Below are 102,904 nucleotides of genomic sequence, written 5' to 3'. Positions count from 1 at the left end.
GCGCCCGTACCTGGGCCCGCGCCGATGCCCGGCCCCGGCGCCAATGCGCGGCCGCCGGCGGCCGCCGTGCATCCCGCGCCCCCGCAGGGCGCCGCGCCGCGGATGATGCCGCCGCAGGGCAATCCGGGCGGCGGTTACGGTGGCCGGTCGCAAGGGGGCGGCAACAACAACGGCGGCCATGGCGGCGGCGGTGGCGGTGCCCGCAGCGATGAATACCGCCGTTGATCGACGGGGCCGAGCCCGGCGCCGGAAGAAAAAAAGCCGCTCCGGAGAGCGGCTTCTCTAACGGGCGCCGAGGGGCCGTTCGAGCGGCGCGTCGCCGTGCGTCAGTCGTCGAGCAGCGACAGGTCGCGCACGGCGCCCTTGTCGGCCGACATCACGAGCTTCGCATACGCCTTCAGCGCCGCGGACACCTTGCGCGGACGCGGTTGCGCGGGCTTCCACCCCTTCGCGTTCTGCTCGTCGCGGCGGCGCGCGAGTTCCTCGTCCGATACCAGCACGTTGATCGTGCGGTTCGGAATGTCGATGCGGATCTTGTCGCCGTCGCGCACGAGGCCGATCGCGCCGCCCGCTGCCGCTTCCGGCGAGCAGTGACCGATCGACAGGCCCGACGTGCCGCCCGAGAAGCGGCCGTCCGTCAGCAGCGCGCATGCCTTGCCGAGGCCCTTCGACTTGATGTAGCTCGTCGGGTACAGCATTTCCTGCATGCCGGGGCCGCCCTTCGGGCCTTCGTAGCGCACGATCACCACGTCGCCGGCCTTGACCTTGTCGTTCAGGATGTTCTCGACCGCTTCGTCCTGAGATTCGGTCACGTGCGCCGAGCCTTCGAACACGAGGATGCTTTCATCGACGCCGGCCGTCTTCACCACGCAGCCGTCGAGCGCGATGTTGCCCGTCAGCACCGCGAGGCCGCCTTCCTTCGAGAACGCATGCTCGTACGAGCGGATGCAGCCTTCGGCGCGATCGAGGTCGAGGCTCGGCCAGCGCGTGTTCTGGCTGAACGCGACCTGCGTCGGGATCCCGGCCGGGCCGGCCAGATAGAACGTGCGGACCGCTTCGTCTTCCGTGCGGACGATGTCCCACTGGTCGAGCGCGTCCTTCAGCGTCGGCGCATGCACGGTCGGCACGTCGGTGTGCAGCTTGCCGGCGCGGTCGAGCTCGCCGAGGATCGCCATGATGCCGCCGGCGCGGTGCACGTCCTCGATGTGGTACTTGTTCGTGTTCGGCGCAACCTTGCACAGCTGCGGCACGCTGCGCGACAGACGATCGATGTCCTTCATCGTGAAGTCGATGCCGGCTTCCTGCGCGATCGCGAGCAGGTGCAGGATCGTGTTGGTCGAACCGCCCATCGCGATGTCGAGCGTCATCGCGTTCTCGAACGCCTTGAAGCCGACCGAGCGCGGCAGCACGCGCATGTCGTCCTGCTCGTAGTGCTGGCGCGTGAGTTCGACGATGCGGCGGCCGGCGCGCTTGAACAGCTGCTCGCGATCGGCGTGCGTCGCGACGACCGTGCCGTTGCCGGGCAGCGACAGGCCGAGCGCTTCGGTCAGGCAGTTCATCGAGTTCGCGGTGAACATGCCCGAGCACGAGCCGCAGGTCGGGCACGCCGAGCGTTCGACTTCGGCGACGTCCGCATCCGAATACGACTGGTCGGCCGCGATCACCATCGCGTCGACGAGGTCGAGCTTCTTCAGTTCGATGGCCTTGGTGACGGGGTTCGCGAGACGCGTCTTGCCGGCTTCCATCGGGCCGCCCGACACGAAGATCACCGGAATGTTCAGGCGCATCGCGGCCATCAGCATCCCCGGCGTGATCTTGTCGCAGTTCGAGATGCAGACCATCGCGTCCGCGCAGTGCGCGTTCACCATGTATTCGACCGAGTCGGCGATGATGTCGCGGCTCGGCAGCGAGTACAGCATGCCGTCGTGGCCCATCGCGATGCCGTCGTCGACCGCGATCGTGTTGAATTCCTTCGCGACGCCGCCCGCGGCTTCGATCTCGCGCGCGACGAGCTGGCCGAGATCCTTCAGGTGCACGTGTCCGGGCACGAATTGCGTGAACGAGTTGACGACCGCGATGATCGGCTTCGAGAAATCGTCGTCTTTCATGCCGGTGGCGCGCCACAGCGAGCGCGCACCTGCCATGTTGCGGCCGGCGGTGGAGGTTTTGGAACGGTATGTGGGCATTGTGATGGCTGAAGAAATATCGCGGAAAAGGGTGGAGGCACGGGAATAAAGGCCTCTCGCGCGCCCGTGCGAACAACCTCTTGAGCTGCGCCCTGGGCAAACCCGACGATTATCCCACAGCCGCCGGGCGGGCGGCGGGCGCGGGGCAGGCCGGCTGACGCGGGTGGGGCGGCGCGCGCGAGTGGGCAACCGAGGCGAACGAGGCGCACAAGGCGCGGCGCGAGGCCGCGAAGGTGGAATGGCGGAATGGCGGAATGGCGGACGCCGCCAACGCGCGAAGTCAGAAGCAGGCGCTCACCGGCGGAGCCCGGCAGCGGCATCATCCCCGTCTTGCCGGCGATGATGCCGCGCCATGCCGTCCGCTGCCGCGCGTCAGTCGAGCAGCGCCAGGATTTCGTCGTACAACGGCTTCGGAATCCGCACGCCGTGCGCGATGCTGCGCGCACGCGCATCGAAGCGCCGCTGCGACGGCAGCCGCGCGCCCTGGCCGGTGATCGACGCGAACATCCGCTCGCCGCGCGCGAGCCCCGCGTCGAGCTCGTCGCCGAGGAACACCTTCGGATCGAGCGCGATCACGAGTTCGCCGTGGCACGGCGTCGCGCCGACGCCTTCGTCGAAGTCCATCGACTCCTGGCTCGTCATGTCGCCGATCAGCGCGCCGCCGAGCAGCTCGACCATTGCCGCGAGCGCCGAGCCCTTGTGGCCGCCGAACGTGCGCATCGCGCCCTGCAGCGCGGCCTTCGGATCGGTGGTCGGCCGGCCGTCGGCATCGATCGCCCAGTCCGGCGGGATCGGTTTGCCGAGTTTCGCGTGCAGCTCGATGTCGCCGCGCGCGATCGCGCTCGTCGCGAAGTCGAACACGAACGGCACGCCGCCCGGCCGCGGCCACGCGAACGCGATCGGGTTGGTGCCGAACACCGGTTCACGCCCGCCTTCCGGCGCGACCCAGCTGTGGCTCGGGTTCATCGCGATGCCGGCGAGCCCTTCGGCCGCGATCGCCTCGACCTCGGGCCACAGCGCCGAGAAGTGATAGCAGCGGTTGATCACCATCGCGGCGATCCCGTGCTGCCTCGCCATCTCGACGAGCACCGGCAGGCCGGTTTCGAAGCTCAGCAGCGAGAAGCCGCGATGCGCGTCGACCGCCACGATCGACGACGACAGCCGGCGCAGCGTCGGCACGGCCTGCGGATCGACCTTGCCTTTCTTCAGCGAGCGCACGCACACGAGCAGCCGGTACACGCCGTGCGAATGGCACTCGTCGCGCTGGCCCTGCGTGATCACGCGCGCGATCGCGTGCGCGTGCGCATCCGACATCCCGTTGTAGGTCAGCACGCGCAGCGCGAGGGCGTAAACCTCATCGAGCGACAGGACGACTTCGGCGAGCGGCTCAGACATCGCGCGATTCCCGCGGCGCCGGCACGCCGTCGATGCGTTGCGGCACGTTCAGCGGATTGCCGTTACGGACCGCGTCGGGCAGCAGTGCGTCGGGCACGTCCTGGTACGACACGGGGCGCAGGAAGCGCTCGATCGCGCGCGCGCCGACCGACGTCGTGCGCGTGTCGGACGTGGCCGGGAAAGGGCCGCCGTGCACCATCGCGTGACCGACCTCGACGCCGGTGCCGAAGCCGTTGACGAGAATGCGGCCGGCCTTGCGCTCGAGCGTCGGGCGCAGTGCGGCGAACAGCGCGGCGTCGCCGTCGGCGAGATGCGCGGCGATCGTCAACTGGCCTTCCAGCGACTTCAGCACGCGATGCAGCGTGTCGGCGTCCGGGCAGCGCACGATCAGCGATGCGGGGCCGAACACTTCGTCGCGCAGTTCCGGGTGCGCGATGAACGCGTCGGCCGACGTCGCGAACAGTGCCGCGCGTGCCTGGTAGCGGCCGCCTTCGACGCCTTCGGCGAGCAGCTCGACCGCGTCGTGCGCGCGCAGCGCGGCCACGCCTTGCGCATAGCTCGCGTGGATGTGCGGGGTGAGCATCGTCTGCGCGGCGGTCGCCTGCACGGCGGTGGCCGCGGCGGCTTCGAACGCGCGCAGCGCGGGACCGTCGACGGCGAGCACGAGCCCCGGATTCGTGCAGAACTGGCCGGCGCCGAGCGCGAGCGATGCGACGAACTGCGGCGCGATCGTGTCGTGGCGCGCGTCGAGCGCGGCCGGGAACAGCAGCACCGGATTGATCGAACTCATTTCCGCGTAGACCGGAATCGGCTCGTGGCGCGCGGCCGCGATGTTCATCAGCGCGACGCCGCCGCGGCGCGAGCCGGTGAAGCCGACGGCCTTGATGCGCGGGTCCGCGACGAGCGCCTGGCCGATTTCACGCGACGCGTCGAACAGCAGCGAGAACACGCCGGCCGGCAGCCCGCATTCGCGCACGGCCTGCTGGATCGCGCGGCCGACGAGCTCGGACGTGCCCGGATGCGCGGAATGCGCCTTGACGATCACGGGGCAGCCGGCCGCGAGCGCCGATGCGGTATCGCCGCCGGCGACCGAGAACGCGAGCGGGAAGTTCGATGCGCCGAACACGGCGACCGGCCCGATCGCGACGTTGCGCAGACGCAGGTCGACGCGCGGCAGCGGCTTGCGGTCCGGGCGGGCCGGATCGATGCGCGCATCGATATAGCCGCCGTCGCGCACGAGCGACGCGAACAGCGCGAGCTGGCCGACCGTGCGGCCGCGTTCGCCTTCGATGCGCGCGCGCGGCAGGCCTGTTTCGGTCACGCAGCGCTCGATCAGGTCGTCGCCGAGCGCGACGATGTTGCGGCCGATCGCGTCGAGAAACGCGGCGCGCTGCTCGGGGCTCGTTTCGCGATACGTATCGAATGCATCGTCGGCGAGCGCGCAGGCCGCCTCCAGGTCGTGCAGGCTCGCGCCGCCGAATGCGGGTTCGAGCGTTTCGCCCGTCGCGGCGGCGATCGCGTGGAGGGTGCCGTTCCGTCCGGCAATGGCCGACTGGCCGATCAGGAGCTGACCTGTGAGTTGCATGGTTTTCCTCGAACAATGCGGGGCCGGGCGTGATGCGCCCGGCCGGAGTGGGAAGGGGAAACGTGTGGGTGTAAGTCTTCGTCGTCTTCGAGCTGCAGCTTGTCGGAGCGGACGCCGGTGTTGGCGCCCCAGTAATAGATGACGAGCGCGGCGGCCGCGACGACGGCCGTGTCGTACGGATGCGCGAGCTGGCCGGTGCCGCCGAAGCCGCCGAAATACGACAGCACGATCATCGCCGCGTAGAACGCGATCAGCCACGCGGACGAGCGCACCTGCTCGGCGAGGCTCAGGTGCGCGGTCGGCACCCAGCGGCGGCAGGCGAGATAGATCACGAACATCGCGATCTGCAGGCCGAGCAGCCAGGACACCGTGCTCCAGCCCGACCAGTAGACGATCAGCGCGGCGATCACGAACGACGCGGGCCCGGTGATGCCGAACGCGACCGCGCGGAACGGCCGCGGCAGGCCGGGCGCGGTGCGGCGCAGCGCGGCGACCGACACGGGCGCGACCGCGTAGCTGAGCACGAGCGCGGCCGACACGATGTTGATCAGTGCTTCCCACGACGGGAACGGCATCGTCCAGAAGATCGCGAGGCCGAACGTCAGCCACAGGCCCGCGCGCGGGATGCCCGACGCTTCGTCGACGCGCGTGAATACCTTGAAGAACGTGCCCGTCTTCGCCCAGCCGTAGACGACGCGCGGCGTCGCGTTCATGTAGATGTTGCCGCAGCCGCTCGGCGAGATCATCGCGTCGGCCACGACCATCACCGCGAGCCAGCCGACGCCGAGCGCGAGCGCGATGTCGCGGTACGGCAGCGAGAATGCCTTGCTGACGTCGTGCCAGCCGGCGGCGAGCATGTCGGTCGGGATGCTGCCGATGAACGCGAGCTGCAGCAGCACGTAGATCAGCGTCGACAGCAGGATCGACAGGATCAGCGCGATCGGGATCGTGCGCTGCGGATTGCGCACTTCGCTCGCGACCGACACGATCGGCGTGAGGCCGAGATACGCGAAGATGATGCCGCCGGCCGACACGGCCATCTCGATGCCCGGCATGCCGAACGGCGCGAAGCCGTGCGTGGTCAGGTTCGCGGGCTTGAAGAAGGTGAACAGCACCGCGATCACCGACAGCGGCACGACGAACTTGAACACGCTGATGATGTTGTTCGCCTTCGCGAACGTCTTCACGCTCGAATAGTTCAGATAAAAGAAGAAGCACAGCAGCGCGGCCTGCACGAGCCAGCCGAGCGTCGTCGGATCGCTCGACCCGGTCTGCGTCAGGCCCGGGAACCACGCGGCCGCGTACTGGCGCGCGGCGACCACCTCGATCGCGATCAGGCTCGAAAACGCGATCAGCGTGATGAACCCCATCAGGTAGCCGAGCAGCGGGCCGTGCGAGAACACCGGGTAGCGGACCACGCCGCCCGCGCGCGGCAGCGCGGCGCCGAGTTCGCAGTAGACGATGCCGAGCAGCAGCACCGCGAAGCCGCCCAGCAGCCACGAGAAGATGCCGGCCGGGCCGGCGATCGTCGACACGTGGCTCGCGGCGAACAGCCAACCCGAACCGAAGATCGCACCGAGGCCGATGAACGTGAGGTCGGTCAGCGACAGCTGTTTCTTGAATTTGCCGTGACCGCCGTCGGCGGGCACGGAACGGGAAAGCGGGACGGACGGGTGAGTGTTGCCTTGGCCTGGCATGGGTTTGTCTCCTGGGAAATATTGGGGCAGGCAGTCCTGCACCGCGCTCCGACGGAGCAGCGGCGCGGCGCCTGCCGGCCGGCGTGCGACCGGTTCGAACGAGCGGGCGGCCGTCGGACCGTCGATGCGCGGCGCGCGGTGGCGCGGCGGCGAACGGGCCCGTCTTGGCCATGACCGACCGGCAGCGGCGATGCAACGGCGGGGAAGCCGCTTCCCGCCGCAGGGCAGTCGGTCAGCGGTTTACCGGGGCCGTTTCGGCGCGGTGCGCGGTGTCGAACGCAATGGAAGCGCGCGGTACGAACCGGTGGTTGACGGCGGCGAACACCCCGCCCGCCGGATGGCGTTTCGGCTCACTGCAATCTCCTGCTGCGTATCGGCCGCGACATGCGCGTCGACGTGCAACCAGTATCGCCGTGCAAACGCCCGTCACGCTTGAGTCGTATCGCGGAGCAAAATGACGAAATCGGCACAGCGGCCGGAAGGGTTCCGAAAGGTGCTCCGCACTATGCCGATTTCGTCGCCGCCTTCATCGAAAAGCCACAAGCGGACGGACGCGCGACGGAGGAAGCTATGCTCCTTTCCCCACTTCGGACGGCTGATGATGAAGCGCATCCAGATCATCGATTCGCACACCGGCGGCGAACCCACGCGGCTCGTCGTGTCCGGTTTTCCGGCGCTCGGCAACGGCACGATGGCCGAGCGTCGCGACGTGCTCGCGCGCGAGCACGATCGCTACCGCACCGCGTGCATCCTCGAGCCGCGCGGCAGCGACGTGCTGGTCGGCGCGCTGCTGTGCGAGCCGGTGTCGCCGGAAGCGGCGGCCGGCGTGATCTTCTTCAACAACAGCGGCTATCTCGGGATGTGCGGGCACGGTACGATCGGCGTCGTGCGCACGCTGCATCACATGGGCCGCATCGCGCCGGGCGTGCACAAGATCGAAACGCCGGTCGGCACCGTCGAGGCGACACTGCACGACGACCTGTCGGTGAGCGTGCGCAACGTGCTCGCGTATCGCCATGCGAAGGGCGTCGAGGTCGACGTGCCGGGTTACGGCCCCGTGAAGGGCGACGTCGCGTGGGGCGGCAACTGGTTCTTCCTGATCAGCGATCACGGCCAGCGCGTGGCCGGCGACAACGTCGCGGCGTTGACCGCCTATTCGTCCGCGGTGCGTGCGGGGCTCGAGCGCGCGGGAATCACCGGTGCGAACGGCGGCGAGATCGACCATATCGAACTGTTCGCGGACGATCCCGAACACGACAGCCGCAGCTTCGTTCTGTGTCCCGGCCACGCGTACGACCGCTCGCCTTGCGGCACCGGCACGAGCGCGAAGCTCGCGTGCCTCGCGGCTGACGGCAAGCTCGAACCGGGCGTCGTGTGGCGCCAGGCGAGCGTGATCGGCAGCGTGTTCCACGCAAGCTATGTGCAGGCCGACGGCGGTATCGTGCCGACGATCCGCGGCAGCGCGCACCTGAGCGCGGAAGCGACGCTGCTGATCCAGGAAGACGATCCGTTCGGCTGGGGCATCGTGTCGTGAGCGAAACCAGCACCGACGTCGTCGTGATCGGCGCCGGCATCGTCGGCGCCGCGTGCGCGCATGAACTCGCGCGGCGCGGGCTGCGCGTGCTCGTCGTCGACGACGCGAGCGGCGGCGCGACCGGCGCCGGCATGGGGCACCTCGTCGCGATGGACGACAACGCGGCGGAGCTCGCGCTGAGTCATTACTCGATCGAGCTGTGGCGCGCGCTCGCCGGCGAGATGCCGGAAGGCTGCGCGTACCGGAACTGCGGCACGCTTTGGCTCGCGGCGGATGCCCACGAGATGGATCTCGCGCGCGCGAAGCAGGCGACGCTCGCTGCCCACGGCGTCGCGGGCGAACTGATCGATGCGGCGACGCTCGCGTACCTCGAGCCGATGCTGCGCGCCGGTCTCGGCGGCGCGCTGAAGATTCCCGGCGACGCGATTCTCTATGCGCCCGTCGCCGCGAGCTGGCTGTTGCAGCGTGTGCCGGACATCACGTTGCGGCGCGACCGCGCGGTGGCCGTCGACGGCCCGAGCGTGACGCTCGCGAGCGGCGACACGCTGCGCGCGCAGCGCGTCGTCGTCGCGAACGGCGTCGCCGCGCGCACGTTGTTGCCCGAGTTGCCGCTGCGTCCGAAGAAGGGCCATCTGCTGATTACCGACCGCTATCCGGGCCAGGTGGCGCACCAGCTCGTCGAGCTCGGCTACGCCGCGAGCGCGCATGCGAGCGACGGCACGTCGGTCGCGTTCAACGTGCAGCCGCGGCCCACCGGCCAGCTGCTGATCGGCTCGTCGCGCCAGTTCGATACGGAAGACGCGCGCATCGAGCCGCCGGTGCTCGCGCGCATGCTGCGCCGCGCGGTCGGCTATCTGCCGGATCTGGCCGACCTGAACGCGATCCGCGCGTGGACGGGCTTTCGTTGCGCGAGCCCCGACGGCCTGCCGCTGCTCGGCGAACATCCGGCGCGGCCGGGCGTGTGGCTCGCGGTCGGACACGAAGGGCTCGGCGTGACGACCGCGCCGGGCAGTGCGCGGCTCGTCGCCGCGCTGATGACCGGCGAGCAGCCGCCGATCGACATCGAACCGTATTTGCCGGGACGTTTCCTGACGACGTCCCCCGTAGCCGGAGCGCTGACATGAAACGACCCCCACGCTCACTTTGTTCGCTGTCGACCGGAGTTGGTGCTTCAGCGCTTGCTCCGGTCCCATGCAAGGCACCCCCCGCGGGGGTGGTCAGCCGCCTTGGGGCGGCTTGGCGGAGGCTGACATGATCATTCATCTGGACGGCCGCGCGCTGACGGTGGCCGACGGCGCGACCGTCGCGGCGGCCATCGCGGCGAGCGGCGACGACACGACGCGCATGTCGTGCACGGGTGCGGCGCGCGCGCCGTTTTGCGGGATGGGCATCTGCCAGGAGTGCAGGATGACGATCGACGGTCGTCGCCGTCTGGCTTGCCAGACGCTGTGCCGCGACGGGATGCAGGTGGAGCGGACGCGATGAGCACGGCGAAACAGGAACGACTGAGCGTCGAGGTCGCGATCGTCGGTGCGGGGCCGGCCGGGCTGTCGGCCGCGCGCGCCGCCGCACGAAGCGGCGCCACGATCGCGATCGTCGACGACAACCCGCGCGCGGGCGGGCAGATCTGGCGCCAGGCGGCCAACGCGACGCCGGTGCCGGCCGCGGCGGAACGTCTTGCAGCACTGCGGCAGCCGAACGTCACGCATCTCGCGTCCACGCGCATCGTTGCCGAGACGCAGCCGGGCACGCTGCTGCTCGAGGACGACGAACGCGGGTTTCTGCTCGAATTCCGCACGCTGATTCTTTGCTGCGGCGCGCGCGAGCTGCTGCTGCCGTTTCCGGGCTGGACGCTGCCGGGCGTGACCGGCGCGGGCGGCCTGCAGGCGCTGATCAAGTACGGGCTCGACGTGCGCGGACAGCGTACGGTCATCGCAGGCAGCGGCCCGCTGCTGCTCGCGAGCGCGGCGACGGCCCGTCAGGCCGGCGCGCAGGTGTCGCACGTGCTCGAACAGGCCGCGTGGCGCGATGTCGCCGGCTTCGGCGCGCGGCTGTGGCGCTGGCCGTCGAAGCTCGCGCAGGCCGCGAAGCTCGTCACGGCCGCTTACCGGGCCGACGCGTACGTCGTCGAAGCGTTCGGCGACAAGCGGCTCGAACGCGTGCGGATCCGGCAGGGCGAGCGCGAGTTCGAGGTCGGCTGCGACCGGCTCGCGTGCGGCTTCGGCCTCGTGCCGAACACCGTGCTGCCGAGCCATCTCGGCTGCCGGATCGAGAACGGCGCGGTCGCGGTCGATGCGCATCAGCGCACGAGCCGCGACGGCTATTTCGCGGCGGGCGAGTGCACGGGTGTCGGCGGCAGCGAGCTGGCGATGGTCGAAGGCGAGATCGCCGGCTACGCGGCCACCGGGCAGACGGCGCCGCTGGCCGCGCTGGTTGCGCGGCGTGCGCACTGGCAGGCCTTCGCGGACGCGGTGCGCGAGCGCTTTGCGATTCGCGAGCCGATCCGCCGGCTCGCGCGGCCCGATACGCTGCTGTGCCGGTGCGAAGACGTGCGCTTCGGCGCGGTCACAGACGCGGTCGCGCCGGCGTCGGGCTGGACGGCCGCGAAGCTGCAGACGCGCTGCGGGATGGGCGCATGCCAGGGCCGCGTGTGCGGCGCGGCCGCGCAAGCGCTGTTCGGCTGGACGCCGCCGGTGCCGCGCACGCCGCTCGTGCCCGCGCGGGTCGGCACGCTGATGCTGGACGACCCGGCGTCCTGCGACGGCGCCTGACGCGCCACGGTGACGCGGCCTGGTTCCTGCCGGGCCGCCTCACCGCTCAATCCACCTTCACTTTCTCCCATCCGCCCACCTGTGGAGCCGCACAGGCACGCAGGCACTCGATCGCGGCGGCCACGGCCGCGCGATTCGCGCTGTCCGGGTGCCAGTAGATCGACACCGCGCCCTGGCCCTCGAGCTGCATCGGCAGGATGCGGATCGCGTTCAATTGCTCGAAGCGCCGCGCGGCACGATGCGACGCGACGCCCAGCAGGTCGGTGTTGTTCAGCAGCGTGAGATTCAGGATCGACGAATTCGATTCCACGCAGTGCGGCGGCTGCACGCGGCCGGCGGCTGTCAGCGCGACCTGCAGCGCATTGTGCACGGGCGTGCCGGACGGCCAGACGATCCACGAACAGGCGAGCACCTCGTCCCAGCCCACCGATGCCGCGCCGGCGAGCGGATGATCGGGCCGCGCGACGAACACCACCGGATCGGCGTACAGCGCTTCGGCGTGCAGGTGCGGATCGACGGACGCGGACCCGGAACGGCCGACGACGATATCCAGCTCGCCGCGCGCCAGCTGAGGCATCAGCTGGTTCATCGTGCTTTCGGCCAGCCGCACCTGCGCGCGCGGCATCCGCTTCAGCAGTTGCGACACCGCGAGCGGCACTGTATCGGCGGCCGCGACGCCCGACGTGCCGATCGTCACCAGGCCGCTGCCGCCTTCGCGCAGTGCGGCCATGTCGTCGCGGGCGACATCGAGCTGCGCCTCGACGCGGCGTGCATGCTCGATCAGCGCGTCGCCGTAGGCCGTCGGCCGCAAGCCGCGCGCGTGCCGCTCGAACAGCGGCAGGCCGACATCCTCCTCCAGCTCCTTCAGCCATTTCGACAGCGCGGGCTGCGTGGTCGCGAGCGCCGCCGCCGACTGGCTCAGGTTGCCCGTGCTGGCCAGGCTCAGCAGCACTTGCAGATGCCGCAATCGCAGCCGGTAGGTCCAGTCCATCCCATGCTCCGTGCCGGAAGGTATATCCGAAATCATATGAATTAGATGATTTCGCCATTTTACCGGGTATGCCTGCGTCGAATATAAATTCGCTAACGGACTGCAGCGCGCGGTCCCCGCCCCGACACAGCGCCGACCCGATCGGCCGCCCCAGGAGACATCATGACCCGCCGCCACCCGGATCTGTCCCGCGCCGACTACTACGCCCGGATCGCCGACCAGCGTCTCGCGCCGTTGTGGGAATCGCTGCACAACCTCGTGCCGAAAACACCGCAGTCGGCCGCGCAGGCCGCGATCTGGAAGTACGCACAGGTGCGCGGCCTGGTGATGCAGGCGGGCAGCGTGATCAGCGCGGAAGAGGCCGTGCGCCGCGTGCTGGTGCTGGAGAACCCGGGGTTGCCCGGCAAGTCGAGCATGACGCCGACGCTGTACGCGGGCCTGCAGCTGATCCTGCCGGGCGAGATCGCGCCGAGCCACCGGCATACGCAGTCGGCGCTGCGCTTCATCGTCGAAGGCAAGGGCGCGTGGACCGCGGTGAACGGCGAGCGCACGACGATGCGTCCGGGCGATTTCATCATCACGCCGTCGTGGGCGTGGCACGACCACGGCAATCCGTCCGTTGAAGACGGCGGCGAGCCGGTCGTGTGGCTCGACGGTCTCGACATCCCGCTGGTCGGCAACCTCGACGCGGGTTTCGCGGAGAACTATCCGCAGGCCGAGCAGCCCGTCAGCCGCGCGGAAGGCGACAGCTTCGCGCGCTTCGGCCACAACATGGTGCCGGTGCGGCATCGCGTGAGCGACCCGACGTCGCCCGTGTTCAGCTACCCGTATGCGCGGACCCGCGACGCGCTCGATGCGCTGTACCGCAACGGCGAACTCGACGCATGGGACGGCGTGAAGCTGCGCTACGTGAACCCCGCGACGGGCGGCTGGCCGATGCCGACGATCGCGACCTTCATGCAGTTCCTGCCGGCCGGCTTCGACGGCCGCACGTATCGCAGCACCGACGCGACGATCTACTGCGTCGTCGAAGGCCGCGGCATCGCGCACATCGGCGACGCCGCGTTCGCGTTCGAGCCGCACGACATCTTCGTCGCGCCGTCGTGGGCGCCGGTGCGGCTGTCGGCGTCGTCCGACAGCGTGCTGTTCAGCTATTCCGACCGGCCCGTGCTGTCCGCGCTGAACCTGCTGCGCGAGGCGCGCGACTGACGCGGCCGGTTTTTCCGATTTCTCCGATTTCCCCGATTCATCCGGTGCGCCGCCGACGCGGCGCGCGGCCCTCTTTCATGCTCACGCTGGAGCCGCTCATGACTTATGTTTTCCCGCCCGAAGCGCCGGTGGCGCTTCCCGTCGCCGGTAGCGACGCCCGTTTCGCGGTCCGCCGCGTGTACTGCGTCGGCCGCAACTATGCCGCCCATGCGCGAGAAATGGGCTTCGATCCCGATCGCGAACCGCCGTTCTTCTTCTGCAAGCCGGCCGACTCCATCGTGCCGGTCGCCTATGGCGAAACGCTCGAACTCGCGTATCCGACGCAGACGCAGAACTACCACTATGAAGCCGAGCTCGTCGCGGTGATCGGCAAGGGCGGGTCGTACATTCCGCTCGAGCAGGCGCTCGAGCACGTGTGGGGCTATGCGGTCGGCCTCGACATGACGCGCCGCGACCTGCAGATGAAGATGCGCGAAATGGGCCGCCCGTGGGAAATCGGCAAGGCATTCGATCGCTCCGCGCCGGTCGGCCCGGTGCATCCGGTGAGCAACGTCGGTCATTTCGAACAGGCCGGCCTGTGGCTGACCGTCAACGGCGCGACGAAGCAGCAGAGCGACGTGTCGCACCTGATCTGGTCGGTCGCGGAAACGGTCGCCGACCTGTCGAAATTCTTCCGTCTCGAACCGGGCGACGTGATCTTCACCGGCACGCCGGAAGGCGTCGGCGCGGTGGTCAAGGGCGACGTGATGAAGGTCGGCGTCGAGCGTCTCGGCGAGCTGGCCGTGCGCGTGGTCTGACGCGCATTCGTCGATTTCCTCGAAAGGTCACATCGTGCAACTGCATAGCTTCTTCAACAGTTCGACCTCCTATCGGGTGCGCATTGCGCTCGCGCTGAAAGGACTGCCGTACGACACGCTGCCCGTGAACATCCGCACCGGCGAGCATCGCGACGCCGGCTACGTCGCGCAGGTGAATCCGTCGGCGTCGGTGCCGGCGCTGGTCGACGGCGATTTTCGTCTGGGCCAGTCGCTCGCGATCATCGACTACCTCGACCAGATTCATCCCGAGCCGCGGCTGGTTCCGCTGGAACCGCGCCAGCGCGCACGCGTGCTGGAACTCGCGACGCTGATCGCATGCGACATCCATCCGGTCAACAACCTGCGCGTGCTGCGCTACCTCGACAGCGAACTGCAGGTCACGCTGCAGCAGAAGAGCGCGTGGTACCGGCACTGGGTCGCGGAAGGGATGGCCGGCGTCGAACGCCTGCTCGCGCGTGCGGACACGGGCCCGTGGTGTTTCGGCGACGCGCCGACGCTCGCCGACGTATGCATCGTGCCGCAGGTCGCGAACGCGCTGCGGATGGACTGCGACCTGAGCGCGTATCCGCGCAGCCTCGCAGTGTATGAACACGCGCGGCGCGAGCCGGCGTTCGACGCGGCGCAGCCGCAGCGGCAACCGGATTACGTCGCGTAACACGAAGCAGGAGACAGACATGGGCGACACACACAACACAGGCCGTCGCGTACTCGTGATCGGCGGCGGCATCGGCGGGCTCGCGACGGCGCTGGCGCTCGCGCGCCAGGGCATTCGTGTGAAGCTGCTCGAGCAGGCCGAGCGCATCGGCGAGATCGGTGCGGGCATCCAGCTCGCCGCGAATGCGTTCAACGCGCTCGACGCTCTGGGCGTCGGCGAGGCCGCGCGTGGGCGGGCGGTGTTCACCGACTGGCTGCAACTGATGGATGCGGTCGATGCGCGGGAAGTCGCACGTATCGACACGGGCGCCGCGTATCGCGAACGCTTTGGCAATCCGTACGCGGTGATCCATCGCGCGGACATTCACCTGTCGATCTACGAGGCGGTCAAGGATCATCCGCTGATCGAATTCCGGACCAGCACGCAGGTGTGCGGGTTCGAGCAGGACGACAACGGCGTGACCGTGACCGATCAACATGGCGAGCGCTATCGCGCCGATGCGGTGATCGGCTGCGACGGCGTGAAGTCCGCGATCCGTCACGCGCTGATCGGCGACGCGCATCGCGTGACGGGGCACGTCGTGTATCGCGCGGTTGTCGACGTCGACAACATGCCGAAGGACCTGCAGATCAATGCGCCGGTCGTCTGGGCCGGCCCGCATTGCCATCTGGTTCATTACCCGCTGCGCGGCGGACGGCAATACAACCTCGTTGTCACGTTCCACAGCCGCGAGCAGGAAACCTGGGGGGTGCGCGAGGGCAGCAAGGAGGAAGTGCTGTCGTACTTCGACGGCATTCATCCGCTGCCGAAGCAGATGCTCGACCGGCCGACGTCGTGGAAGCGCTGGGCGACCGCCGACCGCGACCCGGTCGAGCGCTGGAGCACGGGCCGCGCGACGGTGCTCGGCGACGCCGCGCATCCGATGACGCAATACATCGCGCAGGGCGCGTGCCAGGCGCTCGAGGATGCGGTGACGCTCGGTGCGGCCGTCGCGCAGACCGACGGCGATTTCGAGGCCGCGTTCGCACTGTACGAACGCGCGCGGATTCCGCGCACCGCGCGCGTGCTGTATTCGGCGCGCGAGATGGGGCGGATCTATCACGCGAAAGGCGTCGAGCGGCAGGTGCGCAACGCGCTGTGGGTCGGACGCACGCAGGCGCAGTTCTACGACGCACTCGACTGGCTGCATGGCTGGCGTGCGGAGGATTGCCTGAAGTCCGTCCCCTGACGTTCTTCAGCCCGCATCCGGCGGCGCGCATGCCAACGACATCGCGCGCGACCGCCTTCATGGAGGAGACACCATCATGGCCGATACGCTGTCCATCGACGTCAGCGAATGGATCGACCGGCATCGCGTTGCGCCGTTTCAGGCCGCGATCGTCGTGTTGTGCTTCCTGATCGTCGCGATCGACGGTTTCGACACCGCATCGATCGGGTTCATCGCCCCCGTCATTCGCGCGGAGTGGGGCTTGTCGCCCGCGCAGCTCGCGCCGGTATTCGGCGCGGGGCTTGCCGGGCTGATGGCCGGCGCGCTCGTGTTCGGGCCGTTCGGCGACCGGTTCGGCCGCAAGCGCCTGCTGCTCGCCTGTGTCGCGTGCTTCGGCATCGCGAGTGCCGCGTCGGCGAGTGCGGGCGGGTTGACCGAACTGATCGCGTGGCGTTTCGTGACGGGCCTCGGGCTCGGCGGCGCGATGCCGAACGCGATCACGCTGACGTCTGAATATTGCCCCGCGCGGCGGCGCTCGTTGCTCGTGACGACGATGTTCTGCGGCTTCACGATCGGCTCCGCGCTCGGCGGGCTCGCGGCCGCGTCGCTGATCGAGCGCGATGGCTGGCGCGCGGTGCTCGTGGTCGGCGGTGCCGCGCCGCTGCTGCTTCTGCCAGTGCTCGCATGGCGGCTGCCCGAATCGGTGCGCTACCTCGTCAACACCGGCGCGGCGCGCGAGCGAATCGCGGCGATGCTCGCGCGGATCGCGCCGGACCCGCATCTCGCGCACGCGTCGTTCATCGCGCCGCGCGGGAAACCGGCCGGGTCGCCGCTGGGCCGTCTGTTCGGCCCGGACCTGTTGCGCGGCACGCTGCTGCTGTGGCTCACGTTCTTCATGAGCCTGCTCGTGATCTATCTGCTGTCGAGCTGGCTGCCGACGCTGTTGCGCACGACCGGCGCGACGCTGCAGACGGCCGCGCGCGTGACCGCGATGTTCCAGGTCGGCGGCACGCTCGGCGCGATCGTGCTCGGCTGGCTGATGGACCGCTTCGATCCGCATCGCGTGCTCGCGTGCAGTTACGCGGCGGCGGGCGTGTTCGTCGCGGCGATCGGTGTGCTGGCCGCATCGCCGGAAGGTGCCGCGCTGGTGGTATTCGCGGCCGGTTTCTGCGTGTCGGGCTCGCAGGTCGGCGCGAACGCGCTGTCGGCCGCGTTCTATCCGACCGAATGCCGGACGACGGGCGTGAGCTGGGCGAACGGGATCGGCCGCGGCGGATCGGTCGTCGGCTCGATGGCGGGCGGGGCGATGCTCGCGATGGGGTTGCCGTTGTCGACCGCGTTCGCCTTCGTCGCGGTGCCGTGCGTGATCGCGGGAATCGCGGTGCTGGCGCTCGGTGTGGTGCGGGCCGGCGCGAAGCGGACGGCCGTTGATGCGATTGCCGGCGAGCAGGCGTAGCGGCGGGGCGGGCAGGCGGCGCCGAGCGCGCCGGACGACGGCTGGATCCGATAGTATATAAATGTATATAATATCTTATCGTTAATCGTATGCGACCGTCCTCATGACCGCCGATCCTTCCACCGGGCTGCCCGAGCCCGACCAGATGCGCGCCGCCGCCGAATCGGCGTGCGCGCTGCTCAAGGTGCTGTCCAATCCCGACCGGCTGCTGCTGCTGTGCGAGCTGTCGCAGGGCGAACGCTGCGTGAGCGAACTCGAGGCGCGGCTGGATATTCGCCAGCCGACGCTGTCGCAGCAGCTCGGCGTGCTGCGGGACAACGCACTCGTCCGCACGCGCCGCGAAGGCAAGAACATCCACTATTCGCTCGACAGCCCGGCCGCGATCGCGGTGATGGGGGTGCTCTACGAACAGTTCTGCGGACCGGCCGCGAAGGGGGCGCGCCATGCAGCTTGATGCGCTTCATTTCACGCCGTGGCTGTCGCTTGCCGGGGGCGTGCTGATCGGGCTCGCCACCGCGTGGCTCGTGGCATTCAACGGACGGATCGCTGGCATCAGCGGGATCATCGGCGGCCTGTTCACGGCCGGTGCCGCGGAGCGCGACTGGCGCACCGCATTCGTCGCGGGGCTGATCGCCGCGCCGCTGATGCTGCGTATCGCCGGTGCTGCCGCGATGCCGCAGGTCGACGCGGGCTGGGGCGAACTGCTGGCGGCTGGCCTGCTGGTCGGAGTCGGTACGCGTTACGCGGGCGGATGCACGAGCGGTCACGGCGTCTGCGGGTTGTCGCGCGGCGCGACGCGGTCGATCGTCGCGACGGCGGTGTTCATGGTCGCCGGTTTCGCGACCGTATTCGTGCGACGGCACGTGATCGGAGGCTGAGATGCAGGCAGGATTCGCATTTTTGGCGGGGCTGCTGTTCGGCGCCGGCCTCATCGTGTCGGGGATGTCCAACCCGCAGAAGATACTCGGCTTTCTCGACCTGGCCGGTCGTTGGGATCCGTCGCTCGCGTTCGTGATGGGCGGAGCGATCGGCGTCGGCGTATTCGCATTTGCATGGGCGAAGCGCCGGACGCGCTCGTGGCTCGGTCTGCCGATCCAGTGGCCGGCCGCGCGGACGATCACCGTGCGGCTCGTCGCGGGGAGTGCCGTGTTCGGCATCGGCTGGGGGATCGCCGGGTTCTGCCCGGGGCCGGCGATCGTGTCGATCGGGCTCGGGTCGATCAAGGGCATCGCGTTCGTCGCCGCAATGCTGGCCGGGATGGCGCTGTTCGAATGGATCGAGCGTCGGCGGAAGGCGCGGTAGCGTCGAGGGGCCGCACGTCGCGGGCTGCCGAGGCCGCGGCGGCTGGGGATCAGGCGGATGGGTTCGATCGATCTGCCTCCGGAGACCGTGCGGGGCGAGCGCGCGCATGTTGTCGGGTGAGGCGATATGGCGGTCACACGAGGCTACCGGCGACGTCTCGAGCTACCGCGTCAGGACTGCTCCCGCACACGCCGCTCACTGAATAACCGAGCGGAGATCCGGTGCACCCAGGTGCGCCACGCAGCGAACCCGCCGCGCCGCACTGCGGGTTCCACGACGGTCGCGTCGGCCGGCCGGGCACCGCTGGCGGACAACGCCACATGACCGGCCGTCTCGATCGTCAGGCATTCGCCTTCGCCGAGCACGCGGCGAACGGATTGCGGCGCATCGGGCAGCCAGTCGAGCCCGGCTTGGGGCAACGTGATCGCGAGCGCGCCGTCGCGCACGATGACCTGGCTGCCCTTGTCGAACCACGCAAAGTGGCTTTGCCCGGCATCGAGCCGGATGTCCTGCGTTCGCATCGCGAGTCCTTTTTCCGTTTTTCCTGTTTTCCCGGTTTGCGCAGCCTCGCGATGGCGAGGCGACGGCGTGCAATCAGGTTAGGGAAACGCGCGCGGTCAGGACAGATTCAGGGGGCGGGAATCTGTTACGGTGCAGCCGCTGATTTTGTGTCGCTGTATCGGTGGGTTTCCCCGGAATCTGTATCTGGCGTGCGCCGAAGCGCGCGGGCACGATCACCCGCATGACCGCCATCACCGACCCGTCCCGCACGCCTTTGCCGATGACCGGCGAGCCGCTTTACGAACGGCTCGCCGAACATTACCGCCGCATCATCGCGGCCGGCACGCTGTCGCCCGGCGACCGGATGCCGTCGGTGCGCGCGTTCATGGCGCAACACGGCGTGAGCCTGTCGACCGCGATCCAGGCATTCCGGCGGCTCGAGGATACGGGCTGGTGCGAGGCCAAGCCGCGCTCGGGCTATTTCGTGCGACGGCGCGCAGCGGCCGCGCTCGAAACGCTGCCGGAAAGCGAAGGGCCGCCGCTGAGCGTCGAGCCGCCGTTCGCGGGGCTGCACGAACGCGTGTCGCGCGTGATCGATCGCGCGAACGCGGTGCCCGATGCGCTGAACCTCGGCGGCGCGTCCGCGCTGGCGACGCTGTATCCGGCCGAGCGCCTGCAGACGCTGGCGATCCGGCTGTTGCGGCGCAAGCCCACGTTGCTGACCGATGCCGGGCCGGTCGGCGGTTCGCCCGAATTCCGGCAGACGATGGCCAAGCGTGCGCTGTCGTACGGCGTGACGGTTTCGCCGGACGACGTGATGTCGACGAGCGGCGGCGTCGATGCCGTGAATCTCGCGCTGCGCGCGGTGGCGCGCCCCGGAGACACGATCGCGATCGAATCGCCGGCCTTTTTCGGCTTGATCCAGCTGCTCGAAAGCCTCGGCCTGCGCGCGCTCGAAATTCCGGCCAGCCCGACAACCGGGCTGTCGATCGAGGCGCTCGACGTGGCGCTGACCGCATACCCGGACATCCGGGCCGTGGTCGTCGTGCCGAACCTGCAGAACCCGCTCGGCAGCGTGATGCCCGACGAGCGCAAGGCCGCGCTGGTCGCGCTGTGCTCGCGCCGCGGCGTGGCCGTGATCGAGGACGAGCCGTATCGCGAGCTCGTCGAAGCGCCGCACGCGGTGATGCCCGTGAAGGCATGGGACCGCGATGGCACGGTGATCTACTGCCCGTCGTTCAACAAGGTGCTGGCGCCCGGAATGCGGCTCGGCTGGATGAGCGCGGGCCGCTGGCACGCGCGCGTGAAGATGCTCAAGTTCGCGCACAGCCGGCACAACGCCGCATTGCTGCAGGCCGTCGCGGCCGAATTCGTCGGCTCGGGTGCGTTCGATCGTCACCTGCACCGGTTTCGCGAACAGCTTCGCGTGCAGCGCGATGTGACGATCGACGCGATCGCGCGGCATTTTCCGGCCGGCACGCGGATGAACCGGCCGCCGGGCGGCATGCTGCTGTGGATTGCGTTGCCGGACGGCGTGCGTTCCGAAGCATTGTTCGATGCCGCGCTGGCGCGCGGGGTGAGGATCGCGCCTGGTTCGATCTTTTCGAATTCCGACCGCTTTGACGCGTATATCCGGCTCGCCTGCACGCGGGTGTTCGACACGACGCACGAAGCGGCAATCGAAACGCTCGGCCGGTTGATACGCGACGCGGCGGCCGCTGCGTAAGCGGGCCGGGTACCGGCCGGGCCGGCCGATCGGCTTGCGGCCCCGGCTGCCGTGACGGATGCACGGGACGGCCGATCCGGCTCGTTGCGCTTCCGCCGGCCGGCCGCCGCGCGACGACGCGCCAGCGATACGACTTCGGCGAGGTCATCGGCCGACCGCCTGCGCGGCCAGGTGCTGACGGATCAACGACAGGTAGCGATCGCCGACCGTGAAGTCGCGTGCCGCACGCGGGCGCTCCGCCCGGCGCAGCGTGGCCGGCACGCTCATGCCCAGGTACCGGCATACCGCGGACGGAAACGGTTTGCGCGTATGCCCGAGCTGGCGCGCCGCGCGTTCCACGCGGGCATCGCCGGCCTGCGCACGCAGCCATGCCAGTACTTGGCGATCGGTGTCGTTGACGATACGGACCAGATGTTCCATCGCGCACCTCACTGTTCATAAATACAGTACTGTAAATATAACCAGTATGTGAGGCGGCTGCAAGCGGGCGTGCGTGCGCCTGGCCGTTCGGCCAGGGTTCAGCGCGCCGGTGCGGCGGTGCGGGTTGTCCGGGCGGGAAGCGCCTTCGGCGTGGCAAGGGCGGCAGCCGCCATGAGATGCGTATAGCGCGCATCGGTCAGCGTGCCGAGGAACGCGACGATATCGTCGATTTCCGCGTCGGTCAGCGCGGGCGGCGTGCCCGGCCGGCGGTTCATCGGTGTCGAATTGACGTTGATGTTGCCGCGATAGGCGGCCGGCACGTCGTCGAACGTCGTTGCGCCGTGATACCAGTGGCCCGGATCGGTCGAGCGTGTGTTGTAGAACGCGACCGCGTCGCGCAGCGTCGTAAACACGCCGTTGTGCATGAAGCTCTGCTTGACCGCGACGTTGCGCAGCCCCGGCGTGCGCAGGTAGCCGCACCATTGCGTCGGTTCGGGCCAGCGCAGCCGCGCGGCCGTGTCGCAGAGCCCGTTGTCGAAATGGCGTGGATCGCGGTTCGCGGGCAGCGCGCGGTTGCGCGGCACCGCGATCGCGTCGTAGCCGAAGTCGGTGAACAGCGAGCGTTCCGGCCGGTTCGACGTCTCGGACAACGTATGGCAGCTCATGCAGTTGCCCTTGTCGGGGTTGCGGAACAGCGCCAGCCCGCGCATCTCGGCCGGCGCGAGCGGCGTGCGCGTGCGCAGGAACGCGTCGAAGCGCGACGTGAACGGTGCCATCTCGTCGCTCTGCAGATAGGCTTCGACGACCGCACCCAGTGCACGCACCAGCTGCCCGGGATCGCGCCGCACCGATGCGCCGAAGCGCGCGGCGAGATCGCCCGCCAGTTCGGTGTCGTCGACCTTGCGCAGCAGCGCGGCCGGCGACCGGTTGTTCATCTCGTTCGGATCGAAGAGCGGCCCGCGGATCTGCTCGGCGAGCGTGTCCGCGCGGCCGTCGCTGAAGAGTCCGCCGAACGGCGACGGCGCGGGCGCGTCGTCGTCCTGGTAGAAGTGGCGGCGCGGCACGTAGCGCACGTAGAGCAGCGATGGCGCGTTGCGCTGGCTGAAGCGCCCGTGGCGGCTGCCTTCCGGCACACCGGGCCCCGCGAGCGAGGCCGCCGACAGCGTCGGCGCGAACGCGCGCCCCGGATCGTGGCAGCCCGCGCACGACATGCCGCGCGGCTCGGACAGCCGCGGATCGAAGAAGATCCGGCGGCCGAGCGCAACGAGCGTCGGGTCGGGCGCGAAACGGGCGGTCGCCGCGTCGATCTTGCCGGTCACCTGTGGCGTGCCGTTGCCGATCGTGCCGACGACGCGCGACGGCGGCGCGCCGGGCAGCAGGGTCGTATCTGAAGGCGCGGCGTGGGCCGCAAGCGCCGCGCCGGCGAGCATGGCAGTTGCCAGCATGCGCACCGGCGAGCCGCCGCCGGCAACCGAGGCTGAAGCCGAGGCTCGACGCTCGGAAACGGCCGCAATCGACCGCGGCCGCATCCGCTCCCCGGTCATCTGCCAGCGGCGGCCGATCGAACCCGCCAAATCCGCCCAACCGTCATTCAATCGAACTCCGTCACTCACGGCGCGATGAACCCCGTCTTGTCGCAGGCGAGCGTCGTGCCCGACTGATCGCACGAAGCGAGCAGCTTGCCCGCCGCCGAATACGCATGGAACACCCAGCCCGTCGCGGGCGCCGCACGTCGCTCCATGATCAGGAAACCGAAGCTGTTGTTGTGCGACAGACGCTCGATCACGGCGCCGGGCGCGGGCGTCAGGCCCGCGGGGAAAGGATCGGGCAGCGCGACGTCGAGGTTGTCGCCGCCGTTGCCGGACACGATCGTCGCCGGATGCCCCGACGAGAAGTTGATCGCCTGGAAGTCATGCACGTGCCCGTGCAGCGCGACGTGGATGCCCGGCGGATAGTACGCCTGCGCGTTCAGGCTCGACATCACCGATTGCAGCGCGAGGTTGCCCGGCGCGGGCGTGCTGCCGGCGATCGGCGCGAACGCGAGGATCGGATGGTGGTTCGTGAAGATCGTCGTCGTCATCCCGGCTTTCGACGCGAGCGCCGCGACCGTCTGGAACTGCTTCTGGTAGATGCGGAATTGCGCGTCGGTCGTCTTCAGCGGATTGCGGCCGACCTTCGCGGTGTCGAACACGATCACCTGCGTGCCGCCGCCGAGCGACACCGCGTACGGATCCGAGTAGTTCGCGTCGTTGTCGTTGGCCGGATCGTCGCACGAACGGGCCGCCGAATACGGTCGCGGATCGAGGAAGCGGTACTAGCCCTGGCCGGCCCGCGCGCATTCCTCGTGATTGCCGCGCACGACCACCCACGGCGCCTTCGCGAACAGCGGCGCGGCCGGGCGGAACAGGTCGGCCTGCCACGTATCCCAGCCGTAGCCCCACGGGCTGTCCTTGCAGCCGGCGATGTCGGGCGGGCATGCGTTCTCGCGATAGTGATAGTCGCCGACGTGCAGCACCAGATCCGGCGACAGCTTCGCGACGCTCGCGGCGATCGTGTCGAACGGCCACACCGTCGCGTCGTTGCACGCCTGCCATGCGTTGTCGGCCTTCTTCATCCGGCAGCCGGTGTCGGCGATGATCGCGATGCGCTGCGGCTGCGCCTTCGGCAGCGGCAGCGCGCGACCCGCGACGCTCGCCGACTGCGCGCCGGCCGGCAGGGTCGTCTCGCAGACCGACACCGGGAAGCCCGACGGCTTCGAGTCGGCCGGATCGCTGGCGGTCGTCCGTTGCGCGACGGTCGCCGCGCCGACGCGCAGCGTCATGCGCGACAGTTTGCCGTCGACGGCAAGCTGCGGACACAACGGATCGCTCGCGGAAGCCGGCGTGTAGTTCGTGATCACGCGCGCGATCGCCTGGTTCGCATCGCCGATCTCGACCCACGCGGCCTGAACGTTGATCGCCGCACTGGCCGGATCGGCGGGCTTGTCGATGTGATTCGAACACGCGGACAGCGCCGCGAGCGCAACAAGCGGGGCGCAGCGCACGAACAGCGCGAGAGAGAGAAGTCGTCGCATGGGAGGCACCGTAGGAAAGCCGTCAACGATACGCAACACGAATGTAAGTAATGTGAATGGCGCGCGGGCCGTTCGGCTTGCGCGTCTTGACCTCAAGCCGGCTTGAAGCAGCATAGTCTGGATCACGACCATCACGTACAAAGGGAAAGGAGAATCGACGATGGAAGACAGCCGCGCAAACGAAGCGCAGTCCGCGCTGTGGAACGGGCCGTCGGGGCTCGCGTGGGTGGACGCGCAGACGACGCTCGACCGGATGTTCGAGCCGTTCGAGACGCTGCTCGCGGATGCAGCGGTGACGGTGTCCGCGCGCAGCGTGCTGGACGTCGGCTGCGGCACGGGCGCGGTGACGCTCGCGATCGCCCGGCGGCTCGGCGCGCACGCGCAGTGCACGGGTGTCGACATCTCGGCGCGGATGATCGAGGCCGCGCAGGCGCGCGCTGAACGCGACGGTCTCGACGTCGCGTTCGTGCACGCCGATGCGCAGACGCATGCGTTCGCGCCTCGCGAGTTCGACCTGATCGTGTCGCGCTTCGGCGTGATGTTTTTCGACGATCCGGTCCGTGCATTCGGGAACCTGCGGCACGCGGCGCGCGCGAACGCGCAACTGCGCTTCGCCGCATGGCGCGGCGCCGCCGACAATCCGTTCATGACGACGGCCGAGCGGGCCGCCGCGCCATTGCTGCCGGACCTGCCGGCGCGGCAGCCCGGCGCACCGGGGCAATTCGCGTTCGGCGACCGGCAGCGAATCGCGTCGGTGTTGGCGGACAGCGGCTGGGCCCACGTCGCGATCGAGCCGATCGATATCGCGTGTAGGTTGCCGGCCGCCGCGCTGGACGACTACGTCGCGCGACTGGGGCCGGTCGGGCTCGCGCTTCGGCAGGCGGACGAAGCGACACGCCGGCGCGTGATCGAGACGGTTCACGCCGCGTTCGATCGCTACGTGCTGGGCGCCGATCTGCGCTTCGACGCGGCGTGCTGGCTCGTTACCGCGCGGGCGCCATCGGTGTGACGCTTTTGCAGAGCGGCGCGTGTTCGCCCGTTGCCGCGCGCGTCGCCGGGAGCGGGCGTTGACGGCGGCGCGTGGTCGAGCGCCGCTTTCAGCCGCGCCGCGCCCGCAGCATCAACCACGCGCAACCGGCCGCGACGAGCGCGAGGCCGAGCAGCACCGCCTCGACGCCGAGCGCGAAACCCGGCGGCATCTCGCCGCTGTTCGGCACCGGCGACAGGTTCGAAATCAGCGCGGCGGCGCCGCCCGCCAGCAGCGCGACGCAGGCGATCCAGTAGAGCTTGCCGCGCGGCGCGGCGGTGCGAATCCGCCATGCCGCGACGCCGACGCCGCCGATGTAGAGCAGCACGAGCGTCCCCAGCGCGACGAGGTCGCCGGTGCGATTCAGGAAGCCGCTCATCGCGCGGCTCCGCCGGCGAGCGGCGGCAGGTCGATGCAGCGGGTGTCCGGCGCAAATACGGGCCGGGCACGGAGGAGGCGGAATTCGGGCATGGCGGGAATCCAGTTGTGGGCGCAACGAATCGCGACGCCGCCCGGCCGCGTACAACGCGCGCCGGACCCTGAGGCGGCGCGCGTCGAGTAAACCGCGGTGTCAGGGTTGCACGAAAGGTCATGCAGGATCGACCCGACGAATTGTAAGGGATCGAGACGACCGCGAAAACCGCGCGAACCGTGTCGTGTGCGGCGCGGATAGCGATCAAACGAGTGCGATTACGCGCCCGGACGACGCGCGAACATGCGCGTCCGGGGCAACGACGGCCCGCGCCGCGGCACGCGCTTCAGAACGTCACGGCAATGCCGGCCATGCCGACGAATTGGCCACGCGTCGTCGACGGCGTAAGCTGCTGCGAATCGCCGACGATCGGCGCCGCGTCGACGATATGGCCGGCGCCCTGCGCGCCGAGCGTGCGTCCGCTCGAATGCGTGTATGCCTGCAGCGCATAGAGCGTCGTGCGCTTCGACAAACTGTACGACTCCTTCAGCGAATACTGCTGGTAGCGGGCCGCGTCGGACATGCCGTTCGCCTTCGACGCAAGCGTATACGAGAACGCGCCGGCCACCGAGAACGTCGGCGTGAAGCGGTATGCGGCGAGCGCGCCGTAGGTATTGAACACCGCGGTGTCCGTGAACGCGGAGCCGTTGCCGGGCAAGTACTTCACGTTCGAGTAGTTGACGCCCATCGTCAGCGCGCCGAGCGTGTAATTGCCGGCGGCCGCGACCTGCTCGACGGCCTTCGCGGTCAGGTAGCCCTGGTTCAGCACGGATACCGCGAAGCTGCCCGACGCCGCGGTCGCCGGATTCAGGAAGCCGGCCGGCGAGCCCGAGCTGTTGATGCGCAGATAGCCTGCCGCGATTCCGACCGGCCCGTTCGCGTAGCGCAATGCGGCGCTGAACGTGTTGCCCTTGCCGGTCGCGCCGGCGATGCCGCCGAACGCGTACATCGCGCTCGCGGTCAGCCCGGAGAAGACCGGCGACGTATACGTAACCGAGTTGTTGACGCGGATCGTCGTGTCGAGGCCGTCGATGTCGCCCGGATGCGCGCCGATCGCGCCGGTGAGCCAGCTGCTCGACGCGTATGGCCCCACCAGCAGGAAGTAAGGCGTGTACTGGCGGCCGGCCGTCACCGTGCCGTAACGATCGTTGCGCAGCCCGACGAAGGCTTGGCGATTGAAGATCGTGCCGGCGGCGGCTTGCGCGCCGGTGTTCAGGTTGAAGCCCGACTGCAGATCGAAGATCGCGTGCGTGCCGCCGCCCAAATCCTCGTCGCCGCGCAGCCCGAACTTCGATGCATACAGGTTGCCGTCGCGCATGTAGATGTTCGAGTGGCCCTGCTGGTTGTTCACGTACGCGATCGAATCGTCGACCACGCCGTACAGCGTCACGCTGCTCTGTGCGCGGGCGGCGGGCGCGCCGAGCGTCACAGCCGACAAAATCAGGATTGCATAACGGTAGTGCGATGCTTTCATCGTCGATCTCCAGGTCTCTTCAACAGGCGGGAGGCTGAACGGCCTCCTCTGTGGCGGCGGCGGGCCGCGCGTGTGGCCCGCCGGGCAGGGTCCGGTGTCGCGCAGGCAGGGCGCTCAGTCGTCGAATGCCAACACGAGGTGACGCCATGCGCCGTTGCGCGCATCGTGTTCGACACGCGCGCCGCGCACCGCGAGCGCGCCTTGCAGCGATGCCGGCATCAGAACTTCGATCTGCCCGGCAGGCCGGATCATGCGGCCGTCCCAGCGGACCGACACGCCGAGCACGCCCGACGCCTCGCGTCCGGTCTCGATGCGCCACAGCCCGTAATCGCCGTCGCGCCATGCTTCGGTTTCGCCGTCGTCCTCGACGCATTCGCCGGATGCCACGCCGTCCTCGATGCGTGGTGCGACGAGGAAGCCGCGCGTATCGGCGCGCGTACCGAAATGCTGTTCCGCGACGTTCAGCGGCAGTACGCGGCCTTCGCGCAACAGCATCACCGGCGTGTCGAGCGGCGCGGGCAACGTGACGCTCGCGCCGCCGTCGAACGCCTGCGCGCTCGTGCAGCACATCCAGCGCGCGCCCGACGGCAGGTACACCGTGCGCTCGGTCTGGCCGGGATCGACGACCGGCGCGACGAGCAACGCGTCGCCGAGCATCATGTCGTCGGATGCGTCGTAGCAGCGCGCGTCGCCGGGGAAGTCGGCGAGAGTCGGTCGGAGCACGGGCTCGTAGCGTGTGGTCGACAGCCACAGCAGGTGATAGAGGTAAGGCAGCAGCCGGTAGCGCTGCTTGATCAGCGACGCGATCTGCGCGGTGATCTCCGGATACATCCACGGCTCGTTGACGGTGCCGTCGTCGTTCCACGAATGTATGCTGAAGCGCGGCATGAAGATGCCGAACTGCACCCAGCGCAGCAGCAGCTCGGGCGACGGCGCGGGGCCGGAGAAGCCGCCGATGTCGTGACCGATGTTCGACACGCCCGACAACGCGAGCCCGAGGCCCATCTTCAGGTTGTAGCGCAGCGTTTCCCACGACGTGTAGTTGTCGCCGGACCACGTCTGCACGTAGCGCTGCATGCCGGCGCCGCCCGAGCGCGACACGAGGAATGGCCGCTGCGCCGGTGCGTGCGCGCGCTGCGCGTCGCGCGATGCGCGCATCATCAGCATCGTTTGCAGCACCTTCGCGTCGCGCGCCGGAAACGGTGCGCCGAAGCCGTGCGCGATCGCGTCGGGCGACCAGATCTCGTATTCGTTGTTGTCGTTCCACGTCGACGCGATCCCGTATTCGAGCAGCGCCGACGTGACCTGCTGCTGCCACCAGCGATACGCGTCCGGTTGCGTGAAGTCGATGTACGCGCCGACCTCGTCCCAGAACTGCACCCATGCGGGCTCGCCCGACGCGGAACGGATCAGCAGCCCGCGCGCCGCGGCTTCGTCGAACGCCGGATGATCGCGCAGCAGGCACGGCTTGATGTTCGCGCACAGGCGGATCCCGTGGTCCAGGTAGTGCTGCACGAAACCCTTCGGATCGGGAAACTTCTCGCGGTTCCAGTTGAACACGTAGCGCTTCGCGCCGATCGACGTGTAGCCGGACGACAGGTGGAACGAATCGCACAGGATGTCGTGCGCGTCGCACTGTTCGACGAACTGGTTCATCTGCTGCTGCGCATCCGGCGCATCGGTATAGCTCATCGTCGAGCCTGAATAGCCGAGCCCCCACTTCGGCGTGCGCGCCGGGCGCCCGGTGAGCCACGTGAAGCGGCGCGCGGCCGCGAGCGGCGTGTCGGGCGACGCGATGAAGTAGTAGTCGAGATCGCCGTGCTCCGCGACGAAATAGCGATAGAGCCCGTGATAGTTGTCGAGCTCGCGGCCCATGTCGAACGCGCAGTCCGACAGCGTGTCGTAGAACAGCCCGAAGCCCTGGCACGCGTCGGGCGACCAGGTGATGTAGAACGGGATGTGCTTGTAGAGCGGGTCGGTGTGCTTCGCGCTGTAGCCCATCGCATCGATGTTGCGCATCTCGAAGCGCGCGCCGGTGCGATCGAGCTCGCCCGCGCGTTCGCCGAGACCGAACACCTTGTCGCCGCGCTCGCGCGCGACGTAGTGATACGCGCGCTCGTCCCACCAGCCGAAGTTGTACGCCTGCGTCGCGCGGTCGGCGAGCACGACGCGCCACGTGCCGTCGGCACGGCGCATCGACCACGTGCAGTGGCCGCCTTGCCGGCGCACCGCGACACGGATCTGCGCGGTTTCGATGCGCACGGCGTCGTCGTCTTCGGCGAAGTCGTAGTGCGGCAGCGCGAAGCCGCTCAGATCGAGGCGGTCGCGCCCGTCGAGCGGCACGTCGTCGAGGCCCGGTGCGATCGTCCACGTGCGCGGGTCGCGCGCCGTCGCGTCGGGCAGCACGCGCACGCGCACGATGTCGTCCTCGAGCACGAAGAGCTCGATGGTGGCGCCCGCGTCGGACGCGAGCAGTACGCGGTTCGCCTGCCGGGAGGCGACATGGAACACGGGCGGATGAAGAAGCGAAGTCATGAAGGCGATTCCTGATGAAGACGGATGTCACGCGTGCTGCGCGAGCAGGCGTTCCTGCTTCGACTGGCCGCGGATCAGCACCGCGAGCAGCGTGACGCCGACGATGTCGAACAGGCCGAGGCACGCGAACAGCGGCGCGTAGCCGATCTTGTCGGCGAGTGCGCCGACCAGCAGCGAGAAGCCGAGCCCGCCGATCCACGCGGCCATCCCCGCGAAGCCGCTCGCGGTGCCGACTTCCTCGGGATCGAACACGTCGGCGGACAGCGTGTTGACGAGCGCGGAGATCATCTGGTGCGCGAAGCCGCCGACGCAGAACAGCGCGATGGCCGTGTACGGCGACGACACGAGCCCGATCATTGCCGGCCCGAGCATCAGCACCGCGCCGAGCGCGACGCCGGCGACGCGCGACCACACGAGCGGCAGCTTGAAGCGATTCGCGAGGTAGGGCGACAGGTAGCCGCCCGCGATGCCGCCGAGGTCCGCCGCGAGAAACGGCATCCATGCGAAGACGGCGATCTGCGTGAGCGGCATGTGGCGTTCGGTTGCGAGATACAGCGGAATCCAGAAGCTGAAGGTCTGCCACGCGGGTTCCGCGAAGAAGCGCGGCAGCGCGATCGCCCAGAAGCGTCGCGCGGTGACGACGTCGCGAATCCGGCGCGCCGACACGGCCGGCATCGTCGCCTGGCCGTCGCGGATCAGCGTGCGCTCCTGCGGCGTGATGCGCGGATGATCGGCCGGCGACCGGTACTGCGTGTACCACAGCGCGGCCCATATGAAGCCGAGCGCACCGGTGACCATGAACGCGGCTTGCCAGCCGAACCGCATCGAGATGAACACGACGAGCGGCGGCGCGATCGCGGCGCCGAGCGACGTGCCCGCATTGAAGTAGCCGACGGCAACCGATTTCTCGCGATCGGGAAACCATTCGGCGACGGCCTTCATCCCCGACGGAATCGCGGCAGCCTCGAACAGCCCGAGCAAGCCGCGCAGGATGCCGAGCGACAGCCAGCCCGACGCGAAACCGTGCGCGACGCCGACCACCGACCACAGCATCGCGAACAGCGCGAACCCGAGCCGCAGCCCGATCAGGTCCACGACGAATCCGCACACCGGCTGCATGAGCGTGTAGCCGATCTGGAACGCGCCGACGATGTACGAATACTGCTGCGTCGAAATCGCGAATACCTGCTTCAGTTCCGGTGCGAGGACCGCGAGGGAATTTCGTGCGAGGTAGTTGAGGATCGTGCCCAGACATACCAGCACGATGATCCACCAGCGCAACGCCTTGACTGTTTTCACTGCCGTCTCCTGATCCATGCAAGTCGCGGGCGGACGCGGCCTGCCCGGTCTTGTTTGTACGATGTCAGACTTTGATGGTCGCCAATTCGCGCGGATATTCACCGAATAACGTTGTTCGATCGAACATTCCAGGGCAATCGGCGGCACACGTTATCTGACGACTGACCATTTTCGAACATCCTATGTTCGAATTCGAATCAGGTCAACGCGAATTTGCATTCGAACGAACTCACCTGGGGTTTTCCCGAGGGCGTAGCTGGAGACGGTTGGCCGGTGCAATGCCGGCCGACGGCACACGGGCCCGCGCGGCCGGTTCGACCGGCTGGCTCACGCGAATACGGCCGGGCCGTGACAACCCTGATGAAAATTTATTTTTTTCCGCTCGGCGGATTGTGTAAATTCATTTTCACCTACCTTGCAAATCCATTCGCATGACGTCTGCCGTTTCGCACGATGCCAGTCAGGATGAAGCCGCGATCGCGGAGCGCATTGCGTCGGCCATGCCGCGCATGACGCCGATCCATCGCCGGATGGGCGAGTTCGTGCTCGCGAATCCGTTTCGCGCAGCGACGATGCGGATCGACGAGCTCGCGCAGGCGGTCAACGCATCGATCGCGACCGCGAACCGCTTCGCGAAAGCGCTCGGCTTCGACGGCTATCCGGCGATGCGCGCGGCCCTGGTGCGCGGGTTCGAGGCGACGCTCGGCCCGGTCGAGCGGCTGCGGTCCGCGCAGGAACAGGAACAGGAGCACGGCGTGCGCGGCGCCGCGTGGATCGATGCGGTGTTCGATCAGGCCGTCGCGAACATCGAGAACACGCGCACGCAGCTGGACGCGGCCGACGTCGAAGCGGCCGTCGAGGCAATCGTCGGCGCGCGGCGCGTGCTGATCCTCGGCGCCGGTTCGAGCGCGTTCCTGACCGGGCTGATGGAGCACGGTTTGTCGGTGTGTCACGACAACGTGCAGTCGCTGGCGCTGCTCGGCGGCCCGTCGCATGCGGCGCGGCGGCTGTATACGGCCGACGCGCGCGATCTCGTGATCGCGCTCGCGTTTCCGCGCTACGTGAAGGACACGATCGAACTCGCGCGCCGGGCGGCGGCGCGCGGCGCGCGCGTGCTCGGCATTTCGGACGGCCCCGGCTCGCCGCTTGCGCCGGTCGCGTCGCTGAACCTGTACGTGAAAGCCGAGCGGCGGTTTGCGGCCACGTCCGAAGCGGCCGTGCTGACGATGATCGAGGCGCTGATCGATGCGGTCGCGCTGCGCACGCACCGCTCCGCGAAGTCCGCCGCCGAAATGACCGAATTCCTGTTGCCGTGGCTGGTTCAGCCGCAAGCGGCGCTGCCGGCTGCCAACCTTTCTTCCACCGGGCCGAAAAAATCATGACTTCATCCGCGATCGTCGCGATTCATGGCGGCGCAGGCACGATCCTGCGCGAGGCGATGGATTCCGACACCGAACGCCAGTACCGCGCCGAGCTCACTGCGATTCTGCGGGCCGCGCAGAAGGTGCTCGCCGACGGCGGCAGCGCGCTCGACGCCGTCACCGTCGCCGTGCGGATGCTCGAGGACTGCCCGCTGTTCAACGCCGGGCGCGGCGCCGTCTATACGGCCGAAGGCAAGCACGAGCTCGACGCGGCGGTGATGGACGGCGCGACGCTCGCGGCCGGCGCGATCTGCTGCGCGACCCGTGTGCGCAATCCGGTACTTGCCGCGCGGCGCGTGATGGAGGCGAGCGAGCACGTGCTGTTCGCCGGTGCGGGCGCCGACGCGTTCGCGGCCGCGCAGGGGCTCGAACTCGTCGAGCCCGGCTACTTCGACACCGAAGCGCGCCATGCGCAGTGGATGAAGGCGCGCGCGGCGGCCGGCCCGATGCTCGATCACGATGCGGCGACCTTCGCGTTCGGCGCCGCGCAGCCGCCCGAGCCGCTCGATCCGGACCGCAAGCACGGCACGGTCGGTGCGGTCGCGTGCGACCTGAACGGGCATATCGCCGCGGCGACGTCGACCGGCGGCATCACGAACAAGCAGCCGGGGCGCGTCGGCGATTCGCCGATCATCGGCGCCGGCTGCTACGCGGACGACGCGACCTGCGCGGTGTCCGCGACCGGCACCGGCGAGATGTTCATCCGGCTCGCGACCGCGCACGACATGGCCGCGCAGATCGCGTATCGCGGCGCATCGCTCGCCGACGCCGCGCACGACGTCGTGATGAACAAGCTGCCGCGCCTGGCCGGCCGCGGCGGCATCGTCGCGGTCGATGCGCACGGCAACGTCGCGATGCCGTTCAACACGGAAGGGATGTATCGCGGTTACGCGCGCGTCGGCGAGGCGCCGGTGGTCGGCATCTACCGCGACGATGCAGCCTGATTCCGGATCGCACGAGGAGAGCTTCGCATGACTTCGAGCCGAAACACGTCCGCACTGGTGCTGCCGGAACAGCGCGTCGTCGCCGTCGACGACCTGTCGGTGATGTTCCGCCGCGAAAACGCGACGTTCGACGCGGTGCGCAACGTGTCGTTTCACGTCGATCGCGGCGAGACGCTCGCGATCGTCGGCGAATCGGGCTCCGGCAAGTCGGTCACGTCGCTCGCGCTGATGCGGCTCGTCGAACACGGCGGCGGCGAGATCACGAGCGGGCGGATCGTGCTGCGGCGGCGCGGCGGCACGATCGTCGACCTCGCGCAGGCGAGCGCGGCGACGATGCGCGGCATCCGCGGCGCGGACATCGCGATGATCTTCCAGGAACCGATGACGTCGCTGAACCCGGTGTTTACGGTCGGCGACCAGATCAGCGAGGCGATCGCGCTGCACCAGTCGAAGAGCGCGGCCGACGCGCGCGCGGAAGCGTTGCGGCTGCTCGATCTCGTGCGCATTCCGGAGGCCCGCCGCGTGTTCGCGCGCTATCCGCACCAGTTGTCCGGCGGGATGCGGCAGCGCGTGATGATCGCGATGGCGCTGTCGTGCCGGCCCGCGCTGCTGATCGCCGACGAACCGACGACCGCGCTCGACGTGACGATCCAGGCGCAGATCCTGCAGCTGATTCGCGGCTTGCAGGACGAAATGAACATGGGCGTGATCTTCATCACGCACGACATGGGCGTGGTCGCCGAGGTGGCCGATCGCGTGCTCGTGATGTATCGCGGCGAGAAGGTCGAGGAGGGCGAATCCGAGCGGATCTTCACGACGCCCGCGCATCGCTACACGCGCGCGCTGCTCGCGGCGGTGCCGCGGCTCGGCTCGATGCAGGGCACCGATGTCCCCGAGAAATTCCCGCTGCTGAAGGTGGACGGCGCGAGCGCGGCGGCGCCTTCGGCGAACGATGCACCAGCCGCACACGGCGCTGCGGCCGACAGCCGGCCGCACGTCGATCACGCGGCGCCGCCGATCCTGCGCGTGCGCGATCTCGTCACGCGCTTCCCGGTGAAGAGCGGCGTGTTCGGCCGCGTGTCGCAGTACGTGCACGCGGTCGAGCGCGTGAGCTTCGAGCTGCGCGCGGGCGAGACGCTCGCGCTCGTCGGCGAGTCGGGCTGCGGCAAGTCGACGACCGGCCGCTCGCTGCTGCGCCTCGTCGAATCGCAGAGCGGCTCGATCGAGTTCGACGGCCGCGACATCAGCGCGCTGAAGGGCCACGACCTGCAGGCGCTGCGCCGGAACATCCAGTTCATCTTCCAGGATCCGTTCGCGTCGCTGAACCCGCGGCTGACCGTCGGCTTCTCGATCATGGAGCCGCTGCTCGTGCACGGTGTCGCGAGCGGCCGCGAAGCGCAGGCGCGCGTCGACTGGCTGCTCGACAAGGTCGGGCTGCCGCCGGAGGCCGCGCGCCGCTATCCGCATGAATTCTCGGGCGGCCAGCGCCAGCGGATTGCGATCGCGCGTGCGCTCGCGCTGAATCCGAAGGTCGTGATCGCCGACGAATCGGTGTCCGCCCTCGACGTGTCGGTGCAGGCGCAGATCGTCAACCTGATGCTCGACCTGCAGCGCGAGCTCGGCGTCGCGTATCTATTCATCTCGCACGACATGGCCGTCGTCGAGCGCATCAGCCATCGCGTCGCGGTGATGTATCTGGGCCAGATCGTCGAGATCGGCCCGCGCCGCGCGGTGTTCGAGGCGCCGCAGCATCCGTACACGAAGAAGCTGATGAGCGCGGTGCCGGTGGCCGACCCGGCGCGCCGGCACGCGCCGCGCCAGCTCGCGGCCGACGAGATTCCGAGCCCGATCCGCGCGGTGGGGGACGAACCCACGGTTGCGCCGCTCGTCGCGGTCGGCCCCGATCATTTCGTCGCGACGCATCGCGTCGGCGGCGCGTATTGAGTTGAAGTGAAATGCCGCGGGCCGGTCGCTTCGCGCCACGCCCCGACGAGCGCGCGCACGATGCGCGCAACGCAGCAGGAAGTCGAAACCGAAACGCCCGCGAGGCGTCACCGATCCACCTACAGGAGCCCAGCAACATGAACAAGCCGCATTCGTTCCCGATGTTTCGTCCGCGCGCGACCTTCGTCGCGCTTGCCGGCGCGTTCGCGCTGACGGCCGCGCTGCCGGCGTTCGCGCAGCAGAACGTGGTGGTCGCGGTGTACTCGACGTTCACGACGATGGACCCGTACGACGCGAACGACACGGTGTCGCAGGCCGTCGTCAAGTCGTTCTACGAAGGATTGTTCGGTTTCGACAAGGACATGAAGCTCGTCAACGTGCTCGCGACGGGCTACGAAGCGAGCCCCGACGCGAAGACGTACACGGTCAAGCTGCGCTCGGGCGTGAAGTTCCACGACGGTACCGACTTCAACGCCGCCGCGGTGAAGGCGAACTTCGACCGCGTGACGGATCCGGCGAACAAGCTGAAGCGTTACGGGCTGTTCCGCGTGATCGAGAAGACCGAGGTGGTCGATCCGCTGACGGTGCGCTTCACGCTGCGCGAGCCGTTCTCCGCGTTCATCAACACGCTCGCGCACCCGTCGGCGGTGATGATCTCGCCGGCCGCGCTGAAGAAGTGGGGGCGCGACGTGTCGCTGCATCCTGTCGGCACGGGCCCGTTCGAGTTCGTCGAATGGAAGCAGACCGACGACATGAAGGTGAAGAAGTTCGCCGGCTACTGGAAGAAAGGCTATCCGAAGGTCGATTCGATCGACTGGAAGCCGGTGGTCGACAACAACACGCGCGCTGCGCTGCTGAAGACCGGCGAGGCGGATTTCGCGTTCACGATTCCGTTCGAGCAGGCCGCGGACCTGAAGACCAATCCGAAGGTCGAGCTGATCGAGCGGCCGTCGATCATCCAGCGCTACATCTCGCTGAACACGCAGAAGAAGCCGTTCGACAATCCGAAGGTGCGCGAAGCGCTGAACTACGCGGTCAACAAGGAAGCGCTCGCGAAGGTCGTGTTCGCCGGCTATGCGACGCCGCAAACGGGCGTCGCGCCGGTCGGCGTCGAATACGCGACGAAGCTCGGGCCGTGGCCGTACGATCCGGCGAAGGCGCGCGCGCTGCTGAAGGAGGCCGGCTATCCGAACGGCTTCGAATCGACGCTGTGGTCCGCGTACAACCATTCGACGGCGCAGAAGCTGATCCAGTTCGTGCAGCAGCAGCTCGCGCAGGTCGGCGTGAAGGTGCAGGTGCAGGCACTCGAGGCCGGCGAGCGGGTCGCGAAGGTCGAGAGCGCGCAGGATCCGGCGTCCGCTCCGGTGCGGATGTACTACAGCGGCTGGTCGGCGTCGACCGGCGAGGCGAACTGGGCGCTGTCGCCGCTGCTCGCGTCGACGTCGGCGCCGCCGAAGCTCTACAACACCGCGTACTACAAGAACACCGCCGTCGACGACGATCTCGCGAAGGCGCTGGAGACCACCGACCAGGCGAAGAAGGCGTCGCTGTACGCCGACGCGCAGAAGCAGGTGTGGGCCGATGCGCCGTGGATCTTCCTCGTGCAGGAGAAGATCGTGTATGCGCGCAACAAGCGCCTGCACGGCATGTACGTGATGCCGGACGGCTCGTTCAACTTCGACGAAATCTCGGTGAAATGACGGCGGTTCGCCCGCTGTGCGGCGCCGGCGGCGCAAGCTGCCGGCGCGCTGATTCGATCGGTGCTCCATGCTGAATTTTCTCGTCAAACGCCTGTTCGGCCTGCTGCCCACGCTCGCGATCGTCGCGGTGCTGGTGTTCCTGTTCGTGCACCTGCTGCCGGGCGATCCGGCGCGGCTCGCGGCCGGTCCCGAAGCCGACGACGCGACGGTCGCGCTCATCCGCGCCGATCTCGGGCTCGACCGGCCGCTGCCCGCGCAGTTCGCGAACTTCTTCGTGAAGATCGCGCACGGCGATTTCGGCACGTCGACGCGCAGCAAGCGGCCGGTGTCGACCGAGATCGGCGAGCGCTTCATGCCGACGCTGCTGCTCACGCTCGTCAGCATGGTATGGGCGACGGCGTTCGGGATGGCGATCGGGATCGCGTCGGCGGTGTGGCGCAACCGCTGGCCCGACCGCGTCGGGATGACGATCGCGGTGTCGGGCATCTCGTTTCCGGCCTTCGCGCTCGGCATGCTGCTGATGGAGATCTTCTCGGTGAAGCTCGGCTGGCTGCCGGTCGTGCCGGACGGCACGTGGAAGAGCTACGTGTTGCCGTCGCTGACGCTCGGCGCCGCGGTCGCGGCCGTGATGGCGCGCTTCACGCGCGCGTCGTTCGTCGAGGTGCTGAACGAGGACTTCGTGCGCACCGCGCGCGCGAAGGGCGTGCACGAGCCGATGGTCGTGCTCAAGCACTGCCTGCGCAACGCGATGATTCCGGTCGTCACGATGATGGGGCTGCAGTTCGGCTTCCTGCTCGGCGGCTCGATCGTCGTCGAGGCCGTGTTCAACTGGCCGGGGCTCGGACGCCTGCTGGTCGACGCGGTGACGATGCGCGACTACCCGGTGATCCAGGCGATCGTGCTGCTGTTCTCGCTCGAGTTCATCCTGATCAACCTGACCGTCGACGTGCTGTACGCGGTCATCAACCCGACCATCCGGTTCAAGTGAGGCGACGCATGAACGCGACTGTCCAGCCCGCGGCGCCGGCCGCATCGAGTGCGATCCGCACGCCGTGGCGCGAATTCTGGCGCAAGTTCCGCAAGCAGACCGTCGCGCTGGCCGCCGGCGGCTTCGTGCTCGCACTCGTCGTGCTTGCGTTCGTCGGCCCGCACATCGTGCCGTTCGATCCGGAAAACTATTTCGACTACGACGCGCTGAACGCGGGGCCGTCGGCCGCGCACTGGTTCGGCGTCGACTCGCTCGGCCGCGATATCTTCAGCCGGATCGTCACCGGCACGCGGATCTCGCTCGCGGCCGGCTTTTTCTCGGTCGCGCTCGGCGCGCTCGTCGGCACGTTCTTCGGGCTGCTCGCCGGCTACTACGAAGGCTGGTGGGACCGCATCACGATGCGCGTCGCCGACGTGCTGTTCGCGTTTCCGGGGATCCTGCTCGCGATCGGCGTGGTCGCGATCCTCGGCAACGGGATGATCAACGTGATCTGCGCGGTCGCGATCTTCAGCATCCCGGCGTTCGCGCGGCTCGTGCGCGGCAACACGCTGATGCTCAAGCACATGACGTACGTGGAAGCCGCGCGCAGCATCGGCGCGTCGGACTGGACGATCATCATGCGGCACATCCTGCCGGGCACGGTGTCGTCGGTCGTCGTGTACTTCACGATGCGGATCGGCACGTCGATCATCACGGCCGCGAGCCTGTCGTTCCTCGGCCTCGGCGCGCAGCCGCCGACGCCGGAGTGGGGCGCGATGCTCAACGAGGCGCGCGCGGACATGGTGACGGCGCCGCACGTCGCGATCTTCCCGAGCCTCGCGATTTTCCTGACCGTGCTCGCGTTCAACCTGCTCGGCGACGGCCTGCGCGACGCGCTCGATCCGAAGCTGGAGCGCCGCTGATGCGCACGGTCGCGATGTGGAGCGAGACGCTGCCGTCCGGGCCGCGCGGCACGATCGCCGACGTGCCGGGCGTGACGGTCGGTCACGCGACGCTCGACGCCGGCGGCGTGCAGACCGGCGTCACGGTCGTGAAGCCGCACGCGGGCGACCCGTACCGCAGCAAGGCGCCGGCCGGCGCGGCGGTGATCAACGGCTTCGGCAAGAGCGTCGGGCTCGTGCAGGTCGACGAGCTCGGCACGCTCGATACGCCGATCGCGCTGACCAACACGTTCGGCGTCGGCGCGGTCGCCGACGCGCAGATCCGCGCGGCGCTCGCCGCGAATCCGCAGATCGGCCGCGACTGGCCGACCGTCAATCCGCTCGTGTTCGAGTGCAACGACGGCTATCTGAACGACATCCAGGCGTTCGCGGTGACGGCCGCGCATTACGACGAAGCTTGCCGCGCCGCGTCGCGCGATTTCGCTCGCGGTGCGGTCGGCGCCGGGCGCGGGATGTCGTGCTTCGACCTGAAGGGCGGGATTGGCTCCGCATCGCGCGTGGCCGTCGCGGCCGGAAGGCCTTATACGGTCGGCGCGCTCGTGCTCGCGAATTTCGGCCGGCTGCCGATGCTGACGCTCGCAGGCGTGCCGGTCGGGCGCATCGTCGTGCAGCGGCGGGCTGCCGCAGGCGCGCAGCAAACGCAGCAAACGCAGCAAAGGCAGGAAGCACAGGCAGCGCCGCCCGAGCAAGGCTCGATCATCCTGCTGCTCGCGACCGATGCGCCGCTCGACGCGCGGCAGTTGTCGCGGCTCGCCCGCCGCGCGGGCGCGGGGCTCGCGCGTACCGGTTCGGTCTACGGGCACGGCAGCGGCGACATCGCGCTCGCGTTTTCCACCGCGTACACGATCGCGCACGATGCGTCGACCGTCGCGCTGCCGGCGCTGGTTGCCGACGCGGCGCTCGATCCGCTGTTCATGGCCGCGGCCGAGAGCGTCGAGCACGCGATTGCCGACGCGCTGCTGCAGGCCGTGACCGTGGCCGGCCGCGACGGCCACGTGCGGCAATCGCTGCGCGACGCGGCGCCCGATCTCGCCCATCTGTTCAACAACGACGACGAAGGACGTCTCAATCCGTCATGAAGATCCTGATCTCGACCGACATCGAAGGCGTCGCCGGCGTGTTCGCCGTCGAGCAGACACGTGCCGGCAATCCCGAATACGAGCGTGCGCGCCGCTGGATGACCGCGGAGGCGAACGCGGCGATCGAAGGCGCGTTCGCGGGCGGCGCGCAGGCGGTCTGGGTCAACGATTCGCACGGCGGGTATCGCAACCTGCTGCCCGACGGGATCGATGCGCGTGCACGCGTCGTGCTCGGCAAGCCGCGCACGCTCGGGATGATGGCCGGCCTCGAACAACGGCCCGACCTCGTGTTCATGATCGGTTTCCACGCGAAATCGCAGGCGCGCGGCGTGCTCGCGCACACCATCAACAGCTTCGCGTTCACGCAGGTATGGCTGAACGGCGTCGAGCTCGGCGAAGCGGGGCTGTATGGCGCGCTGGCTCGCGAATACGGCGCGCACGTCGCGCTCGCGTCGGGCGACGACGTGTTCGCGCACGAAACGCGGCCGCTGTTCCCGGACGCGCATTTCGAAACGGTGAAGACGGCCGGCGGCGCAACGAGCGGCGAGACGCTCACGCCGTCTGCGTCCTGCGCGCGCATCGCCACCGCCGCACGGGAAACGGTCGCGCATGCGCTGTCGTGCGGCTGGCGCGCGGGCGCGCATCGACCCGCGCCGGCTGCGTGCACGCTGCGCGTGCAGACGGCCGCGCTCGCCGATCTGTTCTGCATGCTGCCGTCGCTGGAGCGTGTCGATGCGGTGACGTTGCGCTTCGACGGGCCGTCGGTCGAGCACGTCGTGCGTACGCTGAACAGCCTGTCGGCGATGTCGTTCATGTTGCGGTAGTGCGGGTTTTCGCTCCGATGAAGTCGCTATCCGGCCGATTCGGCCGTCGGGTCGCGCGGCCGTCCGGTCGCGCAAGCGCGGAGCGGTTCGTGGACCGGTCGAAGGTGATCCGCCTTCGATATCGGATATTCATGATGGAATTCGGGCCTTGAGAAATACGCTGCTAGATCCGTACGAACACATTCCGCGTAGCGTCGTCGTGACCGCCAACGACTACGCGGCCGGCACGACGTTTCCGGAGCGCGCGCACCGGCGCGGGCAATTCGCGTTCGCATCGCGCGGCACGCTCAGCGTGTCGACGCCGCATGGCCGCTGGCTGGTGCCGCCGCAGCGCGCGTGCTGGGTGCCGGCCGGCGTGCGGCACGAAGCGACGACGACCGGCCCGGTTACGCTGTTCAGCGCGTTCGTGGACGACGATGCGGCCCGCGCGGCCGGGCTGCCCGACCAGTGCGGCGTGTACGGCGTGTCGCCGCTGCTGCGGCAATTGATCGACGATGCGGTTGACCTGCCTGCGATGTACGACGTCGACGGCCGCGCCGGCAAGCTGATGGCGCTGCTGGTCGCGGAAATCGCGACGATGCCGCGGCTGTCGCTGCACGCGCCGCTGCCGACCGACGCGCGCCTCGCGACGATCTGCCGTCGTCTGTTCGCGTCGCCGTCGATCGCGGCCGATCTCGACCAGGTCGCAACCGATGCGGGCGTGAGCCGTCGCACGTTCACGCGGCTGTTCCGCGCGCAGACCGGCGTGAGCTTCGCCGCCTGGCGCCAACAGGTGTGCATGCTCGCGGCGATTACGCGGCTGAGCGACGGGCAGCCGGTTACGCGGGTCGCGCGCGATCTTGGATACGCGAGCGCGAGCGCCTTCACGTCCGCGTTTCGCCGCATCCTCGGCGATACGCCGAGCCGGTATCTGGAGGTTCGCCGCTAGCCGGAACGAACCTGCGGCGGGTGGCGGCGGACGACGGACGGGCACCGCCGCGCGCCGGCGGCGGACGAAAAAAACGCGCCTGCCGGATTTCGGTCAGACGCGCTTAAAGGCACTCGGTCAGAAAATGCGCGATCGGCACGCGGTGTGACGTGCGCTCATCGAAGCGAAATTGCTTCTTCAGACGATTCAATGCGATTGACGCATTGCAGATAACGAATCATACGTCGCGTAACGCGCAAACGATATCGCGCCCGGCGCACCATCGATGTGCAGTCGCAGCATCCGTTTGAATCGCGCGTTCGATTGCGGGGTTCCAAGGGCCGAATCATCGGTGCCGGTCGTCGTGCGCGCGCGTGCTGCGACACAGCATCGAATGTTGGCGCCCCGAAACGAAACGCGCCGCGCGATGCAATGCCTGCCGGTATCGCATCGCGCGGCGAGTTCGGAGCGCACACCGGCCTGAGCCGGCTCGCGCGTCTCGCGTCACACGTCGAAGAACACGGTTTCTTCCGGTCCCTGCATGCGGATGTCGAAGCGGTACACGACGGGCCGGCCCGGCTGCGCGTCGCGCTTCGCGACGAGCGTCGCACGGCGTTCGGCCGGTACCAGGTTCAGCACCGGATCGGCCGCGTTCGCCGCGGCTTCGTCGTCGAAATACACGCGGGTGAACGCGTGGGTGAGGATTCCGCGCATCATCACGGTCACGTTGATGTGCGGTGCTTCGTCGGCGGAGATGCGGCCCGGCTTCACCGTCTGCACGACGTAGCGTTGCTGCGGATCGGTGCCGGTGCCGACGCGTGCGAAGCCCGTGAAGCCGGACTTCGCGATGTCGTCACGCGACGCGGGATAGCGGCCCGCGGCGTCCACCTGCGTGAATTCGAGCACCGCGTCGCTGACGACGTTGCCGTCGCCGTCGAACACCTGGCCGACCAGCAGCACGTGCTCGCCGTCGACGTCCGGCGTCGCGATCGCCGGCGTGAACAGGCTCTTCAGGTCGTAGTCGTATTGCTGCGGGCACAGGCCGTACGCGAAGTACGGGCCGACCGTCTGCGAAGGGGTTTGCTTCAGCGTCGTCATGGTTCAGCGCTCCATCGGGGTGGCGTCGCGGCCGCGCAGCACGATGTCGAATTCGTAGCCGAGCGCATAGCCTTCTTCGGTGATGTCCATCGAGAAGCGCGAGATCAGCCGGTCGCGCGCTTGTTCCGGCGTGCCCTGGAAGATCGGGTCGTACGCGAGCAGCGGATCGCCGGGGAAGTACATCTGCGTGACGAGGCGCGAGCCGAAGTAGTCGCCGAACAGCGAGAAGTGAATGTGATTCGGGCGCCACGCGTTCGGATGGTTGCCCCATGGATACGCGCCGGGCTTGATCGTCAGGAAGCGGTACCGGCCTTCGTCGTCGGTCAGGCAGCGGCCCGCGCCGAGGAAGTTCGGGTCGAGCGGCGCGTCGTGCTGGTCGACCTTGTGCACGTAGCGGCCGGCCGCGTTGGCCTGCCACACCTCGACCAGCGTGTTGCGTACGGGCTTGCCGCCTTCGTCGAGCACGCGGCCCGTGACGACGATGCGCTCGCCGAGCGGCTCGCCGTTCTTCACGGCGTTCTTCGTCAGGTCGTGGTCGAGCGCGCCGAGATCTTCGGCGCCGTAGACGGGCGCGTACGGGTCACGCAGCTTTTCCTTCAGCGGGATCAGCGGGCGCGTCGGGCCGCGCTTCACGGACGAACGGTACTCGGGGTGGATATACGCGGGATGCGACGGCCAGTCGCGCGGCGTGAGGATCGTGGGGGAATCCATCGGGCGTCTCCTGATAGGTATTTCGCGAAGTGGATGGCAGGACTTTAGCCTTTCCGGAAAGTTATGCAAAATGACCTTTTTTCGTGAATCGCATAACTGGTCGTTATGTTTGCCGGCGCCGATGGACATTCGCCGGACGCACGGCCGGTCCGGCCCGGCAGAAGCGATCGGGCTGCGCGTCTTCGGCGGCGGCTCGGTGCACGGCGGACCGGCCCGCCCGTCGGTGCTTTCCCGTATGTTCCCGTCGTCACGGGCCGGCCCTGTCCCGCGTGCCCGTGATGTTTGTTCATCGTGCCGATCGCGAACGGATCGGCGAGCGGTCCGGATTCCACGCACCGCGGCGCCATGACCGATCCAGCCCCCATCGATCGCTTGGACCTTTCCGGAAAGTTATGCAAAATCGCGTGATATCACCTTTCGTATAACCGTCTGTTATGAATAACCGTATCGCCGACGGCCGCGTCAAATTCCGGCATCTGCAGTGTTTTCTCGCCGTCGCGCAGCTCGGTGGCGTGCAGAAGGCGGCCGAAAGCCTTTCGATCACGCAGCCGGCCGTGTCGAAGACGATCGCCGAGCTCGAGTCGATCCTTGGCGTGAAGCTGTTCGAGCGCGGGCGGCACGGCGCGCAGCCGACCCGCGAAGCGCAACTCTTCATCCCTCACGCGAACGCGTGCGTGCTCGCGTTGCGGCAGGGCGTCGGGCTGCTCGCGCGCGAAGGCGGCGCGGCCGCCGCGACGCTCGAAATCGGCATGCTGCCGACGGTTGCGGCGTCGCTCGCGCCCGCGCTGATGAAGGCGCTGGCGGCGCGCTGGCCGCGCGTCGTCGTGCGGATCGCGACGGCCGCGAACACCGAGCTGCTGGAGCGCCTGAAGGCGGGCGCGATCGAATGCGCGATCGGGCGTCTGTCGGAGCCGGAGCGCATGATCGGGCTCGCGTTCGAGCAGTTGTACAACGAGCCGCTCGTCGCGGTCGTGCGCGCCGGGCATCCGCTGCTGGCGAGCGCCGCGCCGGCCGCCGAGCTCGCGCGCTATCCGGTCGTGCTGCCGCCATTCGGCACGCTGATCCGGCAGTCGGCCGAGCAATTGCTCGGCGCGTGCGGGGCGCCGCCGCTGGATTCGTTCATCGAGGTGCTGTCCGTGTCGGTCGCGCGCGCGCTCGCGCTCGAGAACGACGCGGTGTGGTTCGTGCCGCTCTATGCGGCCGAATACGATTTGTCCGGCGGCGCGCTCGCGCTGCTGCCGCTGCCGTCGGCGGGCACCGACGAGCCGGTCGGGCTCGTGCTGCGCACCGACGCGCAGCCGTCGCCCGTCGCGCGCACGCTGATCGACGCCGTGCGCGAGATCGCGCAGGCCCGTTTTGGCGACGTGCGCTCGACGCGGACGCCGCGCGGCGCGCGCAAGCCGGCTCGACGCGGCCGTTGAGACGCCGCAACGCGCCACGTCGGACGGCGTTCGGCCGTTATCCGTTTATCGCGACGCGTTGGCCGTCCGGTCAGTAGCGAGCATCGTCGCGCTTGGCATAACGTATCGTTTTTGATACGATTCATGACACGACGATGGTGAGACAGCAGATTCAGATCACGCTCGGCGTGCGGTTCTTCCGCACGGCGCGCGGCAACGAGCCGGTGCGCGAATGGCTCGACGCGCTCGGGCAGATCGAGCGCAGGACGATCGGCGAAGATATCAAGACCGTTCAACTGGGCTGGCCGCTCGGCATGCCGCTGGTCCGGAAGATGGCGAAGGATCTGTGGGAGATCCGCGTGACGTTGCCGACGCGAAATGCGCGTGTGCTGTTTACCGTGGTCGGCAACACGATGGTGCTGTTGCACGCGTTCTTCAAGCAGTCGCAGCCCACGCCGTCCGACGATCTCGACGTCAGCGTCGCGCGGCTGAAAGCGCTTGCTCGCGCCATCTGAATTTTCCGGTTGCGCCGGCACGGGTCATCGCCGATGGCCGGCCGGTCACACCTGCATTGGAGTACCCATGACGACCACGAACAACCCGCATATCGGCAGCGACTTCGACACCTTTCTCGAAGAGGACGGCCATCTCGAGGCGGCCACCGCCACCGCGATCAAGCGCGTGATCGCGTGGCAGATCGGTCAGGAAATGAAGGCGCAGCACATCACGAAAACCGCGATGGCTGCCCGGATGAAAACCAGCCGCGCCGCGTTGAACCGGCTGCTCGACGAAACCGACACGAGCCTCACGCTCGCGACGCTCGCGAGCGCGGCGACCGCGCTCGGCAAGCGGCTCAGCTTCGAGCTGGTGCCGGCCTGACGCGCGCGGCCACGCAAAGCATGGCCGGTTCCCGACGGGCCCGCGCATCGCGGTGAGCGGGCGCGTCGGTCCACCGGCATGAACGCCGGCACGCGATCATGCGCGCGGTCCGGCCATCCGCAGATAAACCAGCGCACCGCCCGCGAGCAGCAGCGGGCACACGATATACCAGCCCGTCGTCAGGAACAGCCCGGCGACGGCGACCAGCGAAATCCACGCGCAGCGATACGCGATGCTGCCGCGCGGCAGCAGTTTCAGCGCGGCGGCCGCGCCGAGCCCGTACACCATCACGAAGCATCCGGACGTCACGAGCACGAGCGGTTTCGGCCCGACGTCCGACAGCGTGGTTGCAGCGAGCGCGACGGCTGCGAGCAGCGCGATCACGCCGAGGCTGCGCCGCGGCACGCCGCCGACCTGGCTGCCTTGTGCAAGCCACGCGGGCAACGCGCCGTCGCGCCCGAGCGCCGCGCCGAGCTTGGCCGCGCCCGCGAAATACGCGTTCATCGTGCCCAGCGTAAGCAGCAGCGCGGCCGCGGCCGCCAGCACCTGCGCGTTGCCGCCGATGCCGCCGGCGATCAGTTCCGCGAGCGGCGCGCCCGATGCGCCGGCCGACGGCCCGAGCACCATCACGCTCGCGGCCGCCACCGACAGATACAGAAATCCGACGACCACGACCGCGATGCCGGCCGAGCGCGGCATGTCGTGCGCCGGCCGGCGGAATTCGGCGGCAAGATGCGTGATCGCTTCCCAGCCCGCGAAGCTCCACACGAGCAGCGCGGCGGCCTGGCCGACCGCGAGCCAGCCATGCGGCGCGAACGGATGCAGGTTCGCGGTGCGCGCATGCGGCGCGGATGCGAACACGGCCGCGAGCAGCAGCGTGACGAGCAGCGCCGACAACACGAGCTGCATGCGGCCCGACACCGTGACGCCGAACGCGTTCGCGGCCGACACCGTGGCGATCAGCGCGGCGGCTGTGACGATCACGGTGACATGGCCGCCGCCGGTGACGGCCGCCACGTACGCGCCGCCGAACATCGCCGCCGCCGGCGCGCCGGCCGGCACCGCGAAATAGAAGCACCAGCCTACGATTGCCGCGGCCTTCGGTCCGAACGCGCGCCGCGCATACGTCGATACGCCGCCTGCGTCCGGATAGCGGGCGCCGAGTGCGGCGAAGGTCGCCGCGAGCGGCCCCGACAGTACGACGAGCGCGGCCCATGCGAGCAGCGAAGCGGGGCCCGCGACCTCGGCCGCGAGCGCGGGCAATGCAATGACACCGGTGCCGAGCACCGCGCCGATATACAGCGCGGCGCCCTGGAAAATCGTCAGCGAGCCCGCGCGGTGAACGGCGGGCGAATCGGCATGCGAGGGCATGGAAGACAGTCTCCGGAATGCTCGTTCTGCGCGCGGTCGTGTGCGCGATGAATCGTTCGATGCTACCCGAACGCGTGTGGCGATGCCGCGCGGCGTTCAGTAGTCCGCGCGGCGCCGGATGTCAGCCTGTGTCAGGAATCCCGGCAATTTCAGTGGCGGCGCGCGAGCCGCAGACGCGCCTCCTCGCGCGCCGCGGGCGGCAGGTCGGGCGCGTAGCGGAACGTGCCCGACACGAGGGACGCGACGGGCACGCCGTCGCGGAACAGCACGCGGTTGCCGGCCAGCGCGGGCACCTTGTCGCCGGGCAGCAGCGTGCCGGCGAGGTTCAGCGGATCGGCGCCCGTCACGCACACGTATTGACCGTCGCCCGGCTGGCGGCGCAGCTCGCGCAGGATCGGGATGGCCTCCGGCAACGCAAATTGCTCGCCTGCAAGCCCCGCGACGAAGCGGCCGCCGCGAATCTCGCCGCGGGCTTCGAGGCGCTGCAGCACACGCACGAGTTCGCGCCAGCTCGGCAGCCAGTCGGCTTCGCGTTCGAGCAGCCGCCAGAACACGACGCCATAGCGGCGCAGCAAGGTCCATACGATGTGTTCGAGCGCGTCCGGATCGGTGGCAGGCGCACCGCGCTTCGGTGTCGATGTCTGCGTCTGGATTTGTGCCGGCGCGCCGTTCGGTGCCGGCACACGTTGCACCAGCGCCCAGCGGCCTGCGTCATCCATTCCGCCGATCAGTGCGCCGCCGCGCCGCGTGCGCGGCGCGTACGTCGGGCTGCGCTTGACCGCCGGCTTCAGCAGCGCGCGCAGTCCGGCGAAGCTGTCCGCATTGACGAGGCCGGCCGACACGAGTTCGCCGAGCGCCTGTTCGAGTTCGACGGGGAGCATGTGCAGGTCATCGAGCAGCGCATCGAAGAACATCGCGCCGTGCGTGGCGAGCGCATCGCGCACCTGCGTCGCGCGGGGCGACAGCGCCGGCTGCGCGTCCGGATCGCGCAGCGCCTGCCAGGCGCCGAGGTGCCGGCGCGGCAGCAGCACGATCGGCGTCGTCTTCACGGGTGTGCCGGCCGCGCGCGTGGGTGCGCCGATGCGGGTCCACACGAGCTTGCCCGAGCGGCACAGTTCGTCGAGGCCGCCGGCCGTGTAATCGGTCAGGCGCGCGGGCAGCAGCGCGTCCTCCCATGCGCCCGCCGCGGCTTCGTAGCCTTCGAGCTGTTCGACCACGGCCGCGAGCGCGTCGCGGCCGGTGCCGCGCGTGTCGGGCGTCAGATGCTGCCAGTGGAACAGGAAGCGCATGAAATCGGCGCGTTCCACCGGTTCGATCTCGCGGCGCAGCCGCTTGACCGTATAGCGATGAATGCGCGCGAGCAGGTGGCGTTCGCACCATTCGTCGGTCGTCGCGCCGGGCGTGAAGCGGCCGCGCATCACGTAGCCTTCGCGCTCCAGCGCCGCGAGCGCGGCCGCGGTCGCCGCGGGCGGAAGGCCGAGCGGCCGCGCGATGGCGTCGGCCGTCAGCGGCCCGAAACCGGTGAGCCGCGCGCGGATCACGTCGACGAGCGCGGCGTCGGGCTCCCAAGGCTGCGCGCACGCGGGCGGCACTTTGAGCACGGGCGCGACCCGTGCATCGGGATGCAGCGCGCGCATGCAGAGCAGCCGTTCGACCGGCACCCACAGCGCGGCGCCGTCCGGCGTGACGAGTCGCGTCGCCCGGCGGCGTTGCGCCAGTTGTGCGAGCCACTCGGGCCAGCCTTCATGCTCGTGCGCTTCGTTATCGGCGATACACGCGAGCGTCAGCAGCGCGTCGTGCATTTCGTCTGCATCGCGTACCAGCGGCCACGCTTCGTCGCGCACCGCGTCGATCGCATCGGCGTCGAGCGCACCGAGATCGTCGGCCGATTCGGGATCGCTCCAGCGACGCGACTGCACAGCTTGCGTGCGGCGCTCTTCGAGCGGTGCGTCGTCGAGGAACGCATACGGTTTCGCGTTCAGGATCTCGGCCGCGAGCGGCGACGGCGCGGGCAGGTCGCGCGCGATCAGTTCGATCGCGCCGCTTTCGATGCGGCGCAGCAGCGCGAGCCAGCCGTCGGTGTCCATCGCGTCGTGCAGGCAATCGTCGAGCGTCTGTTCGACGAGCGGATGGTGCGGGATCTCGCGTTCGCCGACGATGTTTTCCAGGCAAGCGACCTGATCCGGGAACACGGTCGCGAGCAGGTCGTCGCTCTTCATCCGCTGCAGTTGCGGCGCAGTGCGCCGGCCGCCGGTGAAGCGCGGCAGCGCAAGCGCGGTCGTCGCGTTCCAGCGCCAGCGCACGCCGAACATCGGTGCGTCGAGCAGCGCCTGAACGAGCACGTGCTCGGCTGTGGCGGAGCGCAGGTAGCGCCACACTTCGTCGAGCGCGAAGCTGTGCGCGAGCGACAGCGACAGAATGATCGCGTCGTCGGTCGCGGCGGCCTGCAGCTCGAAGTTGAAGCTGCGGCAGAAGCGTTTGCGCAGTGCGAGCCCCCACGCGCGGTTGATGCGGCTGCCGAACGGCGAATGGATCACGAGTTGCGTGCCGCCCGATTCGTCGAAGAAACGCTCCATCACGAGCGTGTCCTGCGTCGGCAATGCGCCGAGCGCGGCCCGCGTGCGCGCCAGATACTCGGCGATCTGGCGGGCTGCGTCGGGTGACAGGCGGAGTTCGTCGACGAGCCAGCGCAGCGCCGGCGCGAGCCGGCTTTCGGCGGGGCGGGACGCGGCGCAGGCGGCGTCGGAAGTGTCGTCGCGCGAGTCGGCCAACGCGTCGGCTTCGGCCGATGCCTTTCGCGCGTTGCCGTGCGCGGCGGGCTTCCCGGCAGCAGCGCCGCTCGGGCGCGCGGTGCGGCCGGCCTCGGTTTGCCGGTCGCCCTCGGCGAACAGCGCGTCGAGCCGCGCACGCAGCCGGCCGACCGCCGCCGACAACTCGTCGCTGCGCCCGAGCCCCTCGCCGAGCCAGAACGGAATGCCCGGCGACTGGCCCTGCGCATCCTCGACCCGCACGCGGCCCGTTTCCACGCGAATGATCCGGTACGACTGGTTGCCGAGCTGGAACACGTCGCCGGCCAGGCTCTCGACCGCGAAATCCTCGTTGACGGTGCCGACCTGGATGCCCTGCGGTTCGAGCAGCACTGCGTAGTCGGCCATGTCGGGGATCGTGCCGCCCGACGTCGTCGCGGTCATCATCGCGTTGCGGCGCCCGCGCACCGTGCCGCCGACCACGTCGCGATGCAGGTACGCGCCGCGCACGCCGCGGCGGCTCGTGAAGCCTTCGGCGAGCATCTTCATCACGTCGTCGAAGCGTTCGCGCGGCAGGCGCGCATACGGCGCCGCGCGCGTGAAACTCGCGTAAAGCGCATCCTCCTGCCATTCCGCGCACGCGACTTCGGCGACGATCTGCTGCGCGAGCACGTCGAGCGGCGCTTCGGGAATCCGCAATGCGTCGAGTTCTCCGCGCTGCACGCAGTCGAGCAGCGCCGCGCATTCGACCAGCTCGTCGCGCGACAGCGGGAACAGCCGGCCCTTCGGCACGCCGCCGACGTGGTGTCCCGAGCGGCCGACGCGTTGCAGGAACGGCGCGATCCCGCGCGGCGAGCCGACCTGGCACACGAGATCGACGTCGCCGATGTCGATGCCGAGTTCGAGCGACGCGGTCGCGACGAGCAGCTTCAGCTCGCCGCGCTTGAGCCGCTGCTCCGCGTCGAAGCGATGCTCTTTCGCGAGGCTGCCGTGGTGCGCGGCGATCGCGTCCTTGCCGAGACGGTCGGCGAGATGGCGCGCCATGCGCTCCGCGGTGCGCCGCGTGTTCACGAACACGAGCGTCGTGCGATGCGCGGCGGCGAGCGCCGCGATCCGGTCGTACACCTGTTCCCACACGTCGGTCGCCATCACGGGTTCGAGCGGCACGTTCGGCAGTTCGAGCGCGAGGTCGCGTTCGCGCGTATGGCCGGTGTCGACGATCGTGCAGTCGCGCGGCGCGTCGGGCGGGCCGCCGACCAGGAAGCGCGCGACCGCGCCGATCGGCTTTTGCGTGGCCGACAACCCGATGCGCGGCAACGCGCGGCCCGTCAGCGCGTCGAGCCGTTCGAGCGACAGCGCGAGATGGCTGCCGCGCTTCGACGACGCGAGCGCATGGATCTCGTCGACGATCACCGAGCGCACGCTCGACAGCATTTGCCGTCCCGACGTCGACGACAGCAGCACGTACAGCGACTCCGGCGTCGTCACGAGAATGTGCGGCGCGCGCTTGCGCAGCGCCGCGCGTTCGGCCTGCGTCGTGTCGCCGGTGCGCACGGCGGTGCGGATCGCCGGCACCGGCAGGCCGAACTGCGCGAGCGATGCGGCGATGCCGGCGAGCGGCGCGTCGAGGTTCACGTGGATGTCGTTCGACAACGCCTTCAGCGGCGATACGTAGACGACGAGTGTCGCGTCGGGCAGCGCGCCGTCGTGCGCGAGCGCGTCGCGCACCAGATCGTCGAGCGCACACAGGAACGCGGTGAGCGTCTTGCCGGAGCCGGTCGGCGCGGCGACGAGCGTCGAGCGGCCGGCCTTGATGTGCGGCCACGCGAGCGCCTGCGCGCCGGTCGGTGCGGCGAACGTGCGGCGGAACCATGCGGCGACGGCCGGATGGAACACGTCGAGCGCGTGGGTGGGGCGGGTGGCGGTGACGTCCATCGGAGCGTTGAAATGGGGTGCGAGCGTGCGCGCGATCGCGCGAATCGTCAGTGTGCCAGACGTCGCGGGCGCGTGCCGGGCACCGCGCGTGGGGCGCGCGTTCGGGGATCAGATGAGGCGCCGTGCCACCGTTTCAATAGGCGTGCGTGCGGACGGTTGCCGCCGGCGCAGCGTGCGGAACCGGGGAGGAGGGGCACGCGTGTTCGACATGGACCGCGGCCCGCGCGGCCTGATACGCGACTACACGCGGTGCAGCCAGCCGAGCCAGTGTTCGACGAACGGCGCGTGCGTCCACAGCGATTGCGCGAGCCACAGCGTGCCGCCCCATGCGGCGGCCACGATGATCAGGTCGCAATGTCCGCTGTTCCACAGGTTCAGCGAGTGGCGCCGCCAGATCCACGGCACGCCGAGCGGATTCGGCCAATCCGCCAGCAGGTGCATCACGCCGCCGCACGCGAAGCCGAACAGCGGCGCGGCCCACAGCGAATGCGGATGATGCGTGAGCCCGTGCCATCCGAGCGCGAGCAGCGCGATCCAGCCGATGCCCCAATGCGTGACCGTGCGGTGCGTGATCCACAGGCGGCGCTTGCGGGTCCACCACGCGACTTCGAGCCAGTCGGGCGCAGTGCCGCCCGCGACCCCGGCGACGAACGCGGCGAGCAAGCCCGCATGCCAGGGGCCGGTCGAGCCGGTTTGTGCGACGAGAACGGCGGCAGCGACGCCGGCCGCGAAGCCGGACGCGTGATGCGCATTGTGTGATGCCATAGGAAGCGAGACGAACAAACGTGAGTGCCGCGAGAACGAAAACGGATGATGCGGCGCGAAAGCGGGGCGCTATCTTCTCAGATCGGCCGGCCCGGTGGGCCGCCCCGTAACAGTTTTTTGCATGCGCGGAGGGACTGTCACCGCGCTTTGCAACTTTCGGTTCTTTTTGCCTCGCCGGAGGCCCGGCGAGGCATGCAAATTTCGACCGAAGTGCGCGATCGACTCCATTCGGCTGTGGCCGTCCGCCCGCGATTCGGACGGTTTCGTCACGTGCAGCGTGTTCGACCCCTTTTGTCCTCCTATACTACGAGTCCGCACGTGGCCATCTGCGCGCCAGCGGCCACAAGCGCATCGGGTGCCTTGCCTGCCTGAAGGAGATCCACATGGGGGACATGCAATGACTACGCTGAATCGCTTCAAAACATCCGCTGCCGTGCTCGCCATGGCAGCCGGCCTCGGTTTTCTGCCGAACGCGCCCGCGCATGCAAAGGGGCCGCAGCCGGCCGTCCTGACGAGCTCCGCGGTCGCGGTGGCCGACAAGTACAGCGCGGACGCCGCGGAGCGGATCTTCAAGCAAGGCGGCAACGCGATCGACGCGGCCGTCGCGATCGCGTTCACGCTCGCCGTCACGTACCCGGAGGCCGGCAACATCGGCGGCGGGGGCTTCATGACGATTTACAAGGACGGCAAGCCGTACTTCATCGACTATCGCGAGCGCGCGCCGCTCGCCGCGACGAAGGACATGTACCTCGACAAGGACGGCAACGTCGTCAAGGGCATGAGCCTGTACGGGCCGCGTGCGGCCGGTGTGCCGGGCACGGTCGCGGGCATGTGGGAAGCGCAGAAACGCTTCGGCAAGCTCAAGTGGAAGCAGGTTCTCGCGCCGGCGATCCACTATGCGCGCGACGGCTTCGTCGTCGACGAGCAACTGGCGCAGCGCGGTGTCGACGCATCGAAGGAGTTCGGCGGCAAGACGAACTTCGACAAGTACTTCTCCGGGCTGAAGGCCGGCGCGAACTTCAAGCAGCCCGATCTCGCCGACGTGCTGACGCGCATCGCGAACAACGGCGCCGAAGGGTTCTACAAGGGCAAGACGGCCGAGCTGATCGCCGCGTCGATGAAGACGGGCGACGGGAACGGGCTGATCACGACCGAGGATCTCGCGCAGTATCGCGCGGTCTGGCGCGAGCCGGTGCAGGCGAAGTGGAACGGTTACGACGTGATCACCGCGCCGCCGCCGAGTTCGGGCGGCATCGGCCTCGTGCAGCTGCTGAAGATGAAGGCCGACCTGAAGAAGGACTTCGACGGTGTGCCGCTCAACTCCCCGCAGTACATCCATCTCGTCGCGGAAATCGAGAAGCGCGTGTTCGCCGATCGTGCGCAATATCTCGGCGATCCCGACTTCTACAAGGTGCCGGTCGCGCAACTGACCGACGATGCGTATATCGCGAAGCGCGCGGCCGAAGTCAATCCGAAGGAGCCGTCGGATACGAAGAGCGTGCAGCCGGGCCTCGGCACGTCGATGCCGGAGAAAGCGGAGACGACGCACTTCTCCGTCGTCGACAAATGGGGCAATGCGGTGTCGAACACGTACACGATCAACGGCTATTTCGGTTCCGGCGTGATCGCCGACGGCACCGGGATCGTGCTGAACGACGAGATGGACGACTTTTCCGCGAAGCCGGGCGTCGCGAACATGTTCGGCGTGGTCGGCAGCGACGCGAACGCGATCGAGCCGAAGAAGCGCCCGTTGTCGTCGATGTCGCCGACGATCATGACGAAAGACGGCAAGGTGTCGCTCGTGATCGGCACGCCGGGCGGCTCGCGGATCTTCACGTCGATCTTCCAGGTGATCAACAACATCTACGACTTCAAGATGCCGTTGAAGGAGGCCGTCGGTGCGATGCGGTTCCACCATCAGCTGCTGCCGCCGAACACGATCTTCTGGGAGCCGTACCACCCGATCGAAGGCGAGCTCGCGAAGCAGCTGGAGGCGCGCGGCTATACGCTGAAGGGGCAGGACTTCAGCGGCGACATCCAGGTGATCAAGATCGACGGCAGGACGCCGGAGGCGATGGCCGATCCGCGCGGGCGCGGGGTCACGCGGATTATCCGCTGACGCGACAGGCCCGATGCGCGACCGCGACCGAGGCGGTCGTGCGAAAGGCGATCGATGCCGGGCGCATGCCCGGCATTTTTCATCGTGCGGCGGCATCGCGCGCTTGCGTTGCCGTTTTCAGCGGCGCATGCGCGTACGCGATCGGGCTCGGCCGAACGGCACGCAGGCGTCCGCTGCCGCCGATATTTCCGCGAATCCGGTGTGGCGAGCGTGCTGCCCGGGTTCCGCTTCGGCCGGGCGGTCAGCCCCTTTTTCATCAATTTGACGCGCGACGCTGGGATAATGGAGGCGTTTGCTGCGTCAATTGAAGGAAGGAGGCGCCATGGGCGACAACGAAAGCCGCACCGAGACCGACAACCTGACCGATATGGCATCGCGCGACGCGCGCCAGCGCCGCTTCGAGGAAGATCTCGTCGACGCGTACGACGAAGAACTCGAAATGGAGCTCGACGATCGCCGCTTCGACGACGGCGACGATCTGCTGTTCTCGCAGGAGCGCCGCGAAGCGCGCAAGCAGTACTTCCGGGAACTGTTCCGCCTGCAGGGCGAGCTCGTGAAACTGCAGGACTGGGTCGTGAGCACGGGGCACCGGCTGGTCGTGATTTTCGAGGGGCGCGACGCGGCGGGCAAGGGCGGCGCGATCAAGCGGATCACGCAGCGCCTCAATCCGCGCGTGTGCCGCGTGGCGGCACTGCCGGCGCCGAGCAACCGCGAGCGCACACAATGGTATTTCCAGCGCTACGTTGCGCATCTGCCGGCCGGCGGCGAGATCGTGCTGTTCGACCGCAGCTGGTACAACCGCGCGGGCGTCGAACGCGTGATGAATTTCTGCACCGACGATGAATACGAGGAGTTTTTCCGCTCGGTGCCCGAGTTCGAGAAGATGCTCGCGCGCAGCGGGATCCAGATCGTCAAGTACTGGTTCTCGATCACCGATCACGAGCAGGAACGGCGCTTCCAGAGCCGGATCGAGGATCCACTGAAGCAGTGGAAGCTCAGCCCGATGGACCTCGAAAGCCGCCGGCGCTGGGAGGCCTATACGGCAGCGAAGGAAGAGATGCTGCAGCGCACGCACATTCCCGAGGCGCCGTGGTGGGTCGTGCAGGCCGTCGACAAGAAACGCGCACGCCTGAACTGCATTCATCATCTGCTGACGCAGGTGCCGTATCACGAGGTGCCGCGCCCGACGATCGATCTGCCGCAGCGCGAGCATCACGAGGACTACATTCGGCGGCCGGTGCCGGACGACATGATCGTCCCCGAAGTCTACTGAGCCGTTCGGGTTCGGGTTCCGGTTCGGGCCTGGGCCTCCCGGCCCGGCCGGATGCGTGCGCCGTGCAACGCGGCGCGCGTCAATCGCGGATCAGGAATGCGGAGCGGTCGCGCCCGGCGATCCAGGCCGGTGCGCGGCCGCGTCCGCTCCAGGTGGCGCCCGTGGCCGGGTCTCGGTATTTCGCGCCGGTCGTGAACAGCTTCGCGCGATCGCTGTAACCCTGCCCGAAGATTTCGCGTGCGGTCAGCGCATAGTTCGTCACGATCTGGCGCACCTGCGCGAGTGCCGCGTTGCGTTCGCGGCGGCGCGCCGCGCGGATCCGTTGATCGAGTTCCGCGAGCTGGGCTTGCAGTTTCTGCAGTTGCATGCGTCCGATATCCCCGTAGCTGAATTCTGATTGTTGGCGATGCGCGATGGGATGCGCGCGCGCATGCGCGGTGGCGGCATGTCGCCGGAGTCAATGTTCCCCGGCCGCACCGGTGCGAGACGCGGCGCGGGAACGCAACGAGATTAAATTTCGCCGCGCGCTTTTTCTATCGGACGCATCTGAATTTTCGCGGGAATCGGCATGAACCCGTGATGGCGATGCACGGGCGCCGCTCGCTCGTTACAGGTCGGGGAAGCCGGAGCGGCCCTGCGTCAGGTCGAACAGTACGGTTTTCGCCGCCGCTTCGGCGGTTTCGGGCAGTTTCACGACGAGTCTGACCGTCATCCCGTACGCGCTGTCCGCCAGTTCGTAACCGACCTGTTCGATCCAGCGGCGCACGCGCGCTTCGTCCGGGTAGCCGATTTCGATCGCGAACCGCGTGTGGCGGATGCGCTCGACGCGCTCGGCATCGAGCAGCGCCGATGCGATTGCGTCGGTGTACGCACGAACCAGGCCGCCCGCGCCGAGCTTCACGCCGCCGTAGTAGCGGACGACCGCGCCGAGCACGCCGTCGAGGTCGTGATGGCGCAGCACTTCGAGAATCGGGCGCCCGGCCGTGCCCGACGGTTCGCCGTCGTCCGACATCCCCGACTGGCCGCCCGCGAGCAGCGCCCAGCAGACGTGCGTGGCCGCCGGATGCTCGTCGCGCAGGCGCTGCAGCGCGTGCATCGCGGCGTCGCGGTCTTCGACGGGGATCGCGAACGCGATGAAACGGCTCTTGCGGATCTCGAGTTCCCGGGTGTACAGGGTGGCGAGCGAATAACTCATTGAGCGGAAAAAAGGGGATTCGGCATCGAGCGCATTATGAGCCATTCCTGCGCGCGATCGACTCAACGTTCGCCGGCGGAGATCGCGTCGATTAACGGCCAGCCACGAACGCTCGGGAAATTGATCAATGGTTAAATGCCGCGCACATCGCGCCTTGGCGTTGATCTTTTGTAACGGTCCTGTTACAGTTCCGCCGCACCGAGGTGCCGCCTACTCAATCGCCGCGATTGATAATCCGGGTGCCGGTTTCGCGAACATCACGATTTCCAGTCTTTTCCTGGCATTGCCGGAGGGGAAGCCGATCGCGCGAGTCCGGTATTCAATGCGCGCGATGGGCGGATTTCAGGGAAAGAGGGCGCATTCACCCGATACGGGTGGCGCTATATAAAAACACTGAAGAGTCACAATCCCAACGAGAACAAAATGGCCGATTTGCATTGGACCATGCCAATCGCCAGATGGACGTCGATTTCGACCGCGGGGGTACCGGGCGTCGAAGCCCTCGATCCGATGGTGCGACGCCGCTTGAGCCGACTGTCGCGTCTCGCGCTTCAGGCCGCCTATGACTGCGCGGGATCGGAACAGCCGGTCCGCATGGTATTTGCATCGCGTCACGGGGAACTGGCGCGGACCACCGGCATTCTCGCCGACATCGCCGCGGCGGAACCCGTGTCGCCGACGGCCTTCAGTCTCTCGGTCCTCAATGCCGTGACGGGCGTATTCGGAATCGCCCGTCGCGACCGGTCGGCCGCGACGGCGATCGCGGCCGGACATGAAACCCTCGGTTACGCGCTGCTCGAGGCTTTTTCCCAATACGAAACGTCGCCGGCCTCGCCGGTGTTGCTGGTCTATGCGCACGAGCCGGCCGATCCCGTCTACGGCGATGCCGGCGACGATCCCGACAGTGTCGGGCTCGCGATTCTGCTCGGCGCGGACGAACCGTCCGGCTATCTGGCCTGCGAAATGACGACGGGCGGCGCGGGTGACGTGCACGGCACAGGCGATGCGGCCGGTACGCAAAGCGCAGCAGTGCTGCATTGCCTGTCGGCGCGCTCGCCGGCATGGTGGTCCGGTCAACACGCGTCGTGGCAATGGAGCTGGCATGATCGCGCGGCTTGACTACGGGTGGCGCTTGTTCGCAACCGGTGCGAGCCTCGCGTTTTTCGCGCTGTGCGGATCGCTGTTCTCGTTACTGGCGATCGTCGCTGGCGGACTGTGGCCGCATCGGCGCTCGCGCCAGCGTGGCGTGACGCTCGTCATTCACCATTTCTTCCGCGCGCTGGTCGCGCTACTGCAGCGCATCGGCGTGATGACGCTCGAGGTGAGCGGCGTCGAGCGTCTTGCCGAGCACGGCCCCGCCATCGTTGTCGCCAACCACCCGACGTGGCTCGACGTCATGGTACTGCTGTCGCTGACGCCGAAGGCCTGCTGCGTCGTCAAGCGCGGCCACTGGGGCAATCCGTGTTTCTGGGGCATCGTCCGTGCGGCGGAGTACGTGAGCAATGCGGACGCCGTCACGCTCGTCGAGGCGGGCGCGCGCCAACTGGCTGCCGGCTACACGATGATCATCTTCCCGGAAGGGACGCGCAGTCCGGGCGGCAATCGTCTGCATGCGTTCTCGCGCGGCTTCGCGCATATGGCGCTGCAGTCCGGCAGCCGCATCCAGCCGGTGCTGATCGATTGCGACCCGCCGGTATTCACCAAGGCGCTGCGCTGGTATCACGTGCCCGGTCGTGCCTTTCGCATGCGTATCGACGTGCTCGAGCCGCTGGACCTGAACCGGCTGGCAGCGGGCGCTGCATCGCCGTCGATTGCCGCCCGGAGCATCGCCCGCGAGGTGGAAGTGCACATTACCCAAAGCCTTTTTCAGCATGGATACTTTAAAACTGCAAATTAAGCAGCTTCTGATCGAAATGCTCGATCTCAGCGACATGACCGTCGACGACATCGACGACGATGCGCCGTTGTTCTCGACTGATGGCATCGGCCTCGATTCCGTCGATGCGCTCGAAGTCGGCATCATGCTGCGCAAGAAGTTTCAACTGACGATCGCCGCCAACGACGAGCGTACGAAGGCGCATTTTCGATCGATCAATACGCTGGCGGCGTTCATTGCCGATCAGCAGTCTCATCAGGCACCGCACGAAGCCGTGCTGGAAAAGGGGAGCCAAGCGTGACCGACGCAGAAATCCTGGAGCGCATCCGCGCCATTTTTCACGAGAATTTCGCAATCGAGCCGGAGCAGGTGACGCCCGAGACGCACCTGTTCGAAGAGCTCGACCTGGACAGCATCGACGCGGTCGATCTCGCCATCAAGCTTCAGGAAATGACCGGCAAGCGCATCAAGCCCGAAGAATTCAAGTCCGTGCGCACGGTCGGTGACGTTATCGCCGCCGTTCACGCCTTGCTCGCACGCGCCTGACGATGGCGGTGACGGGCATGCGGGCTACGAGCGGCACGGTCTTGTCGCATTGGGCGCGTGTCGCGGCCAGGGCCGCGCTTGTCGTGGCCTATCCGCTCGTCATCCTGTTCGCATGGCAAAGCATGTCGCCGCGTTACGTCGGCTGCCTGCTGGTCGCGTTGCTGTGGTTGCAGCGCACGACCGGCAAGGGCGCGCTGGCGCACGCGCTCAAGCGGCTCACGATGCTCGACTGGTGCGTGGCCGGCGCACTGACCGCGCTGTCGATCGCGATCGCCGTGACCGATAGCGAGCGGCTTCTTCATCTCTATCCGGCGTGCGTGAGCGCCGGCTTGCTGGTCGCGTTCGGCGCGACGCTGTGGCGCGGTCCGACCATGATCGAAAAATTCGCACGACTGACCTATCCCGAACCGACCGTGGAAATCGTCCGGTACACGCGCCGCGTCACACAGGTGTGGTGCGCGTTCTTCATCGTCAACGGCGGTATTTCGATCCATACGGCGCTGTACTGGAGCAGCGCGTCGTGGGCGCTGTACAACGGGCTGATCGCATACGTGCTGATCGGCGCGTTGATCGTGGGCGAGTGGATGTGGCGCAAGGTTTTCATCGCCGCGGCGCGAAAAAGGACCGATGTCGCATGATCGCGCTTAACGAGATCCTGTGCGCCGATGCCGACGGCGGCGTGGCGGTCTGCCGTGACGGCGCTCAGGTGCTGACGCTGGGCGATCTGCGTGCCCGTGCCGACGCCATTGCGCGGATGGTGGCCGCGCGCGGCGCGCGACGGGTGGCTATCTGGACGGACGATCCGTACGAGTTTGCATGCGCATTCTTCGCGGTCGCGGTCGCGCACGCGGAGGTCGTGATTCCCGCCAGTAATGCGCCCGGCTATCTCTCCGGTCTCGATCACGCGTACGACCTGATGCTGGATGCGCCGGCGTTGGCCGCGTGCGCGCGCGACACCGACGACGCATCGGCAATTCCCGCGCGCGCGATCGATGCCGCCGTCGCGGTGACGCTCTACACGTCGGGCAGCACCGGCACCGCGAAGCCGGTGCGAAAGTCGCTCGCGCAGTTCGATGCCGAAGTGAGAACGCTGCAGCGCGAATGGGGCGGTTGCGTCGGTACCGCGGTGACGTTGTCGAGCGTACCGCACCACCATATCTACGGACTGCTCTTCAGAATCCTGTGGCCGCTGGCGGCCGGTCGCGCGTTCGACCGGGCAACGGTGCTCGAGCCGCTGCAACTGCGGCAGCGGCTGGCCGGCTACGGTGGCGGTGTCGTCGTGTCGACGCCGTCGCAACTGATGCGCTGGCCGGCATTGCCCGGTTTCCCGATGCAGGCGCCGATGCCGCGCGCGTTCTTCTCGTCCGGCGGCCCGTTGCCCGGCGATGCGGCCGCCGCGTATTCGAACGCGTTCGGCGCGGCGCCGATCGAGATCTTCGGCAGCACCGAAACCGGCGGCATCGCGTGGCGTCGCCAGGACGTGTCGCACGCGTGGCAGCCGCTGACCGGTGTCGGCGTGCGGTGCGACGACGACGGCGTGCTGTCCGTTCGCTCCGCGCATCTCGGCCACGATCGCTGGCACCGCACCGACGACACCGCACGGTTCGACGCGGACAGCCGTTTCGTGCTCGCGGGGCGGCGCGATCGCGTCGTCAAGCTCGACGGCAAGCGCGTGTCGCTGCCCGAGCTCGAGGCGCGGCTGCTCGCGCACGCATTCGTCGAGCAGGCGGCGGCGGCGGTGGTCGACGGCACGACACGCGCGCACGTCGGTGTCGTCGCGGTATTGACTGCCGCGGGGCGCGACGCGCTGGCCGCCGACGGACGCGTCGCCCTTGCGACGACCCTGCGCCATGCGCTCGGCGCTTACTTCGACGCGGCGGCGTTGCCGCGCTACTGGCGATTCCTGCACGCGATGCCGTTCGACGCGCGCGGCAAATTGCCGGCCGCCGCGCTGGCGGCCGCATTCAGAGCCGCACCGGAAGGCTTCGAACTGCTCGCGTCATGGCGCAGCGGCGACGCGCTGCATTACGAGCTGCGCGTGCCGGCTACGCTCGCGCATTTCGAAGGGCATTTTCCGGGGCTGCCGATCCTGCCCGGTGTCGTGCAGATCGATTGGGCCGCACGCCTTGCCGCGCGCGAGATGCCGGCCGTGCGCGAAGTCCGTTGCGTCGAACACCTGAAATTCAAGGCGCCGGTGCCGCCGGGCGCGGTGCTGGCACTGCGCATCGCGCACGATCCGGTCCGCGGATGCACGCGTTTCGCGTTTCGCCGCGGCGCGCGGGAATGCACGTCCGGTGTGCTGGTCTATGACGCGGCGGACAGATGAACGGTACCTGCATCGTCATTCCGATCTACAACCATCGCGACGCGATCGGCCGCACGTTGGCGCGGCTCGCCGTGCATGGCCTGCCGATCCTCGTGATCGACGACGGCAGCGACGAGCCGACGCAACAGGTGCTGGCTGCGCTCGCGGAACAGTACGCGTCCGCCGTGACGCTGCTGCGATTGCCCGTCAACGCCGGGAAGGGCGCAGCGGTCATGGAAGGATTGCGTGCGGCGCGCACGCGCGGATATCGGCACGCGATTCAGATCGACGCCGATGGCCAGCACGACGCGGCCGACGTGCCGAAGTTCGTGGCGGCCGCGCAGGCCGAGCCGGACGCCGTGATTCTCGGCCGGCCCTGCTTCGACGACAGTGTGCCGAAGGCGCGCCTGTACGGCCGTTACGTTACGCACGCGTGGGTGTGGATCGAGACGCTGTCGCTCGATATTCCCGATGCGATGTGCGGCTTTCGTCTTTATCCGGTCGATGCCGTCTGCGAGCTGATCGACGCAGTATCGATGCCGACGCGGATGGCTTTCGACAGCGAAATTCTGGTCCGTCTTCACTGGCGCGGGTTGGCATTCAGGACGATCCCGACGCGCGTCGTGTACCCGGCCGACGGCTTGTCGCATTTCGACGTGTGGCGTGACAACGTGCGCATCAGCCTGAGCCATACGCGCCTCGTCGCCGGGATGCTTGCGCGCGCGCCGCTGCTGTTGACGCGCCGGCTCGCCGGCCGGCGCGGTGCGTCGCCGGCGACGCGCCCGCGCGCATGGTGGCGCATGCCCGAACGCGGCAGCCGTCTCGGCATGGCGTTGCTCGCGCTGAGCTGCCGATGGTTCGGCAAGGGCTTCACGTCGCTCTGGCTGCATCCGATCGTCTGTTATTTCGTACTGACGAATCGCACGGCGCGCGCCGCGTCGCATGCGTATATCCGCCGCCTGCGCGACGTGGAAGCGGCGGCCGTGCCGAAGCCGGGATGGCGCAGCGCGTACCGGCACATGCTTGCGTTCGCGCAGGCGGGGTTCGACAAGTTCGTCGCGTGGTCCGGGCGGCTCGACGAACTCGACGTGCGTTTCGACGATTCGTCCGCGTTCGATGCGCTCGCGGCGAGCGGGCGCGGCGCGCTCGTGATCGGCGCGCATCTGGGCAATCTCGAAATGACGCGGGCGCTGGCGCTGCGCGATGCGCACACGAAGGTCACGGCGATCGTCTACACCGAGCATGCGAAGCGGTTTACGGGCGTGCTCGCCGGAGCGAATCGGGAATTCGGCAAGCAACTCGTCGAAGTGTCGGACTTCGGACCGGATACGGCGCTGATGATGCAGTCGCGTATCGATGCGGGCGAACTGCTCGTGATCGTCGGCGACCGCGTGCCGCCGCGCGACTCCGGCAAGACGGCCGACGCCCGTTTTCTCGGCGCGACGGCCCCGTTCGCGCAGGGCCCGTACATCCTCGCGCACGCGCTCGGTTGCCCGGTCTACCTGTTCTTCTGCCTCAAGGAAGCGCGCGGCTACCGGCTCTATTTCGAGCCGTTCGCCGACCGGATCGAGCTGCCGCGCCGGGAGCGCGCGGGCCACGTCGCGGCGTGGGCGCAGCGCTATGCCGCGCGGCTCGAACACTATTGCCGCAAGGCTCCGTATCAATGGTTCAACTTCTTCGATTTCTGGGCGCGGCCCGATGGAGGTCCGCGTGGCGGAGCATGACATGAACGACGCCGCGGCACGCCCGGCCGCAACTTCGAGCCGGCCGGCCGTCGTGGTCGGCGGCCGGCATCTGACGATCGAGGACGTCGTCGCGATCGCCCGCGACGGCGCGCCGGTCGCGCTGAACGCCGGCGCCGAATGGCGCGCGCGGATCGAGCGCGGCGCCGCCTGGCTGCGCGACTACCTCGCGAATGGCGGCACGCTGTACGGCGTTACGACCGGGTACGGCGACGCGTGCGTCGTCGAAGTGCCGCCGTCGCTCGTCGACGCGTTGCCGCTGCAGCTGACCCGGTATCACGGTTGCGGGATGGGCGACTGGTTCGATCCGACGCAAACGCTGTCCATCATCGTCGCCCGGCTCAATTCGCTCGCGTTCGGCTTGTCGGGCGTGCGCCTCACGTTGCTGGAACGGCTGGCCGACCTGGTGAATCACCGCATCCTGCCGCGCATTCCGTCGGAAGGCTCGGTCGGTGCGAGCGGCGACCTGACGCCGCTGTCCTATATCGCCGCGGCGCTGGTCGGCGAGCGCACGGTCGTGTTCGACGGTGACGAGCGCAATGCGCGCGACGTATGGCATGCAATCGACCGCACGCCGCTGACGCTTGCGCCGAAGGAAGGGCTCGCGCTGATGAACGGCACGGCGGTCATGACGGGGCTGGCCTGTCTCGCGTTCGCGCGCGCCGATTACCTGACGCGGGTGGCGGCCCGACTGACGGCATTGACGACCGTCGCACTCGACGGCCGGGCCGGACATTTCGATGCGCGGCTGTTCGACGCGAAACCGCACGCGGGGCAGGCGCAAGCGGCCGCGTGGATCCGCGCCGACCTGGCCGGGCGCGACGAATTGCCGGGACGCCGGCTGCAGGATCGCTATTCGGTCCGCTGCGCACCGCACGTGATCGGTGTCGCACGCGATGCGTTGTCGTGGATGCGCCGCGATATCGAGAACGAATTGAACAGTGCGAACGACAATCCGCTGATCGACCCGGACGAAGGATGCGTGCTGCACGGCGGCAATTTCTACGGCGGGCACATCGCGTTCGCGATGGACGCGCTCAAGACCGCGGTGGCCAACCTCGCGGACCTGATGGATCGTCAGCTCGCGCTGCTGGTCGACGACAAGTTCAGCAACGGACTGCCGCGCGACCTGACGGGCGCGGCCCCCGATCGCGCGCCGATCAACCACGGATTCAAGGCCGTGCAGATCTCGTCGTCGGCATGGACCGCGGAGGCGCTGAAGCATACGATGCCGGCGAGCGTGTTCTCGCGCTCGACGGAGTCGCACAATCAGGACAAGGTCAGCATGGGAACGATCGCCGCGCGCGATTGCCTGCGCGTGCTGGCGCTGACCGAGCAGGTTGCCGCGGCGCATGTACTCGCGACCGTGCAAGCTGTCCGCCTGCGGCTGCGTGACGATCCGCAGACCCAGCTGTCGCCCGCGTTGCGCGCGTTCATCGACGACGTGGGCCGGCAATCGCCGCTCGTGGTGGAGGACCGGCCGCTCGAAGCGGAACTGCGCGCGCTGACCGCGCGCCTTGCCGCATGCGAGCCGATCGGCGGACTGCTTGACGGCCTCGCGCAAGGGGAGGCGGCATGAGCGCATCTCGTCCGACGCTGAGCGCGACCGCGCGCGTCGAAGTGCTGTTTCATGACGTCGATGCGATGAACGTCTGCTGGCACGGCCACTACCTCAAGTACTTCGAAAGCAGCCGCGCGGCACTCCTGCGCATGATCGACTACGACTATCCGGCGATGCTGGCGTCGGGCTACATGTGGCCGGTGGTCGAGGCGCATCTGAAGTACGTTCGCCCGGCCCATTACGGTCAGCAGCTCGACGTGCGCGCGACGCTGCTCGAATTCGAGAACCGGCTGAAGATCGGTTACGAAATCGTCGACGCCGCGTCCGGCGAGCGCTTGACGAAGGGGTACACGGTGCAACTGGCCGTCGATGCGGCGACGCGCGAACTGCAGTTCGTGTCGCCGGCGGCCCTGACCGAACGGGTGCATGCGCAATGGGCCTGAATTCGCACGGCGGCCGGTTCGCGGCGGCGATGCTGACCGCATGCATGACGCTCGCGAGCGGCGCGGCGTCGGCTGCTCCCGCGCTTGACGCGGCCGCGCGGCCCGCGAGCACGACGCTAGTGTCCGATATCGCGGCGCGGCTCGCGCAGGTCGGCGCGATTCGCGCGGATTTTCGGCAGACGCAGACGCTGTCGGCGATGAAGCAGCCGCTCGTCAGCACCGGATCGATGTTGTTCGATCGAAGGTCGGGCGTCGTGTGGCGCATCGAAACGCCGTACAAGGCCACTTACGTGATCACCGACGGCGGCGTGCGCGAAGTCGGCACGGACGGGCGTCTCGTCGCGGCGAGCGGCGGCGGTCGCGGTGTCGCGCAAGTGTCGCGGATGATGCGCGACATGCTCGGCGGCGACCTGTCGGCGCTGTATGCGCAATTCGACGTCGATGCGAGCGGCACGCCGGAACGGTGGCGGATGGTGTTGCGGCCGAATCAGCCGCAGCTCGCGCAGGCGGTGCGTGTGCTGCAGATGACCGGCGGCGCGTACCTTGGCCGACTCGACATGACGTTCGCGAACGGCAACGTGAGCACGCTCGAGTTTGCCCGGCCGACACCGGTCGTCGCGCCCGCGCCGGCCGAGCGCGCGTGGCTGGAGGCGCGCTGATGAGCACGGCGCGCGACGTGACCGACGGCGCGGGCGGCCGCAACCGGCGGCGCATGCTGTGCGCCGCATGGCTGCTCGTTACGCTCGCGGCCGTCGCGATCATCCTGTGGCGCTTCAGCGGGCCCGCACCGCTGCAGACGAACCTGCTCGCGTTGCTGCCGGCCACCGAAGCGAATCCGGTTGCCGAACGCGCCGTCGACCTGCTCGGCGATGCGCTCGGCAATCGCACCGTCTACCTGGTGAGCGACCCCGACGCCGCTCGCGCCAAGGCTGCCGCGAAACTGTTCGGCGCACGGCTCACCGCCAGCGGCGCATTTCGTTCGGTAACGGTCGAGGTGCCGCCGTTCGATCTGTCGCAGATCGCGGCCACCTACCTGCCGGCTCGCTTCGGTTTGCTGACGGACGCGGATCGCAGCGCGCTCGAACGAGGCGGCGTCGCGCTCGACGAGCAGCTGGCCCGGCGGCTCTATGCACCGCCGGACGACGGCCTGCAGACCGCCGTTGCCGATGATCCGTTCGGCTGGCTGCAACACTGGCTCGGCGCGCTGCCGCTCGCGGCATCCGATCTGTCGATCGAGGACGGGATGCTGGTGTCGCATCGCGATCGCGCAACGGGCGTGCTGGTGATGACGTCGCTGCCGGGGTCGGCCTATGAATCGAAGATCCAGCATGCGGTACGTGTCGCCACGGCCGATGCGGAACGTGCGCTCGCGGCCGACTTCCATGGCGTTCGCATCGACCGGGCGGGCGCGGTGTTCTACGCTGAAGCGGCGCGCGCCAGTGCCGAGCGCGACGTGCACGTGATCGGCGCGGTGTCGCTGGCCGGCATCGCGCTGCTGCTGATGAGCGTATTCCGCTCGCCGCGCCTGCTGGTGCTCGCATTTGCATCCACCGCGTTCGGCATCGTTTGCGCGCTGGCGGCGACCTTGCTCGTATTCGGCAAGCTGCATCTGCTGACGCTGGTGTTCGGCGTGAGCCTGATCGGCGAGGCCGTCGATTATTCGATCCAGTACTTCGTCGCCTATTTGTCAGCGGGGCGGCAATGGGATGCGCGGCGCGGCGCAGCGGCGGTCAGACCGGCGCTCGCGGTCGCGCTCGCGACCAGTCTGCTGGGCTACGCGATTCTCATGTGGGTGCCGTTCCCGGCGCTCAGGCAGATCGCGTGCTTTGCGATCGTCGGGATCCTCAGCGCGTTCGCGGCGGTCATCGGCTTTTTGCCGCTCGCGCTTGTCCGCGGGCCCCGCCGCGTGCCGTCCCGCGCTTTCGCGTACGCAGCCCGCGTGCTGAGCGGCTGGCAGGCGCTGCTCGCAGGCCGGCGCGCCGTCGCCGCCGCCGTGCTGGTGGCGCTGGCCGCGATTCCGGGCTGGGTCGTCCTGAAGAGCGACGACGACATTCATCTGCTGATCCAGCGCGATGCAAATCTCGCACGGCAGGAAAACCGCATCCGCGCGGCAGTCGGGCTCGCGAATACCGCGCAGTTCTTCGTCGTCCAGGGTGCGTCTCCGGAAGAGGTGCTCGAGCGATCGGAGGCACTGATTCAGGCGCTCGATCGGCAGCGGGTCGGCCGCGTCCAGTCGATCGCGACGTTCGTGCCGTCCGCTCGGCGGCAGGCACACAATCGCGCGGCGCTGGCCACGCACGTATTTGCCGATGCGGCTGCCCTGCGCGAAAGCCTCGCTCGCGCGGGCTTTCGCGACGAGGTCGCCGATGCGTGGATGCGGGCGTTCTCACGCGACGTCCCGGCGACGCTGACCGTCGACACCTGGCTGGCGGCACGCTGGTCGGCACCGTTCCGGCATCTGTGGCTCGGGCAAATCGACGGCGGCGCCGGTCCCGTCGAAGCGGCGCTCGCGATTCCGGAGCGAGTCGACGGGTCGAACGCCGCGACGTTCGCGGCCGTCGCGCGGACGCTGCCGGGCGTATCGTGGGTCGACAAGGCCGCGAGCGTGTCGAGCCTGTTCGGCGCTTATCGGGTCGACAGCGGCCGGTGGCTGGCGGCCGCGTTGATCGTGGTCGCTGCGCTGCTGATGTGGCGGTATGGCGTGCGCGGCGGCATCGTCACCACGTTGCCCGTCGTGTTCGCGATTGCGTTGACGCTCGCCGCGTTCGGCTACGCACGGGTGCCGCTCACGCTGTTCAACTGGCTCGCGCTGATGCTGGTGCTCGGCGTGGGCGCGAACTATGCGGTGTTCCTGCGCGAAGGCTGCCTGCGCGACGCGGCCGGCGTCGGCGCCGTATGGACCGGCGTGCTGCTGTCGGCGGCCACGACGTTGCTGTCGTTCGGGATGCTCGGCGCGAGCGCGATGCCCGCGCTGCGCAGCTTCGGCACGACCCTCGCGATGGGCATCGTCTTTTCCGTGCTGTTCGCACCGCTCGCCACGCCGTCCACGAAGGAACGCCGCGCATGAACTCGACACAGACGGCCGTCTACCTGTCCGCACCCGGCATGATCAACGCGCTCGGCGCCACCACCGATGCGATCGTCGACGCATTGCGCGCCGGCATCGCACCGGGCATGGAGCCGCGTACCGAGGTGCCCGGCGGCGGCTGGGTCGGGCGCGTCCGGACCACGCTCGACATCGAGCCGCCGCCGGCGCTCGCGCATTTCGATTGCAGGAACAATCGGCTGCTGCTCGCCGCGTTGGCGCAGATCGCGCCCTGCGTCGACGCGATGATCGCGCGCTACGGCCCGGGCCGGATCGGCGTCGTGATCGGCACGAGCACGTCCGGCATCGAGGCGGCCGAGCAGGCGCTCGCGCATCGTGCCGCGGCCGGCGGGATGCCCGCCGGGTTCGACTATCGGCAAATGGAAATCGGCACGGCGGCGCCGTTCGTGCGCGCGGCGCTGCGGCTGGCCGGGCCGGCCTACACACTGTCCACGGCCTGCACGTCGAGCGCGAAGGCATTCGCGGCCGCGCGTCGCCTGCTGCGGTTGGGACTGTGTGACGCCGTCGTCGTCGGCGGTGCGGATTCGCTATGCGAGCTGACGCTCCAGGGCTTCGCGTCGCTCGAATCGGTCAGCCCGGGCCGGACCAATCCGATGAGCCGCAACCGGAACGGCATCAATATCGGCGAAGGGGCCGCGCTGTTCGTGATGAGCCGCGACGAAGCAGCCGTGCGGCTCGCCGGTGTCGGCGAGTCGAGCGATGCGCATCACATCTCGGCACCGGATCCTGCAGGGCACGGTGCGGAAGACGCGTTGCGCGCGGCGCTCGCGGACGCCGGCGTCGCTTCGTCCGCGATCGGCTACGTGAACCTGCACGCGACGGCGACGCGCCTGAACGACGAGATGGAAGCGAAGGTGATGGCACGGGTATTTCCGCACGGTGTGCCGGCGAGCGGGACCAAGCCGTTGACCGGCCACATGCTCGGCGCGGCGGGCGCGACCGAGCTTGGCTTCGGCTGGCTGACGCTGGCCCGCGGAATCGCACTGCCGACACACCTCTGGGACGGCGAGCTCGATCCGGCGCTGCCTGGACTCGACCTCGTCGAAAGCGAGCGGCGGCTGAGCGGCAGTGCAGCAGGACACTATGTGATGAGCAATTCGTTCGCTTTCGGCGGCAGCAATGCCAGCCTGATTCTGGGAACCTGACATGCACGCCGTATCATTGATCGACGCGCTGCACGACGGCGCGGACATCCCCGTCGGCAACGTGACGGACGTGTTGCCGCATCGCGGCACGATGCTGCTGCTCGACGCGATCGAGCGCTGCTCTGCAACGGGCATCGAAGTGACCGCGATCGCACGCCGCGATGCGTGGTACGCCGACGGCAACGGAGCGATGCCCGCGTGGATCGGCATCGAACTGATGGCGCAGGCCATCGCCGCGCACGTCGGCTTGCTTGCCGCGCATGCGGGCGGCCGCGCGAAACCGGGCGTGTTGCTCGGTGCGAACCGCTACGTCGCGCATCGTCCGGCGTTCGGCGCGGATACCGTGTTGCGCATCATGGCCCGCGAGCTGTTGCGCGGCGACGAGGGGCACGGCGCATACGAGTGCGCGATTCACGCCGAAGGCGCGTGTTTCGCGGAAGCCGTCGTCAAGGTGTACCAACCGGACGATTTCCAATCTTTCATCGAAGGGAGCTTCAATTCATGACTCGGCGAGTTCTCGTGACAGGCGCGAGCCGCGGCATCGGCCGCGCGGTGGCACTGCGTGTGGCGTCCGACGGTTTCGCCGTGACGGTTCATTGCCGCAGTGGCCGCGCCGACGCGGAAAGCGTCGCCGCGGAGATTCGCGCGCAGGGCGGCACGGCGGGCGTGCTGCAGTTCGACGTGCGCGATCGTTCGGCGTGCCGGCGTGAACTGGAAGCCGACGTCGAAGCGAACGGCGCGTACTACGGCATCGTCTGCAATGCGGGCGTGACGCGCGACGGCGCATTCCCGGCGCTGTCCGAAGAAGACTGGGACATCGTGATCGAAACCGGGCTGGACGGGTTCTACAACGTCGTCCATCCGCTGACGATGCCGATGGTGCGTCTGCGCAGTGGCGGCCGCATCGTGACGATCGCGTCCGTGTCGGGCGTGATGGGCAATCGCGGCCAGGTCAATTACAGCGCCGCGAAGGCCGGGCTGATTGGCGCGACCAAGGCGCTGGCGGTGGAACTCGCATCGCGCAAGATCACGGTCAACTGCGTGGCGCCGGGGCTGATCGACACCGGCATGCTCGACGACATGCCGCTCGAGCAAGCATTGAAGACGGTGCCGATGGGCCGCGTCGGCCAGCCCGACGAAGTCGCGGCGGTAGTCGGCTTCCTGATGTCGGATGCGGCGACCTACGTCACCCGGCAAGTGATCGGCGTCAACGGCGGGATGGTGTGATGAAGCGAGTGGTCGTGACGGGAATGGGCGGCGTGACCGCCTTCGGTCAGCATTGGCACGAAATCGAAGCGCGGCTGCGTGAAGGACGCAATGCAGTGCGGCGCATGCCGGAGTGGGACTGCTACGAAGCGTTGCATACGCGGCTCGCGTGTCCGTTGCCGGCGTTCGAGCTGCCGAAAACGTATCCGCGCAAGAAAACGCGATCGATGGGGCCGGTGTCGATGTATGCCGTGCGTGCGAGCGAACTGGCGCTGGCGGACGCGGGATTGACCGACGACCCGTCGATCCGGGACGGCCGGATGGGCGTCGCGTACGGGTCGTCGTCGGGATCGGTCGAGCCGATCCGGGCGTTCGGCACGATGATCGAAACGGGTTCGATGCGGGACGTCACGTCGAACAGTTACGTCCAGATGATGCCGCATACGACCGCGGTCAACGTCAGCCTGTTCTGGGATCTGAAGGGACGCATCGTGCCGACGTCGTCCGCGTGCGCGTCCGGCAGCCAGGCGATCGGCTACGCATACGAGGCGATCGCGACGGGCAAGCAGACGCTGATGCTCGCGGGCGGCGCGGAAGAATTGTCGGGGCCGGCGGTGGCGGTGTTCGACACGTTGTACGCGACCAGCACGCGCAACGATGCCGCGAACCTGACGCCGCGCCCGTTCGATGCCGCTCGCGATGGCCTGGTGGTCGGGGAGGGCGCCGCGACGCTGGTGCTCGAGGAGTACGAGCACGCGATCGCACGCGGTGCGACGATCCACGCCGAGATCGTCGGCTTCGGCTGCAATTCCGACGGCGCGCACATCACCCAGCCGACCGCCGAGACGATGGCGGTGGCGATGCGTCTCGCACTGGACGACGCAGGGCTCGACGCCGGTGCGATCGGCTACGTCAATGCGCACGGCACGTCGACCGATCGCGGCGATGTGGCGGAGAGTCATGCGACGGCGTCCGTGTTCGGCGAGCGCATGCCGATCAGCTCGCTGAAAAGCTATGTCGGGCACACGCTCGGCGCGTGCGGCGCGCTGGAGGCGTGGTGGACGATCGAGATGATGAAGCGCAACTGGTATGTGCCCACCATCAATCTCGAGACGGTGGATCCGGCCTGCGCATCGCTCGACTACATCGTCGGCGACGCGCGCCGGATCGATGCGGAATTCGTGATGAGCAACAACTTCGCGTTCGGCGGGATCAATACGTCGTTGGTCTTCCGGCGGGCTGCTTCGTGACGGCGCGCGTCGTTGTCACCGGGCTCGGCATCGTATCGTGTCTCGGCAATTCGCTCGATGACGTATCGGCCGCGCTGCGCGCCGGTCGCTCGGGCGTGACCCGCATCGACGCGTGGCGCGAGCGTGGTTTTCGCAGCCAGGTCGCGGGGGCGGCGTCGGTCGGAACGGCGCTGCGGTTCGCGCGCAAGCACGAACGGTTCATGGGCGACACGGCGCGCTTCGCCGCGCATGCGGCCGCGTCGGCGCTCGACGACGCGGACCTCGATGCCGGCCTGCTCCGCTCGCCGCGCGCGGGCGCGATCGTCGGGTCGGGCATCGGATCGATCGCCGATTACGACGATGCGATGGCCGTCGCGCAGCGTCGCGGCATCGACAAGACGCCGCCGTATGTCGTTCCGAAGGCGATGGGCAGCACGGCGTCGGCATGCGTTGCGCAGCTGTTCGGTATCGAGGGCGTGTCGTACTCGCCGTCGTCCGCGTGCACGAGCGCGGCGCTCGCGATCGGGCACGCGGCGCAACTGATCCGGTCCGGGTGCCAGGACATCGTGCTGGCAGGCGGAAGCGAAGCGCTGCACGACAACATGACGTTGATGTTCGACGCGATGGGCGCGCTGTCCAGCGGTTTCAACGACACGCCGGAATGTGCGTCGCGCCCGTATGCGCTTGGCCGCGACGGCTTCGTGATCGCGTCCGGCGCGGGCATGCTCGTGCTCGAATCGCTCGAGCATGCGCGCGCGCGCGGCGCACGCATCTACGCAGAAGTCGCGGGGTTCGGTCAATGCACGGACAGCGCCGGCATGGCGGCGCCTCACGCGCCCGGCATCGCACGCGCGATGCGCGCCGCGTTCGCCGGCACCGAACGACGCCCGGACTACGTCAACACGCATGCGCCGTCGACACCGCTCGGCGACATCGAGGAACTGAAGGCGCTTGCCGACGTATTCGGCGGCGACGTGCCGGCGTTCTCGTCGACGAAAGGCATGACCGGACATCCGCTCGGCGCGAGCGGTGCACATGAGGCGATCTATACGCTGCTGATGATGCGCGACGGCTTCGTCGCAGGGACGGCCGTCGGCCGCGAAGCCGATCCCGCCATCGCGGGCATGCCGCTCGTGCGCGACGCGCGCGAAGCGACGATCCGGCGCGCGTTGTCCGTTTCGTTCGGCTTCGGCGGCAGCTGTGCAAGTGTGTTGTTGGACGCCTGGAAGGGCGATTGATGTGAACTTACTGAGCTGAGAGGACGATAACAATGAAGCACAAAGGACACCTGGCCGGCATGCTGGTCGCGGCATCGTTGCTGACCGGATGCGGCACCGTGGTGCGTTCGCTGCCGCTGCCGCCAGCGGCGACCGCAGCGGACGCGAGCGGCGTCGCGATCTATTTCGGGGCGCAGCCGCATCCGGACGTGAAGACCAGCATCGGTCCGCGTTCGGAGTCCGTGCGCGTCCAGCGCGGCACGCAAACCGAGCAGCCGACGTGCGAGCAGGCGCTGAGCGAGGCATTGAATCGCCTTCGCACGTATGCGAAGAATCATGGCGGGAACGCGGTCATCAATGTGACGACGCGTTTTCATGACAAGCGTTCGAACTCGACGACCGAATTCACGTGCGGCGTGAGCGGCAGCGCCGGCGCGATCGCCGTATCGGGCGACGTCGTGCAACTGAACGCACAATAACGGGGTCCACGTGAAATATCGCATTGCAACGGCACTACTCGCCATGACGTTCGCGGCCTCGACCGCATACGCACGGGACACGATCCGCGACTATCCGATCGAGAGCGCGTTGAAGAGCGACGAAGGCAAGCTCGATGACGGCGTCGCGCTGTATTTCGGCGATCAGGCGCATCCGCGCGTGCTGAAGTCGTACGGTTCGTTCGCGACCAACAAGAAGACCAACGCGTTCGGCAAGAGCGACGACGCGGCGTGCCAGCACGTGTTCCTGTCGGCCGTGATCGAACTCCAGGCGCGCGCGCGAAAGGAAGGCGGCAATGCCGTGATCGGCATCAAGAGCAACTATCGCAACGTGTTGCGCTCGAGCGCGACCGAGTACACGTGCGGCGCCGGTGCGGTCGTGGCCGGCGCGGCACTGACGGGCGAGGTCGTGACGTTGAAGCCGTAACCGGCACGCGGCAGGAAGGGGCCGCCGAACGGCGGCCTTGCTCAGACAGGCTTGCGTGCAGCCACGTTGACCAGCGTCTCGCGGCGCTTGCCCGGCTTCGGTGCGTACAGGCCGATGCGCTCGAGCAGCCCGAAGTCTTTCGCGCGGCTCCACCACAGATACGGAAACGACACGTTGCGGGATTCGAATGCAAACCCGGCGTCGCGAAGCATGGCGAGGTAGCCGTCGGCGCTTTTCTGAACCTCCATCGGATGACGGAACAGTAGCCGGATGACCCAGGACTTGATGTACGCGTCGGTCGATTCTGCGAACAGCAGCAGCCCGCCGGGTTTCAGCACCCGGAGAAACTCGCTCAGCGCGGGCTCCTGATCGACGAGATGGTGAAAGGTTTGATGGCAGAAGACGATGTCGACGCTCGAATCGGCGACCGGAATCCGCGTGCAGTCGGCATGGTGCAGCTCGACAGGCGTCGCGCAGCGGCCGGCTTCGGCCGCCGCATGTTCGAGCGATTCGCGGTGGCAATCGATGCCGATGATCCTGGCGGGCGAGAATGCGTCGGACAGCAGGCGGAACGACTTGCCCTGGCCGCAGCCGGCATCGACGATGACGGGCGTAACCGGCAGCGGTGCCGAGATGAGCCGCTTCAGATCGTCGATGGCAACCCTGAGCACATGATGCTCCCACGTATGCGTGCGAAGAAACCAGATGCCGAAGCGGGTTTCGGGAACATAGGCGGGAGCGTGCGTGCGGTAAGACGTCATGGGTCTCTCGTCGGAATCTTGGATTTGTTGAGCGCCTATTGTAGTTTGCAACGCCGGATCATGGCGTGAGAAACATAAGATACCCAATCAATTGAAATGAGTTGGCCAGCATGAACCATATGAAACCGAATTCCGCCGACGTTGCGATCATCGGGGCCGGGCCCTCCGGTGCCGTCGCCGCGGCGCTGCTGTGCAAGGCCGGCCGCTCGGTACTGGTGCTCGAACGCCAGCATTTTCCGCGTTTCTCGATCGGCGAAAGCCTGTTGCCGCAGAGCATGCAGTATCTCGAGGAGGCGGGCATGCTGCAGGCCGTCGTCGAAGCCGGCTTCCAGTTCAAGAACGGTGCGTATTTCGTGTACCGCGACAGAATGTCGTCGTTCGATTTCCGCGAGAAGTTTTCCGACGGCTGGGGGACCGCATATCAGGTCGAGCGCGCAGCGTTCGACGATCTGCTGATTCGCCGCGCGGCCGAGCAGGGCGCGGACGTGCGGTTCGGCCATACCGTGCGTGCGTTCGAGCCCGGCGATACGCCGCGGCTCGACGTCGCCGACGAAGCCGGCAACGAATATTCCGTTCATGCGTCGTTCGTGCTCGATGCGAGCGGGTTCGGGCGCGTGCTGCCGCGATTGCTGGGGCTAGAGGCGCCGACCGGCCTGCCGACCCGCGCGGCCATCTTTTCGCACGTCGCAGACGGCCTGCCGGCCGGTTCGACCGATCGCGACAAGATCTGCATCGCGGTCCACCCGGAACGGCGCGACGTGTGGTTCTGGATGATTCCGCTGACGAACGGCCGCTCGTCGGTCGGTTGCGTGGCGGATGCCGGCTTTCTCGACGTGCCGGAATCCCGGCAGGAATCGTTGTTGCGTGAATTGCTGCAGAGCGAGCCCACACTGTCGCGATTGGTGGGAAGCAAGCCGTTCGTGATGCCGGTGCGGCGCATCTCCGGCTATGCGTCGAACGTCGAGCGTTTGCATGGCCCCGGCTATGCACTGCTCGGAAACGCGGGCGAATTCCTCGACCCGATCTTTTCGTCGGGCGTGACGATCGCGATGCGCTCGGCGCATCTGGCGGTTGCCGCGCTCGAACGCCAGTTGCGCGGCGAGACGGTCGACTGGGCGCGCGACTACGACATCGCGCTGCGCAAGGGTATCGACACGTTCCGCGCGTTCGTCGAGCGCTGGTACTCGGGGGCGTTGCAGGACATCGTGTTCCATGAGGACAAGGCGTCCGACGTGAAGGACATGATCTGCTCGATCCTGGCCGGCTACGCGTGGGACGAGACGAATCCTTTCGTACGGGAACCGGCACGAGGGCTCGACGTGCTCGCTGAATTCTGTCGTTCCTCCAGCCTCGGCTGATTCGCCCGAGCGGCATGTGCGACACGGGGCGATGCGGACGGCGCGGGACGTCCCGGCTGTCCGATTCGCCCGTCGTCATTTGCGCCGGCGCCGTGCCGGCGCGAAGGTCGCGGCGATCTTGACCATGTTGGCGCGCGCGCCGAGCGATGTTCCGCTCGGCGCACCGTGCCGCCTGCCGATGACTCAGCTACCCTGCAGCCGGATATCGCGCGACGACGCACCGACATACACCGTCCCGCCCGGCACGAACTTCCAGCCGTTGCGCGACGTGTCCCACACGCTCTGCATCCGCGGCGACACCGTCACGCGCACGTGCCGCGCTTCGCCCGGGTTCAACCGGATCTTCTCCCAGCCGACCAGCCGTTTCGGCGGTTCGTCCTTGTACGGCACGCCGAGATAGACCTGCGGCGTTTCCGCGCCGGCGACGCGGCCGTCGTTGCGCACGGTGAACGCGACGCTCAGCGAGCCGTCACGCTGACGCGATACCGACAATCCCGAATACGCGAAGTGCGTGTACGACAGCCCGTAGCCGAACTCGAACATCGGCTTGATGTTGTGCGCGTCGTACCAGCGATAGCCCATGTTGAGCTTCTCCGCATAGACCGGATCGTTTTCGAACGCGCCGTTTTGCCCCCAGGTCGGCGTGTCCTGATCGCGCGCCGGGAACGTGACGGGCAACTTGCCGGACGGATTCACGGCGCCGAACAGCACGTTCGCGATCGCCTTGCCGCCGCCTTCGCCCGGATACCACGCCTCGACGATCGCCGACACGCTGTCCTTCCACGGCATCAGCACCGGATTGCCGCTCTGGACGACGACGATCGTGTGCGGGTTCGCACGCGCGACTGCTTCGACGAGCGCATCCTGGTTCGACGGATTCGCGAGGCTCAGGCTTTGCAGATCGCCGAAGTCCTCGCCGGCCGGCTGCGCGACCACGACGATCGCGACGTCCGAGCGGCCCGCGAGCGCCGCGGCCTGGTCGATTTCCTGCTGCGTGTACGCGCGGAACGGCGACTGCTGGTCGCTGTTGCCCGCGAACGTCACCTGGGCCGCCGGCGCGAGCGCGCGGATCGCCGCGACGATCGGCACGTCGACCTTGAGCCACGGATTGCGCCACCAGCTGCAGCCCGTCGACGATCCGAACGTCAGGCCGCCGCAGCCGGCGAACGAACCGCTGACCGGGTCGCGCGTGTTGCCCGAGCCGCCGCCGGACAGCACGGCCGTGTCCGCATGGCCGCCGATCACGGCGATGCGCGACAGCGCGGACGCCGCGAGCGGCAACTGGTTGCCGTCGTTCTTCAGAAGTACGATCGACTGCTCGGCGACGCTCTGCGCGAACCGGTTGCCGGCCGCGAAATCGATCGTGCCGCCCCCCTTCGCAGGGTCGTCCATCACGCCGACGCGGATCATCACCGCGAGCTTGCGGCGCACCATGTCGTCGAGCCGGCCGGTCGACACCGAGCCGTTCGCGATCGCCTGTTTGACCGCGGCCGGCGTCAGGTAGACGGTCGAGCCGACGTCCTCTTCCTCGTCGAGCCCGGCGTTGATCGCGGCGGCGGTGCTGTGCGTCGCTCCCCAGTCGGACTGCACCTGGCCCTGGAAGCCCCATTCGTTCTTCAGCACGTCGTTCAGCAGGTGACTGTTCTCGCATGCGTACGTGCCGTTCAGGCGGTTGTAGCTGCACATCACGCTGCCGGGCTGCCCGCGCTTCGCGGCGATCTCGAACGGCAGCAGGTAGAGCTCGCGCAGCGTACGCTCGTCGATCTGCGTGTTGCCGCCCATCCGGCCGTGTTCCTGCTCGTTGCCCGCATAGTGCTTGATGGTCGCGATGACCTTCTGCCGCTGCGTGGCAAGCGTGCGCTCCGCGAGCAGGTCGCCGGCGAGCAGCGGATCTTCGCCGAGATACTCGAACAGCCGGCCGCCGCGCGGCTCGCGAGCGAGGTTCGTGCCGCCGCCCAATCCCATGCCGAATCCTTGCGCGCGCAACTGAATCGCGACCTGCTTGCCGTAGTCGTACGACAGGCGGCGATCCCAGCTCGCGGCCACAGCGATCGTCGCAGGGAAGGTGGTGCTGGGCTGAGACGTGCTGCCGGATCCCGTCGCCGAGTCGACCATGTTCAGATCGGGAATGCCGAGCCGCGGCACGCCCTGGATGTAGCCGGCACCGCCGCCCGGCACCTTAGACATTTCGTATTGCGAATGGATGAACTGAAGCTTCTCGTCGAGCGTCATCTTGCGCACGAGCAGGTCGGCGCGCCGTTGCGCGGCGGATGACGCGAATGCGTCGGCGGCGTCGCCGCGTGAATCGAAATCGGCGTTCGCTGCATAGACGCTGGTGCAGAGGGTCGCTGCCAGCACGGCGGCCGGCCAGAGTGTGTCCCGCATGTTGCTCTCCATGATCGTATTGCCGGTTGTTCGAATGTTCTCTGGAGCTGCGCACGTCCGGTGGATTCGCACCGGACGCATTCGGCTGGCGATGCTGGTTGGTTGCGCGTCGGCATGCCAGGCGGGCGGGGAATCGTTACGGCCGGTTGGGCCCCGGTCGAGTCATGCGGACGGCGACGCGGACCGTCCGACACTGCCGAATCGGATGTAGCGATTCTCTGCAGCGACCAATCGTACGAATGTAGTTTGACTACAGCATCGGTGTTTATACCGATACGTACGATCTTTCTTCGATCGAACGGCGGCGGCGCGAGCACAAGCGGTCATCGCTGCCGGTTGCTGCGGTGCGGGGGGGTAAGAAGTACCTGGCGCGCGTGCTTGGGGCGCATACAGCTTGATGTGCCGCAAGAGAAGGCTCGTTGCAGGCGCATCGAATCGAAAGTCGGCAGATTCCGACCGCCGAATCGTTGCGGTGCGGTGTGCTGCTACGCTAGCCGCGCCGTGCGGCGGGGTTGCCCGGCAGTGGAACGCCCGCGCGATAGACGACGATCGCGAGCGCGGTTGCGACCGCGGCCTCGGCCGTCAGCACGGCGGCCGCGGCGCCCAATTCGGCGAAGTACTTCGCGAGCACCGGGACGAGCACGATGTTGAGGATTCCGGATGACATGAGGATGCGCGTAAATGCGGCTTTCATCCCGAGTGGCAACATCGTCTGAACGCCGAACAGGTCGGTCATGCCGGCCATGAATGGAATGAACGCCATCCAGCGCAGCACGTGGACCGTCGGTTCGTATGACGGTCCATAGAGCATTCGAACGGCGAGCGGTGCGCCGAAGAAGATCACGAGCGAGATGCCGAGCACCATTGCGATCTGCACGGCGAATAGCTTGCGCAGGAACGAAAACGCGTCGGTGCGCGCGTGCCGCATCAGATAGCTGATGCGCGGATAGGTCGCGGCCTTCAACGGCTGCAGCATGCTGAGCGCCGCGCGGATCAGCTTGTCACCGGCGGCGAAGTATCCGGCCGCGACATTGCCGGAGACGAAGCCGAGCAGTACGGTATTGGTCGACGCATAGAACGCGATCGATGTCGAAGCGAGAAACACCTGCCAGCCGCCTTTCAGCGATTCGGCGATGTCGGCGGCGCCGACGCGCACGAAGTCAACTTCCCGGTTGAAGTACAGGTACGCGGCCAGCGCGATCGCGGACAGCGTGGGCACCGCCGCGTTGACGATCATCGCGCGATCGATGTCGGCCGGGCTGTGCACGAGCGCGAACATGGCCGGCAGGCTCAGGATGCGGCCGATGAACAGGATCACGCTGAGCGCGCGCAGCTTTTCCATCCCCTGGAAATACCAGCCCGGCGTGAATGCCACGCCGGCGACCATTCCGAAACCGATCAGCAGCAGGTCGCGGTCTTCGCTGAAGCGCTCGACCGCGAAGATCAGCACGACGAGCACGATGAAGCAGATTACCGCAATGCCGATCTGCGCGTACAGCGTCGCCCAGAAGATGCGCGAGCGTTCGGCGCGGTTGTCGCGAGCGAGTGCGATGCGTGGCGTGGCGGTCAGGTCGAAGCTGTAGCTTGTGCAGTTGGTGAGATACGCGATAACGGCAAGCGAGAACGCGAGCTGCCCGTAGCCTTCGGGACCGAGTGCGTGCGTCAGCAGCGGTGCGATCAGGAGCGGCACCGCGTACATCGAAATCTGCAACGTCAGCAGCAGCAGGAAGTTCTTCTTGAGGTTTGACATTCGCTCGGTCGGCGCCGTGGGTGTCGCAGCGCGGCGGCATGGGGCCGCGCTGCGCGCGTGCATCCGGTCGGCGCTGAGCCGGCTGCATGGATTCGCGGCTCGTTCCCGCTGGCGCCGGTTTCGTCCGGCGTCGCCGGACACGGCCACATCGTATGGCGGCCATGATACGGGCCGCACTGGACGACTATGTTCGCGAGCCTACCGTTCGAGGATTCCGTTTTTGCGCGTGGCATGAATCGCTACACGGCGTGCGACGTTGAATGTATTTGTAAGCTGGCGCACCGAAGGAAGCTCGAACCGGGTGCTCTAATCGAGCGCACTGTTTTGGTTCACGACGGAAACCGCCTGACGACCTCGAGCATGCAGCGCTGGTCCCCGCGAGCAACGGGAGTAGGGACAACGCATGGAACAGGTCGCCCGGGCCGCGCAGGGGCGTGGCTTGGGACGCTGCCGCGTGACGGTGCGTTCTTCGTCCAGCAATCGCACGATCGTGGCATTGCCCATTCCGGTGGAGCCGCCGGGCCGCGTGTTCACGTCCGATAAAAATACCGATCCGAGGAGTACCGATTGAAGCCGATCACGTTCGGCAGCTGCGTGGGGTGGCTGCACGAAGGACAGACGACACAAGGCGTGATCCTGTGCGAGTCGTTGGGCCACGAGGCATCGTGGACGCACAAGATCATCCGGGCGGTGGCGGAGCGCCTGGCCCGCGACGGCGTCACGGTGTTGCGGTTCAACTATCCGTGCACTGGCGATTCCGCGGGCGACGATCGCGACGCCAATCGGTATGCCGCCACCATCGACAGCATTCACGACGCAATCAACATGCTGCGTGACCAGGTCGGTGTCGCGTCGCTGACGCTCGTCGGAATCCGCGCGGGCGCGCTGTTCGCGATGCTCGCCGCAACGGGCGACGGCAGGCGCGCGTCGCCGCGTGTCGACGCTTTCGCGGCACTCGCACCCGTCGTGCGCGGGCGCGCATATCTCCGCGAGCTGTCGTTCGTGCACCGCCAGTGGCTCGACATCACGTCGCCGGCGATTCGCGCCGCACATCGCGACGAACCGTGCATGAACGTGCTCGGACACCGCTTTCCCGACGACTTCGTCGATGCATTGAAGGCGGTCGATCTATGCGACGTCGTGTGCGATGCACCGACGTTGCCCGGCGCGATGCTGCTGGTCGATCCCGATCAGGGGGACGGACCTGCGTTGCGTGATGCACTGCTCGCGCGCGGCGTCGACGTAGCGATCGAGCCGTTCCGCGAATGGCCGACGACGATGCTGGATGGTACGCGCTCGCGCCTGCCGCTCGCGGCGATCGACACGCTCGCGAACTGGATCGCCGAACGGGCGCCGCGTGCGTCCGCCGGCATCGAACCGGCGGGGCCGCCGTGTCGGTCATGGAATGGCGAATCGGCTGTCGCGCTCGACATGACGGACATGACCGAGCAGGTTGTCGCGGTCGGACCGGATCGGCTGGTCGGTGTGCTGTGCCGTCCCGCCGATACGGGGCCGGCGAATCCCGCCGCGCCGGCGCTCGTGATCGCGAATACGTCGACGAATCCGCGTAGCGGAGAAGGGCGCTTCAGCGTGCGCCTCGCGCGGACGCTCGCACGCGCCGGCGTCACGACGCTGCGGATCGACGTGAACGGCGTCGGCGACAGCGGGGCCGCCGCGCCCGACGACCAGTCGGGCCTCGTGTATTCGACTCAGTCGAGCGACGACGTGGCGGCCGCCGCGGATTGGCTACGTGCGCTTGGCTACCCGGAAGTGGCCGCGGCCGGGATTTGTTCGGGCGCGTATGCGGCGTTGCATGCGGCGGTGAAGACGCCGTCGCTCGGCGGCGTGATCGCGATCAATCTGGCGCGCTTCGTGTGGCCGGCCGGGCTCTCGCTGGAGGCGGTTCAGAAGCAGCGGAACAACTCGGTGCGCGGCTACTGGCTGTCGGTGCGCGACTGGCAGAAATGGAAGCGCCTCGTGCGCGAACGGCGCGACTTGCGGCCGATCGTGCGGGCCGTCGCCGCCAATGCGATCGCACGCGTCAGCGTGCCGGTGAAGGAGGCGGCTGCGCGCCTCGGCTGGAAGCCGCGCGTCGGCACGCCGCGCGGCGTGATGCAGGTGCTGGCGCAGCGCAATGTGCGCACGACGCTGGTGTACGGCGCGCTCGATCCCGGTATCGATGACGTGCGACGCCACTTCGGTGCGATCGAGCGCGCGTTCCGACGTTCGCGCCACGTGCGGCTGCATCTGGAGCCGCAGGTCGATCACGCGGTATACGGCGCGCTCGGCACGGACATCGTGATCGCGCTGTGCATGCAGGCGCTCGGCCGAGACTCGGCGAGACCGGTCGTGCGCGTCGCCGATCCCGCCGCGCCTGAAGCGGCGGCCGGATCGTACGCGAACGTGTCGGTCGGCAGGCCATGATGTGTGCCGTGCCGCACGCGTTGTACGTACCGGCGCGTTGGGGCGGGATCGCGACGTCGTATGAAGATCGGCGTTCGGTGGGGTCGCTCACAGACGCGGCGTTCGCCGTGGTGTCCAATCCGCTATCGATGCATGCATGGTCATGCCGCGGCATGACCGGCTCGAATGTGTCAGTTTGGAGTGCCCGGCTCCGCATACTGCGATTTTTCGTAGGGTGATGCGTACAACGTGTCGTTTCGCCATACGTCGTAGTCAGCCGGCGGAAGGGTCGCCTGCGCGCGATGCGGACGCGTTGGCACGAGCGGCCGGCGCAGTGTGCTGCGGGCGCGCGCCCCGGGTTGCGCGGCGGCGCTCGACGCGGGGCCCGCGAACGCGGTCGCCGCAGGTTCAGCTGCTGCGCTTGCGGTGGCGGCTTGCGCCGAACGTTGCGGCGGCACCGTCGCAACGTTCGGCGAAGACGCAAAAGACGGCGTGTCGGCGGGTGCGCGGGACAGCGTCTGTGCACCGGCGGCACACATGAAGCCGGCAGATGCGATGAAGACGAATGATGGAAGCGACGAAGAGAAGTTCATGACGAATCGTACGGAGTGACGTGCGGTGAAGAGGGCGGTGCGGCAATCCATTGGGAGCCGCGCTGGGCAAGCGTAATGCCGGAATTCGCCGCGTTCGGCGGGTTACCGCACAGTTTTGGAAGGGCACCATGTCAATCACCACGCAACCGGAATCGACGCTCGCGACGCCGACGCCACGCAGGGCCGCTGCCCGCGCATGGTGGCTGTCGCGCATGGCGATCTCGGCGGCCGCGTGCGCCCTGAGCGCCTGCGTGTTGTCGCCGGGCATGACCTACCGTTCACCGGCCGAGCGCGACGCGTATGCACGCGTGGCCGCTGACGCATCGGGATCGGGTGGCCTTGACGGCGTGCAGAACGTGTCGAGCGAGGACCTAATCGAAATCACGCCGGCATTCGTCGCGCAGCACCATGCGGGGCGGCCGGCCGACGTCGATGCGGAAATTCGCCAGCTGTTCGGCAAGCCTATGCCGTACACGATCGGCCCCGGCGACGTGCTGAGCATCGTTGTATGGGACCACCCCGAATTGAACCTGCCGACGACGCAGACGATCGGTGGCGGCGACGGCGTCGGCGCCAGCTCCGTCGCGACGGGCTACACGGTCGATGCGAACGGCAACGTGCAGTTCGCGTATGCGGGCCTCGTGCACGTCGCCGGATTGACCGAGGCGCAGGCGCGCGCGCTGCTGATGAAGCGGCTCGGTGAATACGTGCGCAAGCCGCAGCTCGCGCTTCGTGTGCAGAGCTATCGCAGCAAGCGCGTCTATCTCGACGGCGAGGTGCGCACGCCCGGTCTGCAGATCGTCAACGACATGCCGATGACGCTGCCCGAGGCGATCGACCGTGCGGGCGGCTTCACCGCGACGGCGGATCGCTCGCGGGTTTCGGTGACGCGCGGCGACAAGACCGTGAACGTGAGCCTGCCGGCGCTGATCGCGGCGGGCGTGAATCCGTCGAACATTCTGCTGCGCGACGGCGATCTCGTGCGCGTGCGCGCGGCGAGCGATGCGAAGGTGTTCGTGCTCGGCGAGGTATCGCGGCCCGCGACGCTGACGTTGACCGACGGCCGGATGAGCCTCGGCGAAGCGCTCGGCGACACGGGCGGCGTGAGTCAGTACACGTCGGACGCGCGCCAGGTATTCGTCGTGCGTCGCGGGCCAGACAACCGTCCGCGGGTGTACCACCTCGACGGCAGCTCGCCTGCATCGTTCGCGCTTGCCGATCAGTTTCCGCTCGAGCGGCGCGACGTCGTGTTCGTCGATGCGTCGTCGCTGGTGCGCTGGAGCCGCGTCGTGAACCTGCTGATTCCATCGTCCGCGCAAGGTGCGCTGACGGCGAAGGCCATTTCGCCGTGACGCTCGCGGCGAATTTCGTGACCGCGACTGCGCGTCGCGCCATACGGGACTGATGCTGTATGAACACTTCGACCCTGCCTGACCCGAAAAGCGGGCGCATTCTGCGGCCGTCCTATCCGGTGCGTCGCTACTGGAGCATGCTGTATGGCGGCCGCCGCCTGATCTTCTGCACCGCGCTCGCCGGCGCGTTCGCCGGCGGCCTGTATGCGCTGTGCGCGCCGCCGGTCTACCGCTCCGACATCCTGTTCCAGGTCGAGCAAAGCCAGACCGATTCGAAACAGACATCGCTGCCAGGCGATCCGTCGTCGGTCTTCGATCTGAAGACGGACGCATCGACCGAGATCGAGGTGCTGAAGTCCCGCGCGGTGCTCGACCGCGCGATCGACAGCACCAACCTCGCGCTCGACGCGCGACCGCATTACGTGCCGTTGATCGGCTGGCGGTTCGTGGATGCCGCCGACGGGTTGTCGTCGCCGTTGCCCGGTGGCTACGTGTACGGCACCGAGCGCATCGACGTGCCGACCTTCGACGTGCCGAAACGCCTGCTCGGCAAGCGCTTCGCGCTGACCGTCGGCGATGACGGTGCCTATACGCTGCAGCGCACGGGCCTCTTTGGCCGGAAAGGGCCGGTATGGGAGGGCCGTATCGGCCAGCCGCTGCACATCGAGTCACCTGAAGGGCCGATTGACGTGTTCGTGCGAGACGTGGCCGGCAAGCCCGGCGCGCGCTTCGACCTGACGCGCTACAGCGACGAGGAGGCGACCACGTGGCTGCAGAAGAACGCGCTGATCTCCGAGCGCGGCAAGCAGTCGAACCTGGTCGGCGTGACGCTCGACGGCACCGATCCCGTGCACGACAGTCGCGTGCTGAACGCCATCGGAGACGCGTACCTGGCGCAGAACACGCAGCGCAAATCCGAGGCGGCTGACAAGCTGATTCGCTACATCGATGGCCAGTTGCCGCAACTGAAGGCGCAACTGGAAGCGGCGGAAAACCGCTTCAACGCGTTCCGCGCATCGCATGGGACGGTCAATACGAGCGACGAAGCGCTCGCATTGCGCCAACAGTCGGTCGACATCGAAACGCGGGTGCAGACGCTGCAGCAGCGGCGCGAGGAGCTGATGACGCGTTTCATGCCGAAGCATCCGGCCGTCGTGGCCGTCGATGCGCAGCTTGCCGACGCGCAGCGTTCGCTCGACATGACCCGCAAGCAGATCCAGCAGCTGCCGACCGTCGAGCAGGGCGTGCTGCAGCTGCAGCGCGACGTGGCCGTCGACACCGCGCTGTACACGAACCTGCTCAATACGCGCCAGCAGATGGTCCTCGCGCGTGCCAGCAAGACCGGCACGGTGCGGATAGTGGACACGGCGAAAGTCGCCGAGCAGCCGATCGGCCCGCATCGCGCGGTTGCCGCGGCGAGCCTGCTGATGGTGGGCCTACTGGCCGGCGCGGCGATCGTGATCGCGCGGCAGCGTGTCGTCGGCACGATCGGCGATGCGGAGGAAATCGAATGGGCGACGGGGCTGCCGGTGTTCGCGACGGTCCCGCACAGTGCGGCCGCGGCACCGCGCCTCGACGCAGGCCGGCGCGTCCCGCGCAGGTCGACGGCGCGGGTCGACACGCACGACGCCGCGCTCGAAAGCTTGCGCAATTTTCGCGCGTCGCTGCAATTGTCGATGCCGGCCGCCCCCAATCCCGTCGTGCTGATCTCCGGGCCGACGACCGGTGTCGGCAAGTCGTTCGTGGCCGCGAACATCGCGTCGCTCGTCGGTGCCGCGAAACGGCGGGTACTGCTGATCGACGCGGACTTGCGCAAGGGCTCGCTGCACGACCGGTTCCGCTACAGCCGCGCGGCCGGGCTGTCCGACGTGGTGGCTGGCACCCACACGCTCGACGAGGCAATCAGGCGCGGGGTCGCACCGGGCCTCGATTTCATGGCGATGGGCAACGTCGTTCCCGATCCGGGGCAACTGCTGCTGCAGCCTGCGCTCGCCGAACTGATCGGGCAGGTCGCGTCGCGCTACGACATGGTCGTGCTCGACGCTCCGCCGTTGCTGCCGGTCGCCGATGCGCTGGTGTTGGGGCGTCTGGCCGGCACTGTGTTCCTTGTCGTGCGGAGCGGCGTGACGACGCTGACGGAGCTCGACGAAAGCGCGCGGCGGCTCGAGCACGCGCAGATCGGCGTACGCGGTGTGATTCTCAACGATCACACCGGCGCGCCTGGACGGTACGACTATGGCTACGCGGACACGAATACGCATCAGGCTGCGTCCGGATACGTCGGCGCAATGGCACAGCGGCAACGAGTGGAACGCGCGTCATGAACCGGCGAGCGGGTAGGACAGCGGCGAACACGCGGTGCGGCCGCGCGACGCCACCCTGGATGGCGAGCATGCGCGACCGGGCAGGCGGTTATACGGGCTACTGGTGGGAAGATCCCGCGCGCCTCGTGCTGATGTTCATCTTGCCGCTGTATGGCCTGCTTTCGCTCGACCTGCTAGGTGAGCAGAAATCGATTGCGCGAATCTATTTCGACGGTTACTACGCGTTCGTCGGGGCATTGTTCCTGATGGTGCTGATGGCAGCGGCGTGGCTGGCGACGGCCGAGGCTTGCACGCGGCGCGGGCCGCCTACCGCCGCAGTCGAGTTGTCGCCTCGGGTGCTCGATCTCGTGTTTGCGCTTGCGCTGTTCGGCTATGTGCTGTTGCTGAGTGGCATCCTCTCGCATCCGGCGCTGCTGGTCGCGTTCGTACGAGGCGAAGCGAATGCATACGACATGCTTGAACTGAAGGGGCGCATCACTGGCCTCAGCACGTTCACGCAGGCCACTGCGCCGTTCGTCGTGCTGTATTTCTATGTGTTCAGGACGCCCTTAAAAGGACTGAATCGCTACAAGATCTATTTTGCCGTACTCGCGGTTCTGACGCTGCTGCGCAGCTTCATCTTCGCTGAGCGGCTTGCACTGATCGAGATGGCGATGCCGCTGGCGCTGATGGTCGTGCGGTTTCGGCTCGGCGGCAGATATTCTCGTCTGTTGTCGGTCGGCCCTTATGCGGCGATCCCATTGCTGTTCGGCCTGTTCATCGCGAACGAGTACAACCGGTCGTGGGAAGCCTATTACGTCAACATCTACGACAACCTGTTCGATTTTGCACTCGAACGTCTGGGCCTGTATTACTCGACCGCGTTGAACAACGGTGCGGGCATCGTGAGCGTGCTGGGCTGGAACCAGGGCCACCCGATGTTCACGTTCGACTGGCTTTTGCACTTCCCCGTGATCGGCGCGACGTTGCAGCCGTGGCTCGATTCGGGCGACAGCATCAACCTGTTCCTGAACGGCTACGCCGATCCCGAGTTCAACAACCCGTCGGGAATCTTCGTCCACTTCTACGAGTGGGGCTGGTTCGGCTTGCTCGACGCGATCACGCTCGGATGGGTGGTCGGTCGAAGCTACGCGGGCTGGCGAACCGGTAACGGGTTCTGGTGCTGCGTCCATGCGGTGCTGTTCGTGTCGGTCATGGAAATCATGCGGACGCCGAACCTGTTCAGCGGACGGAATTTCGTGCCGGTCATGCTGTTGATCGTCGTGTTCCGTTGGTTTGCCAGGGAAGCGATATGTGCCGCGTCCGAAACGCGCGTCACGGAGATTGATCCCGTGTTGTCGCGATAGAAGCGGTGGCCGCGCGGTGTGGGGCGTGCCGCGCCGAATCAATGTCATCGATTCCGCTTGATCATTACCCGACTGCTGCTACGATCCATGGCTACTCACAAACAGAAATTCGAAATTCTGGACGGATTGCGCGGCATCGCGGCAATCAGCGTGATGCTCATGCATTTCCTTCAGGATCTGCCGATTCCAATACTGCAGAGCGCGTATCTTTCGGTAGACGTCTTTTTCATGCTGAGCGGATTCATCCTGACGTACTCTTACGGTGAACGATTGCGTCATGGCACGTGGCTGGACACGTATCTGAAGCGACGCGTGATTCGCCTGTATCCGATGATATGCATCGGAATAACGATCGGGTTCGTTAGCCTCGTCGTCATGAAAATGAATTCCTCAGCGGCGTTTTCGTTGGGCAATCTGGCGGCAGCCACCGGCCAGAATTATTTTGTCGTTCCATATCTCGGCCGTTTCCTGGTATCGGGATTTGCCGGCGCCGCGAATCACGGCCTGCCGGCCGTCAACGATCCCGGTGTGTTCCCGCTGAATCCGCCGGCGTGGTCGCTGTTCTTCGAGTCGTTCGCGAGCGTCGCGCTGGTCGCGGCAATCAGGATAAGCGAGCGGAACCTGCTGAGACTGGCATACGCATGCTTCGGCGCTTTCGTCGTGTACGGTGTGCTTGTGGGTTTCGACAACGGCAAGATATCGGTCATTCTCAATCAGGGCTGGTCGGCGGACAATTTCATGGGCGGATTCTTCCGGGTCGGCTACGGGTTCCTGTTGGGCGTTGCGATCGGAAAGATGTACGACGCGAATCTCTCCGCGAAACCGCACTGGTTCATCGCCGGTCTCGTCAAGAACGACTACATGCTGTTTGTCGCATTCGTGATGGTCGTTGCGTTTCCGACGTCGATCAAAGGCACGTATTCGATGGCGATTTTGCTGTTCGTCGCACCGGCGCTCGTCTATCGCGGTGCGATGCTCACGCCAAGCGGCAAGACGATGGCACGGATCAGCGCGTTCCTCGGCTGGATCTCGTATCCGCTTTACTGCGTGCACTATCCGATTGGCAGGCTGGTGTTCGCGTATGCGCCGCAGGCCGACATCCACATCGTCAGAACAGCGATGGTTGCCGCGCTGCTTTCGACCGTGGCCGCGGTCGGTTTCGCAAAGTTCATCGAGGAACCCATCCGGTCGTATCTGAGCGGGCGCTTGTTCGGCGATCGCGGGGTTGAGGCCGGCAGCGCGATCGGCGCCGGTTGAGCACCGAAGTCCACGCAGTACCGCTGCGTCCGTGGCAGCACCGGCGTACCGAGAACGCTACAGCGTGTCGAAAATCTCCGTCATCATCTCGGCACTTCGGCTCCAGCGGTATTTCTCCGCGTGGAGCTTGCCCTTGCGTTTGAGCTCCGCGCGGAGCTCAGCGGAATCGAGCACGGTCCGCAATTTCCGCGCGATGTCGTCCTGCGAATACGGATCGCAGTACAGCGCGGCATCGGCGCAGACTTCCGGGAGCGCCGCTGATTGGCCGACGATGACCGGGCAGCCGTAGCGCATTGCTTCAAGCGGCGGTATGCCGAAACCTTCGTAGAGCGACGGATAAAGGAAGCACGCGGCGTTCTGATACAACGCCTTCAATTGCTCGTCGCTGATGTAGCCGACGTACTTGATGTTCGGTTCTGCTGCTGCCGAGACATGATCCTGCCTGCCGAACACGGTGGTGTTCTGCATCCCGACGATGACGAGGTCAATGGAAAGATCGTCGACTTGCCGGAATGCCGCGATCAGCCGCGCGAAATTCTTCGTCGGATTCATGCTGCTGACGGCGAGCACGAAGCGCTCGGGCGTCAGCCCGTGCTTGCCGAGGACGCTCGTGTCCGGCTCCAGTGCATCGAGATGATCGGCGCCGAGCGGCACGATGCGGATTTTCTCGGGCGGAACGCCACAGTGGTGTGCGAGGCGATCCCGCGAGAAGCGGGAGTTGGTCAGCACACACGAGGACGTGCGGGCCAAGATCCAGAACATGACCCGGTACCACATGCGAAACGTCCTGGAAAAATGCGCCGGTGTGTCGAACACCGCTGCATCGTGCATGTAGATGATCTGGTTGCCGATGAAAATGGAAGCCGAATTGCCAAGATTGACGATGCGGCCGCGGCGCGCGAAGAGGGGCAACACCAGTTGTTCCCAGACCACGCCCTTGTAAAAGCCAACCTTGACCGTCGTTGTGCCGTTCACCGCGACGGCAGGTTGGCGCGGCACCAGGACCGTCACGGGATCATGCGGGCGAACCTTGATCAGCGCGGCGATCAGCTCGCGCGCGACGCGTTGCACGCCGGTCGTCTTCTGCGTCGTGAAGCGGCCGTTATAGACGAGTTGTGTCGGTTTCTTCGAGGGGGGCATGTCGGTCATCGAATGGCGAAATCAAAATCAGGCTTTGACGTGATCCGCGGCGACCGGCTCGAAATCCCGCGTGTCGACGCGAAGCTCGTCGGTGCCAAGTCCGTAAAGCGCATGCCATTGGCGGAAGATCGCGTTCATCGAAAAACGCTGCATGGCCCGTTTTCGCGCAGCTTCGCCCATTTGCTCGCGAAGCTGTCGGTCATCGCGGAGCGTGCTCAGGTACTCGGCCATCTCATCGGCGGTGGACGCGACGTACCCGGTCACGCCGTGAATCACCACGTCGCGATTGCCGATTACGTTCGTCACCACGGCCGGGATCCCGGCGACCTGCGCTTCGATCAGCGCGACCGGCATGCCCTCCCAGCGGGAGGTCTGGACGTAAATGTCCAGTTCAGACGTGAGCGTCAGCGCTCGCTCGCGGGTTACCCAGCCGCTGCATGTGACGGCCTCGCGCCGGGCGGAATCGGGAATCTCTGCCGCGTCGCCACCGATCCAAAGAAACTCGACGTCGGCGCAGTGCAGCTTGTCGGCGAGTTGCACGAATGCTTGATGATTCTTCTGGAACGACGCGCGACCGCTCATCCCGATGACGACCTTGCGGTCGTCACGCGTTCGCCGAGGCGGGATCTCGGCTACGTTCACGCCGTTTTCGACCAGCACCGCCGATTTCGCGCGAACTCTTTCGTTGATCTCGCCGAGCTCGCTGCCCGAGCACGCGACGATGGTGCCGCCAATGTGCGCCGCGATGCGCTCGAAGCTCAGATACGCGAATTGCTTCACGCGCGACACGTCGGAGCGCAGGAAGGAAAGACCATGCGGCGAGTAGAGGACCGTGGCATTCGGCGCAGCGACCCGTGCGGCGATACGTCCCAGCACGCCGGCCTTCGACGAGTGCAGATGAATCGCGGTCGGCTTGCAGCCGCGCAGGGTTCGCACCAGCGCGTGCAAGCTCCGCAGGTCCTGCCGAACGTTGACTTCGCGCACCATGTCGACGTAAACGAGCTTTACGTCGGGCCGGAACAGCGTCGAGAAATCGCTCGGTGTTTCCGGCCGTATCGAATGAAGCACCGTCACGTCGACGCCCGATGAGGCGGCGTGGTTGGCAAGATAGGTCAGCATCGACAGCACGCCGCCGCCGAACGCCTCGGCAATATGAACGATCTTTTCTTTGGTCATCTCTCGGTCTGTCGATTCGGTCACACTGTTCGTTGCTGAGCGCGACGATCGGGCGGCGTATCGTCAAGTCGTCAGCGGGTCATGCACACTAGGCGGAATATCTATTACGCATTCCTTATTGATTAATGTATGGCAGTATCGGCTATTGCTTCCTGCCGGCCGTAGTCGGTCGGTCGACTACGCTACACGGCTGCGAATATCTGCCGTCATGCGTGCATCAAATCGTGTGGACTATTGTGCAGCGCATGCTCGGCGCACTGGGTGCGATGGCTAACCGAACAAGCGATTCGGCCGGCTCTGTAGCGATCGAGCCGCGTTCATTGCACGTCAACGCGTCGAGCGGGCAACTTGCGCACACGGGCAAGTGGATTGGACAGGTAGCGGATCGCGCGATTGCTCAGCGCGGATGACGGCAGCAAACATGCGAGCGACAACACCGCGACCGCCGCCTTCTTGGTAGGACGCCAGAACGGATTGCGCAGTACCGTGTGCCAGTAGCGTCCCGATTCGCAGAGGAACCAGCGCCAGCGTCGAGACAACGGTGCGCGGTACAGCGTGCTCGCGAAGCGTGCCTTTTCGATCGCGAAGTCGAGCGGGGCGATCGGCAGCGCTTCCTGCAGCCTCGCGCCGGCGAGCGTGCGCAGGATCGACCAGCGGCGCTCGGCCTTCAGCGCACCAGTGGCCGCGTCTTCCGAATTGGCGAGCGCAAGGGCTGGGACATCGGCTGCGCCTGCGTTCGGCTGCTGGTGAACGCGATAGCCGCCAAGCGTCGCGTCGATCATGTGGACGGCACCGAGCAGCGCGATGCCGTAGATCGCGTAGAAATCGGCTCCATGCTGATTGTCGGCGGTGACGGGCACGGGAAAGATGCGCTTCAGCGCAGCGACCCGATACGCATTGCCCGATGCGGGGGGCGACGGGTACAGCCAGCCGGTGCGCAGCAGGCGACCGCAATCTGTATCGACTGCCGATTGCGGCACGCTCGCGCCGGTCCGCACGCCATCGTGCGCGATCACGTCGAGCCGGAAATGGACCTTCACGAAATCACCGGATGCGAACGCGGCGAGCACGCACGCCGCAGCGTCCGTATAGAGCAGGTCGTCCGCGTCGAGCAGGATCACGTAGCGCGACGTGACATGTTCCAGCGCGCGGTTGTACGCGGCAACCTGGCCGCGATTTTCCTGGAACACCGCTGTCACGCGCTCGCCGTACGAACGAATGATGTCGCGTGAATCGTCCGTCGATCCGTCGTCGACGATCAGCACGTGGACATCGCGAACGGTCTGCGCGAGCGCCGAATCGATCGCGTCGCGCAGGTACTTACCGTGGTTGTAGTTGCAGATTGCGATGGTCAGATCGGTCATGTGTGAAAGTCGAATGAGCGACGCGCGGACAATCATGATCATGATACGGATCGCGTGGCAGCGCACAGTTCGCGAGCCTACCGTTCGGGAATTCGTGTCGCGCGCGGAATATCGCGTCGGCGGATGCGGCGCGGGAGCGCTTGGTCCGATGGCGCACCGAAGCCGTTCGGAGCCGCTGATCTAATCAACGTCAGAGCGTCGCCGCTTTCGTCGGCTTTGCGCACGTGCGATGCTGTCGGTCGCCGGCACGTGCCGTTCGACGCGCACGCAGACTCACCAAGGAAACGATTCGATATGCATGAATTGCAACGCCTGTCGCGCAGCGTAATCGCCGGCATGTGCATGGCGGGCGCGCTATCGCGGCCCGAACCCGCCGTACCCGCAACCTCCGCCACCGAATCTGCTGCGCTTCATGCGGCCGTACCGGACGCGTACGTGCGTCCGGATCCTACCGCTGCCGATCAAGGGGACGCGTTGCAGCGCGCGCTCGATGCGCTGCGGCCCGCGCAGCGGCTCGTATTCGCACCGGGGCGCTATGTTGTCGGCCGCTCGCTCGTCGTGCGGCAGGCGGAAGTGGTGCTGTCGGGGTTCGGCGCGACGCTGATCGCCACGGCACCGAACGATCAGACGATCGAGTTGCGCGGCGACGGTACGACGCTCGTCGGCTTCCGGCTCACTGGAACGGGCACGACGCGTCTCACGACGCCGGAGTCGACCAAGATCGAGGTAACAGGGCGAGACGTGCAGGTACTCGACAACATCGTCGACGGCGGCGCAGGTGCCGGCATCTTCGTGTTCGGCGGTGCGGATGTCGCTATCGTCGGAAACGAGGTGCTGTCCACGCTGGCGGATGGCATCCACATGACGCACGGCTCGCATAACGTGCTGGTACAAGGCAACGTCGTGCGCGGAACCGGCGACGACATGGTGGCCGTGGTGAGTTACCAGGCCGAGGGCGTGCTGACCCGCAACGTGATGATTGCCGGTAACTCGCTGGAAGGTAACCCGTGGGGCCGTGGCATCACCGTCGTCGGCGGTGCGAACGTGACGATTTCGAACAACATCGTGCGCAACGTGCAGGTCAGCGCCGGGATTCTCGTCGCGCAGGAAGACAGCAATCGCACGGCCGGCTCGTTCGACGTCCGCGTCGAGCGCAACGTGATTGCCGATATCCAGACCGCAAGTGGCCGGACCGATTTGCGCTCCCTCACGCAGCAGGCGGCGATCGAGGTCAGCACGTGGTCCGGTTCGGTGTCGCGCGTGTCCGTAACCGGTAATCGCGTGACGAATGCGCGGTTCGACGGCATTCGGTTGTGGGGTAACGTGTCGGACATACGCTTGGCGGACAATCAGCTGTCCGGGATCGGCGGGATGTCGGTGCGCGTCGGACCTGACGGGGAATGCGCAGCCGGTTCGCCCGCGAGCAATCAACCAACTGGGGCTCCGTGTGCGGGCGCGCGCCAGTCTCGGCCGGGCGCGCCAGACGCGCGCGGCGCCGATATGTCGTTGCTGCCGCGCGTGCGCGAGTCCGTCAGACGAGCGCGATGGTCGCAACGCGGTACGGATTGATTGCGGGCCGCGTGGCGTTCGCGCCGTCCGCCTCGCGCGGCGCGCGCTTGAGCGATGCACGCGCGCCTATCGGACGCTATCGAACGGTGTCGCGCTCCTCCGCTCTCTCCTGAGGCTCGTCCGGTTTGCCTGATTCGCCGGTCGACAGCGGTACGACCGGCGTCGGCTGCGTGCAGCTCGTCCCGGACCGTGGCTGCACAGGTCCGACGACCACCCGCCCGTACTGATCGTCGAACCGCACGATATCGTCTTCGCCGAGATAATCCCCCGACTGCACTTCGATGATCTCGAGCGGAATCCGCCCGGGATTCTCGAGACGGTGCACTTCGCCGACCGCGATGTACGTCGATTCGTTTTCACTGAGCAAAAAGCTGTCGTTGCCGCGCGTGACTTTCGCGGTGCCGCGCACGACGATCCAGTGTTCGGCGCGGTGGTAATGCATCTGCAACGACAGCCGTTTGCCCGGTTCGACGACGATCCGCTTTACCTGGAACCGTTCGCCGAGATCGATCGAATCGTAGTGCCCCCACGGCCGCTGCACCTTGCGGTGTTCGCTCGCCTGCGGGCGCCGCTCGGTCTTCAGGCGCGCGACGATGTCCTTCACGCGTTGCACGTCGTGCTTGTTCGCGACGAGCACCGCGTCGGGCGTCTCGATCACGACGACGTCCTTCATCCCGACGCACGCGATCAGCCGGCCCTCGGAGCGCACGAGGCTGTCCTGCGTCTCGTCGAACACGACGGGGCCGCGCGCGACGTTGCCCTGATCGTCCTTCGGCATGATTTCCCAGATCGCGTCCCAGGTGCCGACATCCGACCAGCCGGCCGAAAGCGGCACGACGATTCCTTCGATGCCGAGTTCGGCGCTCTCCGACAGCCGTTCCATTACCGCGTAGTCGATCGAGTCCGACGGGCATGCGTCGAAGGCGGCCGCATCGATCCGGAAAAACGGATCCTCGGCGATGCCCGCGCGCCACGCCGCTTCGCATGCCGAATGAATGTCGGGCGCGAGCGCGCGAATCGCCTTCAGCCAGATCGACGCACGCGTGACGAAGATCCCGCTGTTCCACCAGTAATCGCCCGATTGCAGGTAGCGGTCGGCGAGCGCGGCGTTCGGCTTTTCGACGAAGCGGCCGATCGAATAGCCGCCTTGTCCGCCGAGGCGGCCGGCGCGCGGCTCGCCGACCTGGATGTAGCCGTAGCCGGTTTCCGCCCGGCGCGGCAGCACGCCGAGCGTGACGATCGCGCCTTCCAGCGCATAGCGCGCCGCACGCCCGACGGCGTCCTGGAACGCCGCGACGTCGCCGATCACGTGATCGGCCGGCATCACGGCGAGCACGGGATCGTTCGCGAGCGCGCTGGCGTCGAGCGCCGCGAGCGTCAGCGCAGGCGCCGTGTTGCGCGCGGCCGGTTCGAGCAGGATGCGCGCCGGCGCCGCGCGCCCGAACACCTGAGCGGCGCTCATGATCCGATGTTGTTCGCCGCACACGAGCAGTAGCGTGTCGCCGAGCGACGCGTTCGCGATGCCGTTCAGGCGTCGCGCGGTCGCCGACAGCGGCGATTCGTCCGAGGTCAGCTCGATCAGCTGCTTCGGATACTGCTCGCGCGACAGCGGCCACAGCCGCGTGCCGGAACCGCCGGCGAGAATGACGGGCAGGATGCACGGCAGGCCGGGTTCGGGAACCGGATGCAGGGTGGTGGTCATCGATTGGCTCCGGTATCGGCGGACAGCCGGTTGTGTGCACGGCCGTCGACGCGCGGCTCGTCGCCGTGCGGCCGCGGCGTCGAGACGGCCCGCGACAGCAGCTGACGCAGCGCACCGGCCGCGCGCTCCGCCGGCCGCACGAGACCGACGAACGGCGAGCCCTGTTCGAGATACGGGCCGTAGGCCTTGCGGAATCCGAAGCGTTTGTAGAACGCCTGGCGCTGCTCGGGCACGTGCGTGCGCACGGCGACGTCGGGCCACGCGGCGCGCGCGGCCGTCAGCGCGCGCTGCATCAGCTGCTCGAGCGTCGCGTCGTCGCGGCACGCCTCGCTCGTCAGCACCTTGTCGATCACGACGTCCGGATCGACGTCGTCGCCGGGCAGCACGCGTGCATATGCGACGACTTCCGCGGTATCGCCGGTTTGCCGCCGCGCGTACACGTGCAGCGCGTGCGCATCCTTGCCGTCGATGTCGAGATGCGTGTGCGCGTCCTCGACCACCAGCACCGCATTGCGCGCGCGCAGGATTGCATACAGATCGACGGCGCTCAGACGGTCGAATTCACAACAATGCCATTCCATGATGCGGTCCTCGTGTGAAGCCTTCAGCACGCCGCGCCGCACGAATGCGTTCGTTTCGTGCGGCGCGGCAATACTCATGATGCGGATGCCGAGCGCACCGGTCTGTTCGAAAGCGTACTCACGTTCCGGTTTCGCGCGGCAGTGCCCGCCGGTCGGCGCGGGCGCGTGCCGCGAGCGGCGCAATGTGCGGCAGCACACGGTGGCCGGGCATGGGCCTCCCGATAATTGAGAGAGTTGACCGATCCTTTCAGGATGCCTACGGTCTGTCGGGAGGGCGACGTATAGCGCCGGGGTGCCGGCAGCAGGCCCGGGCATGCGCGATGCGGGCCGGTCATACCGCGCTGCGGCAGCCGGCCTGCCCGAACCTGCCGGAAGCCTCCGGAACCTGCCGGCCAACGGTGATGCCGTACCGGCCGTGCCCGAGATCGGCACGGGCGGCGCGTTCGTTACGACGTTGTAACGAACGCGCCGACGCGGCGCGTCGCCGATGTGTCATGCTCGTGTCGCGGCGGACATGCGATTACCGCCCGGAGAAACGGGCGCTCCGGATTTTTTCTGCGATTTCGGCGAGAATCTCGGGCAATGGATGGCCCTGATGTTGCAGAAAAGTAGTATTTGCCACTGATTGACGACAATGGTCGTGGATAATCAAATCTGAGTCGTCAAACGCGCGGCGCACCGGGTTGTCGCACGCGTAACCGGCTGAAGCGGCGTTTTCTTTTGGTAACAAGGGCATTCCAACGGCGGTGTAAATTCAGGAGCGGATCAAACGAGGGCGTCATTCCGGAAGCGGGTTGGCGGCCATCCGGTTCAGCATCGAGCGCGACGGTCGAGTACGACGCGACGCAAATGCGGACGGAGTTTCCGTTTGCCGACGTGCCCGGCCTGACGGCGCGTCGCATCAAAGCCGGAATGCCGCGGCCCCGGGGGCTGCGCGTTCCCTTCGAGTTCGATGACAACGAGGCCGGACGACATCCGGCTCGACCTCCGGGGGCTCTCGCCGTGTGTATTTTCGATCTTCGCCAAGGCTGTGGAAACGCAGCGCGGACAGGCGGCCATGCGCCACCGTCGGCGCGCACGCGAATGGTCCGCGGAGTGCAAAAAGTGATGGTTCGTTATGAATATGCCAATAACGCGCGATAAGAGCGCCGACGGGGGGAGGACGAACGGGCAGCGTCCTCTGATTTACTGGACCCAGTCGCCGTCCGTCATGCTTCGCAAGGAACTCGCGCGACGTGACTGGAAAGTGACGATCGTCGCGCACGCGAGCGAGCTGCGCGACACGTCCGGCGAAATCACCTGCGGCATCCTCGATCTGAGCGGCGGCCACGCCGACGCGATCGGCAGCATCGCGTCCACGTGCGCGTCGATGCGCGACGTCGTGTGGGTCGCGCTCGTCGAGGCCGGCCAGACGGCATCGCCGAACGTGCGTGCGCTGCTGCGCGATTATTGCTTCGACTACATCACGTTGCCCGCGTCGCATCAAAGGATCGCCGATACGGTCGGCCATGCGTACGGTATGGAATGCCTGTTCGCGCGCGATCGCGAGCGGCTCGAATCGCAGGAGCACGGCATCGTCGGCACCTGCAGCGCGATGCTGCGGTTGTTCGACACGGTGCGGCGCTTCGCGCGCACCGACGCGCCGGTGTTCGTGTTCGGCGAGACGGGAACCGGCAAGGAGCTGACGGCCGTCGCGATCCATCGTCATTCGGAGCGGCGCAACGGCCCGTTCGTCGCGGTCAACTGCGGCGCGATTCCGCCGCACCTGCTGCAATCGGAACTGTTCGGCTACGAGCGCGGCGCGTTCACCGGCGCGAACGCGCGCAAGATCGGCTACGTCGAAGCCGCGAACGGCGGCACGCTGCTGCTCGATGAAATCGGCGACCTGCCGCACGAGAGCCAGGCGAGCCTGCTGCGCTTCCTGCAGGAACGCTCGATTCATCGCCTCGGCGGCAGCGATCCGGTGCCGGTGGACGTGCGGATCGTGTCCGCGACGCACGTGGACCTGCGCGAAGCGATGGAAGAAGGGCGGTTTCGGGCGGACCTGTTCCACCGCCTGTGCGTGATGCGCATCGACCAACCGCCGCTGCGCGCGCGCGGCAAGGACATCGAGCTGCTCGCGCATCATATGCTCGAGCGGTTTCGCGGCGACGCACGCCATCGCGTGCGCGGCTTCTCGACCGATGCGATCACGGCGCTCTACAAGCACGACTGGCCGGGCAACGTCCGCGAACTGATCAACCGCGTGCGCCGCGCGGTCGTGATGACGGAGGGGCGCCTGATCACCGCGCAGGACCTCGAGCTCGAATACTGTCTCGATGCGGCGTCGCCGTCCGTCGCGGATATCCGCAAGTCGATCGAGCGTGAAGCGATCGAAACGGCGTTGCTGCGCACGCGCGGACGCGTCGCGGCGTCCGCGCGCGAGCTCGGCGTGTCGCGTGCGACGCTTTATCGCTGGATGGAGGCGTACGGCATCGAGCGGCCGCGCGGCACGGGCTCGTCGGACTGACGTGCGCAGCGCGGCCGGCGGCCGCGCGTGGGGTCCGCCAACCTGGTATTGGCCGCGTCAGGCGACCGGCGTCGCGCGGACGGTGCGCGCGGCGTTGACCGCGCGGATCTCGACGCTCGGCGGCACGTCGCCGGCGCGCGATTCACCGGTGCCGGCGAGCGGTATCAGTGCGACGCGCGCCGGCGTGCCGGGCGCGAGATCGAACCAGTCGTCGCGCGGCACGTACCCTGGCGCGTCGATCTGCACGTGGCGCGCGACGTGGCGCGTATCGATGTCGACATGCCACGTATCGTCGCTGCGCGACACGCATGCGTCGATGACGAGTTCGCGGCGCGCGAACACGGCCGGATGCGTGCGGGACGGGAAGTAGAACGCCTGCGACAGCAGCGTGCCGTCGTCGCCGCGCAGCGTCGCGACGACGGCGTCGTGCTCGCACGGGCCGAAGCGATACGCATAGGTCCAGTCGAAGAAGCGGCCGAGCAATTCGGCCGACCCGAGCCGCATCGCGTCGTGCGCGGCGATCCGCACCGGCGCGGCTGCCCGTGCAACGGGCGTGCGGCCGTCGCGCAGCGCGACCAGCTCGACGGCGGCCGACAGCAGCGCAGGGCGTTCGTTGATCACGTGCACGTCGAGACCGTTCAGCCCTTCGTCGACGAGCAGCACCTGCACCGGCTGGAGTACCTGGCGCAGCGCATACCATGCGGACTTCGGCCGATGCGTCGCATCGATCAAGCCCCAGCCGGCGCCCGGCATCACGTCCTGAAACTGCCAGACGAGCGCGCCCGCGCAGCGCGAACCGGTGCGCCGCCACTCGGAGAACGTGTCGCGCATCAGATCGGCGATTACCGCGCGCGACAGCTCGAAGTAGCGCGACGGATCCTCGCGCCGCAAGCGGTCGGGCGCCACGTCGTACAGCGTCTGCAGATAGTGGTCGCGAATATCGTCGAAATCCCACGACGTGCCGGGATCGCGCGGCACGGCCGCTTTCCATCGCGGCTCGTGAACGCCCGGCCAGCCGAGGCTCGCGAGCATCGCATCGCACGGCACGTTCGCGAACGCGAGGCATTCGCTCGCGAAGCGCACGTCGGCGCGACGCGCGTCGTCGATCGGGCGCAGGTACGCGCCGACACCATAGTAGTGCGACACGCGCTCGCGCGGCACGAACGGCAGCACGCCGCCGTCGGGCGAATCGGGAACGTAGACCGTATCGGGTCGTCGTGCTGCCGCATGGCTGGCGAGGCGCTCGGCGGTCAGCTCGAGAAAGCGCTGCTTCGGCGCGAGCCCCGACATCGCGGCCTGCTGCGCGATTTCGCTGCCGCCGCACAGTACCGCGAGCGACGGCGATGCGCGATGGCGCGTGAGGAACTGTCCGGCTTCGCGATCGATTGCGTCCGCCAGCGCGCGATCGTCGAGCCCGTAGTCGAAGTTCGCGAACATGAAGTCCTGCCACACCATCAGCCCGAGCCGATCGCACCACGCGTGGAATGCGTCGGCCTCGTAGGTCATCGTGCCGCCGACGCGAATCATGTTGAAGCCGGCGTCGCGCGCATACCGGAGCAGGCGGCCATAGGCCGCATCGTCAGCGTGCAGCGCGAGCGGCTCGGCGCTGCTCCAGCATGCGCCGCGGGCGAACACCGGCACGCCGTTCACGCGCAGCCCAAAACCCTTGCCGTCGTCGCCCGCATGCTGCTCGATCGTGCGAAAGCCGGTCGCGCCGAGCGGCCGCCGCTCGGCGCCGATGTGCAGCGCGACGTCGTAGAGCACCGGTTCGCCGTGCGTATGCGGCCACCAGCGGCGCACGTTCGGCACGGCGACGGCCGCATGCAGCCGGTCGGCGCCCCCGCGCTCGAGCGTCGCGTGATGTTCGCCGCATGACAACCGGGCCGCGAACGCGTCGGGCAGCGGCGCCGCGAACACGAGTTCCGCATCGAGCCAGCCGGTGTCGCCGTCGACGCGCGCGTGCAGGTCGCAATGAATCAGCACCGGGCCGTCGGCCGGATCGAGCACGTCGACGGGCCGCCATGGACCGGTCGGCACGCAACGCGGGAACCAGCCCGGCATGTGCCCGAGCAGCGACGTACGCACGGTGCGCAGCGTCGCCGGCTCGGCCAACCGCGTGCGCCAGCGCGCACGGCGCGGCGCTCGCGCGTCGCGCAGGTGCGGCGCGAGCGCGCGGAGGCAGATAAACAGCCGATGCGTGCCGTCGAGCGTCACGGGCACGTCGTGCGCGACGAACATGCTGTCCGAGCACAGAATCGGCGTGTCGTCGAGCCACGCTTCGGCGAGCGTCGCGAGACCGTGGAAACGCAGCACGCGCGGCCCGTGCCCGCGCAGGTCGACGCGATACCAATGGTCGCGCTCGGCGAGCGTCGCCGTCTCGTCGGTGCGGCCGGCCAGCGCAAGCGCCTGCGCGACCGTGCCGGGTACGGGGGCCGCGATCCAGCCGGCGCCGGCCGGCAG

82 protein-coding genes and 3 pseudogenes are annotated in these 102,904 nt (G+C 67.8%); 56 read left to right on the top strand and 29 right to left on the bottom strand.

The annotated features are described in order from the left end of the window. Window positions 1-225: pseudogene (locus BSE24067_RS17025) on the top strand (SH3 domain-containing protein); the annotation flags it as partial. Window positions 226-326: 101 nt separating this feature from the next. Here BSE24067_RS17025 and ilvD read toward each other — a convergent pair. From ilvD to BSE24067_RS17005, 4 genes and pseudogenes are all read right to left on the bottom strand, one after another. Continuing rightward, complete coding sequence (gene ilvD / locus BSE24067_RS17020; protein WP_151063427.1) at window positions 327-2,186, bottom strand: dihydroxy-acid dehydratase; 1,860 nt, start codon at window positions 2,184-2,186, stop codon at window positions 327-329. 372 nt (window positions 2,187-2,558) lie between these two features. After that, window positions 2,559-3,581, bottom strand: coding sequence for an Ldh family oxidoreductase (locus BSE24067_RS17015; RefSeq protein WP_151063426.1), 1,023 nt, complete (start codon window positions 3,579-3,581; stop codon window positions 2,559-2,561). Continuing rightward, window positions 3,574-5,166 (bottom strand): aldehyde dehydrogenase (NADP(+)), encoded by a 1,593-nt coding sequence (locus BSE24067_RS17010; RefSeq protein WP_151063425.1) that lies wholly within the window; start codon window positions 5,164-5,166, stop codon window positions 3,574-3,576. Before BSE24067_RS17010 ends, BSE24067_RS17015 begins: the two co-directional genes overlap by 8 nt. 74 nt (window positions 5,167-5,240) lie before the next feature. Then, window positions 5,241-6,863: pseudogene (locus BSE24067_RS17005) on the bottom strand (APC family permease); the annotation flags it as partial. 601 nt (window positions 6,864-7,464) lie between these two features. On the opposite strand from BSE24067_RS17005, the gene BSE24067_RS17000 reads away from it, so the two are divergent. The 4 genes from BSE24067_RS17000 to BSE24067_RS16985 all read left to right on the top strand — a co-directional run bounded on the left by BSE24067_RS17000 (window position 7,465) and on the right by BSE24067_RS16985 (window position 11,168). Further along, window positions 7,465-8,397, top strand: a complete 933-nt coding sequence (locus tag BSE24067_RS17000; RefSeq protein ID WP_151063435.1) for a 4-hydroxyproline epimerase — start codon at window positions 7,465-7,467, stop codon at window positions 8,395-8,397. Then, on the top strand, window positions 8,394-9,521 hold the full coding sequence (locus BSE24067_RS16995; RefSeq protein ID WP_151063424.1) for an NAD(P)/FAD-dependent oxidoreductase: 1,128 nt from the start codon (window positions 8,394-8,396) through the stop codon (window positions 9,519-9,521). Before BSE24067_RS17000 ends, BSE24067_RS16995 begins: the two co-directional genes overlap by 4 nt. Before the next feature lie 127 nt (window positions 9,522-9,648). Then, window positions 9,649-9,882: a 2Fe-2S iron-sulfur cluster-binding protein gene (locus BSE24067_RS16990; protein ID WP_151063423.1), complete on the top strand. Its 234-nt coding sequence runs from the start codon at window positions 9,649-9,651 to the stop codon at window positions 9,880-9,882. After that, window positions 9,879-11,168, top strand: coding sequence for an NAD(P)/FAD-dependent oxidoreductase (locus BSE24067_RS16985; RefSeq protein WP_151063422.1), 1,290 nt, complete (start codon window positions 9,879-9,881; stop codon window positions 11,166-11,168). The genes BSE24067_RS16990 and BSE24067_RS16985 overlap by 4 nt, the downstream gene beginning before the upstream one ends. Window positions 11,169-11,214: 46 nt before the next feature. Here BSE24067_RS16985 and BSE24067_RS16980 read toward each other — a convergent pair whose 3' ends face one another. Further along, on the bottom strand, window positions 11,215-12,159 hold the full coding sequence (locus BSE24067_RS16980) for a LysR family transcriptional regulator (protein WP_151063421.1): 945 nt from the start codon (window positions 12,157-12,159) through the stop codon (window positions 11,215-11,217). A gap of 162 nt (window positions 12,160-12,321) precedes the next feature. On the opposite strand from BSE24067_RS16980, the gene gtdA reads away from it, so the two are divergent. The 8 genes from gtdA to BSE24067_RS16940 all read left to right on the top strand — a co-directional run bounded on the left by gtdA (window position 12,322) and on the right by BSE24067_RS16940 (window position 18,806). After that, entirely contained in the window at window positions 12,322-13,368 is a 1,047-nt protein-coding gene (gene gtdA, locus BSE24067_RS16975) for a gentisate 1,2-dioxygenase (protein WP_151063420.1), read from the top strand. 98 nt (window positions 13,369-13,466) lie between these two features. Further along, entirely contained in the window at window positions 13,467-14,165 is a 699-nt protein-coding gene (locus BSE24067_RS16970) for a fumarylacetoacetate hydrolase family protein (protein ID WP_151063419.1), read from the top strand. A gap of 34 nt (window positions 14,166-14,199) precedes the next feature. After that, window positions 14,200-14,841 (top strand): maleylacetoacetate isomerase, encoded by a 642-nt coding sequence (maiA, locus tag BSE24067_RS16965; protein WP_151063418.1) that lies wholly within the window; start codon window positions 14,200-14,202, stop codon window positions 14,839-14,841. A 19-nt stretch (window positions 14,842-14,860) separates the two neighbouring features. After that, the gene (locus BSE24067_RS16960; protein WP_151063417.1) at window positions 14,861-16,069 is read left to right on the top strand and encodes a 3-hydroxybenzoate 6-monooxygenase; all 1,209 of its coding nucleotides are present in this window, start codon (window positions 14,861-14,863) and stop codon (window positions 16,067-16,069) included. 76 nt (window positions 16,070-16,145) lie between these two features. Then, window positions 16,146-17,504: an MFS transporter gene (locus BSE24067_RS16955; RefSeq protein ID WP_151063416.1), complete on the top strand. Its 1,359-nt coding sequence runs from the start codon at window positions 16,146-16,148 to the stop codon at window positions 17,502-17,504. Window positions 17,505-17,607: 103 nt separating this feature from the next. Continuing rightward, complete coding sequence (locus BSE24067_RS16950; protein WP_151063415.1) at window positions 17,608-17,958, top strand: ArsR/SmtB family transcription factor; 351 nt, start codon at window positions 17,608-17,610, stop codon at window positions 17,956-17,958. Then, entirely contained in the window at window positions 17,948-18,382 is a 435-nt protein-coding gene (locus BSE24067_RS16945; RefSeq protein ID WP_151063414.1) for a YeeE/YedE family protein, read from the top strand. Before BSE24067_RS16950 ends, BSE24067_RS16945 begins: the two co-directional genes overlap by 11 nt. Window position 18,383: 1 nt before the next feature. Further along, window positions 18,384-18,806 carry a DUF6691 family protein gene (locus tag BSE24067_RS16940; RefSeq protein WP_151063413.1) on the top strand — a complete coding sequence of 141 codons (423 nt, stop codon included), beginning with the start codon at window positions 18,384-18,386 and terminating at the stop codon, window positions 18,804-18,806. A 170-nt stretch (window positions 18,807-18,976) separates the two neighbouring features. Here BSE24067_RS16940 and BSE24067_RS16935 read toward each other — a convergent pair whose 3' ends face one another. Next, window positions 18,977-19,327: a hypothetical protein gene (locus tag BSE24067_RS16935; RefSeq protein WP_151063412.1), complete on the bottom strand. Its 351-nt coding sequence runs from the start codon at window positions 19,325-19,327 to the stop codon at window positions 18,977-18,979. A gap of 221 nt (window positions 19,328-19,548) precedes the next feature. On the opposite strand from BSE24067_RS16935, the gene BSE24067_RS16930 reads away from it, so the two are divergent. Beyond that, window positions 19,549-21,033, top strand: coding sequence for an aminotransferase-like domain-containing protein (locus BSE24067_RS16930; RefSeq protein WP_174904799.1), 1,485 nt, complete (start codon window positions 19,549-19,551; stop codon window positions 21,031-21,033). A 144-nt stretch (window positions 21,034-21,177) separates the two neighbouring features. On the opposite strand, the gene BSE24067_RS16925 is transcribed toward BSE24067_RS16930, so the two are convergent. The 3 genes and pseudogenes from BSE24067_RS16925 to BSE24067_RS16915 all read right to left on the bottom strand — a co-directional run bounded on the left by BSE24067_RS16925 (window position 21,178) and on the right by BSE24067_RS16915 (window position 24,526). Then, window positions 21,178-21,453, bottom strand: a complete 276-nt coding sequence (locus BSE24067_RS16925) for a CppA family protein (RefSeq protein ID WP_151063411.1) — start codon at window positions 21,451-21,453, stop codon at window positions 21,178-21,180. Between the two features lie 98 nt (window positions 21,454-21,551). Further along, a complete protein-coding gene (locus BSE24067_RS16920; protein WP_151063410.1) occupies window positions 21,552-22,898 on the bottom strand; it encodes a cytochrome-c peroxidase in 1,347 nt (448 codons plus the stop codon). A gap of 164 nt (window positions 22,899-23,062) precedes the next feature. Then, window positions 23,063-24,526, bottom strand: a pseudogene (locus BSE24067_RS16915) (metallophosphoesterase family protein). 160 nt (window positions 24,527-24,686) lie between these two features. Between BSE24067_RS16915 and BSE24067_RS16910 the strand changes: the two are divergent. Continuing rightward, window positions 24,687-25,535 carry a class I SAM-dependent methyltransferase gene (locus tag BSE24067_RS16910; protein WP_151063409.1) on the top strand — a complete coding sequence of 283 codons (849 nt, stop codon included), beginning with the start codon at window positions 24,687-24,689 and terminating at the stop codon, window positions 25,533-25,535. Window positions 25,536-25,623: 88 nt separating this feature from the next. Here the strand turns inward: BSE24067_RS16910 and BSE24067_RS16905 are convergent, their stop codons facing one another. The 4 genes from BSE24067_RS16905 to BSE24067_RS16890 all read right to left on the bottom strand — a co-directional run bounded on the left by BSE24067_RS16905 (window position 25,624) and on the right by BSE24067_RS16890 (window position 31,333). Next, window positions 25,624-25,932 carry a hypothetical protein gene (locus tag BSE24067_RS16905; RefSeq protein WP_151063408.1) on the bottom strand — a complete coding sequence of 103 codons (309 nt, stop codon included), beginning with the start codon at window positions 25,930-25,932 and terminating at the stop codon, window positions 25,624-25,626. 379 nt (window positions 25,933-26,311) lie between these two features. Continuing rightward, the gene (locus BSE24067_RS16900; RefSeq protein WP_151063407.1) at window positions 26,312-27,499 is read right to left on the bottom strand and encodes a porin; all 1,188 of its coding nucleotides are present in this window, start codon (window positions 27,497-27,499) and stop codon (window positions 26,312-26,314) included. Window positions 27,500-27,613: 114 nt separating this feature from the next. Further along, window positions 27,614-30,034: a glycoside hydrolase family 31 protein gene (locus tag BSE24067_RS16895; protein WP_151063406.1), complete on the bottom strand. Its 2,421-nt coding sequence runs from the start codon at window positions 30,032-30,034 to the stop codon at window positions 27,614-27,616. 27 nt (window positions 30,035-30,061) lie between these two features. Further along, window positions 30,062-31,333, bottom strand: a complete 1,272-nt coding sequence (locus BSE24067_RS16890) for an MFS transporter (RefSeq protein ID WP_151063405.1) — start codon at window positions 31,331-31,333, stop codon at window positions 30,062-30,064. 431 nt (window positions 31,334-31,764) lie between these two features. Here BSE24067_RS16890 and BSE24067_RS16885 point away from each other — a divergent pair, with 431 nt between their 5' ends. The 9 genes from BSE24067_RS16885 to BSE24067_RS16845 all read left to right on the top strand — a co-directional run bounded on the left by BSE24067_RS16885 (window position 31,765) and on the right by BSE24067_RS16845 (window position 42,102). Beyond that, window positions 31,765-32,715, top strand: coding sequence for a MurR/RpiR family transcriptional regulator (locus tag BSE24067_RS16885; RefSeq protein ID WP_151063404.1), 951 nt, complete (start codon window positions 31,765-31,767; stop codon window positions 32,713-32,715). Continuing rightward, window positions 32,712-33,698: an isoaspartyl peptidase/L-asparaginase family protein gene (locus BSE24067_RS16880; RefSeq protein WP_151063403.1), complete on the top strand. Its 987-nt coding sequence runs from the start codon at window positions 32,712-32,714 to the stop codon at window positions 33,696-33,698. Before BSE24067_RS16885 ends, BSE24067_RS16880 begins: the two co-directional genes overlap by 4 nt. A gap of 27 nt (window positions 33,699-33,725) precedes the next feature. After that, window positions 33,726-35,642 carry a dipeptide ABC transporter ATP-binding protein gene (locus BSE24067_RS16875; RefSeq protein WP_151063402.1) on the top strand — a complete coding sequence of 639 codons (1,917 nt, stop codon included), beginning with the start codon at window positions 33,726-33,728 and terminating at the stop codon, window positions 35,640-35,642. 137 nt (window positions 35,643-35,779) lie between these two features. Then, the gene (gene gsiB / locus BSE24067_RS16870) at window positions 35,780-37,342 is read left to right on the top strand and encodes a glutathione ABC transporter substrate-binding protein GsiB (RefSeq protein WP_151063401.1); all 1,563 of its coding nucleotides are present in this window, start codon (window positions 35,780-35,782) and stop codon (window positions 37,340-37,342) included. 67 nt (window positions 37,343-37,409) lie between these two features. Continuing rightward, entirely contained in the window at window positions 37,410-38,330 is a 921-nt protein-coding gene (gsiC, locus tag BSE24067_RS16865) for a glutathione ABC transporter permease GsiC (protein ID WP_151063400.1), read from the top strand. 8 nt (window positions 38,331-38,338) lie between these two features. Further along, window positions 38,339-39,232: a glutathione ABC transporter permease GsiD gene (gene gsiD, locus BSE24067_RS16860; RefSeq protein WP_151063399.1), complete on the top strand. Its 894-nt coding sequence runs from the start codon at window positions 38,339-38,341 to the stop codon at window positions 39,230-39,232. Then, complete coding sequence (locus tag BSE24067_RS16855) at window positions 39,232-40,350, top strand: DmpA family aminopeptidase (RefSeq protein ID WP_151063398.1); 1,119 nt, start codon at window positions 39,232-39,234, stop codon at window positions 40,348-40,350. The genes gsiD and BSE24067_RS16855 overlap by 1 nt, the downstream gene beginning before the upstream one ends. Next, complete coding sequence (locus BSE24067_RS16850) at window positions 40,347-41,174, top strand: M55 family metallopeptidase (protein WP_151063397.1); 828 nt, start codon at window positions 40,347-40,349, stop codon at window positions 41,172-41,174. Before BSE24067_RS16855 ends, BSE24067_RS16850 begins: the two co-directional genes overlap by 4 nt. A 148-nt stretch (window positions 41,175-41,322) precedes the next feature. Further along, window positions 41,323-42,102, top strand: coding sequence for an AraC family transcriptional regulator (locus BSE24067_RS16845; RefSeq protein ID WP_151063396.1), 780 nt, complete (start codon window positions 41,323-41,325; stop codon window positions 42,100-42,102). Window positions 42,103-42,585: 483 nt separating this feature from the next. Here BSE24067_RS16845 and pcaG read toward each other — a convergent pair whose 3' ends face one another. Together pcaG and pcaH are read right to left on the bottom strand one after the other, a co-directional pair. After that, window positions 42,586-43,179 carry a protocatechuate 3,4-dioxygenase subunit alpha gene (gene pcaG / locus BSE24067_RS16840; protein ID WP_151063395.1) on the bottom strand — a complete coding sequence of 198 codons (594 nt, stop codon included), beginning with the start codon at window positions 43,177-43,179 and terminating at the stop codon, window positions 42,586-42,588. Window positions 43,180-43,182: 3 nt separating this feature from the next. Further along, window positions 43,183-43,890 carry a protocatechuate 3,4-dioxygenase subunit beta gene (gene pcaH / locus BSE24067_RS16835; protein WP_151063394.1) on the bottom strand — a complete coding sequence of 236 codons (708 nt, stop codon included), beginning with the start codon at window positions 43,888-43,890 and terminating at the stop codon, window positions 43,183-43,185. 434 nt (window positions 43,891-44,324) lie between these two features. On the opposite strand from pcaH, the gene pcaQ reads away from it, so the two are divergent. The 3 genes from pcaQ to BSE24067_RS16820 all read left to right on the top strand — a co-directional run bounded on the left by pcaQ (window position 44,325) and on the right by BSE24067_RS16820 (window position 46,169). Further along, window positions 44,325-45,311, top strand: coding sequence for a pca operon transcription factor PcaQ (pcaQ, locus tag BSE24067_RS16830; RefSeq protein WP_151063393.1), 987 nt, complete (start codon window positions 44,325-44,327; stop codon window positions 45,309-45,311). Between the two features lie 134 nt (window positions 45,312-45,445). Then, complete coding sequence (locus BSE24067_RS16825; protein WP_151063392.1) at window positions 45,446-45,805, top strand: type II toxin-antitoxin system RelE/ParE family toxin; 360 nt, start codon at window positions 45,446-45,448, stop codon at window positions 45,803-45,805. A 67-nt stretch (window positions 45,806-45,872) separates the two neighbouring features. Further along, entirely contained in the window at window positions 45,873-46,169 is a 297-nt protein-coding gene (locus BSE24067_RS16820; RefSeq protein WP_006758577.1) for an XRE family transcriptional regulator, read from the top strand. 96 nt (window positions 46,170-46,265) lie between these two features. Here the strand turns inward: BSE24067_RS16820 and BSE24067_RS16815 are convergent, their stop codons facing one another. The 3 genes from BSE24067_RS16815 to BSE24067_RS16805 all read right to left on the bottom strand — a co-directional run bounded on the left by BSE24067_RS16815 (window position 46,266) and on the right by BSE24067_RS16805 (window position 52,987). Then, a complete protein-coding gene (locus BSE24067_RS16815; protein WP_151063391.1) occupies window positions 46,266-47,540 on the bottom strand; it encodes an APC family permease in 1,275 nt (424 codons plus the stop codon). A 149-nt stretch (window positions 47,541-47,689) separates the two neighbouring features. Next, window positions 47,690-52,222: a DEAD/DEAH box helicase gene (locus BSE24067_RS16810; RefSeq protein ID WP_151063390.1), complete on the bottom strand. Its 4,533-nt coding sequence runs from the start codon at window positions 52,220-52,222 to the stop codon at window positions 47,690-47,692. A gap of 240 nt (window positions 52,223-52,462) precedes the next feature. After that, on the bottom strand, window positions 52,463-52,987 hold the full coding sequence (locus BSE24067_RS16805; protein WP_151063389.1) for a metal-dependent hydrolase: 525 nt from the start codon (window positions 52,985-52,987) through the stop codon (window positions 52,463-52,465). A 397-nt stretch (window positions 52,988-53,384) separates the two neighbouring features. Here BSE24067_RS16805 and ggt point away from each other — a divergent pair, with 397 nt between their 5' ends. Continuing rightward, window positions 53,385-55,106, top strand: coding sequence for a gamma-glutamyltransferase (gene ggt, locus BSE24067_RS16800; protein WP_151063388.1), 1,722 nt, complete (start codon window positions 53,385-53,387; stop codon window positions 55,104-55,106). 322 nt (window positions 55,107-55,428) lie between these two features. Beyond that, complete coding sequence (gene ppk2 / locus BSE24067_RS16795) at window positions 55,429-56,379, top strand: polyphosphate kinase 2 (RefSeq protein ID WP_151063387.1); 951 nt, start codon at window positions 55,429-55,431, stop codon at window positions 56,377-56,379. A 79-nt stretch (window positions 56,380-56,458) separates the two neighbouring features. Here ppk2 and BSE24067_RS16790 read toward each other — a convergent pair whose 3' ends face one another. Together BSE24067_RS16790 and BSE24067_RS16785 are read right to left on the bottom strand one after the other, a co-directional pair. Continuing rightward, complete coding sequence (locus tag BSE24067_RS16790) at window positions 56,459-56,746, bottom strand: H-NS histone family protein (RefSeq protein WP_151063386.1); 288 nt, start codon at window positions 56,744-56,746, stop codon at window positions 56,459-56,461. A 240-nt stretch (window positions 56,747-56,986) separates the two neighbouring features. After that, window positions 56,987-57,574: an IMPACT family protein gene (locus tag BSE24067_RS16785; protein WP_151063385.1), complete on the bottom strand. Its 588-nt coding sequence runs from the start codon at window positions 57,572-57,574 to the stop codon at window positions 56,987-56,989. Window positions 57,575-57,997: 423 nt separating this feature from the next. Here BSE24067_RS16785 and BSE24067_RS16780 point away from each other — a divergent pair, with 423 nt between their 5' ends. The 18 genes from BSE24067_RS16780 to BSE24067_RS16695 are packed head-to-tail and all read left to right on the top strand — an operon-like array spanning window position 57,998 to window position 74,874. Continuing rightward, on the top strand, window positions 57,998-58,693 hold the full coding sequence (locus tag BSE24067_RS16780; RefSeq protein WP_151063384.1) for a beta-ketoacyl synthase chain length factor: 696 nt from the start codon (window positions 57,998-58,000) through the stop codon (window positions 58,691-58,693). Next, complete coding sequence (locus BSE24067_RS16775) at window positions 58,677-59,471, top strand: lysophospholipid acyltransferase family protein (RefSeq protein WP_151063383.1); 795 nt, start codon at window positions 58,677-58,679, stop codon at window positions 59,469-59,471. The genes BSE24067_RS16780 and BSE24067_RS16775 overlap by 17 nt, the downstream gene beginning before the upstream one ends. Beyond that, on the top strand, window positions 59,446-59,751 hold the full coding sequence (locus tag BSE24067_RS16770) for a phosphopantetheine-binding protein (protein ID WP_151063382.1): 306 nt from the start codon (window positions 59,446-59,448) through the stop codon (window positions 59,749-59,751). The genes BSE24067_RS16775 and BSE24067_RS16770 overlap by 26 nt, the downstream gene beginning before the upstream one ends. Further along, the gene (locus BSE24067_RS16765; protein WP_151063381.1) at window positions 59,748-59,996 is read left to right on the top strand and encodes an acyl carrier protein; all 249 of its coding nucleotides are present in this window, start codon (window positions 59,748-59,750) and stop codon (window positions 59,994-59,996) included. The genes BSE24067_RS16770 and BSE24067_RS16765 overlap by 4 nt, the downstream gene beginning before the upstream one ends. A 2-nt stretch (window positions 59,997-59,998) precedes the next feature. Continuing rightward, on the top strand, window positions 59,999-60,634 hold the full coding sequence (locus tag BSE24067_RS16760) for a COG4648 family protein (RefSeq protein ID WP_151063380.1): 636 nt from the start codon (window positions 59,999-60,001) through the stop codon (window positions 60,632-60,634). Continuing rightward, entirely contained in the window at window positions 60,631-62,322 is a 1,692-nt protein-coding gene (locus tag BSE24067_RS16755; RefSeq protein ID WP_151063379.1) for an ApeI family dehydratase, read from the top strand. Before BSE24067_RS16760 ends, BSE24067_RS16755 begins: the two co-directional genes overlap by 4 nt. Continuing rightward, window positions 62,319-64,025, top strand: coding sequence for a glycosyltransferase family 2 protein (locus BSE24067_RS16750; RefSeq protein WP_151063378.1), 1,707 nt, complete (start codon window positions 62,319-62,321; stop codon window positions 64,023-64,025). Before BSE24067_RS16755 ends, BSE24067_RS16750 begins: the two co-directional genes overlap by 4 nt. Then, window positions 64,012-65,622, top strand: coding sequence for an HAL/PAL/TAL family ammonia-lyase (locus BSE24067_RS16745; protein ID WP_151063377.1), 1,611 nt, complete (start codon window positions 64,012-64,014; stop codon window positions 65,620-65,622). Before BSE24067_RS16750 ends, BSE24067_RS16745 begins: the two co-directional genes overlap by 14 nt. Further along, a complete protein-coding gene (locus tag BSE24067_RS16740; RefSeq protein WP_151063376.1) occupies window positions 65,619-66,047 on the top strand; it encodes an acyl-CoA thioesterase in 429 nt (142 codons plus the stop codon). The genes BSE24067_RS16745 and BSE24067_RS16740 overlap by 4 nt, the downstream gene beginning before the upstream one ends. After that, entirely contained in the window at window positions 66,038-66,706 is a 669-nt protein-coding gene (locus BSE24067_RS16735) for a LolA family protein (protein WP_151063375.1), read from the top strand. The genes BSE24067_RS16740 and BSE24067_RS16735 overlap by 10 nt, the downstream gene beginning before the upstream one ends. Next, a complete protein-coding gene (locus BSE24067_RS16730; protein WP_151063374.1) occupies window positions 66,706-69,114 on the top strand; it encodes an MMPL family transporter in 2,409 nt (802 codons plus the stop codon). The genes BSE24067_RS16735 and BSE24067_RS16730 overlap by 1 nt, the downstream gene beginning before the upstream one ends. Next, window positions 69,111-70,298: a beta-ketoacyl-[acyl-carrier-protein] synthase family protein gene (locus BSE24067_RS16725; protein ID WP_151063373.1), complete on the top strand. Its 1,188-nt coding sequence runs from the start codon at window positions 69,111-69,113 to the stop codon at window positions 70,296-70,298. The genes BSE24067_RS16730 and BSE24067_RS16725 overlap by 4 nt, the downstream gene beginning before the upstream one ends. A gap of 1 nt (window position 70,299) precedes the next feature. Next, window positions 70,300-70,803 (top strand): hotdog family protein, encoded by a 504-nt coding sequence (locus BSE24067_RS16720; RefSeq protein ID WP_151063372.1) that lies wholly within the window; start codon window positions 70,300-70,302, stop codon window positions 70,801-70,803. Continuing rightward, on the top strand, window positions 70,800-71,525 hold the full coding sequence (locus BSE24067_RS16715) for a 3-ketoacyl-ACP reductase FabG2 (RefSeq protein ID WP_151063371.1): 726 nt from the start codon (window positions 70,800-70,802) through the stop codon (window positions 71,523-71,525). The genes BSE24067_RS16720 and BSE24067_RS16715 overlap by 4 nt, the downstream gene beginning before the upstream one ends. Next, the gene (locus BSE24067_RS16710) at window positions 71,525-72,754 is read left to right on the top strand and encodes a beta-ketoacyl-ACP synthase (RefSeq protein WP_151063370.1); all 1,230 of its coding nucleotides are present in this window, start codon (window positions 71,525-71,527) and stop codon (window positions 72,752-72,754) included. Before BSE24067_RS16715 ends, BSE24067_RS16710 begins: the two co-directional genes overlap by 1 nt. Continuing rightward, window positions 72,751-73,971, top strand: coding sequence for a beta-ketoacyl synthase N-terminal-like domain-containing protein (locus BSE24067_RS16705; RefSeq protein WP_151063369.1), 1,221 nt, complete (start codon window positions 72,751-72,753; stop codon window positions 73,969-73,971). The genes BSE24067_RS16710 and BSE24067_RS16705 overlap by 4 nt, the downstream gene beginning before the upstream one ends. 32 nt (window positions 73,972-74,003) lie before the next feature. Continuing rightward, window positions 74,004-74,429, top strand: a complete 426-nt coding sequence (locus BSE24067_RS16700; RefSeq protein WP_151063368.1) for a signal peptidase — start codon at window positions 74,004-74,006, stop codon at window positions 74,427-74,429. Between the two features lie 43 nt (window positions 74,430-74,472). Further along, window positions 74,473-74,874 carry an excinuclease ABC subunit A gene (locus tag BSE24067_RS16695; protein ID WP_151063367.1) on the top strand — a complete coding sequence of 134 codons (402 nt, stop codon included), beginning with the start codon at window positions 74,473-74,475 and terminating at the stop codon, window positions 74,872-74,874. Window positions 74,875-74,915: 41 nt separating this feature from the next. Here BSE24067_RS16695 and BSE24067_RS16690 read toward each other — a convergent pair whose 3' ends face one another. Next, window positions 74,916-75,635 carry a class I SAM-dependent methyltransferase gene (locus tag BSE24067_RS16690; RefSeq protein ID WP_151063366.1) on the bottom strand — a complete coding sequence of 240 codons (720 nt, stop codon included), beginning with the start codon at window positions 75,633-75,635 and terminating at the stop codon, window positions 74,916-74,918. A 110-nt stretch (window positions 75,636-75,745) separates the two neighbouring features. Here BSE24067_RS16690 and BSE24067_RS16685 point away from each other — a divergent pair, with 110 nt between their 5' ends. Next, on the top strand, window positions 75,746-76,993 hold the full coding sequence (locus BSE24067_RS16685; protein ID WP_151063365.1) for an NAD(P)/FAD-dependent oxidoreductase: 1,248 nt from the start codon (window positions 75,746-75,748) through the stop codon (window positions 76,991-76,993). 183 nt (window positions 76,994-77,176) lie between these two features. Here the strand turns inward: BSE24067_RS16685 and BSE24067_RS16680 are convergent, their stop codons facing one another. After that, window positions 77,177-79,378, bottom strand: a complete 2,202-nt coding sequence (locus tag BSE24067_RS16680; RefSeq protein WP_151063364.1) for a glycoside hydrolase family 3 C-terminal domain-containing protein — start codon at window positions 79,376-79,378, stop codon at window positions 77,177-77,179. 490 nt (window positions 79,379-79,868) lie between these two features. Next, a complete protein-coding gene (locus tag BSE24067_RS16675) occupies window positions 79,869-81,128 on the bottom strand; it encodes an oligosaccharide flippase family protein (protein WP_151063363.1) in 1,260 nt (419 codons plus the stop codon). Window positions 81,129-81,531: 403 nt separating this feature from the next. On the opposite strand from BSE24067_RS16675, the gene BSE24067_RS16670 reads away from it, so the two are divergent. The 6 genes from BSE24067_RS16670 to BSE24067_RS16645 all read left to right on the top strand — a co-directional run bounded on the left by BSE24067_RS16670 (window position 81,532) and on the right by BSE24067_RS16645 (window position 90,403). After that, entirely contained in the window at window positions 81,532-81,699 is a 168-nt protein-coding gene (locus tag BSE24067_RS16670; RefSeq protein WP_170297430.1) for a hypothetical protein, read from the top strand. Further along, complete coding sequence (locus BSE24067_RS16665) at window positions 81,696-83,552, top strand: serine aminopeptidase domain-containing protein (RefSeq protein WP_151063362.1); 1,857 nt, start codon at window positions 81,696-81,698, stop codon at window positions 83,550-83,552. Before BSE24067_RS16670 ends, BSE24067_RS16665 begins: the two co-directional genes overlap by 4 nt. Before the next feature lie 700 nt (window positions 83,553-84,252). Continuing rightward, complete coding sequence (locus BSE24067_RS16660) at window positions 84,253-85,476, top strand: polysaccharide biosynthesis/export family protein (protein WP_151063361.1); 1,224 nt, start codon at window positions 84,253-84,255, stop codon at window positions 85,474-85,476. 59 nt (window positions 85,477-85,535) lie between these two features. Next, window positions 85,536-87,800, top strand: a complete 2,265-nt coding sequence (locus tag BSE24067_RS16655; RefSeq protein WP_151063360.1) for a polysaccharide biosynthesis tyrosine autokinase — start codon at window positions 85,536-85,538, stop codon at window positions 87,798-87,800. Window positions 87,801-87,868: 68 nt separating this feature from the next. Beyond that, window positions 87,869-89,146, top strand: coding sequence for an oligosaccharide repeat unit polymerase (locus BSE24067_RS16650; RefSeq protein ID WP_244130441.1), 1,278 nt, complete (start codon window positions 87,869-87,871; stop codon window positions 89,144-89,146). Window positions 89,147-89,233: 87 nt separating this feature from the next. Next, window positions 89,234-90,403, top strand: a complete 1,170-nt coding sequence (locus BSE24067_RS16645; protein ID WP_151063358.1) for an acyltransferase family protein — start codon at window positions 89,234-89,236, stop codon at window positions 90,401-90,403. A 57-nt stretch (window positions 90,404-90,460) separates the two neighbouring features. Here the strand turns inward: BSE24067_RS16645 and BSE24067_RS16640 are convergent, their stop codons facing one another. The 3 genes from BSE24067_RS16640 to BSE24067_RS16630 form a co-directional block, all read right to left on the bottom strand. Then, window positions 90,461-91,543 (bottom strand): glycosyltransferase family 4 protein, encoded by a 1,083-nt coding sequence (locus tag BSE24067_RS16640; RefSeq protein ID WP_151063432.1) that lies wholly within the window; start codon window positions 91,541-91,543, stop codon window positions 90,461-90,463. A gap of 27 nt (window positions 91,544-91,570) precedes the next feature. Continuing rightward, window positions 91,571-92,719 (bottom strand): glycosyltransferase, encoded by a 1,149-nt coding sequence (locus BSE24067_RS16635; RefSeq protein ID WP_151063357.1) that lies wholly within the window; start codon window positions 92,717-92,719, stop codon window positions 91,571-91,573. Between the two features lie 317 nt (window positions 92,720-93,036). Then, window positions 93,037-94,083, bottom strand: coding sequence for a glycosyltransferase family 2 protein (locus tag BSE24067_RS16630; RefSeq protein ID WP_151063356.1), 1,047 nt, complete (start codon window positions 94,081-94,083; stop codon window positions 93,037-93,039). A 294-nt stretch (window positions 94,084-94,377) separates the two neighbouring features. Between BSE24067_RS16630 and BSE24067_RS16625 the strand changes: the two genes are divergently transcribed. Beyond that, window positions 94,378-95,652: a right-handed parallel beta-helix repeat-containing protein gene (locus BSE24067_RS16625; RefSeq protein ID WP_151063431.1), complete on the top strand. Its 1,275-nt coding sequence runs from the start codon at window positions 94,378-94,380 to the stop codon at window positions 95,650-95,652. 76 nt (window positions 95,653-95,728) lie between these two features. Here the strand turns inward: BSE24067_RS16625 and BSE24067_RS16620 are convergent, their stop codons facing one another. Further along, a complete protein-coding gene (locus BSE24067_RS16620; RefSeq protein WP_151063355.1) occupies window positions 95,729-97,354 on the bottom strand; it encodes a mannose-1-phosphate guanylyltransferase/mannose-6-phosphate isomerase in 1,626 nt (541 codons plus the stop codon). Continuing rightward, window positions 97,351-97,935, bottom strand: coding sequence for a GNAT family protein (locus tag BSE24067_RS16615; RefSeq protein ID WP_151063430.1), 585 nt, complete (start codon window positions 97,933-97,935; stop codon window positions 97,351-97,353). The genes BSE24067_RS16620 and BSE24067_RS16615 overlap by 4 nt, the downstream gene beginning before the upstream one ends. 1,117 nt (window positions 97,936-99,052) lie before the next feature. Between BSE24067_RS16615 and BSE24067_RS16610 the strand changes: the two genes are divergently transcribed. Continuing rightward, window positions 99,053-100,444, top strand: coding sequence for a sigma-54 dependent transcriptional regulator (locus tag BSE24067_RS16610; protein ID WP_170297429.1), 1,392 nt, complete (start codon window positions 99,053-99,055; stop codon window positions 100,442-100,444). A 57-nt stretch (window positions 100,445-100,501) separates the two neighbouring features. Here the strand turns inward: BSE24067_RS16610 and BSE24067_RS16605 are convergent. Continuing rightward, a partial coding sequence (locus BSE24067_RS16605) for a glycosyl hydrolase 2 galactose-binding domain-containing protein (RefSeq protein ID WP_254600360.1) occupies window positions 100,502-102,904 on the bottom strand: 2,403 nt, incomplete at its 5' end.

The organism is Burkholderia latens (assembly GCF_902499045.1).
In the GTDB taxonomy this organism is placed as follows: Bacteria; Pseudomonadota; Gammaproteobacteria; order Burkholderiales; family Burkholderiaceae; genus Burkholderia; species Burkholderia latens.
Note: the sequence above shows the minus strand (reverse complement) of the source record. Positions and strands in the feature narration are given on the sequence as shown.

Bases quoted from the DNA above. Each gene is read 5' to 3' on its own strand.
- BSE24067_RS16640 (WP_151063432.1), bottom strand. From the start codon at position 91,543: ATGCCCCCCTCGAAGAAACCGACACAACTCGTCTATAACGGCCGCTTC.
- gsiB (WP_151063401.1), top strand. From the start codon at position 35,780: ATGAACAAGCCGCATTCGTTCCCGATGTTTCGTCCGCGCGCGACCTTC.
- BSE24067_RS17000 (WP_151063435.1), top strand. From the start codon at position 7,465: ATGAAGCGCATCCAGATCATCGATTCGCACACCGGCGGCGAACCCACG.
- BSE24067_RS16820 (WP_006758577.1), top strand. From the start codon at position 45,873: ATGACGACCACGAACAACCCGCATATCGGCAGCGACTTCGACACCTTT.
- BSE24067_RS16635 (WP_151063357.1), bottom strand. From the start codon at position 92,719: ATGACCAAAGAAAAGATCGTTCATATTGCCGAGGCGTTCGGCGGCGGC.
- BSE24067_RS16900 (WP_151063407.1), bottom strand. From the start codon at position 27,499: ATGAAAGCATCGCACTACCGTTATGCAATCCTGATTTTGTCGGCTGTG.
- BSE24067_RS16980 (WP_151063421.1), bottom strand. From the start codon at position 12,159: ATGGACTGGACCTACCGGCTGCGATTGCGGCATCTGCAAGTGCTGCTG.
- BSE24067_RS16855 (WP_151063398.1), top strand. From the start codon at position 39,232: ATGCGCACGGTCGCGATGTGGAGCGAGACGCTGCCGTCCGGGCCGCGC.
- BSE24067_RS16970 (WP_151063419.1), top strand. From the start codon at position 13,467: ATGACTTATGTTTTCCCGCCCGAAGCGCCGGTGGCGCTTCCCGTCGCC.
- BSE24067_RS16755 (WP_151063379.1), top strand. From the start codon at position 60,631: ATGATCGCGCTTAACGAGATCCTGTGCGCCGATGCCGACGGCGGCGTG.
- BSE24067_RS16730 (WP_151063374.1), top strand. From the start codon at position 66,706: ATGAGCACGGCGCGCGACGTGACCGACGGCGCGGGCGGCCGCAACCGG.
- BSE24067_RS16790 (WP_151063386.1), bottom strand. From the start codon at position 56,746: ATGCAACTGCAGAAACTGCAAGCCCAGCTCGCGGAACTCGATCAACGG.
- BSE24067_RS16655 (WP_151063360.1), top strand. From the start codon at position 85,536: ATGAACACTTCGACCCTGCCTGACCCGAAAAGCGGGCGCATTCTGCGG.
- BSE24067_RS17010 (WP_151063425.1), bottom strand. From the start codon at position 5,166: ATGCAACTCACAGGTCAGCTCCTGATCGGCCAGTCGGCCATTGCCGGA.
- BSE24067_RS16960 (WP_151063417.1), top strand. From the start codon at position 14,861: ATGGGCGACACACACAACACAGGCCGTCGCGTACTCGTGATCGGCGGC.
- BSE24067_RS16935 (WP_151063412.1), bottom strand. From the start codon at position 19,327: ATGCGAACGCAGGACATCCGGCTCGATGCCGGGCAAAGCCACTTTGCG.
- BSE24067_RS16905 (WP_151063408.1), bottom strand. From the start codon at position 25,932: ATGAGCGGCTTCCTGAATCGCACCGGCGACCTCGTCGCGCTGGGGACG.
- BSE24067_RS16685 (WP_151063365.1), top strand. From the start codon at position 75,746: ATGAACCATATGAAACCGAATTCCGCCGACGTTGCGATCATCGGGGCC.
- BSE24067_RS16880 (WP_151063403.1), top strand. From the start codon at position 32,712: ATGACTTCATCCGCGATCGTCGCGATTCATGGCGGCGCAGGCACGATC.
- BSE24067_RS16710 (WP_151063370.1), top strand. From the start codon at position 71,525: ATGAAGCGAGTGGTCGTGACGGGAATGGGCGGCGTGACCGCCTTCGGT.
- BSE24067_RS16610 (WP_170297429.1), top strand. From the start codon at position 99,053: ATGAATATGCCAATAACGCGCGATAAGAGCGCCGACGGGGGGAGGACG.
- BSE24067_RS17015 (WP_151063426.1), bottom strand. From the start codon at position 3,581: ATGTCTGAGCCGCTCGCCGAAGTCGTCCTGTCGCTCGATGAGGTTTAC.
- BSE24067_RS16630 (WP_151063356.1), bottom strand. From the start codon at position 94,083: ATGACCGATCTGACCATCGCAATCTGCAACTACAACCACGGTAAGTAC.
- BSE24067_RS16680 (WP_151063364.1), bottom strand. From the start codon at position 79,378: ATGCGGGACACACTCTGGCCGGCCGCCGTGCTGGCAGCGACCCTCTGC.
- BSE24067_RS16740 (WP_151063376.1), top strand. From the start codon at position 65,619: ATGAGCGCATCTCGTCCGACGCTGAGCGCGACCGCGCGCGTCGAAGTG.
- BSE24067_RS16750 (WP_151063378.1), top strand. From the start codon at position 62,319: ATGAACGGTACCTGCATCGTCATTCCGATCTACAACCATCGCGACGCG.
- BSE24067_RS16930 (WP_174904799.1), top strand. From the start codon at position 19,549: ATGACCGCCATCACCGACCCGTCCCGCACGCCTTTGCCGATGACCGGC.
- BSE24067_RS16920 (WP_151063410.1), bottom strand. From the start codon at position 22,898: ATGCTGGCAACTGCCATGCTCGCCGGCGCGGCGCTTGCGGCCCACGCC.
- BSE24067_RS16885 (WP_151063404.1), top strand. From the start codon at position 31,765: ATGACGTCTGCCGTTTCGCACGATGCCAGTCAGGATGAAGCCGCGATC.
- BSE24067_RS16725 (WP_151063373.1), top strand. From the start codon at position 69,111: ATGAACTCGACACAGACGGCCGTCTACCTGTCCGCACCCGGCATGATC.
- BSE24067_RS16895 (WP_151063406.1), bottom strand. From the start codon at position 30,034: ATGACTTCGCTTCTTCATCCGCCCGTGTTCCATGTCGCCTCCCGGCAG.
- BSE24067_RS16785 (WP_151063385.1), bottom strand. From the start codon at position 57,574: ATGAGTTATTCGCTCGCCACCCTGTACACCCGGGAACTCGAGATCCGC.
- ppk2 (WP_151063387.1), top strand. From the start codon at position 55,429: ATGGGCGACAACGAAAGCCGCACCGAGACCGACAACCTGACCGATATG.
- gsiC (WP_151063400.1), top strand. From the start codon at position 37,410: ATGCTGAATTTTCTCGTCAAACGCCTGTTCGGCCTGCTGCCCACGCTC.
- ilvD (WP_151063427.1), bottom strand. From the start codon at position 2,186: ATGCCCACATACCGTTCCAAAACCTCCACCGCCGGCCGCAACATGGCA.
- gtdA (WP_151063420.1), top strand. From the start codon at position 12,322: ATGACCCGCCGCCACCCGGATCTGTCCCGCGCCGACTACTACGCCCGG.
- BSE24067_RS16825 (WP_151063392.1), top strand. From the start codon at position 45,446: ATGGTGAGACAGCAGATTCAGATCACGCTCGGCGTGCGGTTCTTCCGC.
- BSE24067_RS16850 (WP_151063397.1), top strand. From the start codon at position 40,347: ATGAAGATCCTGATCTCGACCGACATCGAAGGCGTCGCCGGCGTGTTC.
- BSE24067_RS16695 (WP_151063367.1), top strand. From the start codon at position 74,473: ATGACGTTCGCGGCCTCGACCGCATACGCACGGGACACGATCCGCGAC.
- BSE24067_RS16805 (WP_151063389.1), bottom strand. From the start codon at position 52,987: ATGGCATCACACAATGCGCATCACGCGTCCGGCTTCGCGGCCGGCGTC.
- gsiD (WP_151063399.1), top strand. From the start codon at position 38,339: ATGAACGCGACTGTCCAGCCCGCGGCGCCGGCCGCATCGAGTGCGATC.
- BSE24067_RS16735 (WP_151063375.1), top strand. From the start codon at position 66,038: ATGGGCCTGAATTCGCACGGCGGCCGGTTCGCGGCGGCGATGCTGACC.
- BSE24067_RS16910 (WP_151063409.1), top strand. From the start codon at position 24,687: ATGGAAGACAGCCGCGCAAACGAAGCGCAGTCCGCGCTGTGGAACGGG.
- BSE24067_RS16925 (WP_151063411.1), bottom strand. From the start codon at position 21,453: ATGGAACATCTGGTCCGTATCGTCAACGACACCGATCGCCAAGTACTG.
- BSE24067_RS16650 (WP_244130441.1), top strand. From the start codon at position 87,869: ATGCGCGACCGGGCAGGCGGTTATACGGGCTACTGGTGGGAAGATCCC.
- BSE24067_RS16770 (WP_151063382.1), top strand. From the start codon at position 59,446: ATGGATACTTTAAAACTGCAAATTAAGCAGCTTCTGATCGAAATGCTC.
- pcaH (WP_151063394.1), bottom strand. From the start codon at position 43,890: ATGGATTCCCCCACGATCCTCACGCCGCGCGACTGGCCGTCGCATCCC.
- BSE24067_RS16990 (WP_151063423.1), top strand. From the start codon at position 9,649: ATGATCATTCATCTGGACGGCCGCGCGCTGACGGTGGCCGACGGCGCG.
- BSE24067_RS16940 (WP_151063413.1), top strand. From the start codon at position 18,384: ATGCAGGCAGGATTCGCATTTTTGGCGGGGCTGCTGTTCGGCGCCGGC.
- BSE24067_RS16815 (WP_151063391.1), bottom strand. From the start codon at position 47,540: ATGCCCTCGCATGCCGATTCGCCCGCCGTTCACCGCGCGGGCTCGCTG.
- BSE24067_RS16875 (WP_151063402.1), top strand. From the start codon at position 33,726: ATGACTTCGAGCCGAAACACGTCCGCACTGGTGCTGCCGGAACAGCGC.
- BSE24067_RS16660 (WP_151063361.1), top strand. From the start codon at position 84,253: ATGTCAATCACCACGCAACCGGAATCGACGCTCGCGACGCCGACGCCA.
- BSE24067_RS16615 (WP_151063430.1), bottom strand. From the start codon at position 97,935: ATGGAATGGCATTGTTGTGAATTCGACCGTCTGAGCGCCGTCGATCTG.
- BSE24067_RS16945 (WP_151063414.1), top strand. From the start codon at position 17,948: ATGCAGCTTGATGCGCTTCATTTCACGCCGTGGCTGTCGCTTGCCGGG.
- BSE24067_RS16700 (WP_151063368.1), top strand. From the start codon at position 74,004: ATGAAGCACAAAGGACACCTGGCCGGCATGCTGGTCGCGGCATCGTTG.
- pcaQ (WP_151063393.1), top strand. From the start codon at position 44,325: ATGAATAACCGTATCGCCGACGGCCGCGTCAAATTCCGGCATCTGCAG.
- ggt (WP_151063388.1), top strand. From the start codon at position 53,385: ATGACTACGCTGAATCGCTTCAAAACATCCGCTGCCGTGCTCGCCATG.
- BSE24067_RS16950 (WP_151063415.1), top strand. From the start codon at position 17,608: ATGACCGCCGATCCTTCCACCGGGCTGCCCGAGCCCGACCAGATGCGC.
- BSE24067_RS16715 (WP_151063371.1), top strand. From the start codon at position 70,800: ATGACTCGGCGAGTTCTCGTGACAGGCGCGAGCCGCGGCATCGGCCGC.
- BSE24067_RS16775 (WP_151063383.1), top strand. From the start codon at position 58,677: ATGATCGCGCGGCTTGACTACGGGTGGCGCTTGTTCGCAACCGGTGCG.
- BSE24067_RS16760 (WP_151063380.1), top strand. From the start codon at position 59,999: ATGGCGGTGACGGGCATGCGGGCTACGAGCGGCACGGTCTTGTCGCAT.
- BSE24067_RS16675 (WP_151063363.1), bottom strand. From the start codon at position 81,128: ATGTCAAACCTCAAGAAGAACTTCCTGCTGCTGCTGACGTTGCAGATT.
- BSE24067_RS16690 (WP_151063366.1), bottom strand. From the start codon at position 75,635: ATGACGTCTTACCGCACGCACGCTCCCGCCTATGTTCCCGAAACCCGC.
- BSE24067_RS16780 (WP_151063384.1), top strand. From the start codon at position 57,998: ATGGCCGATTTGCATTGGACCATGCCAATCGCCAGATGGACGTCGATT.
- BSE24067_RS16955 (WP_151063416.1), top strand. From the start codon at position 16,146: ATGGCCGATACGCTGTCCATCGACGTCAGCGAATGGATCGACCGGCAT.
- BSE24067_RS16670 (WP_170297430.1), top strand. From the start codon at position 81,532: ATGGAACAGGTCGCCCGGGCCGCGCAGGGGCGTGGCTTGGGACGCTGC.
- BSE24067_RS16645 (WP_151063358.1), top strand. From the start codon at position 89,234: ATGGCTACTCACAAACAGAAATTCGAAATTCTGGACGGATTGCGCGGC.
- pcaG (WP_151063395.1), bottom strand. From the start codon at position 43,179: ATGACGACGCTGAAGCAAACCCCTTCGCAGACGGTCGGCCCGTACTTC.
- BSE24067_RS16810 (WP_151063390.1), bottom strand. From the start codon at position 52,222: ATGGACGTCACCGCCACCCGCCCCACCCACGCGCTCGACGTGTTCCAT.
- BSE24067_RS16620 (WP_151063355.1), bottom strand. From the start codon at position 97,354: ATGACCACCACCCTGCATCCGGTTCCCGAACCCGGCCTGCCGTGCATC.
- BSE24067_RS16985 (WP_151063422.1), top strand. From the start codon at position 9,879: ATGAGCACGGCGAAACAGGAACGACTGAGCGTCGAGGTCGCGATCGTC.
- BSE24067_RS16720 (WP_151063372.1), top strand. From the start codon at position 70,300: ATGCACGCCGTATCATTGATCGACGCGCTGCACGACGGCGCGGACATC.
- BSE24067_RS16625 (WP_151063431.1), top strand. From the start codon at position 94,378: ATGCATGAATTGCAACGCCTGTCGCGCAGCGTAATCGCCGGCATGTGC.